The following is a 115,343-nucleotide window of genomic DNA, read 5'->3' as shown; positions in this document are numbered from 1 at the left end:
GAGGGAAAGATCTCAATTCCATATGTTGCCAATGTATACACTTCGACGGTTTTGTAACCAAAGGCACTTTAAGCTAGGTTTTCTCATTCTTCTATTACGGGCCGATAAATATTTCAAGGCACGACTCAGGGTCTTTTGCTTCAAGGTCTGCTATGAGCTTTGAAAGAGTAAAGACATAATCTGATTCTTCGGCGAGACGACGGGAATAACCCAGAAATCGTTTTTCTCCGTTTCGATCTTCCCATTCTGCGCGCTCGGAGATCAATGCCACACGGACGTTACGACAACTGAGCCGCTTGAAAAGAGGCACAAAGTCTTCGTCACCGGTAAAGACCACTACGGTATCGATCCCTCGCTCGAGGGCTGCTTCGTAAGCTGTTAGCGCCAGCCATACGTCAATACCCTTTTCAGAATGCGTTCCGTTGCCCTCCGTTACTCGGTAATAATGAGGCACTATGCCCGCATACATCAAATTGTCTTCGACGTACCTTTCGCTTTCTAGGATTCTCACATAGCGATCGTCTTCGCCAAGTGCGGCAATCTGGGGCGTCTGGTATTCGTCGCCCATAATTTGACGTGGCGATTGGATTGGCCGAGCGAAGTCCCTTAGAGATTTGGTCGAATAACGTCCTTTGAAAAAATGCGCCTCTACGATCTGGTAGGAGCTAGGGGAGAGTCCGTTTTGCATTGCAAGTTGCCGAGATATCAAATCTTGGAGGCCGTTTAGGTTGATGAATTCACCCTTCGAATGAGAGAAACGATAATATCTGTTTACCTTGTCAAAAAAGGATCCATCGTAATAAAAACCGACGCGCAGCTTGTTCAAATTGTTATCCGTTCTATCGCTTGAATTATTTTAGCATCATTTATCGGGATTATAAACTAATTGATCGTGGCGCAAGCATCACGCAAAAGTGATTTTTTCATAATCATTTGACCTATTTTGTAACTTGATCTCTGCGATAGTTAGAATACTGGTGACTTGTCACAAGGTTGTGTCTTCGGGCGCAATCGAGCCACTTCTCATTCCACTATCTGTCCTTTAAAAGCTTTGGATTTGGATTTCACTTGAATGGTCGACCCTCCCAATCAAATCAGCTTCAAGCAATTCGCCAACGCTTGGCAATCACGCTCAGCTTCTATTGGGCGAGCCAGATGGCCTATTGATTTAGCGGTTTCCTATTGGGTGTGGTCATTCTAGTTTTTTGAACGGCGTTCGTTTGATCAAAAGCCAGTTTGTGCATTTTATGATGGATGATTTGATTTGAGATAAAGCTTAATTTGGAGGCCCGGGGTGTGGCATTGTCCCGCTACTGAAAGATAAGCGGCTTTGAAGGGAAGGTTTATACGTGGAACTATTACGGATTCAAACGACCATTGTTTTAAAATCCTGCTAAAGAAGGCAACGTTTTTGGGTTTTTGAGGTTTGGTTTCCCAGCTTTACGTGCGAATCGAAGAGGTATTTTGTTATGGTCTTGGCCCTTCCCAAGGGGCCAAGACTCCGTCGAAATCCAAGGCACAATAATCTAGCTGGTACAACTTTTTGATGGTTTCTTGGTACTAATGGTGGTTCGTGTCTACTTCGATCATTGGAAATAGTTGATGCGGTAAGGGTAAAAGTCAACGGAATCCGAGGACTCTCGCCTCTTGTGGTTGTAATAACAAAGGGCATTTGCTAAAGGGCGGGATTTTAAAGGATGCGCTTGACTTTCCACGGAACTTTTCCTATTTGTGTATGAAATTCGTCTTTGCAATTGTCTTGTCTGATTCGTCTATGCAAGCTATGACAAAGACGAACCTGGATTCATTTGTGATCTTTCATTCTAGGAAGAAGTTGCGCCCCCGGTAGGAATCGAACCTACGACCCACTGCTTAGAAGGCAGTTGCTCTATCCGCTGAGCTACAGGGGCGAAAATATAAATCGGTCTATAACTTTAGTCGAACGAAACGGGATTTTAGGACGCTGTTGAAGAGGATATTTTATAGTTGATTCCAGATAACTCAACAATAATTTATCTTACGGGAAAGTGTAATGGCTTTTTCGGATCTAACATTGCCATTGCCGCGCTAAACTAGTACTTTCTTGGTGGTCGTAGCTCAGCCCGGTTAGAGCGCCAGGTTGTGGCCCTGGAGGTCGGGGGTTCAAGTCCCCTCGATCACCCCAAGTTGAGACTTCTCCTACGTTTATATCGTTGGAGAAGTCTTTTTGATGTTAGCCAAAGTGTTTGATGCCGCTTTGCTAATCTAAATTCCAGATCGCCGAAGATCGTCATCTCTGTTCGTGACCGAGGCCGTGGTCTGTAGGTCCTTGTTGGCGAGCTATCTATTTTCCTTTGCCGACGGATCGAAGGCTTGCTAAAATCAATTTTGCTGACAGTTTCTCCTTCTCCTAGCTTTTTGGGACCATCAAATACTCCCTCTCTTTGGCCATTCGAGAGGTACGGCAGGTAGTGGAGATAGCTTTTTTAGGTGAGAATCAATATTGAACGGGGCGTCAGAGAAGCCAATCCATTTCAATGCGTTTATAACGTGGTGAGATTTAGGGTACGCCCAAACAGTGGGAAATTTAGAGGAGGTGCTTGCTGTCTTGGTTGAGAAATTCGGCTGATGCTGGATGAAACTCGATTTAAGCGATGCCCCCTTGCTCATTCATGACCTCTTCGAATGTCGCATAAAAAGGGAGAAGGCGAATTGAGGTCATATTTTGATTTGCGCAAAGTCAATGGTCAAATATCTTTGCCGCGCATCTCTAGGTTATCCTTGTTGATAGCCCGCAATCGCATCGTCTAAGGGCGACAAGTCGGGCAGGGTTGAGTTCTAAGGTTTGAGGTGCATCTCGTTCTGCTATGTCAGCATAAGACTGTCCCAAAATGGGGCCTTGTTTAAACGGGCGCCCATGGGTTATTAGAGCGCGACCATTAGGTGAATCTTTGAGGTGAAACGCGATTGAGAAGTGCTCTGCTCCTTGAGAATGGCCACTTTGCGTAGCGAAATGGATATTTTTTATGGAAGTCCAATTAAGCCACAGTGATCTAAGCATTAAGGTTGCTTGATAAGTGAATCACTGCCTTATCTAGTGAATCTCTGATTATATCCCATAGTCGATGAGTGCTTGTTTTTGTTGACCAAAGTAATTTTGAGATGCGAATTTTGATAATTCCGCAGTGTGATCACGGTGTGGCTGCTAAATTGATAGTTCCAAATGCGCTTCTAGCTCAACGGCAGAGCAACGGACTCTTAATCCGCAGGTTCTGGGTTCGAATCCCAGGGGGCGCACCATATTTACGCTGTTTAGAGCCAATGAACTTTTAGTTGGTGGACAAGATCAGGCAAAGCAAAGCCCGACATTGCGATAATTATGGCTCAAATCCCGTGCACGTGTCGTCAAAGTTCCTCGCTTAGTTGGGCGACACCGATAGTCGCTCGACAACCCAGTCGGTTAGTGTTTCATCAGATGCGCCGGGAACCCCCGTCCTTGCGGGCGGGGAGGGATAGTCGTACACATTAGCTCGGCCTCCGTTGGTTTTCTATATACGTGCGCAACACATCTAGACTTGCACCTCCCGCAGAGCCCACAAAGTACGATGGCGACCAGAAGTGTTCTTCCCATAGATACTTCCTTACTTGTGCTGATCTCTGCGTGCGCAGCATTCTGGCTGATACGCCTTTGAGAGAATTAACTAGACGAGATAGCTGTACGGTCGGTGGATACTCGATCAAGAGATGAACATGGTCGTCTTCGCCGTTGAACTCGATTAGAGATACACCAAAGTCCAAACAAACCTGCTCCATTACTGTTTTACAGACATCCAGTAGGTCACCATTAAAGACACCCCTTCTGTATTTGGTGACAAAGACCAAATGTGCATTTAGGGCGGAGACTACGCTTCTACCTCGACCAAATTGCTTAGGAAGTGTGCTTATTACTGTTAATGGCCATTGAGAACTGCAGGTTGTGAGCAAGATAGTCGTGCCGATCAAGATTAATGCAAACCGCAAGATAACGGACGACTTAGGAGCAACCCTGCGACTGTGCAACGCCACTGCTAACTACATATCCACAGTCGCTTGGGAGACTAGAGAGTTCTCTAGGTTTGCTATCCATCGCTTAACCTACTCCAAAGCCAAAGAGGAATTTCGCCTTGGTGCCCAAGCCACGGTGAGAACAATCGCAAAGGTAGCAGATGCCTATAACTCTGGGGACAAAAAGTTTAGACGCACGCGCAAGAGGCAGTTCTCGTGGAGTTCAGCCCAGCCATTTGATGCAAGAAACATGTCTTGGTGTCTTGAAGCTAAAACGCTCAGTATATGGACAATTAATGGACGAGCTAAATCAGCACCGTTTGTCTGTGCTGATTGGCAGCTAGAACTTCTGAAACATACTCAGATCGCTGAGAGTGATCTAGTGTTTCGCAAAGGATCGTTCTATGTCTATGCAACCATTGATGTAACTGATGAGATCATGAACGAATCCCCAGATGGGTTCTTGGGCGTAGATCTTGGCATCATCAACATCGCCACCCTGTCAGATGGAACCAATTTTTCAGGCAAACACCTGAATCATGTTCGTAATCGCAATATGAAATTACGATGCAAGCTACAAAAGAAGGGAAGACGATCTGCAAAGCGCCTACTGATAAAAAGATCAGAATGTGAAGCTAGATTCGTGAAAAACACAAACCACTGCATCTCCAAGAAGATTGTTACTGAGGCTAAACGCACCGGCTACGCAATTGCCCTAGAAGATCTCGAAGGCATCCGTAATCGGGCACGGTTACCAAAGCCACAGCGAGTAGCACTCAATTCTTGGGGACTTCACTAGCTTGGATCATTTGTTCACTACAAAGCAATCCGCGTTGGTATCAAAGTGGTCTATGTTGATCCCGCCTATACCAGTCAGCAATGTTCTGCTTGTGGGCATGTAGACAAGAAAAACCGCCCTAATAGGGATACTTTTCTTTACACCAGTTGTGGGCTGTCGCTGTCAGCCGACTGGAACGCAGCTATTAACATCGCCAAGCGCGCATACGATAGCTGGGTAGTGAGTCACGCTACCGAACGCAACACAGGAGAGGCCGCATGAGCCCATATACTGCGCAACTAACGTTGCCTCGTTTAGGCGAGCCTAAGCAGTTTGCCTCTTTCTGTGATTTGCAAGCTCGGTCCTTCAGGGCCGAGAAGTTGACACCAACCTTGTCGCCTGCTATTGCTACCATCATCTTGACGGTTGGATTGTCAACCCCGAGGTGCTAGAAAAAAGATCCCCGTAAAGGTGTTAGCTATTCCATTTACAAAGTCGTGGAGCACGGCTATGTACTTTAAACCGTTGGCTGAAGTGAGTTGCATTCGAACAAAGCGGGACGAGAATTGGGTCACGTTGCCGCGAAGGATATAATTTTTTGCGGTTTGTACCATTACGTTTGAGGTTCTTAGGGTTAGGGTCCCAAATGGCGTTGGTACACCATCAACTGCCAATCTGAATTTTGAGTTTGGATCTTCGGCGAAAGTTCCTTTGAATACAACGGAAAGGTCTCCAGAAAAATTGGGGAGACCTACCGAGACGGAACCAGATGTTCTGTATTTGAGGATATTAGTTCGATGAGTCGTGGCTGTCGTCTTGATCTTTTCGGGAAAGTTCGCCTTCGGTTGTGCCTCGATCTGGACCGGATTGATTTGGGTGTCCGTGGAAGTCCCAAAGCCATTATATGTTACGAAGGTAAAGCCCAACAGTAGGATGACTAAGACTATAGTCCCTGCGACCAACCCTTTTTGCCTTAGACCGTTTGTCACGATTTCCTTCCGAGGTGGCGATTTTGGAGATCTTTCTCGGTTGTCGTCTTGTAACGATGACTTCCACAAGACTAGATCGACTAAATTATGCTAATCCTTAGCCAATGGATACTAAAGCCTTTTCTGGCAAGATTCTAAATAATCGTGATTTGCTTTCTTGTCATTATTCTACATGTGCACGCGTTGTTGTTCCACGCGGAGATGTTGGACCCCATTAGGATGTGAACATGTTGAGCAGTGAAATCGGCACCTATAGCGTTGGCTCTCTTTTGGATACGTCGAAAGCGTTATTGTCCAGCTTAGGCAGTTCGCGCGAACCATTTCGAGTCGAAGGTTTTGTATCTTTTAATGCAACAACCGCAAAGTATGACCAGATGTATCTGAGCTTATGTCAATATGCGGATCGGAATTCGCCCGTAGGTAAGCCCATTGCCAAGTTAGACGCGGTGATTTTTCAGAGCCAACTGAAATCTATCAAGGCGTCACTTGCAACCGCCCAGATGGCTCTGGTCCCGGATCTTAGAGCGGTCTTTTTCGGTCATATTGATATCTACAAGCCCTTTGGCAAGCTTCAGCTGGTCATAGTTGGTGTAGATATCGAAAGGACTCGTCAGATAGCTGAAGGCGCAAAGGATTTACTCCGGCGTAGATTGAAAGAAGAAGGTATCTTCGATCTTAATCGAGGTTTGAAAGCACCTTTAGTTCCTCTTCGAATCGCATTGGTTACATCTCGGGGTTCAGCTGCTGAGTCAGACTTTGTTACGCGTTTGGATCGCACGCATTATAAATTTTTGGTGACACCATTCTACGTGAATACCTCCGGTCAGAATGTTGCGTTCTCGATACCGGAAGCCATGGCTCGAATAAATGAGCGGTCGCATGATTTTGACATCGTCGTCTTGGCTAGAGGTGGCGGTGATCACGTGGACCTGGCTAGTTTTTCCCTTGAAGGGCCGACCCGCTCTGTTGCTACTTGTAAGGTACCGGTCTGGGCCGCAATTGGCCACTCAACCGATGATGTATTGGTTAATGAAGTGTCGAATAAGGCACTTTCTAACCCTAATGATGCCGCTAGCGAGCTTAATCGAATGGTTTTTACCTTCCATCTGAGATTAAAAGAGGCAGTAAGTAATGCTAATAGCTTCGCGCAGGAGCGGATTGAAATCGCTCGAAGTGCCTTGGTGACTCAGAAGTACATGGTCTTTGCCGGTGCCTCGCGGCAACTTGGTGGCCATAAGCAAGCGATCTCTCGTGCGGGTTGGAATTTAGGAGTGGTCGCTTGGGACTCCATCGGTGAGATCTCGAAATTGGTAGCTAGCGCAGGCGAAAGGGTAGCACTTGGTCGAGATGATCTTTTGAGACATTCTCGTGCTTTACTTGAGAGCGCATCGTCTCAACTGGACTGGAACCTTGTCGAGAGGATGGTAGATGATCCCAAAAAGGCCCTAGCGCGCCTCGATCGAGATCTTCTGTACGCTTCGACTTCCTCTATAGAGAGATTTCGTTCACAGCTGTTATCTGCCACCCTCCTGTTGAATTCAATTGATCCGAAATCTATCTTGGCGTTGGGATATGCAATCGTTGAGGTTGAAGGTAAGGTGGCAAATGAGATTTCTAAGATACGGGCTAAGGGCAAGGTTACAGTTACCATGAAGGACGGCAAATTTAATGCAACGGTCTCTAGCGTTAGCTCGATAAATTAGGTAAGGGAAAGACGAGAGTGAACCATGACAGCTGAAAATACTCCAGATGAGATTTCATTCGAGGCCGCGATTGCCGAGGTTGATGCGCTTGTTAAAAAGATTCAAAATCAACGTTCTCTAGATTCTCTAGTTGCGGATGTCAAGCGCGCCAAGGAGTTGATTACCATGTGCGAATCGAGGATCCTGGCCACCGAATCTGAGCTCGAAGATATTTTAGGGGTTGATGGCGTTCATGCCTCTGATTCGCAATAGGGTTTGCCAAGATATGACTTTTTAATGGTCAGATGGCATTTTCTTATCTCACCAAGGCGTTGTTCGGTCTTGATTCGCGTGCTATGAGTGTAATCTATAGTGGTCCACTTTTGCGGAGGGATTAGATCTTTCTAAGCGGGCATTGCCCCGTAGCTCAGGGGATAGAGCATTGGTTTCCTAAACCATGAGCGCAAGTTCGAGTCTTGCCGGGGGCACTATCTAAAAGCACAAGGTTGAAACCTTGTGCTTTTAGATTTCAGCTGCAAGTTGGGCTAAATCAATGTATGTGGTTTTGTGGATGGATCGCGCGAGAGTATCGACTCACCTAGTGGTTTCGCATAGTATCTATTCATGCCACTATATGGAGAGTACGAAGCCAGTCCGAGTGATTGGGTTAGAAATCAAGTAGAGACCTATGAAAGCTCAGAAGGTAGACAAGGTAATACTTTAGGTGAATCGAACCTACCTGTCGTGATAGTTACAAGCCTCGGTAGTCGATCGGGAAAGATTAGAAAGACGCCATTGATGAGGGTGGAACACTCCGGCCAGTACGCATTGGTGGCCTCAAAGGGCGGATCAAAGGATCATCCACTTTGGTATCATAACCTCAAGGCAAATCCTGGTTTGATAATGATCCAAGATGGCTCAAGGGTGCTTGACTATCGGGTCGAGGAGGTCTCTGGTGAAGAAAGAGAACTTTGGTGGGCTAGGGCTGTCGAGGCTTTTCCACCATATGGCGAATATGCAACTAAGACTTCTCGGTTGATTCCAGTATTCGTTGCAATGCCTTTGGATCAATAGGCCGCTTTGACTCAAGGGCTCTTGGGGCAGGTCTTTTTGGAATCGCCTAGTAACTTTGGACTGATCCAGCGGCATCTTGCACCCAGAAGCTTTTACTCTTGATGTAGTGATGTGGATCTATCGCATCGACTTGTTTGATCGCTGGGCACTTTTTGCGAGATGACGGTTTGGCCCAAAATGGTCGGGCTCTCTTTGAGGCTCAAGGGCGGCAATTTGAAGAGGCCGCCAAGGGTACGTTGCTTGCCGTAAAACTGAGTAAAAGCCCAGATGATGATGGTCTTATCACCTTTAGATGAATATACTTTGAGACCTGGTTGAGCGAGATGGATGGGTCTAGGCTTTGAGCGACAGTTTTCAAGGGCAGCGAATGTTCAAACAGCTGGACTGATTTGATTTGGAAGTTTTTTTATCGTTGCCTCTCGAAGGGTAGAGGAGGATCTGAGCGAGACCTCCTGGTCCAGCAGTTAGGTGGATCCCAGAGTGATCGATGGTCACATTAGTTACAGAAAGTCCGCTAGCAGATAGCAGTTGGCTTTGGATGTGGTTTGATATCGAGGCGGCTTTAATTGTGGCATCCAAATCAATTTTGTTTGCACTAGGACAGACTCCGTTATGGGCAAGTTTAACCCCGGCAAATGAGGCATTCGGAGTAATATCTGAGATTCGGGCTGTTTTGTAGGTATTGGTTGAGAGTCTAAAGCCTATCAGTTGGTGGTTGAGAAGCTCATGGGTCCTAGGTTAGGGGAAACCGTCGGCCGTGCTTTGAGTACATTTTGTGCATCATTAGCGATTTTTGACGTGACAGTATCTGAAATGATAACTTGTGAGACCAGCATGAAGACTGCGAAGATTCCTACTAGGTAAGCTACTTTCTTCTTTTTCTTTATCGTCTGACCACTATTTTTCATTGCGTCGGATACGGTGCCACGTCGATCTTGTATCAATCTAACTTTTAAGATTTCTGCCCAGATCTAGCTTCACATTATATGGCATCATAAACATTTGTCATATCTGTCATTTTCAAGGTAGAGGGATTATTTGTATCAGCTGGATCTGAATTGGAAAAATTCTGTGACAAATCGATTTGGGAGCATTTTTAGTATCTTTGGGTGCGATTTAACGTCGCCAGATGAATCGCTCTTTTAAGAGCGGGGGTTTTAATCGTCGTCATTGGTTTTTTCATCCATGGGTTGCAATGAACGCTGGGATGAAAAGAAAGTCCGAGAATCTAGGCTTTCAATAAGTGGCCTCTATATAGATCGTCTTTAAATAGACCGTGTTTATCGCAGTGTCGTTTTTGCTAGCTTGTGGTAGTTGGCTTATCGCGGAAGTCCTTATGAGTAATTTAAGGTAAATTTGCAGCTAGAACCTAGTTGTGTTCATAGCTCTAGGAAATTGAATGTGAAACCTTGGGTAATTAGATAGTGACGATAGCTTACCTTTGATCTTTTAGTTCTCTCATTTTTTGATGCAGTTTTTCTCCGGAGAATTATCTTGGCCAGGCTTTATCCAGTCCGTGGTCTCTTATAAGCGAATGGCTATTTTGAGACTGTCACGATTCGAAGTTGCTTGGGCCAATTAATGGACCTAGGATCGCACGCTGTAACCTTTTCTAACTTGATGTGATTGATTTCCATAGTTTTTCTCTCGGCTACTTGCGTTCTTGGGCCAGGGAGCCTTTGTCCATGTCGATTTGTCCTTTGGTTATTTTGGATGCACTTAGGCGATGGTCAGTTAGATTGATATTGCCTAGTTGATTCCTCTCACTTTCGATAGCCCTTCCTTGATTCTGTGGCCGTTTGTCAGTGTCTATTTAGTTCAAGTGGTTAGGAACGTTGGTTTGAACACCTTAAATTTCAGTTTACGATCCAGTCGTCGTGCAAATTTTATTGATCTCCCCTTCGGTAGGGTTGGGCGACTCATCCTCTTTGAAAGTGCCTTCTAATGATTGCATTGAGTGGATTTTGGCTCTCCTTTTGTGCCGTCGTGATCTTTGGAGTTACCTTAGCCTTGGTCATAATTCAACCCAAGGGGCTCTCAATCGGTTGGTCTTCGGCTGGCGGGGCGATCGTCGCTATCTCCCTTGGCGTGGTTAAATTAGCTGATGTGGCCACCGTCTGGTCGATTGTCTGGAATGCGACCTTTACCTTTGTTGCGGTAATTATTATTTCTCTGGTATTAGATCGAGTTGGTTTCTTCAAGTGGGCAGCTCTGCATGTGCTGATCCTTGCGCGAGGAAGCGTGACGCGCGCATTTATATACCAACTTGTACTTGGAGCCTTTGTCGCTTGCTTTTTTGCAAACGATGGAGCTGCTCTGATTCTCACGCCGATAGTTTACGAGCAGATGATTGCCTTGGGTTTTGATCGGCGATCGGCCATGCCCTTTGTAATGGCCGCAGGTTTTATTGCCGATACGACCAGCCTTCCGCTTGTAGTCTCGAATTTGGTTAATATCGTCAGTGCCAACTACTTTCATATTGGATTTGTCTCATATGCGGCGACGATGGCGCCGGTTGATGTTGTCGCCTTTGGGGCAAGTTTGGGTGTTTTGTATCTTTACTACCGTGGGGATTTGAAATCTCGATACGACGTTGGTCTTTTGCCAACTCCAAGTTCGGTGATAGCAGATCGAAGGATTTTTCGAGCTGGATGGGTAGTTTTGGTAGCGCTTGTAATTGGTTACCTGCTTTCGGAGCCGCTTCATTTCGCACTTTCAGTCCCTGCATCGCTTATTGCTATCGTATTTTTAGCCTTGGCGTCTTCGTCTCGAGCCTTATCAAGTTCTAAGGTGATTAGGGACGCACCCTGGAAGATCGTGGTCTTTTCAGTCGGCATGTATCTGGTTGTCTATGGCCTCTTCAATGCGGGTCTCACTCGTTATCTATCGGAGGCCCTGTCTGGCGTAAGCCATGCGGGCGTGGTTCCTTCGGCCCTGGTTGGTGGGGTTGGAGCGGCGGTCTTGTCGGCGGTGATGAACAATATGCCAACGGTTCTAGTTGGTGCGCTTGCCATTCACGGCTCTCACACATCTGGTGTTGTTCACTCAGTCTTGGTGTACGCGAACGTAGTGGGGGCAGACCTTGGTCCTAAATTCACCCCTATTGGATCGCTAGCCACGCTTTTGTGGCTCCATGTGCTTGAAACAAAAGGAATAAAGATTTCTTGGGGTCAATATTTCAAGCAGGGGATCATCTTAACGGTTCCGGTACTTTTAGTTACCCTGCTAGCCCTTTCAGGTTGGATAAGCTTGATTCATTGAGCTCGGTTTTGCCGTATCGACCATCATCTGTTTGGTGCACTTCGACTTAGTGTCCTTATTGGACAGGGCCAAGATAGCTGGCATATTTGCTCAGTTTTTCGAACCTTAGTGCCTGTGAAGTCTGGTTATTTTTGGTTTTATATGGATTTACCCACCTGTGGCGTTTGCATTTTGGTTAACTATTTGCCGATTCCCTCGTAGCTCTTGGTTTATGAGATTGAAGTTAGATTTAGATATGGGATCGTCACTATTGAACCAATCCCACCGGGTCCAATTTCCTTCATGGAGATCCGACAATCTCAACACCGCTGCTACCTGAGCTTTTGGTTTGCTATGCCAACTGGACCTCGAAACAGCAACGGTACTTTTTGGTCTACAGGCTGATCCCATTGGCATTGAATTGTCACGTGATTGATGGTCTTTTGTGCCCTTCGTCGTCCTATCGCTACACAAAAGCTAATGGACTTAGGAGCGGGAAACCCCTTACTGGGTCGTCTGGGTTGTGTCGCGTATTGGCGGACTTGTGGCGTCATTGAAATTACGATCCCTCTTGGGCCTCAGAGTCTTAGGTACCAATGATCGCCTCCGAAACACCGATCGCATGCGATAGCTTGCGATCACTGATGAAGTGTGATTCTATGGTTAGAAGATTCCGGCATTACCTATCTAGCCATTGGAGCATCAAGAGACAGGAAAGTGTCGATCGTTTCTAGGCGACGCTTCTTTCGATTGATGCTCTTTTTAGGATGGAGGTCTTTTTGTTTGCTTTACTTCATTGCAGCTTATTGCACCGAAAGTACTCTCACCAGGGTGTAAGCATTTTCGGAAATCTCAGTAACCTCGGACTCTTTTAGAGAGTGAGCTTCTTCAGCATCAGCGCTTGGCTTTCTTTGCATGTATCGGAAAGGTCTTTTGGACATCGAAATGATTTCCTCCGTCTACATTATGGATACAAAGCTCAGATTAGTAGCGGATCAATTAAATGGGAGCCTTTCACTGTCGAGGGAACACGGCCCAAATATTAGGTGTGTCCCTGAGCGGCGAAATGCTGGTCTCTGGCGATACTATGGCATCACGGCGTTATCATCGGGACACTATCCTGTAGCACTAGGGTTAGCTTGTATCGGCGATTTTTACGAGCTAGTTGTACCTTCGATGGGTGAGACCTCGGGTTTTTTCGCAGGTGCAGTGAAATTCCTATTAGGCGCCATTTAGATGGAAAAGCGGGCTTTGCTAGATCACGATCTCATATTGTAGATATTGGAGTTGAGGTAGTTCAGTGATAGTCCTAATTGGGTTTATGGGCTCAGGCAAGACGACAGTGGGTTATTTGCTGGCCGAGAAACTAGGGGTTCCCTTCGTTGACAGCGATATTCATATCGAAAGGAAAGAGAAAAGATCTATTCGAGCGATCTTTGACGAAGACGGAGAGGCGGCCTTTAGACAGATCGAACATAGAACCGTAGTTGAGATACTTTCGGGTCCTGACGCAGTGGTCGCTCTAGGGGGAGGTGCTGCCGAGCACGCGGGGACTCGGCTTGCCTTTCCTGGTGCAATCGTAATCTATCTTGAGGTCGAATATGACGAGGCCGTACTTAGAATTGGCCATGACGCCTATCGCCCAATGATGTCAATGGCCAACTTGAGGGGAATATACGAGCGGCGCCTGCCACTATATAGAAGTGTTGCAACGCTCAAAGTGCGAACTAACGGACGTCGCCCGGAAGCTATCGTCATGGAGATCATTGAGGCCGTAGTCGCTCCGGCGACCGTTCCTGACCAAGTTCAAAGCATATTGGTGGCGCCGATGGGTGGGGCTCACTACGTGCATATTGGTGAGGGTTTGATCGAACGTTTTGGCGATCTGCTGCCAGTGCTCCACGGTGGCGAAAATGCCTTTGTGATATCGGCGATCGATGACGTTGAAATGGTTGAATCTGTTGCAACTGGATTGAGGGATCGAGGGCTAGTTGTCTCGACTTTTGTAGTTCCTTTGGGTCCGAGATGTAAGTCATTTGAGATCGTTCATCAACTTTCGCTCTTTTTGGCGAGCCATAATGCTCATCGCGACGACGTCATCGTCGGGGTAGGGGACGATTCGCTCTGCTACTTGGTTGGTTTTGTGGCATCTACCTTTAACCGTGGAATTAAGCTCGCACTATTACCGACTACATTGCTAGGGCAGGTTGACCTTGCAATTGGTGGTAAGAATGCCATCAATTTACCGCAGGGATCTAATCTTATAGGAACCATATATCAGCCAATTGTTGTTGTTGATGACGTTGATATTGCATCTTCTAGGAGACAGGATGGCTTCGTCTCGGGGATCGCTGAGACCATCAAGCATGCATTGATTGCCGATGCAGAGCTTCTATCGTTTTTGTTCAAGAATGCACAGGCTATATTATTAGGTGACAAGGACTTGCTTTGTTCTGTCGTGGCTCGTTCGGTTGATATAAAGGCGCAAATTGTCGCTGCGGACGAGCGCGAGCAAGGCGAGCGTATATATCTTAACTATGGCCATACTTTTGGACACGCTTTTGAATACCTGTTAGAAGAGACGCCTGATCGTCACGGTCAAGCCGTAGCGCTTGGAATGATGGCAGCGGCATATCTCGCTTACAGACAGGGACGAATTTCAAATGAGGTGGTGGAGCAGCATCGCCAGATCCTTAGCGCTTATGGTCTTTGTACTTTCGGACGGTTTCAAATGGAAGACATGCACCGCGCTTGGATGCATGACAAAAAATATCGTGGCGGAGTCCGGTTTGTGGTCCTAAATGGAATCGGCCTGCCTGAAGGAGGCGTGGAGGTTTCTGATGAGACATTGATTGACGTCCTAAATGATTTGGCTACTTAGCCTTTCATTTGCAGGAGATCTTTTTTAGTTTGCTTATGTCGATCTTAGATTGTTAGTGTCGAAAATTTGGCGGCAAATTGTCGCCGTTGATTTTGGCAGATTGTTGGATTATCATTTTCTTTACGCACGACCAGGGTTAGATGTTCCTAATTTCAACAATATGATTGGAACCGCTAATAGCGTTGGCCAGCAATTTATGAACTTCCACAGTCCGATGATGAACATCGTATCTTCGAATCTAGAGGTTGTGTCGTATCGTAAATGGTGCAGGACTTCGGATTTAACCTTAATTAGGGGCTATTAGTTCTTTTTAAAATCACCATGGAAGCATTAGCGGATTTCTTCCGGAGTGGGATTTCGCTCAACTAACGATGCCGAGCTGTGCTCGGTGATCAGAGACGATGACTGTTCTGAATTTCGCTTTTATACAACCTTCAGCCTATTTGCTGACGGAAGTTATTGGATCGTGGCTGAAGTGTCCAGATCAAAACAAAACGCAGAGTTGTGACTAGAGAAGCTGCCCGTATCCAATTTAAGGACCAGGCGGGCTTTAACGCGGTGGATATCCGTATTCACTATATCGACTCTTGGCTCGGGAGGGTCGATATCGAGGCAGGGGAGATCCAATGACAAGGACGTTACCTGTTCCTACTAGGTGTATGCAAGACGTTAATCTGCTATTAGGCAGATTATTGGTGGTGCGGCGCAGTAGTTGGTTACTTTCATTTTTATACCCGAGATTAGAGATAGGGTCATTTGCGTCATCTTCGAATATCCCAAAAAGCTACAAGTGATACCTAGCCCACTGGCACGAAATATCCCCCAGCGTACTTAGCCTTGACACGGCATGCGGTGCTTGAACTGAAAACGCCAGGGAGACTTTCTCTCTAATGCAAAGTTTGTTGGAACCACCCCTAGAAAGTGTATCGTCTAACAATCGCTGAGATTCGTTGAGCATAAGAAAGACTTCAAAGTGTAACCCGATGTGACAAAGTGACCTATTTCAGATCGAGGACTACGTTCATCGCACTGAAGACCTTCCCCGCTTGGTTGGTAATGCGAAGTCGAAGAAGATCTCTAGGATCTGTTCACCATGGTCAATCATCGAGAATAAAGAATAAATACATTAAATAAATTTCTAGGTCGGATGTTCCAAGGTTCAAAGGATTAATGCGGCACATGGCAGCCCAAACTATCCCGATCGAGTCCTTGGATCTCTCTCTCAACGCTTCAGCATGGGGATAACTTTCAGGATGGCAATTCTTGTTCGGAATGCGATCGGCAAGACGAACAAGAATTACCTCACTGATGTGGACATCAAATTGAGGATCTGCGACCGCCAAATCAGCTTATTCACTTCCTATCGGGAAGTGAATAAGATCTCTTGATGTTAGTTTGCTGTGGTGAACGTAAAGTAGAAAATGCTGTCGACGATGGTAGGACTCCAAGCAAACTACGACAACGAAAGTTGGGCGTGGGAAATGGGCTACCAACCTCTCACTTCGGTTCCTTCTTGACGTGCAGGAAGAATGAAAGCGGCTGGAGAGCGAAGGGGAATCGAGCACCTTTGAATGCGTAGGTATTTGGGAGCGGTCGGGCCTCTACGACTCTACTAAGTGGAGCGGTTGTCTCATTCGTTTGTATTTGAGTCTTGTGGAATTTAGATTGATGGTTCTTGTGGACTTTGATACCGTCATATGGGTCGGATTTGATTCTTTTAGAGCGATGCTTCTTCTTGGTGTGGTCTTCGTTGTCCTTTTGGATCAAGCTAAAAGCGGTTATTTATTAGATTTCGAAGGTCAATGGTGTAAATAGATGGGCATTTCGGTCTGTGTGGTGGGCGCTGGCGCGCTGGGGAGTGCTTTCGCAGCCTTGCTCTTTGATAGCGGCTGCGAAGTTACGCTACTTTGCCGGCGAAGCGAACAAGCCAAGGAGATAAATGAAAATGGTTTGACTATCAATATTGATAGTCAAACCAAGGTATCGATGGTAAGGGCGACAGCCGATTCTCGCGAAATACCGGTTGCCGATTTGATTATAATCTTGGTCAAATCAAGGCAAACTAGGGGAGCTATTCAAAGTGTCCTTGGCGTGGTTGGGGGAAAGAGTAGTGTTTTGACCATTCAAAATGGCCTTGGCAATGAAGAGATATTGGCTGAGGTAGTTGGCGTCGACAAGGTCTTGAGTGCCAGGACTTACGTAGGCAGTGCTCGGAACCACTTGGGCCAATTTGGGGTGACCATTCAAAATAGGGAGACCGTCATAGGTGAAACAGATGGCAGAATTACTCCGCGACTTGAAAAAATTGCCCGGACTTTTGACGACGCTGGATTGATGACCGTCATCTCCAACAACATAGTTGGAACGATTTGGGACAAGCTTTTGGTGAATCTGGCTACTGGAGCGCTTAGCGCGATTACCAGGCTTGCATATGGCGACCTATATGAAATTGAAGAGGTGCAAAGATCTGCTTTTGAGATTATCACTGAAGGGATCAATCTTGCAGATGCAGCCGGCATTTCCATTACCGAGCGAAATGTTAAGGCGATCTGGGAGCATGCCGGGGTGGACTTGCCCAGAGACTTTAAGGCGTCGATGCTTCAAAGCGTGGAGAGACGCGAATTGACGGAGATTGATTTTATCAACGGTGCTATCGCGCGACTTGGAGTGCGCTTTGGTATAGCCACTCCGGCTAATAATGCAATGCTGGCAGCTCTTAAGGGGATAGAGAGATCCTTTAGTTAGCTAGAAGGGTCCGCACTCGGATCTTTGGGTGGACGGAGATGAGTTTGAGGAGTTGACCTTGTCGGATAGGACCATTTAAGTGCTCGACCACGTAGCAATAGTTGTTCGTGACGTCCGATAGTAACGTAGTTGTATTTGAGGAGGTCTTAGTGGTTGAGGTCACATTCGTCGATAGAGTCGACGATAACTCCTCCTAGCGTGGGGTGAGAGGTTGAATCTAATTGACTAGAGATCCGAAGTATTCTGAATTTCACCGAGCAGGTGACTGAGGTTGGCGTCAAGATGAGCAATATCGACCAAGTTAAACGAAAAGTTTTCGCCCCCGGAACAACCGAACTACTTTGAGGTCTAAATTGGATCTGCCTTCAAGGAGGTTTATGCATTAAGTTAGTCCAGTTCGACTCGGAGGTTCTAGGCATCTCGGCCGTCCTTCGGACGCCATGGAGCCTAGGTGGCATTCCAAATTGACGATCAAGGGTTTAGATGAGACGAGGAAAGGGTACTTTCGAGTGACTAGAAGGGCCAATTCTCAAGTTGATAGAGATTGCGCTTGACAAGTATGGTCATATAGTTATCCAATTGGAGGGAGAGATAATTGAAAAAGGTACTGATTGTCAATGGCCCGAACTTGAATATGCTGGGTCGACGGGAGCCCACGATTTACGGCTCTGACTCGTTGGCAACGATTGAGGCTCGATTGGAGTCTCTGAAAAGCGAATTAGATGTGGAGCTTGAATTTTTTCAGTCAAACCATGAAGGCGCCATCATCGATGCAATTCATGCAACGTTTGGTGATCATGATGGAATCGTAATCAACCCTGGTGCTTTCACGCACTATAGCTATGCGATTAGGGATGCATTAGCAGCAGTTAAGGTGCCTTTTGTCGAAATCCATATATCAAATGTTCATGCACGTGAAGCTTTTCGACATACCTCTGTTTTGGCGGCGTTAGCTGTTGGTCAAATTAGCGGCCTTGGAGTTTATGGATACGAGCTAGCACTACGGGGTCTATTGCGAAGCCTCGAATCCTAATCCTGAGGGCGATGCAAATAATCGCCTAGCTCACAACTCCCTTGACACCTAGGGGCTGCGAGCAATAGACATCTTTGTATATTCGGCACTTTAGTTCGAAGCTAACGACCCGTATGGTTCTTTGAATGCTTTCGAGTTGCCAGCGTGGTTTTTACCTAAGTGCTTTAGTAGTAGCACTTAGGTAAAAATAAAGGAAGACAGACAACGTTGAAAAGGGGAAACAAAGGCCAGATATGGAGAGTATCGATTTATCAGGATTTTGCTCGGGTGTTCCTTTTTTTTTTGATAATCCTTGCTAACTCTGCATTTCTAGGGCAATTTCCTTGCATCAACCCTTCAGGGAAGAATATTGATCGCTCTAGCCGCGACAACGATAACAGTTATCATGGAGACGATCGACTCCCCGGTCATGAGCATTTTGGCAAAGGATGTTAGGGGCATTGTGTCTGTGGGGCTAAAGGCTGTTGCATTGGTGAATGCGACGTAGACGTAATCGATCAATGTGGGCCTCCAATTTGGTTTAGCAAATTGTGGGTCTGTCATCTGAGGGAAAAGAAAGTCAGGGACGGCCTCATGATGGACAGCACGTTTGGCTGGTCCGCCTCGATCTAACTCCCAAAACCAAAGTCCAAAGACGATTGCATTTGTCAGCCATATTGCAACTGCCGAATAGACCAAACTTCGTCCGGAGATCTTCGATGCATCGAGAAGCCTTTGAACCAGGAGAATCACAGATGTAATATTGGCAAAATTTACAAGTGCTATAAGTGAAATAGCTAGGTATCTAAGAGCCTTAGTTTCGTGGTGTTCTCGAAATGGATTGAAGATTGTGAGTGGTACGATGAGGACGATTTCAAGGGCGGGAATTAGATACCGAGGACCATAGATGAGAGTCTGTGGAAGGACGACATAAAGTGCGATTGCAACTAAGAGGGCGATCGAAGCTGGCCAACGGGGTTCTTTCGAAATTATTGGATCATTGGAATTCTGGTGAGGCGATGGACTCTGGTTCACTTGATGTTTTCATCTCTGATCAATTGGCGATTGCTATCTTTGTGTCAATATCGTTTGCACATCGATGCATGGAATGTTTCGCTCTGGCTGTTAGGGCAGATTTAATACGACTTTGAACCATTATAGATAAGGCTATATTGGAAATAATTTAATAGCGGCAGATATGGGCCTTTTGGCGCCTTTGCTCTGAGAAATCCGACACCTTGCTTTTTACGCTATTGTGAGCGATCTAATTGTTTGGCCTTCCTCATGGGTTGTTAGGCCCCTCTTTGCCGGTAACTTATCTTTTGGCGCCCATTTTATTAGCGCCATTGAAGAGTCTGATGGGGTGTAGTTATGAGGAGAAATTACCCGATTCTCCCAGTTCTGGATTTTGCTCCTTGCCCGTGAGCGCGCATCAACATGATCGAGAGATAGTTCTTTGCAAATGCTAGAGAGAAAAATTATCAGATAACAGCTGTGACAGCTGTGATTTCAGAACGAGCTGGTTTGATAGCTGAATCATCAAAAGTAAATGAGTGAACCCAATCCAACTAAAGGAGGCGGGCTCAAGGTCTTGGAATCTGGCCCCAGCAAGCATCATGGATGGTGAAATACGCTTAGCATTTTAGCCATTTAAAGACGTCAAGGGCCTTCGTAGACTGTACCTGGATTAAATAAATATGATAGTTAGCCTTTGGAAGTATTATTTGACTACTTGGTCTGCTTGGTCTCCGCTATTGTTTGAGTGGTAGCATCTCGAACAATAGGAGATATCGGATTTTGGCAAGCACTAGATGTCGAGCCCTAGATGTTGAACTGGTTGTATATCTGTTTATTTTAGATTCTGCTTTTGGGAGTCGCTCTTATGGAGTGTTGATAAGGAGATTGGGCCCCTTGAGGGGTCGTAATAACTTGGTGCGAAGGATTCTTGAGCAAAGGCTAACTATAGTGTGATGGTGTTTTTGCCGATTGCTATCTGGTTAGGTGCTTTTTAAATTTAGGACATTTCTTTATTTGATATTGATTTCGCGTAATGATGGTAGAAACAGATTTATCAGGGGAGAGAGTCGGTCTTAGTTGCAGCGTTGGACAGATGATCAAGAGCTTCGTCAAGTAGCCTCCGATACATGTGAGGCTTTGGTGGTGAGTGCGAATTTTGACTTCGCAGTCATATATGCCTACGATAAATTTAGACTCGCATTTATCAAGGTAGGTACTTCCCAGCGGGGTTCCTTGGGTTTCGGAATTGGCCTGTTTGATTTCATGCCAATACAGGCAGAAGGCAACTTTTTGACAGAGTGGGTGAGCGAAGCCTTCCCAAGATCAAATCGGATCATCAATCTATCAGAACATCCGAATTCGTCCAAGGATGGCCAGATCTCTTTACTGACTGTTCCGTTTTTTGATAACGCTCTAAGTGGTAGTCTGCTGGGCGTATTGGTTGCGAAAGTAGACAAAGGTAGCCAGCTGCAAGAGTTGACTAAATTCATAACCTATCGAGGCGTTAGACGCCTGTCTCGCTACTTGATGGATATGCAACGCAAAGATCATTTTGTGAGGCAGGGCCACCATCTAGAGGTTTTAGGTGGTGCCATCCAAGGCGTTGTGGATGCAGAATTTGCATTCGATAGCCTGAATAAGATCTGCGAGCAGGCGGCTCTAGGAGTGGGCGCAGACTCAGCGAGGATTATCGTTGCCGACAATGAGACTCACCTGGCGACGATTGAAGCCTCTTATGGACCGCTTGGTGGTGTAGTCGGACGCCAGCGATCGCTCGACGAAGGAGTCGCTGGCGTGGTTCGAAAGACCGGCAAGCCTGTGATCATCTTTGACCTTTCAGCTAGACGTTGTTGGCCAAATGAAGTTGCCCTGTTGGATTATTTACATAGTGTACAATCTGGTTCCCAATCTGTTATCGCCGTTCCGCTGATGGATGAATTTGCTTCTTGCATTGGAGTTATCGGACTGCTTTCTTCTAATAAGGAGAGATTTGATCTCTTTGACTTGGATGTGATGACTCAGTTTTCCAGAGTTATCAGCGCCGCGATTTTGAAGTTGCGCTTGCGCAAGCAGGCCATGCGTCGTGAACGCGAGCTTGAATCACTGGTTTTGATGGCGCAAAAGCCCCAAGAGATCACCTCGCCAAAGGCCCTAGCAAGTCGCATAGTTGACTCACTGGCAAGTCATGGTGAGTTTGGCAAAGTTGAAGTAGAGGTGGCTTTTGATGGCGACCACGCAGCTCTAAAGTCAGATTTTGCTGACGCGGATTCCGTAGGCCCCAATGATAACCTTGCCCCTGAGTCGCCCTCTCTGCATGAGTCCAAAGTTATAAGTATTTCAGGTCCAAATGGATCAACTATCTCGATATCGGTTTCGCCAATTTCAAATCGAATAGGCCCGAGCCTTCATTTTGTCGAAAACTTTTCTAAGGTCGTTGCCTCTGCTTTGAATGGCGCAGTTCAATCTCGAGTCAGCCAAGAGTTGAGACTGCAAGCGGAACGAGAGGCAGAGGTCTTTCGTTCTTTGACCCAAAACTTACAAGATATGGTTGCTATAGTCAATGTCTGTGGCGTCGTTGAGCTAGCGTCTCCTTCGGTCGGACGAACATTAGGAATTCCGGGCGATCAAATTGTTGGTCGAAATTTATTTAGCATGGTCGGAGCGGACGAGAAGATTAGAATTGGCAGGTTTTTTGTCGATTTTTTAGATAATTTTGATTCGATGTCTGACGAAAGCTTAGAGCTGGAGACCCTGACGGTCAAGGTGCCTGGTCGTGGTGGAAGCGATATTCACTTACAGTTGAATGCGTCACCAAGATTTGATTCTGGTCGAAAAATCGATGGGTTCTATCTCTCTGCTACCGATATTACTCATCGCGTTGAACTTGAAGAGATGTTGCGACAACGAGCCCTTCGAGATGAATTGACCCAGTTGGCCAATAGAAGCGTTCTCTTGGACCGGACAAAATCAGCAATTGATTCACAGCGTCTTAAGCAGTTGACGGTTCTCATTTTTATTGATTTGGATGGCTTTAAAGCCGTCAATGACTCAAAGGGTCATGCATATGGCGACCTTGTGATCATCGAAGTTAGCAAGAGGCTAATTGATTTGATTCGACCCGGAGACGTTGCGGCTCGAATTGGTGGAGACGAGTTTGTAGTATTGTTGAGTCGAATTCGAAGCGTTTCTCAGGCCACCGATATTGCCGAGAGAATCCTAGCGGGGATATCGGCTCCAATATCTATAGATGGGGCCGACCACGTGATTACTGCTAGCCTCGGGGTGGCCTTTTCGCGAGATAAATCCGTTACTCCAGCAGATCTGTTGCGCGAATCAGACCTAGCCATGTATCGTGCCAAATCATTGGGTAAAGCCAGGGTGGAGGTATTTCGTCCAGCCTCTAGATCCGACGCAAATCTTCTCTCCGACCTTGATTTGGTGGTTGAGCTGCGGCGAGCTGTGGAGAGAAAAGAGATCTTTCTTCAATATCAGCCAATCTATAGGGCAGATACGAGAAAAATAGAATCCTTTGAAGTTCTGGCTCGATGGCGCCATCCTCAAAGAGGAATAATTCCGCCTGACTTATTCATACCAAGTGCAGAGCGGAACCACGTTATAAATCTATTGGGCTGGTCTATTCTCGGCGATGCACTTCAAGAACTTGCTAAATGGCGATCTATGAAGCTAAACACAACCTTCGCAATTAACTTTTCACCACTTCAATTCCTGGAGCGTGACTTTTCTTTCAAGTTGAATCGCCTCCTAGCAAAGTTTGGGCTTTTGCCCAACGACGTCGTAGTGGAGATTACCGAAGGTAATCTAGCACTTCAATCTGACCAGTTTTTAGAGAAGGTGGACGGATTGAAGCGCCTTGGGTTTCTGGTTGCCCTGGATGACTTTGGAGTAGGAAACTCGACCATAGCTAATTTGCGAGATCTTCCCTTTGACATTTTGAAGATCGATAAGAGCTATGTCCAAAACTCCGATTCAGGATCTAAAGCCGCAGCTATATTGCCAGCGCTGGTGGAGATTGCAAAAGCATCAAAGTTGGCGACAGTTGCCGAGGGAGTTGAGACCCAGGCGCAGCTAGAGAGGGTTCAAGCCCTAGGGGTTGACTTTATCCAAGGATACTTTTTCGCAAGGCCGATGGATCCAGATGAAGCGCTCTTTCTTGCAAAGGAGGATTGCGCCCTAAAGGTGACCTAAGTAATGCTCGAAGAGACCGGTCTCCTTTGTAATTGCTAATGCGAAGATTTCTTTTCAAGAGTTTGGAAGAGTTTGGTCATTTTTGAATGGTGGGGTTGGAGTCGGATGTGTTTGACCTTTGGTAGTGGTTCTACCACTTTTATCTGCTGGTGATCTCTAAGTAGTATTTAGATCTTGGCGTTGGGCTGTGGAAATAATTTAGGTGGAGCTACTTTATCCAGATTCACTCTTGTTCTTTCTTTTGGAGATAACTAGAAGGAGCTTTCTAAGTGAGGTTGCCCGTGGGTCACCCCCGGCGCTTACTGCTTCGCGGTACCTTCATCGAGGTTTTTGAGCCAATTTACTTCTCTTGCTCCCATGTCAGTTGATGGCGGCGTCTTCGTGAATGGCCAAATTTCGCCGGCTATACCTCGGAAATTCATTTCAGCAGAGAGGGCGGCAAGGATTGAATAGAGACCCAGATTGATTCTTTGAATGACCACGAACGATGGCGATACATTTAGGTACTTGGCGATCGGTGCCTTCTGGTTGAAGGTATGGGCGAAGAGGCGTGATGTGTAGTCCTCGTTGAAGGCGAATTTGTTGTTGTCCATAACCGACTCATAAAATGGGACAAAATGGTCATAGATTTGCTCGACATCAAGGTCGCACGATTCAGAGAGCAATCCAGCCGATTTGATCGATGCGCTAAAAGCCACTGGATCCTTGTCGATTACCATTGCAATAATCAGATGTTCAAAGATCTCGATCTCTTGCTTTCCGAAGTGTTTGGTCAATCCGAAATCTAAAAAAGTGACTCGGCCATCTTCTCCAAAGAGGTAGTTGCCAGGATGGGGATCTCCGTTGAATGACCTAAGTTGATATAAACTTCTAAAGACAAATCGAAATATTGTTTCACTGGCCAGATCCTTGGCCTCTTGGTCGTATTCTTGGAATTTTGAAAAGCTGACCCCTTCTCCAAGTTCGGTAGTGAGTAATTTTTCGGTTGAATAGTCTGCAATAACTCTCGGTATGACTATTGTTGGGTGGCCCTCAAAGAAGTTAGCGAATTTTCTTTGATTGGTGGCTTCGGCCTTGTAGTCAAGCTCTTCTAAGATGCGATCCGCGATTTCGTCTATCATCGAATCGGTGTCCATCGATGGATATCCCAATTTCAGACCCTTGGCTATGAGGCGGAGATTTGATAGGTCTGCGGTAATGGTATTTTTGATTCCGGGATATTGAATCTTTACTGCGACGGCTGCTCCATCTGATGTAACGGCACGATGAACTTGCCCAATTGAAGCAGCGGCAATTGGCTCTGGATCCCAAATTGCAAATACGCCATCGGGACCATCTCCAAGTTCCTGTCGTATAATCTCGTCTACCAACTCCTTTGACATCGGCGGGACGCTGTCTTGGAGTGAGCTAAATGGTGAACGTAGCTCGAGAGGAATTGGGGTTGATACGTAGCTTAGCATTTGACCGAATTTGGTCATAACGCCTCTCATCGAACCTAGCTCTTTTGCCACATCATTGATAGTTGTTATCTGTCGAGACCTGTCGATTGGCACACCAGGCTCGTGTGCATTAAAGGTAGCTAAAGCCTTTTCAGCGATTGTTCGGCCTGCAACCTTTGAACCCATATTGACGAGCTTGCTTAGACGTCGTATCCGTGATGAGTTCAAAGGAGGCTTCATCGATTTGAGATGATCTTGCTAGAGGAGACTTTCATTATCTGCTAATTCGCAAATCGTTTCGAATCAATCGATGCATAGTTGGCCACGTTTCGATCGATCGACGCTGTCTCTTCGAGCCGATCCAGTGCCTCTTGTAGTAATGGCCCAGGAATGGCGGCGGTCATCTCCGAAGATGGCATCGAGGTTCGGGTTCGCGAAAGCATGCATCCAAACGATAGCGCTATCTCCCCTAGCTCTTTGGCGATAGCCACGATATGACATTGGGGTTTTCCCTCGATCCTAGCGGTTGGAAATGCGTCTCTAAAGATCATTGCAGAGCGCGCATTCAATCGCAGAAAAACGACATCAGGAACGGAGCTTGAAGAGGAGAGCGGCTCGTAGATTACCTGTTCGGGTTGGGTTGTAACGTGCTCTATGGTGCCGAAGTCAGATTCACTGACCCAGCCCGAAGTTACTAGAGCACCGACATCTGATTTTGTTGCAGCCACGGATAGTTCCAAGAAACCATGGGTAAAAGAGCCGACCGAGCAGTTTGCATGGTCGGCTGCAACTGTTGCGAAACGCCTTTCCACCGCGTGCATCCAAAATACACATCCAGCGGCGACTCTGCCGGTGCGTCCATCTTCTGTGGGCAGTGGCATCTCAATGTCGAAGAACTCCTGCGATGGATCGACCCTATCTGAAAAACTTATTCCGATAGGTTCTACATTTAGATGGAGCGTACTTTTGAGTTTTGAAGCGGCGTTTTGCATTTCTATCATTCAATTGAGTCTAGATCGTAATTAAAAGGTAATCGGGACTGATTTGTAGTTGGCGAGTCAAAATTACTTGATCAATTCACTGACTAGTAACGTCATCGACGCTTCAGGACTCTCCGGACGGTGGTGATTTGATCATTGATCACCTGGTTCGACTATGAAGGCGCAAGTCCTAACTCCGCGATGGCCTGTTGTCGCATGACGTACTTTTGGACTTTGCCTGTAACGGTCATAGGAAATTCGCTGACAAATTTAATGACCTTTGGAACTTTATAGTGGGCTATCTTACCTTCGCAGTAGTCATGGATATCTTTTTGAGTGAGATTAGCCCCCTCTTTGAGTGTTATCCAAGCCATGACGACCTCACCATAGACAGGATCGGGAATTCCAATGACAGAGACGTCCATGATATCTGGATGCGAATATAGAAATTCCTCGATCTCTCGTGGATAGATGTTTTCGCCTCCCCTGATTATCATGTCCTTTGCTCTTCCAACGATGTTGAGAAAGCCGTCTTCGTCCATTATTGCTAAATCGCCAGTGTGCATCCATCGAGCAGGATCGATCGCTTCGGTCGTCTTTTTAGAGTCATTCCAATAGCCGAGCATTACCGAGTAGCCGCGAGTCAAAAACTCTCCAGGAACCCCCCGTTCAACGCAGTGCCCGTCACTGTCAACGACCTTTACTTCCAAGTGCGGAAGTACTCGCCCGACACTTCCAACTCGTTTTTCGATTTCGTCATCCACCTTGGTTTGGGTGGAAACAGGCGAAGTCTCTGTCATCCCATAGCAGATAGTGACCTGACTCATGTTCATCTTGCTTACGACTTGTTTCATGACTTCCACAGGACATGGCGAACCGGCCATTATCCCGGTGCGCAGGCTCGATAGATCGTAGTCGCCAAAGGTCGGGTCTGCTAGTTCTGCTATGAACATGGTCGGTACGCCATAAAGAGAAGTTGCGGTCTCGGTGGTGACGGCAGACAGGGCTGCTTTTGGTTCGAACGCGAAAGAGGGGATTATCATCTTTGAACCGTGCGAGGTGCATGCTAGATTCCCCATCACCATCCCGAAACAGTGATAGTAAGGCACAGGGATTACGACAGAGTCGAATTCCGTATATTTGCAGGTTTCTCCCACGAAATAGCCATTATTTAGAATGTTGTGGTGAGAGAGGGTTGCACCTTTGGGAAAGCCCGTAGTCCCGGAGGTGTACTGGATGTTGATCGGATCGTCAAAGTCCAACTGGTTCAAGATCGAACGCAATTGTTCTCTGTCTCCTTTTGCTCCACTGACCAAAAGATCGCTATAGCTCGAGTCCTCGAAGAGAAAGACGCGACGAAGCCCAGGTAGCCTCTCTTTTACCTCGTTGATCATCAACGAATAGTCTGAGGTCTTGAAGCTGGTCATGGCAAAGATTGCACTACAGCCCGACTGGTCTAGGACGTATTCAAGCTCGAAGGTACGATAGGCGGGATTGATGTTTACAAGTATTACGCCAATCTTTGCGGTTGCATACTGGACGATAGCCCACTCGTAGCGGTTTGGACTCCAGATCCCGATCCGATCGCCCTTGGTGAACCCCTCGTTGAGAAGGCCGAGCGCTAGGTCGTCGACCAGCTTGTTGAATTCATTGTAAGTGAGACGAATTGATTGATGGATCGCTACTAGCGCCTCGCGATCACCGAATCTAGATACGGTTTTTTCTAGATTACTTCCAATTGTCTCGGCCAAAAGGGGTGTTGAAGAAGATCCTTGTTCATATGAAATAGCCACGCCTTTAAATTATCGCCTTTTTGATCGACATATCGTCAAAATTTATATTTTTGGCAATATGTCGATTGTGTCTATTTCAATTTATTTCGATGTCTAACTCACTTTAAAGTAAGAATTAGATTGCAGATATTGCGACTTAGGAAGGTGGTGACAACCTCGAAACTTTACCTCACGAGATTTGTATCTCCAGATTCCTATTTATTCGCCACTAAATTGGCGAGAGCGCCGTTAATTTCGGGGAATTCGAATTTGAAGCCGGCTGAATCTAGGACTGACGGCAGAATTCGCGCCGATGAAAATAGCATCTCTTGGGCCATCTCGGCGCCCAACAGTGCTTTCAGTATCACACTGGGGGCTCCGAGTACTGCCGGACGATGCAGTGCATTTCCAAGGGCGCGCGTAAAGGCTAAATTAGTAACAGGGTTTGGAGCCACGAGGTTGACAGGTCCTTCGATCTCTGGGTGGTCCAAAAGGAAGACGAGAGCGCTCACTTCATCGTTGATATGAATCCAGCTGCTCCATTGAGTTCCAGCCCCTAATTTGGCACCCAACCCTAGTTTGAAGAGGGGGAGCTGTTTGGCAAGGGCGCCTCCTCTTGAATCCAAAACAATTCCGGTGCGAGCGAGTGCAACAGACCAACCATCTTGGTTGATTGGCGCTGCGGCTTTTTCCCAATCGGTGGTTACTTTTGCCAGAAATCCCACTCCGCCAGGGGATTTTTCGTCGAGGATCTTATCCCCCTGGTCACCGTAGAAGCCAATCGCTGATGCTATGACAAATCTAACCTTGGGGACCTCGAGTTTTTCCACCGCCTGGAAGATAGACCTTGTGGCGTTGATTCGAGAGTCATATATCTCCGCTTTGCGTTCTGGGCTCCACCGTTTTTGTGCGATTGGGGCTCCCGCTAGGTGAACTACTGCATCGAGGTTGGATAGACCAACTCCTGAGAGTTCAGCGCGATCGATTTCCCAAGAAACGGTGTTTCTTTCAGACGTGGTACCTCTTTTTGCAATTAGTACTTCGTCACCCCTAGCCTTGAGGGCGCCATTTAATTTTTTTCCTATGAGCCCCGAGGAGCCAGTTAGTAAAATCTTCAATTTATCTCTACTCCTGATCTAAATTTCATAGTTACAGATGAAGTTTTTATCATCCATCAATTGTTTGATTATAATAATTCCACTTTTTGGTCGAAATTATTTTTCTAGATATTTGCTTCTTTATCTGACTTGATATATTGCTCTAATTTTAGAATTTGCTCAATATTTTGACTTATAGAAGCATAGCTATCGCCGCTCTTTAACGAAAATCATATGCTAGAGATTGATATGCTGTGAATCAAGCGAGGTAAATTCTGACCGTTTTGACAAGCCTTAAATATTTTCACAATGGGTTTTGACAGTGGATGTTAATGTATGGTCTTGTCTATCTGGAGTTGCTTTGGCGGATTAATTAGGATTGGTCGTCGACGAAGACGTGACGCCGACGTCATCTTCGAACTGGGGGTATGCTAGCTTGCCAAGGGAATCTACTCCAGTTGTATCCAACCATCTGGAGGAAATTTAGGTAAATTAGCAGTGCCTTTAAAGAGATCTTTAGCTTTCATTTTTTATATCAGGCTCTCTGTCTTTCGCCAAATACTGATTATCAACCAAGTAGGATTAGCGTTTATGGCAAGATTTACTGTCGCAGTGCTAAGGTTTTTAGCGGTTATCGATGAAGGATTGATTCATTTATATTTTGCACCTTAATCATTTATAGAATTTTAGTTGCAACCTGGCCGCGAGGTCTGTTTTTATACGCTTTTGCATTCGAATAATGTCACCAGCCATGAACGACATAGTGTTCATTTCTCACCACCTTTTACCTACAACCGATCTAGCACTACCTAATAGCTCTAGTACGGTTTCTTGCCTGAGCAAAAATCAAGTTATCAGAGCGATCCGCTGAACATAATCTTGTCAACTTGACACAACGCATCGATTGCGGATTCAATTTCTTATTTCGAATAAATGTCTTTTTGTTCAAAGATTATGAAGCTAGAAGGACATGACTTGAAGATCAAATCCAGAGGGCTTCAGACCATTGGGTCTTTTTGGGCATGGTTCTATTAAGTCGATGAAATTCATTTGAACCAATGAGGAATCTCCAAGGTCGATGTCACGGTGGATCTTCCAGCTTTGAGGTGATATTTTAGGCCCTTTCTGTGGTCCAGCCGATATATTGATCTTTCTGAGTTGGAGAATCCTGGAGGCGCTGTGGTACCTGATCTAGATACGCTCTATTATCTCAACTAGCTCAACTTTTATTTATTCTGAATTTTGATTTTCCAAGTCGACTCTGATTTGAACTTGGCTTTCTGTGGCCAGGGATCTATCTTAATCCTTGGTAAATTGCCAAAGTCCTTTGATTAGATCTACGGCAGCTGTTGGGTTCGTCAGATGAACTCCGTGGTCAGTATCTGCAATTTCCACCGCTTTTGCCCCAGCAATATTGGATGCGAGATAGGCTGTAGCCTCTTTGTGGCGACTCGGCGCATTGATCCCACAACCTATGATGGTTGGAACTTTTATGAGTGACGGGTCCAAGGGTGGGGTGAGATGGCTCATGGAAGCCATCTCGGCTACCAGGACCGACCCCTCTAATCGGCGTTTTTTTCGAGTGCTGGGTGGAAGTCGCATCCACCTTTCCTCGCCAAGCATTCGCTTCATGAATATTTCAGCGAACTCTTCGCAAAAGTCGAGGTCCAGAGGCTTATCTGGGTCGATTCCGTATGCGCCAGACCTCCTCCAGAATTCCATCCAGGGCAGTGGGCTTTCAAAGGTAACTATTCCAGCTATCGGAGAGATGTTTCGTGCCGATAGGAGTAACGCAATAGTGCCACCGAGAGAATGGCCAAAGATCAGCGATTTCTGCTCTCCAATAACGCTTGCCAAATCTAAAATGTGGTCTTCGATCGTGGGAGGGTTCTGTTGCGAATAGGGATCAACAAGGGCGGACTCTTCATAGCCGCGCCGATCATAGCTTTTGGTATCGAAGCCGAAGTCGACTAATGACCGCGTCATTCTAGAGAATGACTTTGCTCGATCCATCGCTCCGTGCACGAGGATCAACTGGGTCGTTCCCTCGAAGAGAAGTCCTCGTGCTTCTTGGAAAGTTATAGAAAGAGAATCGGATCTTGAAGTCAACACATCCAATAGCCTATTTTATTCGAATGGTCTAAGTGCCCAATTGTTGGATGGGTCGGCTTAGACAATTTTGTTCGACAGGGCTAGTGGCGATCTACATTTGTTTGAAGGGAACCTTGGAGATCGCCATTGATATGGTCTCTTCGGATCTAGGGCATGGTTTTTGCTGTCGTTGCATGGACTTGGCCCTTTTTTAGTTGGAGCCCTTGGGAACTATGTAATCAGAATGAGTTTTCCAATTGGGTTTGGGTGCTGCCAGTAGATATTGCCAATGGAGCCACATTTCGTGACCTTTAGTTTTCTATGGGAATTCGCGCTGCTTGATTTGGCGCGAGTACCTTAATCACCAAGTGATAGTCATTTTCACTTTAAAATTGTTTTAAATCTGTATTTTGAATCCGTAATTGTAAAATTACGTGGCCGCAGGGGCCGCAGGGGCCGCAGGGGCCGCTGGATAGTGCTTTACATCTCAAACGTTTTAAATCCTATTAGTTGACTTGCGAAGGTGGATGCCCTTGCGACTTAGGCCAATAAAGCGCTGGATTAGAGCTGCCTCAAAGAATTAAGATTGGGTGTTGCCATAGGGGGCATTGGCGATCTGGTAGCACTCTTCGTGAAAATATTCGACTCGTTGCCATTTGCCATCTTCATAGACGTTGGCGATAACCTGACGTGGTCGCAATTTTGCTGAAAATCTAATGTGCTTGGCGCAAACGGCGCAGTCCGATATTGATCCTGGGTCTACGCCTCTCATTACAGCTCGGCTCGTGCTCGGTGAAACTGTTGTCATCCCATGAGTTTCGGAAGTAAACGAACCATCCTTTAATATAGCTGCAACTTTTGTCTATATTTAATGGCATTGAAGGCCAGATTTATGGTTTTGGCATGAGATCGTAGATTGTCATACAACAAGTCGAGAAGGGAAAGTGGAAATCCCGCTGATTTATTTAATGCAGGTTTTCGCCTAATTTAACAGCGATCCGAACGAGGTCTCTAAGGTCGGACTCCTCGACCTCGCTTTCTGATGAGATCATAGTGATTTTGTCTTCGAGTTCCAAGGAAAGCTCTTTTGAGCTTGCTCCATCTTTTGGAACGGTTTCACCTTTAACCACGGTTGTGGCCGTAATTAGAACGATTATTGATACTGCGGCGAAAGATCCAAATGCAATTACGGCACCTATGTGGAGCAATATTGCAGAGATAATCATTGAAGCGGTTGCGATTACTGAAATTGTCGCGATTACGAGCCTGAGACTTCTTAGCTTCATGAGATTCCTTTTAGCTGAATTGGAAAATTATTCGTGGGCCATCTACAAAATGATTATAACCATTTCTTTTCTCTTATTTTGTTTTGTCTGGACCATGATATTGCTGGGCCATCACCAGGGACGTCTTTTGCCGACGATGTTTGCGAATCAAGTCCCAAGGTTAGTTCGATGACATGACTTGTCAATAGGACCCAAAGGAGGTTTCGTCCATGGCTGAGCTTGCCTGTTGGTTGCTTTGGGCGACTGTATGGCGAAGCTTTCATGGCCATTTGGAGATTGGTTAGCCTAGATTTTAACATTGGTGTGATAGTTGACTACCATAGTAAGGTGAGTGAAAAACACATAGATTCGATAAATACGTTTGGTCCAAATTCCTGGCTTGTGGAAGACTACTACGACGCGTACAGGCGTGATCCAAATTCCGTTCCGGAATCTTGGCGCGACTTCTTCGCCGACTACCGAGTTGATTCAAAGACTAGCGAACAACAGACCCAAGAAGACTCCAACCTCTATGGCCAAGGCCATGATGAAACTGGAGCGATAGAAGCAGGTTTAGTAGCAAGAGTTCCCGTAGGTGAGGTCATTTCTGATACACCTATCGCGACTCCTGAAGCAGTTATAACCCCGGCGGCCCCGGTTGGTTTGGCTGTCTCTGATGCTAAATCAAATCAGGGTGCAGTCTTAAATGTCAAGAAACCATCACCTTCACTAGCACCTATAGTCCCACTTTTGGGTGCAGATGTACAAGCTATTCGCGGTAGTGCATCTAGGATCGTTGCAAACATGGAGGCGTCTCTTACGGTTCCAACGGCTACCTCAGTGCGAGAGATACCTGCGAAGCTTCTCGAAATCAACCGAGGAGTGATTAACAATCATTTGGCTCGAAGCTCTGGTGAGAAGATCTCATTTACTCATATCATTGCGTATTCGATAGTCAAAGCGGTTCGCAACTTTCCTGTGATGAACTCTGTATTTTTAGAAGAGATTGACGCTAAAGGAACTCCAGGAGTACAGCGCTCCAAGGAGATCAATATAGGAATTGCCGTAGATCTTGAAAAGTCAGATGGTTCGCGAAGTCTTATGGTTCCAGTAATTCGTTCGGCTCAGGACTTAGACTTCTTTGGCTTCTTCAAAGCCTATGAAGCTCTGATTCGAAAGGTGCGAGCCAATCGGCTCTCTCCGGATGATTTCGCTGGTGCCACTTTGACAGTTACTAACCCTGGCACCATCGGCACGCAACATTCAGTGCCAAGATTGATGCGAGGTCAAGGTGTAATTATTGGCGTAGGCGCAATCTCCTATCCTGTTGGGATGGCGGCTGCAGATCCGACGCTTTTGGTTGATTTGGGTGTATCTAGGACTGTGACGCTTACCTCAACCTATGACCATAGGGTCATACAAGGTGCCGAATCTGGACTGTTTTTGGCATATATCTCTTCACTACTCACCGGCGAGCACGGCTTTTACGAAGAGGTATTCGAGTCAATGGGGGTGCCTTATCCTCCAGTGACTTGGCAGCGGGATCATACCGAAAATGATGCTTCGGATATGATCAAGTTGCGTAAGCAGGCGATGGTCAATCAGCTGATTGATACCTATCGCTCCCGTGGCCACCTCATGGCACGGTTGGATCCCTTGACAAGCAAGTCTCCAGCAATGCCGGAAGAGTTGGATCCAGCCAGATATGGTCTGACTCTTTGGGATCTTGACAGGGTCTTTTTCTCGGGTGGGCTTACCGCCAAGGATAAGATGTCCCTCGGTGAGATCCTTCAGGTTCTAAGGGACACTTATTGTCGAACTATTGGCCTTGAATATATGTACATTCAGGACTCTGAGCAAAAGCGATGGATCCAAGAGCGCGTCGAAGGCGTGGTTAGCCGATTTTCCGGTGCTGAAAAGCTACACCTTCTGGGACGCCTCAATGCAGCCGAAGCGTTCGAGAGATTTTTACATACCCGATATATCGGACAGAAAAGGTTTGGCTTAGAGGGCGGTGAGTCAGCAATCGTCTTTTTGGATCAGGTGCTAGATCGTTCTGCTACCTCAGGCTTGACCGAGGCTGTCATTGGAATGGCCCACCGAGGACGATTGAATGTTTTGACTAATATTGTTGGAAAGAGCTATAGCGAAATCTTTGAGGAGTTTGAGGGTAATTTAGATCCCTCGAGCGTACAGGGTTCCGGCGACGTCAAATACCACAAGGGATTTCATGGTGTATATCGCGGAATGAGTGATAGCCCTATCGACGTTACCTTGTCATCTAATCCATCGCACCTAGAAGCTGTTGACTCTGTTGTCGAGGGAATGGTTCGAGCTAAGCAGGATATAACCAGAAATCGTACCGACTTCCCAATTCTTCCAATTCTTTTACATGGTGACGCAGCCTTTGCCGGCCAGGGTGTGGTGGCTGAGACCTTGAACCTTTCCCAACTTGGTGGCTATAGAACCGGTGGAACGATACATTTGGTCATAAATAACCAGGTTGGATTTACGACTAATCCAGCTCAAGCCCGTTCTTCAAGGTATGCGACCGATGTTGCCAAGATGATACAAGCGCCCGTTTTCCATGTCAATGGTGACGATCCTGAAGCGGTAGCCTCCGTCGCACGATTGGCGACTGACTATCGACAAGCCTTTCATAGAGACGTAGTTGTGGACATGGTCTGCTATCGTCGGTTCGGCCATAACGAAGGAGACGAGCCAAGCTACACCCAGCCGCAGATGTATGAAGTAATTGAGGCTAAGAGATCGGTTCGAAAACTGTACACGGAGTCGCTAGTCTCTCGTGGTGATATCTCGATGGAAGAGGCTGAAGCCTCCTTGGACGACTTTCTCTCGAAGTTGCAGTCTGCCCTGGATCAAACGAGATCGACGGCTCCTCCCAAGCCTACGGAACTTCCTAGGGCACCCCAACACAATGTGCCGATGACCGTAGTTGATACTCGCGCTAAATCGGGAGATATCGACGTCTTGGCTAAGGCTTTGCACTCGTGGCCGTCTGGCTTTACCGTTCACCCCAAGCTATTGCGTCAATTAGAGGCTCGCAGGGATACCCTTGCCTCGGGCGAAGTGGATTGGGCACTAGGTGAGGCGTTGGCATTTGGAACCCTCATGCTTGAGGGCCATGACGTCAGAATGGCTGGTCAAGATTCTAGGCGAGGAACATTTTCGCATCGCCATGCAGCATTGATCGACTATAAAAATGGCGATAATCATATTCCACTGGAGCATCTGGCGGATTTTGTAGATAATGGGGACTCTCTAGGTCGATTTATGATCTTTGACTCTTTATTGTCTGAATATGCCGCTCTTGGCTTTGAATATGGCTATTCAACGGTTCGAAAGGATACCCTAGTAATCTGGGAGGCGCAATTTGGTGACTTCGCAAATGGTGCTCAGATTATCATGGATCAGTTCCTAATCGCCGCTCACGATAAGTGGGATCAGGGCTCTGGTCTCGTACTACTCTTACCCCATGGCTATGAGGGCCAAGGGCCAGAACACTCTTCGGGACGCATGGAGCGTTTCTTGCAGAACTGTGCTGGGGAGAATATGGCTGTCATGAATTTGACTACAGCGGGACAATACTTCCATATGTTGCGTGGTCAAGTAATGAGGACTCAAGCTCGTCCGGTTGTTCTATTTGCTCCCAAGTCTCTACTGAGAGCCAAGACTACTCGTGTGCCGTTGGACGTAGTTCTAAATGGAGCCTTCCAGCCAATAATCGATGATCCGAGCTTTGACGTTGGAAGTGGAAACTCGGCTGAGAATGTAGACCGCGTAGTTCTTTGCTCTGGGAAGATCTCATATGAAGCCATCGCAAAGAGAGACTCGATGTTGAATGAGTCGAACCCCACTTCGACAACGGCTGTCGTTAGAGTGGAGCAATTGTACCCATGGCCAGTCTCTGAATTGGGTTCAATTCTCTCTAAGTACTATCGCACTAAAGAGGTAGTTTGGCTTCAGGAGGAGCCCGAGAACCAAGGGGCATGGAGTTTTGTCCATTCCCAGCTTCACTCGTTGCTAAGGGAAGACTTCCAACTTCGGCACGTTTCCCGGGTACCTTCTGGTTCTCCGGCAACTGGTTCTGCGGCTATGCATGGACTTGAACAGAAGGACCTGCTCTATCGAGCGATTGAACAGTCCGTGGAGACGGCTCTTTTGGGTCGAGTAAAGAACCATCAATAGTGATTTGTTGATACTACCGAGGGATTGGCTTTTCTGTCTCTTTATTGAGGCTATAAGACCTATCTCTCGGTAGCTCATTTTGAATTGATGATCTAGTCTTTAATGTGTGAAACCACAAGAGCTAATACCGCATCGTCCACCCTTTTTACTTATCGATGAGATCCTTGAAATTCGCCCCGGTGAGTATGCCAGAGGTAGATGGCACTTGACTGGCAACGAAGACTTTTTTGGCGGTCATTTTCCAGGAAGACCAACTTTGCCTGGTGTGTTGCAGGTGGAGTCCCTAGCGCAGTTGGGGGCATGTGCCGTCCTAGCTGACGAGCGCTACAAGGGCAAGTTGCCCCTCTTTGGAGGAATCGACCAGGCTCGGTTCCGCAAGCAAGTTGTACCCGGTGATATTTTGGATCTCGAAGTCACTATAGGTCGACTCTCGGCTCGTGCGGGCAAGGGTCATGGGGTCGCATCTATTAACGGGGCGACGACGACTGAGGTGGACATTATGTTCATAATCGCTGATGCCTAGTGCCAAAGTAGACCCAATTCAAGGTTTAGGTAGAAATAGCGAGATCTTTGATCGCGCTATTTCTTTTTTAGGTTGGACGACGGTTAGATAATGCGATTGGCAACCTGGAATGTAAACTCCCTAAAGGCGCGAATCGACCGTGTGGTTGCTTGGCTCGATGACGTTTCCCCAGATGTCCTATGTATTCAGGAGACCAAGCTCGCCCAAGATAAATTTCCCGATGACCTCTTTGCCCAATTGGGTTACGAGTCGATTCACTATGGTCAGGGTCAGTGGAACGGTGTGGCAATTCTCTCGAAAGTCGGAATTGAATCACCGCGATATGGTTTGACCAATGACCCCTCTGGCGAAGCACGGGCTATTTGGGCCACTTGTCAAGGGGTTAGGGTAGCCTCACTTTATATCCCAAATGGTCGTTCTCTAGAAGACGACCACTACCAATATAAGCTACGTTGGCTCGAAGCACTTTTGTCAGATAGTCGCTTAGAATCCGAGCAATACGAGGCTGTCGTTCTTGGCGGTGACTTCAATGTCGCGCCTAGTGATTTGGATCTCTGGGATATCTCGGCTTTTGACGGCATGACTCATGTTTCGCCCCTAGAACGTAAGGCGATCGAAGCGATCATTGAGGCAGGATTTGTCGATCTTTTTAGGCAGATGTACAAAGATTCTGGCCTCTACAGCTGGTGGGATTATAGAAATGGTGCATTTCATAAAAAGAATGGAATGAGGATCGATCTCGTTTTAGGATCACAAAAGGTATCGCGTGATATGGTTTGGGCCCTGATTGACCGTAATGAACGAAAGGGTGGTCAAAGTCAAGCTCGCCCTAGCGATCACGCACCTCTTGTTATCGAATTTGACCACTAGATCGGCGAAGCTGATTCCTGTTAGGGTGTTTTATTTTTGAGATGGAGATTGGGAGTAAGTTGACGAATTCGTGGCTTGACAGTATCGTGGACTCATTTAATGGAGTTGATTCGGATCGCCGTCGCCAATTCAATCGTATTGGCACTGCGACTAGAGCGGTAATTGAATCTGTGGTCGCATCAAAAGCGCCAACCGAACAATTGGGGTTGATCGCAGATGCGATCGAAAAGGTAGCCGAAGATATAGGTAGATTTCCATCCGGACGCGTTTATGAGGGTTTTGCCGAAGCTGCAAATACGGGTGGAAATGGGGGATTTATGGACTTCTCACCTATTTCCGGTGCTGCAAATCCAATAGCTCCTCCGGTAGAACTTTCCTTGAGCAGTGACCCTGATGGCTCTCCGATCGTAGTGGGTGTCGTGACCTTTGGTTCGGCCTATGAGGGTCCTCCAGGATCTGTTCATGGAGGTCATATCGCTGCTGCATTTGACGAAGTTTTGGGTTTGGCTCAATCTATGTCGGGTTCTCCAGGAATGACAGCTCGCCTGAGTGTGAACTATCGAAAGCCCACGCCACTTGGTGAGCCTCTCACATTTGTAGCACGTATCGTGAAAAAGGAGGGAAAAAAGGTTTTCACCGAGGGCAAGTGTTATTTTGGGGACATCTTGACTGCGGAGGCAGATGCCCTATTCATCTCTGTGGACTTTTCAAAGCTGGCGCAGTTGGCTGGCGAGCGTGAAAGAACCAACGAGGGTCAAAAGCCCCAGCTCTGATGTTAGGTTCTCGATTTTGATGCTTTGCGAAGGCCATTGGTGAGACGCAAGAGTTCCCTGCCATATGTGATTGAAAAGTGAGTGGATACCCCCGGAATTCGATTTAGTTCATCGATCCCTCTAGGCAAGGAGGCCGCGATTGCCTCCAAGGTAACCTCGCTAAGGATAGATCGATCTTCTTTGGCTTCTGCTAGCGCCTTTGTCTTTCTCCATAGAAGTAATGTGTCGATGATCGGGTCTATCCCTTGAGGAAGTGACGACTTATGGGGCTCGAGTAGCATCTTTCGATTTTGACGGATGTAAGAGAGTGCGACCTCCTTGGTTGCAAGCTTTTGGTTACCCATGGTTACAAGTTCCTCAATTGGATATAGGAGGTCCGAGGGACTGCGAAACTTGTTAGAACTGCCTCGTTTTTTTGCGTAGCTAAGAATCAGATTGTCTCGCGCCCGCGTTATGCCGACATATAGGAGACGTTTTTCCTCTTCGTAGGCGCTCGGAGTAACAGATTTACTGTGTGGCAAGATGCCATTTTCCAGTGCAATCAAGTAGACCGATGGCCATTCAAGGCCCTTGGATCGATGCAGCGTTGTGAGAGTTACTCCGTCTTTTTTTGTCGATCCAATGTCGTTGGCTCGAGCCTTGAAATAGGTCGTGAAGCCATAGATATCCATTCGCGGGTCAAAGCGGAGTGATTCTAGGGCGATTGATCGGAGGTACTCCAGTGACTCTTCTGTCTTTTGTGAGTTGCGATCGTTTTCGAACTCTTTTATGAGGTTGTCTATCTCAACTATCGCATCCTGAAGACGACCTCGAGGGCCGAGCACCTCTTTTAGGTGTTTCATCGTCGACTTTACTAAGTTGTTGTTTAGGATTTGCTCTCCACCTAAGATTTGGTGGGGAACCCTTAGAGATGAGAGCGCTTCGGCTAGAGGTGGAAGGAGAGAGTTTGTCCGAGCTATGACGGCGATCTCATTTGCCAATCTTCCATCGGTGATAGATTCATAGATCGACTTTGCGATCTCTTTGGATTCATTTTCGTCATTCTCGAATTCCAGGAGTTTTGGCATAGATCCACCCTGGCGTTTTGCGTAGATCACCCCTCCGCGACGCGATAGGTCGCTGTCTTCAAACGAGGTTGCTATTGCGTTGGCGAGATCAACGATCTCGGGTGAGGATCTAAAGTTGGCGGTCAGATAGCGGTATTGAGCTCGGGGGAAGGTCTGGTCGAAGTTCAAAAGGATTCCGGGCGTAGCGCCGTTCCAAGTGTAGATCGCTTGTTTTGGATCTCCCACCACACAAAGATCAGGATTATCGCCTACCAGTCCTTTAAGAAGGCGTATTTGAGGGCGGTTGACATCTTGAAATTCATCTACGTAAAAGTGTCGATACCACCATCTGAAGGTGGCTGCAAAGCTGGTATTATCGACCAGGATATCGCCACCAACTAGGAGAAGATCTTCAAAGTCAATTCGGTTGAGCTTTTTCTTACGCGCTTCGTAAGCCATGAAGATCTCTGCTAGGACGTCACCGCCGATACTACTTTGGCGATTTGTCCTTCTGTACCACTCCAAATAGTCGTTGACTAATATCATCTCCGACTTAGCATTTTCTATCTCTGTGGCAATCTCAGCAATGACCAAATGAGATAGTTTTGACGTCTCGGAGCTACTCGATGGTGAACGACTTATGAGCCCTTTAAGGTCTCTGGAGTCATGGAGCATCGCTTGGATCTCTCGCGGCTTGGATGTGATTAGCAGAGGCGGGTGGGTCCGTCTTTCTTCGTGATACTTGCGGATAACTTGAAAGGCAAAGGCGTGGAAGGTTCCAATCCAAGGTAGGTCGTAAAGATTGAAGGTGGCCAAGCGAGTTCGTAGCTCTTGAGCCGCTTGATTTGTGAACGTTATGACTACCGTGTTCTTTGGAGCGATCTGGTGTTTTGTGGCACGGTGAGCTATACGTTTGGTTAAGACTGTAGTCTTTCCGCTGCCAGGACCAGCAATGATGCAGACAATTGGTGATTGGTCTGTTACCGCTGTGATTTGTTCTTCAGTCAATCCTTTGAATAGTGCAATGTCCGACACAGATCCTCCAGTTATGGGCGCCGTACTGGCTAGGAGCGGCTCTTTGAATTCCTTAGGACGAAGATGTCAAGAAGTTGCTCACTGGGCCTTTGTCTTTGCCAACATCCCTTGAGTAGGTTCGGCGCAGCAAAACCAGGATTCACTGAGTCGTGGCACCTCGCGGTTTGTAGATGATGTGCAATTTGAGTAGCGAATTGGGAGACCTAGCATATTACCAGCTGTCTGATACATGAGATCAAACTTCGATATGGCTGGATCCTTCGAGTCGATTGAACCTGCAGCGATATCACTAAAGATCCTTGCCAGCTCGTCGAGCTTTGGATCAGGTGACTCCCATATTAGCGTAAGTGGATTATCTTTGGAAGGTTTGAATCTATTTTGATCTTCTTCGTCGCCTAGCAAGAGCGACCCCTCTGGTACTAAAAGTCGTATGGCAAACTGTACAGGATCAATATTGTCTATGAGGTCGTTTTCTACTACGAATTCGAAGAGCTCCATTAGATCGCTAGGCGTAGTCCATGGAGTGAATGGAAGGAGGGAGGGTCGAATTTCGATTCCGTTAAGTCGACAGAGTTCTAGGGCTCTTACCATGTCGTGCCTATCGTGGCCCTTTTGGAACTTTTCAAGCACCGACGACGAAACGTGTTCAAAAGCGCTTACCACGAAGAGACATCCAAACTCTTTGAGTTGTTTTATAAGCGTCTCATACTTTAGAAGGTGCTCCACCTTGATTGTCGCATCGAAAGTTAGCTGAGGGTGGTTTTTGTGCATCTCGGCAACGATTTTCATAGCATGAATTGGTGCATTGAAAAAGTCGGGGTCTCCAAAGGTTATGTGCTGCGCACCCATGGCTACGAGGTCATCGATATCCGTCAAGACGCCACCGCGTTCAAATATTCGAATCTTTCCCTCGTATACGACCGGTACAGGACAGTGGCGGCACTGATGCATGCAACCCCTTGTAGTTTCGGTGTAGCCGACGGCAATGGTCTTTTCCTTGTGGACCAATTTCGTGTAATTTTCCAAAGGTCCAACTAGTCTTCGATCCAGTCGAAGCTCATTTGCATTTGGGTTGGATGAGCGGTTTTTTCTAATTACAACTCTTGATATTTGGGAGTTTGCTTCAATTTCGGTTATCCATTGGGTCACTTCGTCTGCGATCTCGCCGCTTGCGAGGAGGCTAATTGATGCTGGAAGGCTGAGGTGCTCAAGCGATGAGGCGTAAAGGCCAAAGAGGCCAATTGGGAGGTTGGAAAATCGCTCCGTGATCGTCTCAACGAGCTCAAGTGCCAAAGAAGAGGCTGTATGCATAGGTACTGAGATCAAAAGTGCATCGAAATTGCTGAGCATGCCAGATAAGATCGCTGGAGAGTTCTCGTATTGGGAGGTATCTAAAATTTGACAATTCCACCCCTGCTTTCGTAGCTGACTTTCTAGGTAGAGACTTGAGAATGGTTGATGTCCAAGTTCATATGTGCTTGCGATTAATATATTCAATTCAAAGCCTCGGTAAGAGTTGTCGTGGTTTTTGTCGTCGAAAGAGCTTGGTTGATATCCTAGGGGATCGCTTCTGCTAATTGAGTGGTACCCAGACTACACAAGCTCAGACTTAGAAGGTGAATAGACGATATTTAATCGTTTTCTTGCCTTTCGAAGTGCCGCTTCGACCAATGCGGAGGTTGGTGCTTTTGCGAAGATAAACCCCAGATATTTATTATCATAGGGTACAGGGCGGTAATGGTTTCCAATCGCTGCGGTAATGGAGATTGACTCAATAAATCCAACTCTTTCGGCATCATGAAGGCCAGAGATCTCCCTTAGGTAACCTCGATCATCCACGGGAATCATATAGACGCCGGAGGCTTGTTTTTCTCTGGAGATATTTGGCATCTCTAGATTGAGCGCGTTTGAGATGATCAGTGTCTCGAGCGATACCATGCCATCGAAGTTTAGGACGTCGGAACAGTTTCCACCGATCGACCGCGTAGCGATATCGATTGGAAATACCACTCCGTCGGGTCGGACGCGAACTTCTATGTGCATCGGGCCATTCGATATCTCGAGTGCTTTTATACACAGATCCATGCTGGCGACTATAACTTCGTAGTCTGATTTTGAGATTCTTGGTGGGGTGATGTATATCGTTTCTTCGAAGTAGGGGCCCTCTAGGGGATCAGGCTTTTCAAAGATTGCGAGAACGTGAACTTTACCTTCGACGACTAGGAGCTCGACGGCAAATTCTGTGCCGCCAATATAACTCTCAATAAGCGTTACCTGATCGTTAAGGGCCATCTCTGAGATGACTAGGTCTGTAATTTCAAGGGCCTCTTTGAGTTCTTTGAGGTTGTCTGCTCGAACGACTCCAATCGAACCAGATCCTTTGGAGGGTTTTACAATGAGCGGAAAATCATTTTCGCTAAATTGCTCTAATTGTTCACCTTTGATCACTTGGTGCATGGTTGGCTGGGGGACTCCGGCGGCAGTCAAGGTTTTACGGAGATTTGCCTTGTCTCTGGAGACTAGGGTTCCAATTGGTGGTGATGAAAGGTTGGAAATGGTAGCCTGAGTCCAAGCTGCAACCTCCACACCTCCCTCGTCGATCGCGATAGCTTTCTTTATTCCTTTTTCAATCGCTATCTCTCCAAGGGCTCTGCCTGCACTTTTGGGATCGCAGAAGGATATACCGTCTATAACGTTCTTGGTAGGATCTGGTGGCGAGAAGTCACTATCTGTGGCGACTGTCACCTCAACGCCCAACTCGATTGCTGCCGTGATGAATCGTTGGGCCCGGTATGTATTTGCGGGCATGATAATCATTAGTCTTTCCATATCTGCGTCGCTTTCTCTTCTTTGGGGGCGAGTGATAAATCCTCTGACCTGTACTTCAAAGGCTCCTACTGGCTCTTTTTTTTGGTCTGGTTTGGCCAAAGTCTTTGTGTTAAGGCATATAAGTTGTGGTCTTTATGTTGTTATCCTTCGAGGGAAGAATAACAACAAAGAGATGTGGGCTAAGCTGGGAAGAGTTTCCGATCTCACCTATCATGTCTATAGGACTAGTTTAGTGGCTTTAAGAGGATATGAAAAAGTTTAGTTTTTTACAAAAAGGCGGGAAATCCGTGGACGAGATGGTTTTGGATCTGACACCTGAGGCTCAGGAACTAGTTGCATCCGTTGCAGCCGAGGAGGCTGATCCAAGTTTACTTGCATTGTGGGTTGAAATTGCAGGTACCAATGGTTCAACTTACAATTATGACGTCTATTTTCAAGCGATTTCAGACGCTGACCGCAATGATGCGATAGAGGAGATAGCACCAGGGATAACAGTGGTGATTCCTTCGAAGAGCATCGCAAGCTTGCGCGGGAGCCGTATGGAAGTTGGCGAAGATGGCGGTTTGGTGATAGTCAACCCTAACTCCCCTACGTCCACAGCGCCCGCTCCAGAGGGGTTTGCGGATGCAACTCTAGACTCCGACGATGCTCGTGCTATTATTGCAATTTTACAGGATGAAATTAACCCGGCAATTGCAAGCCATGGTGGTCGAGCTGACCTGGTTGGCGTAAATGGCGAGATAGCGTATTTGCGCCTTTCGGGTGGTTGCCAAGGGTGTGGAATGGCTTCAGTCACTCTTTCTCAAGGTATTGAAGTGGCAATAAAGGATGCCCTTCCATCCATTAAGCAGATTGTAGATGTAACGGATCACCTTTCAGGGCTAAATCCTTTTTATCAGCCATCTAAGAAGTAGCTTTTTGATCTGCTACTCAGAGCGAGATGTAACTCCTAAATCAAACTCTTGCCAAGTCTAGTTTCTACTCGTTCTTCCAATTGGTAGGGCCAACTAGTCCAAGGGGTCATTGCGGGTATAGGTTTGTCGCTTAGGGCATGGCTCACTCTCTTGAACTATGGTCATTCGAACCAGGACAGATTGAGCTTTGGCAACTCTGTCGCCTAAGGTTAGTCTTTGGATATTGAAGGTATAAAAAAGCGCGAGATCCGCCACGACTGTGGCCGATCTCGCGCTTTTAGTTTTTTGGACAACGGCTGAACGATATTGAGCCTGCAAGCTGCGACCATTTTTAGTTGATTTGGTCGCAACTTGATGGGTTACAAAGTTCGTGCTGGATTTCCCAGATTTGGACTTTTTAGGTCTAGGCTTCTGGAGCTGAGGCTTGAATTTCGAGTTCTATTGTAATTTTGTCGCTTAGGAGCATTCCGCCGGTCTCTAGAGGTGCATTGTACTCCATGTTGAAGTCTTTGCGAGAGATGGTTGTCGTGGCGGTGAATGCAGCCCGATTTCCCCCCATTGGATGTGAAGCGATACCGTTGAATTCAAGGTCAAGCGCTACGCCCTTGGTTACGCCATGTATTGATAGATCCCCGTTCAAGGTGTAAGAGTCACCATTGGCGACGATAGATGTCGAGTCGAAGGTGATCTGTGGGTTCGCCTCGGCGTCGAGGAATTCTCCAGACTTGAGATGGTTATCGCGCATCTCTTGTCCAGTAAAGATGCTGTTTGTTGCAATGGTAGCATTTACCGCGGAATCGAGCAGGTTGGATGCGACGGTGATGGTTCCTGCAAATTCGTTGAATCGTCCTCGTACTTTTGAGACAACAAGGTGCTTTACGACGAATTCGATAGAGGAGTGGGCTGGGTCGATTGTCCAGGTCCCTTCCTTGAGGCCTAATTCTGCGGAACTTGTTATTGCAGACATTTAATGGTTCCTTTCGGTGTTGACTATCATATAGTTGTACCTTTCAACATAGTTGCGTGCGCAAATAATTCCGTAATGTTTAGAATAAATGAGAGAAAATGTTAAATGAAGGTATTTGGTTGAATCAACGTGAGCAAAATGCATGGCGTAAATTTCTGACGTTGAATGCTTTGCTTATGTCGAGACTCGATGCAGACCTAGTAGCGGCGCATTCGATATCATTGGCTGAGTACGAAGTGCTTGTACATCTATCTGAAGCATTAGGTGGAACGATGCGGATGTCCGCTTTGGCGAACGCCTGTTTTGTCTCCCGTTCGGGGTTGACTCGCCGGCTTGAACATATGGTTGCTGCTGGGTTTGTCGAAAAGACGACTTGTCCTACTGATCGCAGAGGAATGAACGCAACTATTACACCATTGGGATTTGATAAGTTGAATGAGGCTGCTCCAACCCACGTTAATGGAGTTCGTCGTTACTTTCTATCTAAGTATGATGAAGCCGATTTGGACATACTCACCATTTTTGTTGATCGCCCGATTGAAGAATTGGAAAGTGTCGCGGTTGCAACTAGCGACTGTGATTCTGCGAGATGTCCGAGCCTCTCCTGAATCAGCCTTATTTGGGGCTGGCAAGAAAAAAAGCTGGCTTTGATAGAATCCGATAAGAGACTACAAGATCTTTTAGATCCCAGTTTCTATTCTTGAGGCCCTTTTGTTGGATTCAAGTCGTGGACCAAGATCTTCGTTCAGGTTCTGCTTTTGTCTTGCTTGAGGTATCGGCTCGCTGGCGGAGTGAACCTCCCCGTCCGTAAGGGCGGGGAGGTTCACTATCTGGGTCGACGTGAAGTGACGCCTGAGATTGTCGAGAAGGTCGCGCGACAACTGTCTTTCGAAGAGTTGACGCGATTATTGGGAGGCCGACTCCAGATGTCTGCCTGGCTCGATGATTTGCTGGCTCCGACGGCTCATCAAGAGCTCATTCACAGTGCCTGAAAACTTCCTCGACCTCTCAGGGTTCGGCCGTTACGCCATCCTCGCTGAGTATTCCGGTAAATCCGATAAAAGTTCTTATGACGTTGGCAACACCGCTGAAGCATGTAATGCTAGCGATGAAGGCCCTCGGGAGTAGTCACCGTCCTTTCTTGCAGCCATGAGCGCGTTATAAGTTTGGTGGTGGACCGTTGAGAACCAAAGAATGTCGCTACGAGCACGTACTCCAGATTCCGCTTTACCTTGGCCTGATCCCTACAACCTCCACTAATAAACAATTAGTGCGGTTAGCACAATGGAACAGATTAGAGACAGAGTCGCTGGTCTTGATATCCACCGCGATACGGTGGTGACATACACTCGGATAGGTGGTTCCACCGATATTGAGCTAACCAAGGTAACCACTCCAACGACACTCCGCAGGTCTGGTCCAATTGGCATCGTTCTTATCCGATGTTGCTAGCACCAAGGGGTTTACCCGCGGTTTTATCTGCTTTAAAATTTTGCCCATGCCAACCGAGTTCTACCCTGGCGTCACTGTAGCAGTTGTGGTACTGGTAGTAGATGGAGAGGTGGTAGCAGTTGGACAAAGAGTCGTTGTCGTAGACGAAGTTGTTTTAGAACCACTCGTGGTCGATGTGACCTGGGATTTGGGGCCGGTTGAACACGGAGTGGGTGGTTTGGTTGTGGTGGGTGCTGAGATGATTGGAGGAACCGGAGTCAATGCTGGGAAGGGGGGATTGTAGTAGATTGAGTTGGCATTTGGAATCGATGGGTGAATGATTCCAACTCCGCCCGATCCAAACGCCTTTAGCACGTTGGCGGTGACAGTTTGGGTAAATGGATCTGGACACGGTCCAGTAAACGAAGGACATCCGCCCATCAGTGAAACCACCCAGTAGTTAGTGCCCGTTGCGAATACGCCTCCACCGGTAGGAGTGCTGTAATATGACATATCCGAAAAATACGGGACATTTCGACATAGAAGTGGAGAGTGCGCGAGAATCTGAAGGTTAGACGGATGCGGGGAATAAGGAATATATTGGTCGAATTCCGGTCCTACTAACGAAGGTACCTTAAAGCCGAGATACGCGTTGGTGCCGCTGAAGATCCACGACGATGGATCCGTTACGACGAGAGGCGCGTTAACAGGGTTGCACTCGTATTGTAGGCCGATCAAAGAACTTTCATTATTCGCATCAGGGAATGCAGGCCAATTGGCTGTGACTCTGGCGTTGTTCTTTCCAAATAGTGGGTCTTGATAAGGGTTTCGATAGTTTACTTCTATCCGATCTTGACCCATAGGAGAGGGCTCGAAACGAATCCTCCTAAAGATTGCGTTGGCCCCCAGAAATAGAATGCTTCTTCCGTTATTGACTCCATTCTGGAGAGCATCTCGCATTTTGACCGAGTAGTACTCGTCGTGACCTAGGCTCACCGCTGCGTTGTGATTTAGGATCAATGAAGGATGCATCTGGAGGTATACCGAGTTTACGTAGGTAACGTTGAGCCCTAATTTTTCGGCAAATGCAACTAGGGGTAGCTCGTTTCCGAGAAAGTCTCCTCCTCCTAAACCAAAATCGAAGGCGTATGGCCGATCGAAGGAGACCTTCGTAGCCCTGGTCGCATTTGCTCCATTGGGTCCATGGTAGAGGGAATAGCCGCCATAATTGTTATAGGCCTGCCAAGTGCTTACGGCGTTTATGACTACAATTGCCCCATTGGAAGATGGGTCTACGACAGTTAGGGGAATGTACTGCTGTTGGCCATTTGATGCTATCAATTTGAAGAGATAGTCTCCCGGAATAAACGCCTTTGATATGTGAACCTTGATGCTTTGACTCCAATTCGAGCATTCCACGGTATTTGTTGGAGCAAGTATTGGACACTGTGGCTGTAGATGGCCCGGAAGGGTCCCAGATTTCCAAATCAGTCTCGCTAGGTTTCCCTGGTACCAGCCCATTCGGTAAGCCACTATTGAATAGGAGGGTGAAATGGTAGAGATGTAAAAGGGTAAGGTATCGCCGACTCTAGCAAAGGTGGAAGATGCAAAACCTTCGATTTGCCCTGGTATTGGGTTGCCCGTGATTCTCCAACTTGTAGTACCAGGCTTTCGGTTCTCGGCTGCGATCGACGCTGAATATAGCGATCCCGGAGATAAGGTTGGGAATTGTGCCTTGAGGCTAGCGATAGTCTTTCTTGTCTCTTTAGCGGTGGTTGTCGTAGTCTTGGACCTATTGGACGTCTTTGTGGTCACGGCTGTTTTGCTTGGAGACCATATTGAGTGCGCAATGGCAATAGGTGCCGATATGACAAGTGAGGCTAACACGAAAAGGGTCATTGTTCGTTTGAGCGTCGTGGTCTTTGAAAACCATTGCTTGATCATTTGTCAGCTCCGCTAAGAACTCTTTCAGCTCCTGAAGAAGTCAATTGGGTGCTAAGGGAAGGGTAATAATGCATTTAAATAGTTTTCTAGGAATTGACAAGGTTTGTATTACTTGTTTGTTGGACTAAAACGATGGGCCAACTTGATCTAAATATAATTTATCAAATGGAGATATTTGGGGTTTGGATTCCACAGGTTGGTGGGATCGTGATTTTCCTGGAGACATGGATTTTGGAACCTCTTATTATTCAATAATGCACTAAAGGCTGTTTCTTGGCTTGATAGATTAGCGGCATTATTTGATATTTTGATTCAGGCACAGTCTTTTTTCATTTAGTCTGGATCGCCCTCGACTCTGCAGCTCCACCACTACGGATGGGTGTATTCTAGTTGTAAGTTGATGGCAATTTTCAGGCGCTATCGATGTGGCTGTGATAGATCCAAAGAAAAAACCTATATTAGGTATGTCTTGAGGTATTTGGGAGCAAACAACAGTTGACATTTTTCTATCCAACACTTGCGATACTTAACTGTAATGGCTAATACTTACAGCATTGGTGAGTTCGCACGACGGATTGGGCGTAGTCCAAGTACGGTACGGCGATGGGAGCAAGAGGGCAAGATCACGCCCAAAAGGCTCCCTAGCGGGCATCGCTACTTCGATGAGTCTGATGTACGAGCTATGCTGGGCGGCGCTCCTGTTAGTCGAGTCACTGTCGTCTAGCGCCGAGTGAGTGGTTCAGGGCAAAAAGATGACCTGGTATCACAGGTTAAAGCTATGGAGATCTACTGTCTTAACGCTGGTATAGCTGTAGATGAGTGGACTTAGGAAATCGGCGGAGGTATGAACTTCAAACGCAAGAAGTTCCTAGCGCTTATGGATCGTATACAGCACGGAGAGATTGAACGATTAATAATCGCTCATAAAGACAGACTCGTTAGGTTTGGATTCGATCTTATCGCCCACATAGCTGAAGAATCGGGATGCGAGATAGTAGTAGTCAATCAACCATCGTGTTCACCAGAACAGGAGATGGTCGAAGATATGCTCGCTATCGTCCACACTTTTAGCTGTCGGCTTTATGGCGTGAGGAAATACAAGCAACAGCTCCAGGCCGAGTATCCCAAACACAAGATTCAGGTACTCAGTGACAACTAGCACTCGCATCATCTACGCCGACACACCCAAAGAGCTACTGCCGATAGCTAAGGCCGTTGGCTACATAAGAGCGGACATCTGGCGAAGATACGGTGGACGAAAGACGGTTGGCAAAAGCTCTAACGATATTCGTAACGAAATCAGCAGTCTCGCCCTCTATTTTAACTTGCCAATAGATGGCACCATCCCTAACGAGAGCACGAAAGATATTGTTAATGATGTCTTCCTTTATCGAGCTGCCGCTCGCAAGCAGGTACGTAGGGCTATCTATGCCCGAGCCAAAGACGACAAAGAAGAACTCGCTCGCCTCTACACACTCTTGCAGGACGAGTGGACCAAAGACAACTTCCGACAGCGCCAGATGCGAAAGCATTTCAAGCACGGACATTCCAAGGTCAACAACCAATTCGTAGTCCGTTCAGACAGACACCATACCGAGATTGTTGATGGCAAAGTCGTCGTGGTCATCAACATCGCAGCCAAATACGGACAACCCATCCGTCTAGTCACAACTACCAATGGCAAGAACCTCAGGATCATAGTCAAGGACGACGTTACCGAGATCCATTACGCATTCAAGAAACCACCAGGCCGCCCAGTCGGGGCCGATGTTATCGCCGTTGACAAAGGATACACCGAAGCGTTCGTGGACTCAGATGGAGACACGCACGGCATGGGGCTTGGCAAAATCATGACCGAGTACAGTGGCAAGGCTAGTAAAACCGCCAAGGCTCGCAACAAGCTACACGCCCTAGAAAAAAAGCACAGAGAAGCCGGACACACAGCTAAGGCTGACCGTATCAAGACCAACAACCTTGGGACAAAGAAGATCAACGCTCGCAAGAATAAGGCACAGAAACGAATCAGGAACATTGCTTTCAAGGCAGCCCATTCGGTAGTAGACAAGGCCAGCCTCGTTATCTCCGAAGACCTAAGCCGTCCTATCGCCAAGAAGAAGCCCCAGAAGAAGTACAACAAGAAAATGTCAGCATGGGCCAAAGGCACACTAGCAGAAGCCCTTGAATCTACAACACAACAGGCTAAAGCGAGAAATGTTCTCGTGAATGCGGCCTATACATCGCAAATGGACTCCAACACACATCTACTGGAAGGTAAGCGTGTGGTGGATAAGTTTCACTGTGCAAACGGGGATGTTCTCCAGGCTGATTTCAACGCTGCTTTGAACCTGCGACATAGATACTTCGATCATGAGATAACTCTCTATACCCCTCATAGGGAAGTTCGACGTATCTTACTAGCTCGTTCATCCGGCGCAACGATGCGTCAAGGGGCATGAGTTGCAAGAGACCCAAATCTCTTATCAACCATGTGCGGATAAGCCCAACGGCTTTGAGCAATTATGCTCAGGTTTTTGGGAGCAGTTGATGATTTACAGACTTCAAATGTGACCTCGGTTGGATTATCTTTTGGATTGCCTTTGTTTTGAGGCACTATGCGGCTATACCTTCTTTGTTTCGCCTCTCGGGGTACATTTGAGGTTCCGAATTAGAGGCGAAACAATTGGCCACATATAGATAAGAATGAGACAGCTAAGCACATTTATTTGTGGAAGTAACGAATGCATTAGCTATGACTTGGCTGAGGTTAAATAATCATTGAGGCTTTGAAGGTCGCTAGGTCGGATTCCAAGACGCCAATCGAGGTCAGATACTTATGGGTGCTACCGTATTTTTGGTCTATCCATGCCAAAACGCGTTCCATGTCTTCACCTTTTGCACCCATGACAACTTGTGGTAAAGCTCTAATTTGCTTGGCCACATCTGGTAGCTGGAGATCGAGCCAGCCGAGCATTGCCTCAACAGCCTTTTGTGTCAGTGCATAATCTTCGACGATGGATTGTCGTTCTACGTCGAGGCCGCTTAAACATAGAGCGGCGATTAGTCCTGTTCGATCCTTCCCTACGGCACAGTGAAAGACCGCGGGTCGACTAGGAGCGGCGGCCAGCGTTGTGATTACCTGGGCGATCCCGGAGGATCCTTCGGTCAATATTTGCGTATATCGCTCAAAGATATAGTTCAGAGCGCCATCGCCAGCAGCTAGGGAGTAATCTGCCGAGATGTCGATCAAAGACCTCTGTAGGTAATTGAGACTGTACTTATCGAGGGGAAACCTTCCCCTCGCAGTCGCCTCTTGGGGGGTTCGAAGGTCGATTACCGTCTTTATCCCTATTTGATCAAATAATGAAATGTCTGAATCACTAAGGCGAAAGAGGTCGTCGGATCGAAATAGCTTCCTCCATGCTACAGTGCCTCCATTTTGGGTTTTGTAGCCTCCTAGGTCGCGGAAGTTGAATGCACCATCCATTTTTATGTGGCGATTCGGTTGTGGATCGCCTTGTTGGCCTTTGGACTTATCTTGTGTTGTTGACATTTTGGTAGGTGCTCCGTTTCGATTTATCGCTTTTTATTAACCTCTAAGTTATATTGCTCTATCGGATTGCATAACGCTCAGGGTTCTTAAATGAATGACGGTCGTGATCTATTTTGATTCAGGTGGCCCAGGTGGCTCTCTAGGGGGCGATTTATTCTGAAGGGTGATTTAGAGTGACCGAGAGGTGTCGGTCATAGCTCGATGGTGCTTTTATGTACAGGAAACTTCTTTTTGTACCGATAAATACAGAGTGAAGAACGAATCGGAGACCTTGGCAGTAGTTGTTGGGAGATCTAGAGTTACCTCAAAGAGGTGGTTCTATCCGCTCTTTTTGTATCTCTTATTTGTCTCGCTGGCACTTTGTGCCACTTTTTTTTACGCTGAACTCTTCTTCGGCAAGAGAAGTTGGATCTATTCGGGGGATTTATTCGCCACTCTGAGGGATTCTCATATGATCCTCTGGGGGGATATGGGATAATGTACTCGTCCCACAATGGCCTTATAGCGCCACCGTTCGGTCCACTTTCCCTCACGCCTCTAGCTGAATTTCTGAGCCTATTGCATCTCGTAGAGCCCTATCCATACCCGACACATCACCCCGTGGCATGGATATATTCGATCTTTTATCTAGGTTTATTTCTCGCCTTTTGGGCTTATTGCGCTCAGAGGTTCATTGAGCACATCTTTCCTGAAAGAAAAGCCAAGGTTTCATATATCTTAGGTGCATGTGCGGTTGGGGCTTATCTGCTTTTCCCCTGGGGTCACCCTGAGGATCTAGCAGCACTGTCCTTTGGCATTTTGGCAGTAGTGGAAGTTAAAGAAGGTAGAAGGGTAAAGGCCTCCTATTTGGCTGGTATCTCCCTGGGTTTCCAGCCTCTCACCTTGTTTCTACTTCTGCCTATATTTATTGCCAAGACGCCAAAGTTCAAGCAACTGCTTGGAAGTTTGGCGCGAATGGCAGGAGTTCCTTTTTTTCTGTTTTTGCCAGCAGTTATCGCCGCTCCGTTTCAGAGCTTGAAATCCATTCTCAATCAACCGAACTTTCCGGCGGTCGATCATCTGACATTGATTGGACTGATCGGGTCAATTCATTCAAAGGCGCTCTCGGCTGGTCCGTTTCGCTTGGCCGCTTTGGTGCTCGTTGTGCTTATTTCATTTCAACTTCGGAGCCGATTGCTAAAGAGGGAGATGCAATGGAGCGAGCTTGTTACAATTGCCACGCTTTGCCTGAGCTTGAGAGTCTTCTTTGAACCTGTGATGGTTTCGTATTATCTAGCACCATCGTTGGCATTGATTATTCTGTGTACGGCAGGAATTGAAGACTATCGATTTTTGGTGGTTGGATCATTGGTATTGGCATCGGTCATTGCATTCTACTTTTCTGCTCAAAAGTTTTCCCCGCTGGTCTATAGCTCGATACTTGATTTTTCAATGGTTGCGGTCTTTCTTGCCGCCGTATCTTGGCAGTTGTATGGCACCACCGCTATTCATAGTCCAACTCCGATGAAGCTATATATCGTCGAGGATGAACCCACAGCGCCAACTTCGATGGCTCGACGATCGACGTTAGCTAAGATTTTTGATTCCTCGGAGAGCCGCGGACGTTTTGGATTGAGTAAAGAAGCTACTCGGCGCCTGCGTCAATCACAAAGAGATCTACCAAGGTGACACCAAACGGGATTTTCGTAGCCCTATTCGCGGTTGTCGGTCTAGCAGTGGGCTCGTTTTTGAATGTGGTCATATGGAGGGTTCCAAGAGGTGAATCTATCGTATTGCCACCGTCACACTGTACCTCATGCGGGTATAGATTGCGAGCTGTTGACAACCTGCCGATAGCTTCTTTTTTGGCGTTAAGGGGGCAATGTCATAGCTGCGGCTCAAAGATATCTGTTAGGTACCCTTTGGTGGAACTTTCCACCGGAGCCCTGTTTGGTCTTGTCGCAGCCCTCTTTGGAAGGACCTTCGTCGCTCCGCAGCTAGCCCTTTTTAGCGCGAGTTTAGTTTGCCTTGCCCTTATTGATATAGAGACACGAAAGCTTCCCCGCAAGATCATCTATCCCAGCGCCTTGGTGACATTTCTTCTGATTGTGGCCTACTGCAATGAGATGGGGTCGTTTCACTACTTGGTCTCTTCGATCGAAGGATTTGGTATTGACATAGGTATCTTTGGATTGATCTTTTTGTTGCGACCCAGTTCGATTGGCTTTGGAGACGTTAGACTGGCCGGCTTTATCGGCCTGAACCTGGGTGTTTTGGGGCTGAATCCCACGATCAATTTCCTCTACGGTGCCTTCGGATTTGGATCAATCTTTGGAATTGGCTATATATTGCTTGTCTCTAGATCCGTTAAATCCTCAATTCCCTTTGGTCCATTTATGGCACTCTCGGCACTGACGTCGATGGTTATTGGAAATAGTTTTCGTATATTTTAGGATATGGCGGTTTTCGTCTTGGTGAAGGTCTATTCGCTCGAACCAGGCGTAGTCTTTCCTGATTGATCATTTGGATCGATCTAACAGGCCCTTTGCAGGGGACTAACGTGTTAGAGCGTTACTATGGGACTCCCAGTTGTGTCTATGAGTGGGTTCCACCTCTTTGTGGTGCAGCAGCCGTATTTTTTTATGTTGTTTTGCCGAAGACTTTGTTTTTTAGGTTGATTAATTAGAAATTTTAGTTCAATTTTGATTCAATTATTTGGATATTTTTGAGGTTATTAATTTCAATATCGAAGAGTAAAATGTAACTTTTATGATGAATATTTCGTTAGTATGGCCTAATTCGATAGCTCATCGGCCCATGGTATTTTGGATGGCTTAGACTATACGATTTGTTCTAGCTGGCTTTATTCGTTAGTGACTCATGGTGACGTCGACCTTGGGTCGATCTCTATTTCTGATTTAATTGGATCAATTTATTTCGGATAGATTCTTCAAAGATGCTCTAGAGCGACAATTTTTATAAACTAAATTACATTGATGTAATTATACATCGGTAATTATTTTTCTGTAATTTCATCATTAATCGTCAACTTGGGCAAGATGTTGCCGATATTCTTATTGTTGTCAATGTTGAAGATGTTGAATAAGTAGATGATGCGGCGGAAGTTGGGACACTGCATGACATTGCGTTATGGTGACTATTTCTTGAATGTTGATTCGTTAGTTTTGCCCTAAGAGGGGTGCCTTAATGTTTGAAGACGAATTGATGCGAGTACGCGAAGTCGCGGACGTGATGAAGGTGTCCACTACGACCGTCTATCGGTTGATAGCGACGTCGGAGTTGCCAGCTACACGGGTTGGAAAGGCTTGGCGGATCCGTAGGGGAGATGTCGAGAGCTATCTCAAGCGCGGAGGATATATCAGTTGAAACGAGTTGCTGGTGTTGACATTGGCTCTTTTGCTATCAAAGCTGTAGAGATCGAATACGACAGCAAGAGCCTGCCAAGGATTTCCAATTTTGGCCTTGTGACTCTTCCTAACGGTGCGGTAGTAGGTGGAGAGATTCGCGATGCAGCAGCGGTAACTGCTTCGATCAAGAGACTTTGGAACCAGGGTAAATTTAGCTCTACCGAAGTCGTCGTAGGTGCATCGGGATCACGCGTATTTATTCGCGATTTAGAGCTGCCCAAGATGACAGAGCAAGAGTTAAAAGGGGCCATGACGATCGAGGCAGCACAGTTTTTGCCTGGTGATATCAACGAATATCGAGTCGACTATGAGTCCAATTTTCAGATGAAGCGGGTCCCCCGAGGTAACTTGGACTATATGCACTTGGTCGCCGGCGATGTGGAGGTGCTTTCTGAATACGAAGTTGCAGTTGCAGCGGCAAATCTGCGGTTGGCGGCTATCGATTCATCATTCATAGCACTCTTTCGCACGGTGAGCCTTCTAGATGAGATTGCCTCAGGTAGCTCTGTTTCAGAACTGTTGAAATCCTCGAGCAAAGTGGTTCGCTTTCCAAAGATCAATAGGGTCAAGGCGGACAAAGGCGATAGTTCACTCGAAGCAAATGACTCCTCGAACCTTGATTCCACCGGTGATTCCACAGATCTTTTAGATGCTCTTGCGGATCCAATGCGGGGTCGGTCGAGCCAGGTGATCGTAATCGTAGTTGTTGGGGCGGATAAGGTGAGCGTTGGTATCGCCGAAGATGGGATGCTGACTGTCGCGAGATCGTTGGACGACATAGGCGGGGATCTTGTTACTAAATCGATAGCTCGAGAGTTTTCGGTGGATTTGGCAACAGCTGAGGCGATCAAGAGATCCCTGGGAGCATTTTCTGATGTAAATGAAGAGATTGATGCCGATATTGACCCGAAGCGTCTTCGTACGGTTGTTCGCAACGGCATTGATGAGATCACTGAAGCCATAACCACAACACTTAGCTCTTACCTATTTCAGAGAGAAGAGGATGCTAACGTCCGTGTCTTGGTAGGAGGGGGAGGATCTCTAACTGCTGGCTTTTACGAGGCGCTTCGCCAAAGCTTGTCTCCAGAGATTGAATTGGCCCGATTGGATATGTTCGAGTCGATTGAACTCGATGTACCTGACCTCTCGAGCGCCGACAAAGATCGAATAGCCAGTGTAATGCCTGAAGCATTGGCGCTGGCGCTTAGTCGTTGGATCGGTTCAGGTCCGAGACACGTCGTAAACCTTCTAAGTGGTGATGCGGCCCTACAGCGCCAAATTAGAAGTGCGAGCCTATATTCTGGTGCTGCAGTAGTGGTGATAATCGCTGGACTCGCCGGCCTCTATCTCCTTCATAATAATGAATTGACAAATATCAACTCCCAGATATCTCAGTCTGACCTTCAGATAACTCTTGATGCGGCACAGATAGCTCAATTGAGTCCGGTTGCAGGGGTGAGGACGACCCTAACGAATGCAGAAAATCAAGTTCGAGCCGTCCTTACCAATGATGTGAATTGGTCGGTTCTGATTACGAAGCTGAATTCCGCGACTCCTAATGACGTGTGGTGGACCAATTTTTCGGGGATATCCTCGAGTGGATCCGGGCCTGCTACAGTTAGCTTTGGCGCTATGGGGTGTTCTCAACAGTCGCCTTCTCACTGGATCAATGGTATCGGGAGCCTCTCTAGCATCCTTGATCCTTGGGTATCGTCTTCCACGACAGATTCAGGTAAATCATGTACAAATGCTCCAGTTGTAAATGGAGCGAGTGCAAATATCGTCACCTTTAGCTCGACTGCGACATTGGCACCGAATCCTACGCCTAGTCGCTTTCAGTCCTATCTCATTGGTGGGGGGATCTCATAATGATGAAAAACGAAAAGAGTAGGCGCATCGTCATTGTCGCAACCCTGGTTGGGCTGATCTTGATAGTAAGCTTCTACTTTTTGATATGGCAACCTAAAAGTAAAGCTATTGAGGCGGCTAATGTAACACTCTTATCGAATCAATCGCAGCTATCTTCGATGCAGAGCCAGATCTCGACCTTGAAGGCATTCAAAAAGGAACTCCCAGCTGCGCAAAACGAATTGAAAACTCTCGCATTGGCGATTCCGGTCTACCCCGATTTAGCAAATTTTCTTCTTTCTTTGAATACGATATCGGAGATGAGCGGTATTACCTTTATGTCGGTAACGCCATCGCAGCCTCAAGCGAGTGCTTCGACTCAAGGTTCCACATCCCAAGGGGCCGCCAATTTGCCAGCGGTGACAGCGGGAATTCAGATTCAGGGTGGTTACTTTCAGGTTCTTGACTTTCTGAACCGCCTAAATCAACTCTCGCGCTTAGTAATAGTGAATTCGGTAAACCTCTCAGCGACAGGGGGTTCTGGCGGTAGCTCTACGGCTTCTCCGTCTCAATCGGCGGGGGCTGAGCTTTCAGCAAATATCAGAATCACGATCTATTCCCAGCAAATACCACCTGGAGTTCCGGGACAGGCGTCAACATCCTCTGGTGCAACCATAAAGGTGGCGCCCCCAACTAGTCCTAGCGTTTCGTCGGGTACCTCGACTACGACCAGCGCTGTCGGATAGCCAAGGAGGCAAAATGGCTAACCCTATAGAAGATCTGTTATCGAAACTTAAAGGAGGCGGCGCTTCGAGTCGTCGAACTTTGCTCATCGGGGCTTTGGCTCTAGTGGTCATATTGATTGGGGTTGGTGGTTATCTTTACGTAAAGGGTAACGCGTCATCTTCGCCAAGTACCTTATCCACTCCATCTCTTCCGACGGTGACATCATCAACTACCACTTCAACCACCTTGCCAGGCGTGACCACGACAATTTTGAACTACGGAAACAAAGATCCATTTGTTCCTTTGGTTGCTAGCACGACAACGACCGCCGCATCGTCGCCTACCACTTCGGCTACAGGATCTACAACCACATTGGCGGGAGGTTCCACCTCTACGACGTTGGTGTCATTGACGACGACAACGACGGGGTCGCCTAGCCAAATTGCATTGATATCGGTGTCGCCGGTTGGACAACCCGCTGTAGCTCAAGTCTCTGTGAACGGGACAGTATATTCAGGGATCACCCCCGGCCAAACTGTTGGCGTAAGCTACGTGTTGACTTCGATAGATCAAACGACGGGTTGTGCTACCTTTAGCAATGGTGGAGCAAATCCATTCGAGCTTTGTCTCAACCAAGCGATAGTTAAATAATAGGCAAATAAGAGCTGTGGCGACTTCTCTAGATGAACCTTGAAGTCGCTCGTCGGCGATATCCGCTAAGAGGAAATACCTTTGGCGCCAGACAAGCTAGATTGTTGACCATGATTCGATTTCTAACTGCAGGTGAGTCCCATGGACAGGGTTTGGTGGTTGTGCTTGAAGGTGTTCCTGCGGGCCTTGCGATAAGTGAAGCAGAGATTCAAGGCGAGCTTGGAAGAAGGCGCTTGGGTTTTGGCCGTGGTCCTCGAATGCGTTTTGAAAAAGACGAGTTGACGCTTCTTGGTGGAATTCGACATGGACGTACCCTTGGTTCTCCGATAGCCATTGAGATCCACAACAGTGAATGGCCCAAATGGCAAGAGGAGATGTCTCCAAGCCTTGGAGCGACTACGAAGCCGCTTTCTACGCCAAGACCCGGTCACGCAGATTTGACTGGTATGCTCAAGTACGGCTTTGACGACGCTCGCGACGTGCTGGAACGTGCTAGTGCTCGCGAGACGGCTGCGAGGGTCGTTGCTGGTGCTATAGCTAAGAAAATGTTGGCTGAGATTGGCGTAAGCATCCTATCTCATGTAATTTCTCTGGGCCAAGTATCGCTTTTAGTTGAAGAACTTCCACAACCCAAGGATTTAGCCGAGATCGACGCCTCGGAGATCAGGTGTTTTGATAGGTCTAAAGAAGAGCTTATGATCGCAGAGATCAAAGCTGCCGCCAAAGTAGGAGATTCTTTGGGCGGTGCCGCTCAGGTTGTAGCATGGGGTGTTCCCGTTGGTCTTGGCTCTCATGTGCATTGGGATAGACGAATTGATGGATTGCTAGCCCATGCGCTAATGAGCATTCAGGCGATAAAAGCCGTCGAAATCGGAGATGGAATCGAGGTCTCCTCCAAACTGGGCTCCCAAGCCCATGACGCTGTTTTTTGGGATAGTCAAGAGAATTCATACTACCGAACTACCGATCGCGCTGGCGGTGTCGAAGGTGGCATGACCACTGGAGCACCTTTGATCATGACTGCTTATATGAAGCCTCTCGCAACCCTGAATCGTCCGGTTTTAGAGACTGTCGATGTGGCCACCAAGCAAGCCACGGTCTCTTTCAAGGAACGAACTGACGTCACGGCAGTCCCTGCAATGGGCGTAGTAGCTGAGACGATGGTCGCATTGGTCTTGCTCGATGAGGCAGTGCGAAAGTTTGGTGGAGACTCGGTCTCAGAGTTTGTGCGAAACTATAGCAGCTATGTCCAGGCGTTAGGGAATACTGATTCCAAGTCTCAAGGAACTCATCTGTAATAGATGAGCCTTTGGTCGTAGCTTTGAGGCAGTGCCAACCTAATGTAGGTTTAATCCGTCGATTTCGACACTAACTTCTTCGACTTGGTTGGCAGCGATCGCCAAGGTGCGCCTTGGATCTCTAAGCATTCAATCTAAAAAGGTTCAATGAGATGTGCGAGGTTGCAATTTGATTTGAAGCGGTAGCTATGGTTGGCGGGATTCTATTTACATTCACCTTGTTATATTCACCTTGTTACATTCATCATGGGGCGTCTGGCGAGTGTGAACTTGAGCGGCTTAGTTGATCGTTCCGGGTGGCACTTTGACAGCGTGATTTAACAATATCTGTATGGGGAGTATTTTTACACATGAGAGAGACGTACCTCAATCTAGGTGACGATCGTGGCTATCCTATCTTGGTTGGCAACGATCTGTTGGATGAATGGTGGAAGTACTTACCGGAAGACGTTTCCAAGGTAGTAATACTTAGGCAACCTAATATTCCGATGATTCCTGATCCGCCAAATATTGCGTCTTCTACATTTGTCATTGAAGATGGAGAGAATGCAAAGCGGATATCCACTGTCGAGAGGCTACTTGAGGAGATAGCTGCCTTTGGCCTAAGTAGACGAGATTGCATAGTAAACGTAGGTGGTGGAGTCGTGAGTGACCTAGGCGGGTTTGTGGCCTCGATCTACTTTAGAGGTATTCGCTATATAAATATCTCCACTACTCTCCTGGGTCAAATAGATGCTGCAATTGGAGGAAAGACCGGAGTGAACCTTTCAGCTGGAAAGAATCTAGCTGGTAGTTTTTGGCACCCGTCCTCGGTGATCTGTGACGTTTCGACGCTGAAGTCGTTACCTGAGCGTGAATTTCGTTCAGGTTTGGGCGAGATGGCAAAGTATGAATTTTTAGGTGCTGGCAATCTAGATGTTGATGACCTAGAGGCTTCCATCTCGCAGTGCGTCAAGATTAAGGCCGACGTAGTCTCTTTCGATGAGCGTGAAGGTGGTAGAAGGGCCCTCTTGAATTATGGCCACACTATGGCCCATGGCCTAGAGGCGCTCTCCCTGGCGGGGAAGATCTCTCCGTTGATGCATGGCGAAGCGGTAGGAATTGGTCTAATCTTCGCTGGGCACCTAAGTCATATAATGGGTCGAATCTCTTCGGAGATGCTTGATCGTCACTATGAGATAGTCTCTCGCTTTGAACTTTCTACCTCGATTCCAGACAGCGTCGACTTTGACGATGTCATTGGATATCTCGCTCGCGATAAAAAGGCCTATGGTTCGCTAACTTTCGTCTTAATGAATCAAACTGGAGAACTAGAGGTTGTAAATGGCATCCCATCGCAATTGATTGAATCGGCAATTGCCTCTATGGGGTCATATCATCGCAATTGATTGGGTTTTAGATTCAAATTGATTAGTTGATTGACTTAGGCCCTAGCTGCGTGGTCGTACGGGTGGTTTTTACGAGCCGACCAATGTGGCAGATGAGATTCATTGAAGATGACCTAATCGTTTGCGAGATTGCCGTTTGCTAGGCGGCTTTTGGAAAGGTGTATTCCTATGTGTATTTCAAGTGCCGATCGATCGCAGTTGCTGCTTTGGTAATTCGCTAACACCTAATGGCAGTGGTGGCCGATGTGGGTTTTGGATAATTTGTGGCGTGAATATCGGGTTTTGATCGAGACGACCTGTGCTAGTTTCCTGAAACGCCAAGGCGACCCAGGAAATCTTGTCTAATCTAGTGTGGCTGCCTTCGCGAGGTCATGGGATCCACTAAGTTGGTGACTTCGATTACTATGGGTACGAACTTAAAAAAGATATGAGCAAGTGACCCCAGTTTCCACGCTCGGAAACTGGATAGACAAGAGACATCGATGCTTCGGCTGATTTTAGTCGATCTGCAAGATGGTTTTAAAGGGGTAAAATTGAAGGCAAGTCCAACGGTATTTGAGCCAGGTACGAAACCATGGTACCGAAGAACTTGGGCCATTGCGACTATTGCCATTTTGGCAATCGCGATAGTTGTTGTATCAGACTATCCAAGGTCTGCAACCAAGGCAGATAGGTCTAGTCAGTATCAGATACTTCAAACTACGATGTGGGGCCAGATCCAGTCGTGTAACGCCTCGTTGGCCGACTCGATTATCGCTGTTACTGCGATAATCAACAAGACCAGCAATCAGCTCTCAACTGCCAAGGCGATTGTAAGCAATGCGGAGCCAAACTGTTCGCCGATCGGCAACTCGGATCTGCTTGATCTAGCGTCGACGAGCATACCTAATATTCTGCAAAATTACCATATCAACGTGATAGTAAATTCACTTGGAAGTTGGGCATTCCCAGATGCTGCTCAAATCCTGATCGACTTTAAGGGTATCTTGGTAAATCCTAAAAACACAGCCTTGCTTGCGGATATCGTTAGCCACCAAAAGGCAATGGATCGCCTTGCCGCCAAGGCTCAAGCGACCATGAACCTCGATGCAAAGGAGCTGGGAGTCGCACCAAAGACTCTCGGATTGACCACTATAAAGAACTATCCGTCAGCACTTGTCTCGGTTTCCTAACTTCCATAGTAAAAGTCGTGATTACTAGGTATTGAACCAATAATGACTAGGTGGCCACAGTGTAAAAACAGCCGCCACAGTGTAAAAACAGCCACCACCTCTGATTGAGGTGGTGGCTGTTTTTTTTTGCCTTTTTTGGAAAGGCTAGATTTTGTCTATTGATATCTACTCGATCGATATCTACTCAATCGATATTTTGGATTGGGTTTGGCTCAAGGTACTGCTTGGCTATATTGGCCAAGATTCCATTTATGAATTTGACCGACTTTGGATCGGCGATAAGTTTGGTTAATTCAACGGCTTCGTTTATGACTACTGCCTTGTTGTTTCTGCCATCGAGAAGTTCAAATATGGCAATCTCTAAGATGCATACCTCAACTAGTGGGAGTCTATCAAATTGCCAATTGGATGAGAGGCGATCGATGATTGCATCAATCGATTGGGCCTCTGCGTCGACACCATCTACAAGATATGCCGTTAGGTCATCAAGCGAGCTCCGCCCTTGCTCTTCGGCGACACTCTTTGGGGTGATCTCTTTGATCTTTGCTTCGTAGATAATCGAAACAGCTCTTTGGCGAGCCTCCCGCCGCGCAAGGCCGACCGATAGGTCGTTAACGCCCTTCTTGGCGGGCGACGATCCAGAACCAGTGGTTTTGCTCATGCTCTGGATATGTATTCACCAGTACGGGTATCGACTGTGATTTTCTCACCTTGCTCGATGAATAGTGGCACCTGGAGAACGAATCCCGTCTCAAGGGTGGCTGGCTTGCGCGCGCCAGAGACTCGATCACCTTGAATTCCAGGTTCAGTATTTGTTACTGTCAGGTTAGCTGAAGCTGACAGTTCAACTCCAACCACTACTTCTTGGTACGAAGACACCGATGCGGTGTCACCTTCTTTTATAAAGCTTGCGGCACTTCCAAGTTCGTCTGGACTTACCGAGATCTGATCGTAGGATGAATTATCCATAAAGACGTAGCTTTCACCATCTCGATAAAGGTATTGCATATCGTGCTTTTCAATTATCGCTTGGTCTACCTTCTCGTCTCCACGGTAGGTTCTATCGATAACAGCCTTTGTCTTTAGGTTCTTAAGTTTCGTCCTTACGAATGCACCGCCCTTACCGGGCTTTACGTGTTGAAATTCTACGATTGCGAAAAGACCATCAGGGAGGTCTAAGGTCATGCCATTTTTAAAGTCGTTAGATGACGTGGGTACGCCCATATTAGCTCCGTTGGTAGTCGGCAAAGTTTTGCCTGAAGTCAAAGATCTCTGAAATATTCCTATTCAAGCTTAGCTGAGCATCAGTTGTTGTTCGGCTAGGCGACTTTGGCGACTTCGCCAATGTGGTTTATCTTCCACTGGGTCGATGAACCGATGTCCCTGACGAAGCCAAAATGAAGCAGTTAGAGATCCTTTATTAGGAACCTTAATTCGGGTTTTCGAGTCAGTTATTTGGTCAGGTTGGTTAGTAACCTCGCACCTTGGTCTGTGATAACGAATAGGTCTTCAATCCTTATCCCAAATTGGTTTGGGTAGTAAAGGCCTGGTTCAACCGTTACGACCATTCCTTCGCATAGTTCAGTAGTCTGGCCCTTTAGCAGCCAGGGTGCTTCGTGGATCTCTAAGCCAACGCCGTGGCCCGTGCCATGAGAGAAGTATCTTCGGGATCCCTCGTCGAAGGAGCTGCGACATCTATCGTCAATGGTGCCTGATGAAACGCCCGGCCTAAGCATTGAGATGCCTTCTTCCTGGGATAATAGAACTTTTTGATAGACCTCTTCGACCTCGTCACTAAAGCTTGTTCCGGCGGTTTTGATCGTGCGGGAGCAGTCGGAGCGATATCCTTCGAAGGTAGCGCCAAAGTCAACCACGATTGGCTCGTTCGCCATTATCGGTCGATTGGTTGGAAGTGCGTGGGGAAAGCTCGAATTGGGACCGGATGCGACAATCGTATCAAAGGCAACTCCTTCTCCTCCGTTGATTCGGATCAGATAATCGAGTCTGGCCGCCGCTTGGGCTTCTGTCGTTCCCGGTCGTAGTTCGGTCGCAAATTCCTCAAAGGCCATGGACGCAATGGTTGCGGCACGAGCTATCTTTTCAATCTCTTTGTGGTCTTTAACCTGGCGTTGACTAACCAAAAGGGAAGTGACGTCTAAAACCTCAGGTTTGGTTGCAAAGCTACTTAATACACCAAGGAAGTTGGCGTGGGAGATTCTATCGAACTCCAAAAGCAGACGTGGTTCTTTGGTGGAGTTCGATTGGATTATGCTTTGGAAGCTGTTTTCGGCCTGGTTGATAATTTGAAAGTTGATCTGCGTCGATTGCAAAAGGTCCGATAAATTTGAACGAGCTTGATCTAGGTACCGTCCGTCTGTCACCAGATTGACTTCGACGGTCTCCTGGTCTGATTTGGTTATAAGAATTGTCGCATTCGAGGAGGCAAAGGCGGTGAAGTAGTAGACAGTCGTCGGTTCTGTGGATAGAAATATGAACGGTTCTTGGGTCTTGGAAAGTGCAAGTTCAACGAAGCGCAAAATTCTTGAAATGGACATCATTGAGTCACAATAGTAGCTTGTTTGGTGGATTTTTGCGATCTCGGAATGTCTTGTTATGGTGTGGCTGTTGAGGGTGGAGAGATAATGAGGTGACCTTTCCTTGAGAAGCCACCTTTATTGTCGACCAAGAGATGTGGGCGAATCGACATGACACTCACTATCATCTAAAAATCAAGTAAGTTTTTTATGTGGATTTGGTTAGGGTATAAAGTCCTAACTTTTGCGGCAGAAGCGAGTAACCAAAAACGATGAATTCCATCCCTGTTGCCCTAAAGACCGGTTCCGGATTTAAGACGGTTCGGGCATATGTAGTATTGATGAAGCCGCGCATTATCGAGTTGCTTTTGACCACAACTCTCCCAGCTATGGTTGTAGCACAGCGTGGACTACCATCAATAAGTCGAGTTTTGATAACGCTTCTCGGAGGAACTTTAAGCGCTGGCGGTGCAAATGCAGCCAATATGTGGTTTGATCGAGATATAGATGCCTTGATGAAGCGTACAAAGCAGCGTCCTCTTGTAACCGGCGAGATCTCTCCAACGGCGGGCCTCTCGTTTGCTATTTTGGTCGAGCTGATATCGTTCATTATTTTATGGAAATATGACAACCTTCTGACGGCGTCACTCTCGCTTGCAGCAGCAGCTTTTTACTTCTTTGTCTACACAATGTGGTTAAAGAGGAGTAGCTCTCAAAATATTGTTATAGGTGGTGCTGCTGGTGCCGTTCCTGTCTTGGTTGGCTGGGCTGCAGTGCAGAATGATATAACGCTTTCCGGAGTTATGATGTTTCTGATCATATTTCTGTGGACTCCGCCACATTTTTGGGCTCTAGCCTTCCGTTACAAGGAGGACTATTCGAACGCTGGCGTTCCAATGCTGCCGTCGGTGGCTAGCTTCGAGCAGACATCTCGATCCATATTGATCTATACAGTTATCCTGGTCATCGCGACACTGGTTATGGGGCCAATCGCACACCTTGGGGTGATATATGATGTTACAGCTATAGCACTAGGAGCAGGCTTTATCTACTACGCCTTAAAGTTGCGCAGTAGTCATAGTCCCAAGGTTGCAATGCGGGTATTTAGCTATTCGATAACCTATTTGACAGTCCTATTTTTAGCAATGGGGATTGATACCCTTGTCTTCCACCACTAGCTCACCACTTGAGCCGTCAGGGTCTATGGGTGGTGACCAAAGAGGATCAAAGGTGACACCAACTCGGGTGCTCACCTTGATCGGGGTATTAGCGATTGGCCTGTTGGTGGTCTTTGCAGTTTTGAAAGCTACTAGCTCTAAAGCGTCGCTAGCTCTCTCAGCTCCTGGTTCTGGCGTGGTCACCTCCTCGCCGCTCGTTGGGCATCCGGCACCATTATTTTCGTTACCTTCTCTATCTAATGGTTCGAAATTCGTCTCTCTAAAGAGTCTTGAAGGACGACCGTTGGTGATAAATTTCTTTTCTCCCGCCTGTATTCCCTGTAGACAGGAGATGCCAACATTTGCATCTTTGGGTGGAAGATACGCTGGCAAGATTAACTTTGTTGGGGTTGATGAGACGTCGAGTTCTAGCGCCGCGCTTTCGTTCGTTAATTCCTTTCGGATTCCCTATCCTACGGTCATTGATGCAAATGGGGATTTAGTCGGACCATATTTGATTCCGGGAGTACCAGTGACAGTCTTTGTCGGATCTAATGGCGTGATCAAAGGGTACGTTGCTGGGGCAATCTCAAAGTCGACCCTCATCGCACGCACTAACGCCTTGGCCTAAGCGTCTTTAGTTAGGTGTTTTAGCTTCCTTTTGATGCTCTGGTGGTCTTTGTGGCCTTATTCGGAGTGGCTTTCGGGGCCTGTACCACGCGCAATGCAACCGAGACTGGACATGTACCGTGAAGCAGCCGGCCAAGATCTTGTATCACGCGCAAAGTGACTGCGAGGTGAGGAACAATTCGGTAGTCATTCCTCTTTTGAATCAATTTCGAACGAGGCTACCTTCAACTGGCAGATCTTTCTTCAACCTGCAGGTATCCGATGAGCTAAAGGTCTCCTTATTATGGTTGCTTGGAGCATTGGGAAGTAAGTCACAGAAGATCTCGCTTTGACCCCAGCGACGATGTTGTCCATTGGATCGAGCGGTTATTGGATCGAGCGGTTATTGGGCATTTTGGGTCATTAGCGAGTTGATCGAGTTGTCTAACCACGGCGAAGTGGTCCAAAGATTATGGAATCGTGGTCCAAAGATTTCGGCGAGATGGTCCAAAGATAGAAGAAAAGTCAAAATCTGTCTTGTCGTAACGTGACAACGCTCCATAGGTGATTTATCGTTAGCTTGATTTTGGTTAAAACATTCAACCCAAGAGTTTTATGAGGCGCATAAAAGCACTATGTAAAGCGCTGAGCCAAACCAACTCCCTTGGCCCCAAGGCAAGGGAGTTGGTTCTTTACATTGGCAGATTTGCCAATGGCGCTTGATATTTTTGTCAACTTCATTTAGAGCTGTAAATTAATAAAGCGAGATACTGTCTACTAATTTGTATCGTTATTTACACTACAGATTTGCATATACAAACTTTATTCTAAATATTCTCGAAGATGACATTCAGTTGATCCTCAGGCATAGTAAATTTTTAGACGAAGGTGAAGGAAGACACTATCGATAGGGCCATTGGTCCTATTCTCAATAGGGTCTTTTGTAGTCTTCAAAGTAGTTATAGAAAGGGGTAAGATTGTCGAAAGGAGCTCGCGCTGGCGCGCTATTAGTATCATTTGCGGCACTGCTTGGATTAATTGTCTTTGCGGTCGCAGGATATCTTAGGTCGACACCGCCGACTGTTTCAGCAACACCCTCCTCTACTCCTGGCGTCGTTAACCTTGTTATGCAGACTGATGGTGCAGTGGGCGTAGGTCCTCATCCAAACTGGGTGGGGTACTTTATCCAAGATGCCAACGGTGCTTGGCATCAGACCACTCTGATCCAGCTTCCTACACATAGCACTGTTCACGTAACGCTTTACGAATACGATTCAGGTGGAAACCTGAGAAATACCGTCTGGTCCAAAATACAAGGCACAGTCGGTAATATTGCGTATGTAAATGGAGTAGCGGAGAATATAGTAAATCCAAATTCCAATACGGGAAATGGAATAGCTCATACATTTAATGTTCCAGGCCTTGGGATCAATGTCCCGATGTATGGCGTCAGCTCAACTGCAAAGAATTTCTGTAATGCAGGTCCTTGCAACTTGAGCGAGGCTCATACCACTATTACCTTCCAATTCCACACCGGTGGCGTTGGTAGCTATAGATGGCAATGCTTTGTTCCATGTGGACTTGGTTATGTAGACGGCAATGGTGGCCCAATGCAAAACATAGGTTACATGGCCGGATTTCTGAAGGTGGTTTAGTCGATGGCTAATTTCGTTTTAGACGAATCCCGCAGCGAAGAATCCACTAAGGGCCATCTGACTAAGATCCTGGTAATTTGGGCTATCACCTCGGTTATCGGCATGGCGTTGGTTTGGTTCGTATTAGGACCTCACCTCCCGCCTGGCACGATGACCGACCAAGCCCAAGGCGCTCAGTTTGACATCAGGTTGGTGTCAACACTGGTAGTACCTGTGCTCTTTTTCGTCTGGCTCTTTTTTGGGTATTCGATTATGAAGTGGAGGGTGCGTCCGGGTGAAGACCCACTCGCTCCCGGCGCCAATATCAGCGGAAACTCTAAGGCTCAGGGCGCGTGGTATATAATCACCACCACTTTGGTCTTGGGTTTGGCTGCCTTTGGTACTTACTTTTTGGTGGTTCCAGCCGGAGCTGGAGGAGCTGAAGGTTCGAGCCCGATTTGGAGGCCTGCAACTAAGAACATTTTGCAGGTTCAAGTCATTGCACAGCAATGGCGCTTTACTTACCGATGGCCCCAATTTGGTGGCATGGAGACCACTAGTCTTGAACTTCCAAACAATACAGAGATTCAGTTCAATGTTACAAGTTTGGACGTTATTCACGACTTTTGGGCCTATGGCCTAGGGGTTAAGGCTGATGCGAACCCAGACTACAATAACATAGCTTACGCCAAGACTCAACAGACTGGAAAGTTTGTTGTTCGTTGCGACGAGCTATGTGGTATTTGGCACGGGGCTATGTATAACTACGGACATGTGGTAAGTCAAGCACAATTTCAGACATGGGCCTCCAATATGGAGACCCAAAATGCTGCTTTGACGAAACTTCTACCTAAGTATTCATTGACCTATACGCCTTCTTACTCAGGTGCTGGTGGCGGTTATTACAATACTGCAACCGACCCCAATGCGAATCTTTAGTTTGATTTGAATTGGCGGTATGTAATGTATAGCGAAAACAGCAAATATTTTGTTTTATTTTTTTTGAATTTGGAGGATTGCATTCATGGCAATTGACTTCTCGAAAGAGACCGAATCAGGTTCTTCGAGTGGCACTCCAGGTACTTCAGGTAAGGGTATCTTTAGCCCGAGCATAATAACTGGAGCCGTCGCCGGTGGCATAGGGTATCTCTTTGGCCACTGGATGGGTAATGCCATCGCCGGCGGCTATCCACAAGTTATAGGTAGTGGTCAAAATGACGTTGCTATCTGTCTTGGTTATGCTTTTGCTGTCGTTGGATGGTTTGCTGGCCTTGGGGCCCTCAACTATCCAATCAAGAAGATGCTGGGTTACGAGCCCGACTTTAGCGAACCTGAACTAAAGCCTGGATGGACGAAGTATTTTCAATATACCCAAGACCATAAGATAGTTGGAATCCAATATCTCTTTGGTATGTTGGTCTACTTCTTCACGGCTGGCCTGTTAGCTCTAGCCATTCGAACAGAACTGTTGTCGCCGACCCACCATATTTGGGGACCAAGCACCTACCTTGAAATCGTAGGTGAGCATGGAACCATGATGATGATGATGATGACTTCGGTGGTTCTTGGGCCGTTTGGTAACTTTATGATTCCTTTGATGATTGGCTCCAAGAAGGTGGCATTTCCTCGTTTAGAGGCAGCCTCGTTCTGGTTTACGCCGATCTCATATGTAATATTGTTGTCCGCATTGTGGCAGGGCGGCTTCCAATCTGGTTGGACGTCGTATGCTCCGCTCTCGATCCAACAAGGTGTGGGCCAGGATGCATATATCTTTGGATTCGGCCTGCAGGGCCTTTCAATGGTCTGTGCTTCGACGAACATTGTGGCTACGATTATCAACTATCGAGCACCAGGTATGACTTGGAATCGTTTGAATATCATGGGTTGGTCGATGCTGTCCCTTGGTTTCACAATGATTCTCTCAGTTCCAGTGCTTATTGATGGTTTGTATGTTTTGGCACTTGATCGCACTGCCCAAACTTCGATGCTCTATGGTCCCCACGGAGGTTCATCCTTCCTCTGGGAGAACTTGTTCTGGTTCTTTGGCCATCCGGAGGTCTATCTGTTGGCGATTCCAGGCTTTGGAATGGTCGCAGAGATTATTCCGGTCTTCGCGAGAAAACCGATCTTTGGTTACAAGACATCAGCCGCTGGTATGATTGGTCTGGCAGTGCTTAGCTTCTTTGTATGGCAGCACCATCTCTTCCAGAGCGGTATGAACCCGGATATGCGTCCATTGTTCATGTTGACAACAGAGCTGATCTCAATTCCTACAGGCTTTATTTACTTGGTTGGAATGGGAACTCTTTGGAAGGCTCGAATCCGCCTTACTGTGCCGATGCTCTTTATGTTGGGTGTTTACTTCAACTTCCTCTTCGGCGGACTGACTGGAGTTTACGTCTCTGACGTACCAATCAACGTAACGGTGCACGGTAGCTTCTTTGTTATGGCTCACTTCCACTACACCATCATGGGTGGGGTAATCTTCGCATTCTTTGGTGCGATCTATTACTACACTCCTTTGGTTACTGGATTCCAGCTCAACCAGAAGTGGGGTAAGATTCATTTCTGGTCGATGATGATCTCATTCAACTCGACCTTCTTGCCTTTGTTTGCGGTCGGACTCTTGGGTCAGCCGCGCCGAGTATTCGAGTATGCTCAGCGTCTTCAGACCTTGAATGATTGGGTTTCGATCTCGAGCTATGTGCTTGGGCTCTCTTTGACCTTCTTTGTCGTAACCTTCCTTTGGCAGCTTGTGGTTACTCGTACTCCTGCAGTTCGAAACCCATGGGGATCGCGCAGTCTTGAATGGCATGTGGACTCTTATCCACCGCCTCAACATAACTTCAAGACGGTACCTGTTGTAATGGCTGGACCCTATGAGTATGCTGATCTGGATGCATTGCCAATGGCTGATATAGTTGTTGAGAATGCCGATAAGGATGTAGTTCGCACGGGAGGCAAAGCATGAGTGAAATTACCGAAGATCGTCCCGTAGTGGACGAGGTGCAACTCTATCATGAGGCTGCACTAGGTTCTCACTGGTGGGGCGCGAGGATAGCTATTGGCTTGGTGATGACCCTTTTTGGTGGAATTGCCTTTGCTTATTTCTATCTACGTTCTCTGAACTCGCATGGCCTTTGGGATCCACATGGTCAGACTGCTTCGACCCTTATGGGCTCTCTTATTCTGACCTTGGTTCTTCTGAGCGCTATCTTAAATGCATATGGCAACTTTCGCCTAAAGAAGGGCTCGACAATTGACTGGCAGGTAGCCAACATTACGGCTCTTCTGGCTGGGTTGTTTGCGGCTGGTTTCCAGATTTGGGAGCTGAGTCGGTTGAACTTCTTTCCAGGTGCTTTTGGATACGCTGGCGTCTATGTTGCATTTGCTCCTGTCTATTCCGGCGTTATTATCCTGTCAATGTATTGGCTAGAGACCTTGATTGCTCGTTCGTTACGCAATGCTCGCGCACTTGCTAGCGATGGGGGAGTGGGGCTCTCGAGCTCGATGATGGCTGAGAACTTTAGATCTAATCTTGAGGGGTTTAGCTATTACTGGGCTTTCGTGGCAATCGTTTCAGTGGTATTTTTTGTCCTCTTTTACGTTCTCTAACTTGTGGTTGTGATGAATAGAGTGCCTATTCGTCACAACTCAAAGAAAGGTAGCCATGTTTACTAGTGTAGGTCCGATGAACGTGCCTGCTGGTGGTGTCCTGACAATGGTCATTCCGCTAGGCATATTTATAGGAATTCTCTTTTGGGGTTTCTTCCAAAGGAAAAGATTCAATTAGTTTTTAGTTAATAATTATGCAGGAACGGGGGTGTTGGCCATTTTGGCCGGTACCCCCGTTTTTTATTCTCTTTGGTTTTGTTCCCCTTGTCGTCTTTTTGGCGACGTATGCCAAGGTGGCTTAGGGGTGTTCCTATTAGCTTGCTATCGAACTCGTGATCTTCTTTAGTCCATCGTGTTTGGATGTAGGCTTCGGTGGATTCGGCTGGTTTTTGGGATTGATGCCATAGCGGAGTGACTAGGGGCGCATTGGGCGTGAACGCTGAGTTGGTATTTAGTCTCCTGGTGGATTTTTTTCTGTAACATTGGCTTCTTTAATTGCTACCCAGTTTTCAAGTGTCCATGGGTTGTAGTGACAAAGTTTCCCAGGATCGCTTTAGCGGACAATTTGTCGAATTAGAGATTGATGCGATTCGATAGCGGAGAGAGGCGACAGTTGCACAAGTGGATTTTTTACCCTTTTGTATTTAAATCATGTACTTTTTGTAATACAACGCGCACCTTTTGTTCAAGTGTTTTTATTCAATATGGCCTAGCACCGGTAGGTGGAGGGAGAAAATGCCACTTGGAATAGTTGATTTTTTCAATTGTGTAATTGTCTCTGAGGGTTGGATATAGGTGGTCCAAAGATTAAAGAAAAGTCACCAAGTTGCATTTTGGTCTTGGCAAGGTGCATTTTGGTCATAGCAAGGTGCCAAGGCGGTCTTCGTTAATTTTAGCTCTTGTGGGTTTCGCAAGAGCATCAGATCAGACATTGCGACCCACGCTATGACACATATCAAGATATAGACGAGATTGTGGTTTTTCCAGGGCTTCTTCTAGGGTTGGGTTAACTAACGCAATTGAGATTATTTGCTCATGATTTGGACTATTTGGTTCTTTTTTTGCTTTGATCTAAGGGTTCTTGCAAAGGTTGGTAAAGGCTGCTCTAGAGGCGAACTTGGAGAGAGGTCTCTTAGATTCGGCCGAGGCTTGTCTATTGGTTTACGAGAACCATTGCTCTAGATGAAGCGTTTTGTCGGATGGTTGTTTGATTAGATCGAGAGGGCTTTGGTTAGCTGTCGAGGTCGTATTAACGTTCTCTTTTTTTGTATGGCTCTAGCTCTCAAGCTGGTACATCTCTCTATTTTGTTGTAATTGGCAATGGTTTGGTGGGTTGTAGATTCGGTTTTTCTATCCGGCGTTGGTGGTACAGGCTCGGGGGTCCCAGGGCTGAAGCGGTGTATTAGAACTAGTTGCCGGCAGGGTGATGGGTGCTGTGGTAACTGTCGGATGGGAGTTTGCGGCTGTTGAATTTGGCGAAGGTTGTGCTTGTTGTTGAGGTGGGGCGACGCTTAGTGAGGTGCCTGTTATGACATTTATCTTTGCACCATTGGATGTCGTTCCTTGGCTTAGGACCACTGCGCCTGAGAGGCTCGCCATGACTACTTGTGCTTGGTTTAGATATCCAGGAGCATAACGCACCACCGTCTCTAGGTTTGAGCCGTAGATAGGACTATTTCCTGTTGCTAGGATCTTGTAGCCCAGGGCGCCTAAGGAGGTAGCGATGGATGAGGCTTGTTGGTATTGACCTGTTCCATTTAGCACTGCGATAGAGATGGTGCTATGTGACAGTTTTGGTACACTAAGGCCAAGATATTGGTTCATTACCGCAGCGTCTTGGGGTTGTGCTGGAAAGACCACATCTCCGTAGCTGGCACCTAGGTATTGATAGTTGTTCTCGAGGGCAATTGGGAGGGTGGCTGTTGCTACCGCGCTTGGATTAATATTTCTGAACGTTGTGGCCAGGCCAAGAAGTCCGTTGAAGGTAAAAGTACTGTCTAGCTTGAGGAAGGGGACCACTGACGAGAGGATTGAGTTGAGCTTTAGTGGGTTGGATATTCCTTTAGCTTTTACTTGTTGGGCCAGTACTCTGAGGAATTCGTGATCTCTTCGAATCCTAGAGAGGTCTCCTAGTCCATCGGGTAGGTAGTTGATCCCATTTGTTGAATAATACATTTCGCGAGAGCGCACTAAAGCTAGGGCCTGTGTGCCGTTGAGGTATTGGCACCCAGTGTGGGTTATGTTGAGACCGGTCATAGCGTCTTTTACATAATATGGAAAGTCCATATATAAGCCACCTAAAGCGTTGACAAGGGATTGAAATGTATCGAAATTCAATTCGACGTAGTGCTGGATAGGTATCCCTAGGTCTTGTTCTATTGTGCTAACGAGCACCGATGGCCCTTTGTTTAGAGCGGCATCGACGCGGTTTGATTTGGTTGAGCCGGGTATGGGCAGGAACAGATCACGAGGTAAGGATACCAAGGTGACCCTTTTGGTTGCGGGGTCGAGATGAGCGATCATAGTCACATCGCTTCTGGCGCCACCGACTTGAGCTCCTGTGCCAAAGGCGCTGGCTTGTTTGCCGTTCAAAACGCTTCTGGAGTTGTTCCCAACCAGAAGGATGTTGATTGGTTGGTTGGATATGGTTGCAGAGAGACCGCCCACTCCTACCTTTTTTATCTGTCCAAATTTGATCCTGGCATAGCCATAGACGCCTACTACCCCGAGGATTAGAACCAGAACCAAGATACCAATTGTTGCAACCAATATTCGTCGTCTGCGATAGATCTTGTGGTTTGGTAGGGCTGGCTTTGAGTCCTTTGGTTGAGGAGGTTGATAGTAAAATTGATTCTCGGGCATTTAGTTGCGTTCTTTGTTATCGATCGAATATGAGATTTGTGCAATTGGGTTGAAAGTGCAATCGCTCAAACTAGCCTATTAGGTATTAGTTGCCCGTAAAGTAAGTACTGCGATACTTACACGGTTCATGGAGGCTAAATGCCATCGAATAAACTGCGGCTCGTACCAACTGGTGCGGGTGGCCTCACACTCAAAGCGCAAGTTCTCTCCAAAACAGAGATAGATCGCGCGATTACTCGAATAGCCCACGAAATATTAGAGCGCAACAGAGGTCCTCATGACCTAATGCTGCTAGGTTTGCTCCGCGGTGGCGAATGGTTTGCCCAGGCGTTGGCCAAACGAATTGAAGTTCTCGAAGGGGTAACGGTCCCTCAGGGTGTTTTAGATGTTACCCACTTCAGGGATGATTCCACGGAGGCTTCGGCTGGCGCAATGGATCTTCCAGCCGATCGTAGTTTTCTGCCTTGTTCCGCAGAGGATAAAGTCGTCATTTTGGTTGATGATGTTATCTTTACAGGTCGAACGGTCCGTGCTGCTTTGGACTCGCTTTTATCTCGCGCTCGGGCATCTAAGGTCCAACTTGCGGTGATTGTGGACCGTGGCCATCGGGAGGTGCCAATACGCCCTGACTTTGTCGGCAAGAACTTGCCAACAGCTCTTAGTGAATACGTTGAGGTTACCCCTGAATCGATCTCCATCTACCAAGATCAGGGACAGACAAACCAAGTTCAAGAATCCTAGGGCGGTATTGCTAAATGCTTTCAGAGGGGCTTCATACAATTCAACAACTCGGCGAAGCGGATTTGAGGTCTATCATAGACCGTTCGCTGGATCTTCGCGGTGGTGCAAGTCCAAGGGTTTATCGGTCCAAAACTTTAGCGTTGATGTTTTTTGAGAGCTCCACTAGAACGCGTGTCTCCTTTGAGATGGCAGCCAAAAAGTTGGGTGCCTCGGTGGTGGTCTTTGATTCGAAGAACTCATCCTTAGCTAAGGGCGAGACCCTAAAGGATACAATCTCGACGATTTCGTCCTATTGTCCAGATGCCATAGTGATTCGTTCCTCTTTCGGTGGTGCTTCAATACTGGCTCAAAGGTGGTCCAATAGCGCGGTCATTAACGCTGGCGATGGAGCTCACCAACATCCGACTCAGGCTCTCTTGGACCTTGTTACCTTGGTCTCACACTTTGGGTCGATCGATGCTCTGGCGGGTAAAAAGATTGCAATTGTCGGCGATATCTCTCATTCGCGCGTCGCGCGTTCCCTGATATCCCTATTGTCAAAGGTTGGCTCCAAGGTGGTACTTGTGGGTCCCAGGGATCTTGTTCCGTGGCAATTTGAAGGCGAATCTGTCGAAATCAGTGATTCGTTTGATTCGGTTGTTCCTAAGGTCGATATCTTCTACATGTTACGAGTGCAGCGCGAACGGATTCGAGGTGACTCAGTGATCCATGACCAAGAATATGCGAGCAGGTTTTCCTTGACCAAGGAGCGATTTTCAAAGGGTTCTAAAGGCGCGATGATCATGCACCCTGGTCCTGTATTTCCAGGTATGGAGGTGGATTCGGATCTCGCAGAATCTCAGCGTTCGCTAATTAGAGAGCAGACTAGAAATTCCATCTTTACCAGGATGGCGGTCTTAGAGGCGGTCTTTGAGGCCAATTCAAATACAAAGGGAGAGGCTTGAATCGTTCAATCTTGATTTTGAATGCAATTATTGCTGATCGTAATGGGTTTCGTTTGGGTGACTTGCGAATTGGCGAAGGGCTGATTCAAGAGGTTGGCGATCGATTGACTCCGGGCAATGGCGATATTGTACTAGATGTTCGCGGGGGCGTCGTTGCCCCGGCGTTTGTGGATCCTCATACTCATTTACGACTTCCAGGTGATGGCGAGTCAGAGACCTTTGAAAGCGGAAGTCGAGCCGGTGCGCTAGGTGGCTATGCATCGCTCTTGGCCATGCCCAATACCACTCCAGTGGTTGATAACCTTTCTATTTTGTCGCACCTTCGAGAGATGGTAAAAGACCTGCCGCTTCGAATTGCCTTTGCTGCATCAACTACTAAGGCGAGACAAGGAGAAGTTCTCTCGCCAATTGGTGAGCTGGCCAGTGCCGGAGTTAGGGTTTTTACCGACGATGGTTCGGGTGTTCAAAGTAATCTAGTGATGCGCCGGGCTCTAGAGGTGGCATCGCGCCTGGGTGTCGTTGTTGCACAGCACGCTGAAACGTCAGAGTTTTTCGATGGTGGGGTAATCAACGAGGGACTTGTCTCAGCTGAGTTAGGTCTACCTGGGATTCCTGGCATCTCTGAAGAGTTGATGGTTGCTCGAGATATAGAATTAGCCACCAATACCAAGGCTCCAATTCATTTCTTACATCTTTCGACCGCTCGCTCGGCCGAACTGGTTCGTTCAGCTAGGGCGAACGGATTAGCAGTGACGGCTGAAGTCACCCCACACCACCTCTTTTTAGACGATGGAGCAACTAGAAGCTTTGATTCGCGCTTCAAGGTCAATCCGCCCCTTAGAGATAGGGCCTCTATCGAGGCGCTTTGGAGAGCGGTTGGTGATGGAGTCTTTGAGGTAATTGGGACCGATCATGCCCCCCATGCAACCTGGAAGAAGGATGCTCCAATAGAGATCGCTGCCTTTGGGATGTTGGGCCTACAAAACTCGTTCCAAGTTTTACTCACTGGAGCACAAGGTGTAATTGCGGATTTAGGGATCATTCCGAAGCTTCCATCCCAGGTGATAAAAAGTGCACAATTGCTCGATAACGATCCCCATCCATTTGAGTTATTGGCCTGGTTATGGCGGATCATCTCGATGATCTCCTGGCAAAGTGCAAGCCTCATTGGTGATACGGGCGGATCGAGTGGAATCTTGGACGTAGGGGCAATAGCAGACTTGGTGGTATTGGATATTGAAGCGACGCGAACCATGGCGATAGAGGCTCTGGCCTCTAAGGCCAAGAATTCGCCATATCTTGGCATGACACTAAATGGCGCAGTTCGCCATTTGATAGTTGGAGGCAAAGCTTTGGTAATAGATGAGAAACTTCAAGAAGAGGGTAATTGGCGTTGATTTTTAGCGAAGAAACTTTTTTTTCCAGTGATGGTTATCTCGTTTTGAGTGATGGTACCTTTTATGAGATCGAGATCCTCTCGCTCTCTCAAAAGAGCTACGCCGGGGTGGTAGCCCTTGGCGAGGTTGTATTCAACACTGTTCTAACGGGATACCAAGAGGTTGTTACCGATCCATCCTATGCAGGCCAATTTATAACTTTTACTACTCCAGAGATAGGAAACTATGGCTGCAACTTCCATGATATGGAGTCAGATCGGATCTGGGCTAACGCGGTTGCTATCCGCAACTACAGCGGAGTGCGCTCCAACTATCGTGGGGAGAAGTCGCTTCTGGCGCTTTGTGAAGAGTCCAACGTTCCCCTGATACAAGGTTTGGATACCCGAGCCCTGACGAGACATATCAGAGAACATGGTGCCATGCCTGGAGTAATTGGCGTTGGCGACCCAAGGGAACTTGCCAAATTCGCCACCTCCGAACACTCTACCGACAATAAAGATTTAGCTGCGGTGGTCACTAGGGGTAACTCCTTTGAAGTTGGAGAGGGACCTTTGGTAGTTGCGATCGATTACGGGATGAAGTCATCGATCATAAGATATCTAGCGGGGCGCTTTCGCCTTAGGGTGGTCCCGGCGACTACAAGTGGAGCCGAGATCTTGAGCTATGGTCCAGCTGGCGTTTTTCTATCCAATGGTCCAGGTGACCCTTCCGCGCTCACCTATTCCAATAGCCAGATAACAGAGGTACTTGGGAAGGTACCGCTCTTTGGAATATGTCTTGGCCATCAACTTCTTGCTCGAGCTATCGGTGCCACAACCTATAAGTTGAACTTTGGTCACCATGGTGGTAATCATCCGGTTTCGCGCTTGAGCGACCAGGTGGTGGAAATAACGAGCCAAAATCACAACTACGCAGTCGATCGAGATTCGCTCTCTTTGGCCTATGGCAAATCTACAATTACTCATGTCAATCTGAATGACAATGTGGTTGAGGGCTTTTCGCTAGATGATGCAAGGGCCTTTTCAGTGCAATACCACCCAGAAGCTTCACCAGGTCCCCACGACTCGCTCTACCTCTTTGATCTATTCGCAAAAGAAGTGCGATCTGCCTGAGACTACGGGCGATGAGCCCTAGAGCTGGGCTCACACCAACTTTCAATATTGATCTAAGAAACAAATTTAAACTACTAGGAGGAATTCGGTTGGCGGCTAGAACAGATATTAGATCGGTATTGGTGATCGGCTCTGGTCCAATTGTCATTGGACAAGCATGCGAATTTGACTACTCCGGCACACAAGCCTGTCGAGTCCTCTCTAAAGAGGGTTATCGAGTAATCTTGGCGAATTCAAATCCAGCTACGATTATGACCGATCCCGACTTTGCAGATGCCACCTATATCGAACCACTAACTTTGGCCGTGTTAGAGATGATCATTGCCAAGGAGCGACCGGACGCCTTGCTCCCGACCCTTGGCGGACAGACCGCTTTGAATCTAGCAATGGAGTTGAATGCTGCTGGGGTGTTGGAGCGCTACGGAGTTGAGATGATTGGTGCAAATGCCCTTGCTATCAATACAGCTGAGAATAGAGAGCTCTTCAAGAATGCAATGGACGAGCTTGAACTTAGGGTTCCTCGCTCTGGCTTTGCTCATGACATGGAAAAGGCTATAAGCGTCGCCGAGGAGATTGGCTTTCCAGTTGTGGTTCGACCAAGTTTTATCCTAGGTGGTGCTGGTACTGGTATTGCCTTAGATTCCGAGGAGTTCCTAGAGATTGCTTCTTTTGGCCTGAGCGCTTCACCGATATCTGAGATTTTGATCGAAGAGTCCATTGCGGGATGGAAAGAGTTCGAGCTTGAGGTGATGCGCGATCGAGCAGATAACGCAGTCATTGTCTGTTCTATTGAGAACTTTGACCCAATGGGCGTGCATACAGGAGACTCCATAACGGTTGCCCCTGCCCAGACGCTAAGTGACGTCGAATATCAGATGATGAGAGACGCTGCATTTAGAATTATCCGCCGTATTGGAGTGGAGACCGGCGGATCGAATATCCAATTTGCCATCGATCCCACTAACGGTGAGATGGTTGTGATTGAGATGAACCCAAGGGTTTCGCGGTCATCAGCTTTGGCCTCTAAAGCCACAGGTTTTCCCATAGCCAAGATAGCAACTCTGTTGGCGATAGGCTATCGCCTCGATGAGATAGAAAACGACATAACAAAAGTTACACCCGCCTCTTTTGAGCCGAGCATCGACTACGTGGTGGTAAAGGTACCTAGATGGGCCTTTGAGAAGTTCCCCGGTGTCTCTAGCCGACTTGGAACCAGGATGCAAAGTGTCGGCGAGGCGATGGCGATCGGTCGAACTTTTACTGAGGCGCTCCAAAAGGCGATGCGCTCGATCGAACTTGGTCGTTATGGCCTTGGGGGAGATCCGCTGGATAAGTCACTTGATCTACTAGGCCTCGATGAGGTCTTGAACCTGGCTACAAAGGCAACTCCTAGTCGAATCTTTGAGGTAGAATCAGCATTGCGCAAGGGGGCATCGATTGAGCTCGTCTACGAAAAGACAAAGATTGACCCTTGGTTTCTATTTCAGATTCGAAAGATCGTCGACGAGAAGAGGTTTTGGAGCGATCTAGCAGTTGACGACGAAGGCGACTCTATTGATTCGTTGAAAGATCAAATAACACGTAAGGATCTACTTCGCGCGAAGCGAAATGGCTTTTCTGATGCTCAATTGGGCTATTTGACCAATACATCTGAGACATTGTTTCGTGAGCTTAGATCGAAGTTCGCCTTAGTGCCTGGATATAAGACAGTTGACACCTGTGCAGCAGAATTTGAGGCGACAACCCCATATCACTACTCCAGCTATGACGGAGAGTCCGAGGCCACCCTTGGGGATCGCAAGAAGGTAATAATTTTGGGGTCGGGGCCAAACCGAATTGGCCAAGGCATTGAATTTGACTACTGCTGCGTGCATGCTAGTTATGCGCTATCTGAAGCAGGCTATGAGACGATAATGCTCAATTGCAATCCAGAGACTGTTAGCACTGATTACGATACCTCAGATAAGCTCTATCTCGAGCCGCTCTTTCCTGAAGATCTAAATTCGGTAATTGAAGCCGAATCAAGCGGTCTTGGTGGCGGTAATCTCGCTGGGATTATCGTTAGCTTGGGAGGTCAAACACCCCTTCGGTTAGCTCAAGGAATTGATCCAAGCCTGATTTTAGGCACATCAGCTGACGCCATCGATATCGCCGAAGATCGAAAGCGATGGTCGGCAATGTGTGAGTCACTTTCGATTCCACAGCCCCCAGGTGGTACTGCAACGACCTTTGAAGAGGCTTCAAAGGTCGTTGCAGAGATTGGCTTTCCTGTTTTGGTGCGTCCGTCTTATGTCCTTGGTGGCAGAGCCATGGAGATTGTCTACGATCTTGAAGAATTTGAGGCTGCATTTTCGCGCCTTAGTGCGCTGTCGGCCGAAGGTGGCGAAGCGTCGATGCGCCCGGTTTTGATCGACTCGTTTTTAGAGGATGCAATTGAGATCGACGTCGATGCCATCAGGGATCAAGATGGTGGCTTTTTACTAGGGGGCATCATGGAGCACGTTGAGGAGGCCGGGATCCACTCAGGCGATTCAGCCTGTGTGATTCCACCGATAACGCTTCCCCCGCAGATCCAGCAAGAGATCGTCCAAACGACAGCCAAGATAGCAGATGCACTTTTGGTGGTGGGGTTGATAAATGTACAATTTGCCCTCAAAGCCGGTTCGCTCTATGTCATTGAGGCTAACCCTCGAGCTTCGCGTACCGTACCCTTTGTCTCTAAGGCAACGGGCGTACCACTTGTCAAGATCGCAAGTTTGGTGATGGTCGGACGTAGCCTAAAAGAGCTTGCCTCAGAGGGGATCCTTCCTGTAGCGGTGGATCGAGACTACTATGCGGTAAAAGAGGCTGTAATGCCATTTTCACGCTTTCCTTCAGCTGATACTTTGCTTGGGCCAGAGATGCGCTCCACCGGTGAGGTAATGGGTATCGACTCCACCTTTGCCCTGGCATTTGCTAAATCTCAATTGGCAGCCGGAACCTCCCTTCCCTCTAGCGGAAAGGTCTTTTTATCCCTCGCCGATCGAGACAAAGCATCGGGGGTTGAGTTGGCCCGTCGTCTGCGCGCTCTAGGATTTTCAATAGCTGCTACCAGTGGGACTGCAAAGCTGCTATCGAGTTTTGATATTTCGGTTGATGACGTGGTTGGTAAGATTGGCGAAGCTCAAGACGACGAGTTGGACGCAGTGAGCCTTATCTCATCGGGTGAAGTTGGTCTTGTGATAAATACACCACGAGGACGAGGACCAAGAAGTGACGGATATCATATTCGAAGTTCCGCCAATCGTTACAAGGTGGCCTGTGTAACTACCATGTCTGCTGCGCTAGCTGGCGTTTCGGCGATCGAGGCACTAAAAGACAACAAAATGACCATTACCTCGATTCAAGAGTTCCACCGTTCGATCTCCAAGGGTTCGAGATAGCGCTACAGTACAAGTTGATACCATGTTGTTGATACAGCGCCGTTGATACAGTGAAATGGCAGGGCGCAACGAAACGGCAGGGCACAACCGAAGTATTCTTTAGTTTGGGTAGTAACGTCACTGGATCTAGAAAATAGTATTGGAGCGGTTGTGCTTTATTAGGCGATATTAGGCGATATTAGACAATGGAGCCGAATTGAATTGGATGGCTAAATCGGGAGGTCGAGCAATTGGTTGATATGACAAGTGTGATTTGCCAAGGGCTGACCTTGAAGACGCCAGTTATGAATGCATCAGGCGTTGGGGGTTTTTCAAATGAGTTGCACGGATATGTCAATATGGCCGAGATGGGTGCATTTGTCACTAAATCGCTAGCCCCTTTTGAAACCAAAGGCAATCCAGCTCCTAGGGTTGTTGGTGCAAATGCGGCCATGTTGAATTCGGTTGGCCTTACGGGGCCAGGAATTGAATTTTGGCGAGAGAACCTACTTGCTAAGTTGGTGAAGATAAATGTTCCCACGATCGTGAGCATTTGGGGAAGAACCATCGATGATTACGCTCGAGCTGCAGCTCTTCTACAAGGGGTAGATCCAATAGTGGTTGGCGTTGAGGTAAATGTATCTTGTCCAAATATTGAGGATAAGAACAAGATGTTTGCCCATTCGGTTACCAGCGTAGGCGAGATTCTTGATGCCACAAAGGAATTGTCACTGCCTAGACTTATTAAACTTTCTCCAAGCACACACCTTCTGGGGGAGATCCTTGAAGTAGTTGATGCCTCAAGTGCATCTGGGGTGGTCCTCACAAATACAGCTCTAGGTCTCTCTCTTGACATGGGTAACCTTCTGCCATCTCTTGGGGCGCGCGGTGGAGGACTCTCGGGTCCAGCGTTGCATCAGATTGCATTGAGAGCGATCTACGACTCCTATAGGGCACTTCCGAATCTTCCGATCGTCGGTGTGGGCGGAGTCTCGAATGCCCGAGGGGCTATTGAGATGTTGGCAGCTGGGGCTCGAGTAATCCAAATTGGAACGGCATCCTTTGTCGAGCCTCGAGTAATCTCGAAGGTGATTCAGGATCTTCCAAAAGAGATCGAGAAGTTGGGGTTTTCAGCTGTTTCGGACCTCGTAGGTGCCGCTCATCGTGGTGGAGCTGCCGCTACACGAGATTGATCGTTTTCTGTGGTTTTCCATACTTTGGCTTCTTCAATTGGTCGAGCATGGCAACTGAAGCCAGGCGGTAGATAACGATAGATTGGTCGATTCCCACATAGTTGACTCCACAGAGCCGGCTGTACCACAGAGCCGCGTGTATCACAGAGAATCGCCTTGGGCTAAGTGGGCCAATACTTATAAGATTCCTTTGGCCATCAAGAACAATTCCATGTGTGCCTATATCTTTGCCACCATGTTGGCTACTAGGGGTAACTCGGGGAGGATGCTTGATTGAGGGGGCCTCTAGCACCTCGTTGTTTCATTGGCATGATTGGAGCAAGAAGACGCTCTATGAGTTTTCAATTGCAACCTATTTAATGGTAAATACGTTTCCAAAACTGATATATGCATACGACTTCTATGCAAGTATTGATTTGGGAAGTTTCGAGTTAAATTGACTTGATTTTTTTAGTTTTGACCTGTGAAATTTTGACCTGTGAAGTCGCGTAATAAAAAAGGCAGGCTTGACTAGCCCTTGTGGTCCTTTGATACCAAGAAGAAAGATTGTGAGATGTCAGACTCTAGGCTCGCATTGGCGATAGATACCGATGATGTGGTTGAAGCTCTTCGCTGGGCGAAGGAGTATTCCTATGCATTTGGATATGCAAAGGTTGGTTTGGAGCTGTTTGTGTCGGAAGGACCAAGTGTAATCTACTCCTTGAGGGAGCTCGGATATAGAATTTTCTTGGATTTGAAGCTTCATGACATTCCTAATACCGTCTTCAAAGCAGCCAAGGTCATAGGTAGCTTTGGTGTGGAACTCCTGACTGTTCACTCTCTGGGAGGCCTTGATATGCTAAAGGCTGCCGTTGAGGGCGTGGTGACTGGGGCGGTTCTAGCTGGAGTCGCAGAGCCTCCGGCGATCATAGGGGTGACCTATCTGACCAGTGATTCATCCATCGACCCCGCGGGTTTCGCCGAGCGATTGACTCTAATTAAAGACAGCGGCGCCCGTGGATTTGTCTCTTCTGGTCACGAGGTCGCTAGAGCTAAGGAGCTTGAGCCAGATCTTTTTGCGGTCGTTCCCGGAATACGTTTTAGAGACGATGCTAGAGATGATCAATCTAGAGTCATGACACCCACCCAAGCGCTGACTCAAGGAGCGGACCTTCTTGTTCTGGGTCGAAGCGTGACGCGCTCACAGAGACCTCGCGAGGCTATTGAGATGCTTCTGGAGTCGATTTCGAAGATTTAATATGGTTATTAGCTGAGCGAATCACCTTGATTTTATCAATTTTACCCGTGGCATCGCTGTCTCTAAATGGAATTAAAGTCGACTCGTTTTGAGTACGAAGATTTTCTATACATGTAGGTTTTCGGGCTTGTTGACATTTGGGGACGTCTAATAGAGATCTTAGGATCGCTAGATTTGCCTATCTATGCCTCTGTAGCCGCAAGTGTGCTATTAGGAAGGTCGCACTATGAAGCGCAAAGAAAAGATGCTTTCTGACGCCAATATGATCCAGTGCGGGGATCTGTGGGGCGGTGGCTGTCATGAAGTGCTTTTAGATGCGGATCGATTTAGATGCAAGATAGATTCACATACATCGAGTCGCCATGCAATAGTAATTCGAGATGCACTCCGTGTTGGCTTTGAGCCCGATGAATTGGTGGTACTTCAGCGGATCGAAAGCGACGATGACCTCTCGACGGAGTTGTGTGACTTTTTGTCAACCTCGCTGGAGGGACGGTTTTTATTGGCGCGCCATAGATGCTGCCCGCCCGAGGTGATGAGAAAGATCATCGATTTCAAAGAGCTTAAAGTTCTTCGTGCTGCTTCGACAAATCGATGCGCTCCGGCGGATGTGTTGGTGACCATGAGTTCCCATAGCGACTATGAGGTTCGTGCTAATGTGGCAGAAAACACCTCTTGTCCAAGGGATGTTCATGCTAGCTTGGCGGGCGATCGTTCGGTTACTGTGAGGGCGGCCGTTGCGTCAAACACGGTGGTGGATCCTGCGATCTTGATAAGCCTTATGCACGATGATAGCGACCCCGTGAGATTAGCATTGGTCAAAAATCCAATCTCACCCCCAGCGGTCTTAGAGTCACTGATCTCTGGCAAATCACATGAGATTAGAATCAGAGCGGCTACGCACCCTAACTTGAATCGATCCTTGGCGCTCAAACTATCTCGGGATGTAGATTGGCGCGTGAGGGGAGCCCTCGGAGCATCCATTACCGCTGTAATTGATGGATCGTTAGAGATCTTTCGGGCATTGGCTTGCGATCGAGATGTCCCAGCGAGATCTAAAGTGGCCGCAAATAGCTGCCTTCCGGAGGATTTGGCACTTGAGCTTTGCCAAGACCCCGACTATAGCGTGAGACATCACTTAGCGGCAAATAGTGCTCTGTCGGTGGCTACTTATGCAAGGCTCCGCTTTGACGAGCGTGCAAGCGTACGTCGCAACCTTGTCAACAATCCCAGCCGACCGCTCTTTTACAGCGATGAAGAGGTGGAGAAGTTTATGGACTCCAATCCTGACTTTGCGTGGCTGGTCTTTTGGGGCGACCACCGTTTGACTCCGATCAATGCTCGTCGCGCAGTGGACCTTTCGATTGGAAAGAGCCTTCCTTATGACGACTTCTTTTTCATTCACGAAGAGAACCGTGTTCTTTTAGGTGAGCTTTTTTTGGCGGGAAAGATCAAATTTGACAAGCGAGAGAGCTTGAGCCTTTTGCATTCGATCTGTCAAATCGAAGACCAGATCGAGTTGTCAAAGAATATCTATTCTGTGATTGCTGCCCGTGGGGAATTCGATACACTCCATGGTGCCAAGGAAGTCCTTCGTGCATCATACGGCCAGGATCAACTTCGTGATTTTAAGGTTTCCGGACTCCACTGATTTGGCCTCAAATCCATTAATAACATTACGTATATGTTGATATTCGATTCATGAAATGACTACATTGATATTAATTACCAACTTTTTTTTGAAATTTTGCCGAAATCGACACGAAGTGTCGTAGCCTGCGGTAATTTCACAATATGCCTTTGCCTCCACAATTAACACCAGAACAAAGAGCCGACGCACTAAAGAAAGCTGCTGAAGCCCGTAAACAACGAGCTGAAATCAAAGAAAAGCTAAAGCTGGGTACGGTTACCCTCTCTGAGCTTCTTGAAAAGGCTCCTAACGATGAACTTATTGGAAAGATGAAAGTCGCATCCGTTCTTGAATCTCTGCCAGGAATTGGCAAGGTTCGCTCTAAGAAGATTATGGATGCTGTCGGAATCACTGAAACGAGACGCCTCCAGGGTCTAGGGGTCAAGCAGAAGCAAAATCTGCTTGAAGAGGCTTCTAAAGCCTAGCTAGCTTGATTTTCGTCCTTTGTGGTCCGGGCGGCGTCGGTAAAGGTACCGTTGCCGGCCGACTCATTGAATGTGTTGAGAACCTCTCTTTGTCTCGCTCTTGGACGACAAGAACTCGTCGTGAAAATGAATCGGCGAGCGCTTACGTCTTTGTGGATGAAGAGAGCTTTCTCTCTAAGGTTGCCGACCACGGCTTTATTGAGTATGCTCGTTTTTTAGACAACTTCTACGGAACACCGCTTCCAGAGGAACGGTTTTTTGGGTGCGAAAGTCATCTTCTCCTTGAGATAGATGTTCAAGGTGCCAAACAGATTAGAGAGCTGATTGCATCTGCAAAGATTATGGTCTTAACTCCGCCAAGCGATTCAGAGCTAGAGCGTCGGCTTCGCGTTCGAGGTGACGACCAGGGTCATATTGCTGCTCGTGTTGCCTTGGCAAATAGCGAAATTGAAAGTGCACTGGCTCTAGGCGGACAGCGCTTTATCAATGATGATCTTGAGGCGGTAGTCGCTGAGATAGCGGGTTTTATTGAAACCTGTATTGGCGATTGTCACGATCATCCCTAGATTGCCAAGATTATCCCTAGTGGCTCTTTGTCATTCATGACTTGACTTGATGACTTGATGACTTGACTTGATGACTTGACTTGATGACTTGACTTGATGACTTGACTTGATGACTTGACTTGAATTGGGAGATTAGCTATCAACACCGAGGTGGTCATGGCCATCAAGGTAGAGTAGCTCGGATTCCTTAGTCTTTGCGATAGTCGTAACTTCAGTGAACTGGACTAGACTGAAAAGCCGTATTTAATGTTTTTTTTAAGGATTCGCATTGGCTAAGTCTGCATTCGATGGTTCGCTTATGAGTCCCCCAATTGAGGACCTTTTGGATAAGGTTGATTCCAAGTTCTCCCTAGTGACACTCGCTGCGCGTCGGGCCCGACAGATCAATGCCTATCATGCTCACCTTGGTGGAAATATGGGAGCTATAGTCCCACCCCAATTTGACGACGTTACACGAAAGCCCCTGTCAGCATCGTTTGATGAAATTGCTTCTGGCTTTGTGGTTCCGATTCGTGAGGCGATTGCAGCTGTTGTAATACCAGAGTCAGAGGACGCTGAGGAGTTCGATGCAATGGATCTTGGCGATGAGATCTTTATTGCCTCTGAGATCGATGGTAACGGCGAACTGGACTGAGGTCTTTTGCTCTTGGGTAATCCCTTCTCGTAACGACTTAGAAAAAACTACTGAGTGAATCTCTGCCTATCGTAGTTTTTCTTTCCCTCGCATCAGTTTTGATGGCATCTGCGACGAGCGGGTGCCATTTTTTTATTCAAATACTTTATTTAAATTTTGTATTCTAAGGCGCCCGTTCGCAGCTGATTCGATGTCTTTCCTATGTTGCTCCCAGCTAAAGCGAATCCTTTAGCTTGAAGGCAAAAATGCATCCAAGAGATGGCGAACTAATGGGTGTTCCTGCGATGACTATCGATTGTTTTTGGAATTTATTGACTTCGGCTCTGCAAAAGCCACTTTGAGTTACATGACTTGTTTGGTGTTTTAGCCCAAAAGTTTTAGCCAAATAGCTTTCAGCCCAATAGCTTTTAGCCCAAGAAGTCCCAATGCGGTAGCTTTTTCGCTTCATTCGAATGGGCAGAACAGCTGGGATTCTGTATTCTTCCCCAGTACCTATTTGTGCTTTCTCCCTTCTCCCTTATCTCTCAAGATATTTCTAGGTCTTTTGAGGGGTCAACTTGTTGAGCTCTATTTATCCTTGGGCGCGGCTAAAGATGGGGCTTAAGATATTGATCGGTGTTATCTATTCTTTTCGTAATTAGTTCCCTGATTGCTTTGTTGGTTGTTCACAAGTGACAGCCACCAAAGTAAGTGCGAACCAGGAAAATGCGAAGACATTGACGGCAACGGCTTTCCATCTTCTTTTTCTCTTCCGGTGACGTTGCCTTTTCTGGCTGTCTGACTCATAATCTGCTTATTGAAGGTTCGGGTTCTCTCGTCAAAGTAGGACCATAACCTACGTCTCATCGAGGTAGTTGGGATCAAGTTGGATAACATCGAAGGTAATGGAAAAGAATTTAATTAAAGGCAAGAATATAGCGCTGGGGGTTTCGGGTGGCATTGCTGCATATAAGGCAGTTGAGCTTTGCAGAGCACTCGTTGATGCCGGCGCCTATGTGACTCCGATATTGACCGAGTCGGCGCTTCAATTTGTCGGCCTTGCAACCTTTCGCGCCTTGGGTACCCACGAGCCGTTGACCGATCTGTGGACTTCAGGAGATCCAATTCCTCACACCAAGGTAGGGCAGAATTCAGATCTAATAGTTGTTGCTCCTGCGACTGCCAATCTCATTGGAAAGTTTGCAGGTGCTATCGCCGATGATGCGCTAACTACTACATTGATTGCGAGCGCTGCGCCGATAGTTCTTTGCGGGGCAATGCACACAGAGATGTGGTTCCACCCAGGGGTCATAGAGAATGTTCAAAAGATCAGGGATCGGGGATTTTGCGTAGTGGATCCTGAGGCGGGTCGACTAGCGGGTGGCGACGTTGGCTTTGGGCGGCTAGCCCCGACGCATAAGATTATGGAAGCGATTCAAACTGAGTTGGAGCGGAGAGATGAGGAAGAGGCAGGAGATTCTCAGCCGCTGAAAGGCCGGCGCCTTTTGATAAGTCTCGGTGGCACCAGAGAGGCGATCGATCCAGTTCGCTTTATTGGCAATCGATCCAGTGGCAAACAGGGAATTGCAATCGTCACAGAAGCCGCTTTACTTGGCGCTGTAGGTGTGGTTGTATCTACCGTGGACTTTGCTCGCGTTGATGGTTTCGAGACGATTCGGGTTGAGAGCGCGCTTGAGATGCACCAAGAGATACTTTCCCATTTGTCAGAGAGCGACGGACTCATCATGTGTGCTGCTGTAGCGGACTATCGGGTGAAAAATCCTGCCTCAATTAAGATCAAAAAGGGTGCTAGTGCGCCTCAAATTGAACTGATCGAGAATCCCGATATCTTGGCTGACTCCTCTAGCTACATAAAATCGAACGACCTTAAATGTGTAACCGTTGGCTTTGCAGCTGAGACCAATGATGCTCTTTTAAATGGGAAGAAGAAGCTATCCAAGAAGGGGATCGATTTGATGGTCGTAAACGACGTCACTGAAGATGGAAGTGGCTTTGGATCGGACTCCAACGCTGTGTGGATTTTAGACTCGCAGGGCTCGTCTGAGCGTATCGATCTAGCCAAGAAGTCCAAGATAGCCAAGTCCCTTCTTTTATCATTGGTGAAAATACTTGATTTGAAGTTCCCGTTGAAAAACTAAGCTTTGGGGATAGTTCAACACCGTTAGTAATTTGTGTTGGAAGAGTTTTCAGATTCGCCCCACGGATTCCTTAGGGAAGACTATTAATCAAGGACATGGGAGTTTATAAAATGTCAAAGCGGTATACATTTACATCGGAGTCTGTAACCGAAGGTCACCCAGACAAGATGGCCGATCAGATCTCCGATTCGGTTCTGGATGCCATTTTGACCCAGGATCCAAATGGTCGTGTGGCTTGTGAGACCCTCCTGACAACTGGCTTGGTCGTCGTGGCTGGCGAGATCTCGACCTCTAGCTATGTGGATATTCCCCACCTAGTCCGAAATACGATCTGTGATATTGGGTACACCTCTGAGAGCTATGGCTTTGATGGAAATACCTGTGGAGTAATAGTCTCGATTGACGAGCAAAGCGCTGATATCTCCCAGGGTGTTACCACCGCTCTTGAGACTCGCTCTCGTTCAACCTCGGATGAACTGGATCTTTTGGGGGCCGGAGATCAGGGGATGATGTTTGGTTACGCCTGTGATGAGACGCCAGATTTGATGCCGCTTCCGATTTGGCTCGCGCACAGATTGGCCCAAAGGCTCTCTGAGGTACGTCGGGCGGGTGTTTTACCATATCTACGCCCTGACGGTAAGACTCAAGTAACGATCGAATATGAAGGAAATGTTCCTGTTCGCCTCGATACAGTTTTGATCTCTACTCAGCATCAGCCTGGAATCGATTTAGAGACTCTTCTGCTACCAGACCTACGAGAGTCGGTTATCAATCCTATGATTCCTGAAGGACTTGACCATAAGGGATTTAGGATTCTAGCAAATCCAACCGGTCGCTTTGAGATTGGCGGGCCACATGCCGACACGGGTTTAACGGGGCGCAAGATTATAGTTGACACCTATGGAGGCTCGGCCCGTCACGGTGGCGGTGCGTTTTCAGGCAAGGATCCATCTAAAGTCGATCGATCTGCCGCATATGCAGCTCGTTGGGTTGCAAAGCATGTGGTAGCCAGTGGCGCTGCGAGTCGCTGCGAGGTCCAGGTGGCCTATGCAATTGGTGTAGCAAGACCGGTCTCGTTGATGGTCGAAACTTTCGGTACTGAAGTGGTCTCACCAGATGCGATAACCAAGGCAATTGGCGAGACCTTTGATCTACGTCCGGCCGCGATCATTCGTGATCTCGATCTACGACGTCCTATCTACCGTAAGACTGCAGCCTATGGCCATTTCGGCCGTAACGACAAGGGCTTCACATGGGAGATCCTAAGTAACCTTGATGAATTCAAGCGAGCCCTCGGCAACTAATACCATCTCAGAGTTCCCCAGTGATTTTCATGAACTCGATGAGGGTTTGGACCATGTTGGTCATTTCGTAGGGGTTCGTTTTGACGTCGTCTCTTTGGAGCGAGTATTTTCATATTCGGTTCCCAAAGAGTTGATAGGAAAGATCGGACTGGGAACTCCAGTACGAGCCCCGCTGAACAACAGAAGTGCTAGAGGATGGGTTGTTGAATATCCTCATCGACCCACCGTAGCAATCGATAAGGTTTTAGAGCTCTATTTTCTAGATAATTATGCTCTCTCGACAGATCTCTATGAGCTCTGTCGATTTGGTGCGTGGCGCTATGGGTCGAATCTAGTACATTTCCTAAAACATGCACGAAGTGCGGCCGCTTCAACTCCGTATTCACTTCAAGGGGATGGCGAAGGTATGGGGCGGGCGAATTTGACTAATCCCCCCACCAAGAGATCCTCCAGGCAGGGCCTAGATGCAGGAATTGAGGCGTCAGGAGGTGACGCATTTGAAGCTGGCTCATTAGAAGCTAGACAAGGCTCTGATCTTCAAAAAAAGGCCGCCCCGGGTTCCACCTACATCCGAATTAGCCCATGTGAAAGCGTTGAGGATACCATCTTTGAACTCTGCATTCGGGCTATCTCTATGCAAAAACGAGTACTCGTTCTCTTTGGTAATGAGTTTGAGATGCAAAGAAGTAACTTGCGCCTTGGTCAAATGGGTCTATCTACTTACGTTCTAGAGCGAGGCGATACCAAAAAGGCCAGGTCACAGCGAGTTGACGCTAGCTGTATAATATCGAGTCGTATTGGCGTCTTCGCGCCAATTGGTAATCTCGGAGCAATTGTTGTCGTGGATCCTGCCGATAGCGGCCACAAGAATTCCTCGGAGCCTACCTGGGAGAGTGCCGTCATCGCTCAGCGGCGAGGCGAGTTGGAGCGTTGTGACCTGATTTCAATATCTGGCTATCCAAGTCCGGAATATTCCCATCAAACTCGGATCGTAACCAAGGGAAACGACTCCAAGTGCTGGCCAAAGGTCGCTGAGGTGGATTTGAATGAGAACGGAGGAGTTCTTGTCAATAGCGATCTTGTACATTGGATCAATCGGATTAGGGGGAGCGTTGTAGGAAGAGATAAGGCTCCAGTTCTTTTGATTCATAATAGAAAGGGAAAGATCAATCGATTTAAGTGTACAAAGTGCAAGAAGACCGTTTTGTGTGAGGCGTGTTCCACCCCGTTGATCATGGGAGAACCATACAGCGAAGAGGGAAAGAACACGCCGAATTTTTTACATCACTATGAATTTCGAACCGAGAAGGCAAAGAGCGATTTTGAGAAGCTTTTCCCCAGGGGTCTGATTTGTCCAAAGTGCCGTCTTCCTACCCCAGTAGCCTGTGGCCTTTGTAAATCGACCAGAATTGTAGCGGTCTCATTTGGTACGACCCGAATCGCAGACGAACTTGAATCGATACTTTCTATAAAGGTACCGCTCTTAGATGAGAAGAACTTCTCATCAATCGAAGTTGAATCGGCAGAGGTGGTCGTTGGTACCGTGGGAGCTTTGACGAGGCTCGAGCGAGTGTCGGGAGTTGGCTTCGTGGACTTTGACCAATTCTTTGCTACGCCTAGCTTTCATTCGACTAATCGAATCTTTGGCCACTGGTATAGGGCAGCTCGCCTTCTTTTTCAAAGTGGCTTCGAGCCCAATGGTGAATCTCAAAGTCGGATCTTGATCCAAAGCAGAGATTTGGGCTCAGATCTTCTAAATTCGATGATAACAAGGTCACCAAAGTCTCTTTTGGAGTTAGATCGAAATCAACGCAAGGAGTTAGACTTACCTCCATATTGTGCACTGGCTACCTTTTATGGTGATGGAGCTTCGCTCTTTAGTCTTTCAACCTTTGATTTGATAAATACTGATCCCCGTTTTTCAAATGTCGAGATGATTTCCCTAGGTGAGGATCGCTACGTCATAAAAGCACTAGACCATGACCTCCTTAGTGGCCTGATTGAGACTCTTAGCCCTTACCGCAATGAAGTTCACCTGCACGTGGACCCAAGAGAGATTTAGCCGCTTTGAAGCACGAGAGGCTCTTGCGAGATTTATCTTTACTGACTACTTATTCCGAGGCGTTATTGAATTATTGAGCTTTGTTGCATTGTAGGGCATTGTCGAATTGTCGAATTGTCGAATTGTCGAATTGTCGAGACCGCTATGGCGAGCGGTGTATCTGTATGGGGCAATAGCCCCAAGGCAATAAAGATCTGAAAGATTCCTCTTGGTGAAATTACTTTTTTGATCGTCTTGATAGGTCGTAAAGTTGTGCTCTGTGTCGCTGGTTGATATGGATGGTGAAATTGAATCATTGAGATGAACAGGATTTTTAGAAGCGACGACTTTAAACAGGTGACTACAAAAGCGATCCTCGGCGATTCGTCCCATGTGAGTCGTCCCAGATGAGGCTTTTTAGGCAAGGCGATGCCCATGATTTTTGCTCCAACTCTTTTGCTCCAACTCTCTAGCTGGGTGTTGTTGAGCAATCTCTAAAGGATCCTTTCTTGGTCTCCGTCAAAGGATCTCCGATCTTTTATGTGCTTTTTACCCAGTGGTGCATCCGTGATTCATTGAGATTGTTCATTTAGATTGGCTCGGTTGAATATTTTTGGAATGAGCCATGTAGACGCATTCGAAGCATCGATTACGGATCATTTTTTATGTGATCGTTACTTTTTATAATAGCGTTTGTGGTGGGTTGTTCTTGTTGGAATCGCTTTATTTTGACTGGGTGAGGCCATTGGGAGCGTATTCGTCCCGAGGTAGATTCGATTTCGGATTTTGATAATGGCGACAGTGGCAGTCTGGATAGTTGCTCTCATTGGTATTTTGGCGAACTCGAATTTCAACAGGTCTAAATCCGTGACGTGTCTCGTTATGGCGATCAAAGGAAATTGGGTAGCAGTCGCGAATCTTCGAGAGGTGCGTGAGTTTTTGGAAGGATTTAAAGTTGGCTTGCCTTGCTGCGGGGTCGAATTGACGGTTGCGGCAAATTTGATTTTAGGTGTCGAAAACTTTGAGGTTCAATTAGTGGCCTTTGATTGTAGGAACGACTCCTTGTGACTTTTCATTAATCTTTCGGCGATAGGTCTAGTCTGGTATAATCTTAGACAAATGCCGACTTAGAATTTTTGGGAGATAGGGATGCGAGCGACCCTGACTTAGATAAGGCTGCGTGTCACCTGATTTTTGGTTCTCAAGTCGAAACACGACAGGACCGTAGGTGGCGATGCGCGCTTTGACATATGAGGCATAGACCTATCTCAATAAGACAGAGTTAAATCTCAATAAGACAGAGTTAAATCTCAATAAGACAGAGCTAAATTACGCAGAAATGCATGAACTAGTGCTTTTGAAATGGTGAGATAATGCCATATTGGCTTTCGAATGGTATGTTAGCGCGCTCTTGTTTGTCTGAATTCGAATCTGTTTGGTTTTATGGATGCGGGCGACCTTCCTAAAGCTTTGACACTTGGGAAGGTCGCCTCGGGAAGATGTATCTTCTAAATCGGAAGTGAGTGGGTCTCTTTGACTAACTTCGATAGCTTTTGAAGAGTTTCGATGACCCTTTCGGTATCGTCGGCGAGTTGGGCAGGCCCTTGGTTTGAGAGTGCGTCGGTCTCGTCTTCAATAGATGCCTTCAGAGATTTCCCCTCGGTGGTGAGTGATTGACCGTCTTTAGCGACAAGACCTCTAGTGATTAGCACTTGGAGAGCGTCATCCCACTCTTGATCGCTAAATCCTCGCGATCTGGTGAGAAATTCTCTAGGGATTCTCCCATCTAGGAAGTGGAGATAATTTGCTTCAATTCCACTTATCTGTGCATGCACGAGGCAGTTAATATGGTTGTCGCCTCGGTGTTCACGAAATAGAGTGATCAGCTGCCATAGCCGCGTTGGTCGATCGGAGCTTAATTCTATGGATAGGTGACCGGCAAATAGTGGTCGACCGTAGAGGGGCAACGTCTTGGAAATTGGTTCAAGTTTCTCAATCAAATAATCAACTTCGTCTCCAAGGCTTTGACATGGAACGGCGAGCATCTCGCCTGCTGCTTTGAGTCTCGCCTCGATCATGGCCCCTGGGGTTGTTAGAGACCAAGCTAGGGGTATGAAATTTTCTATCGCTGAAGGCGAAAATGAGTAGAAGCTAGAAGTGACCACAGGGGCTGTTACCGCTCCCATACCTGCCACCCGTGAGGCGAAATAGCCCATAAAGCGGGACGAGACGCCAGCTTGTTTGTAGTATTGGTGGGCCGGGTCATAGAAGTATATGCCAGCATGCGCTAACTCATATGCCTTATAAAAGCGACGTGCATTTGCCAAGTTTTCCAATTCCGTTGGCTCCTTTCATCATTTTTTTCATCCTTTTTGAATAGTTCGCCTCAAATAGAAGATTCCTATCTTTGGTTTGGATGGTCAGTGGATTATCGTTCTTGGGGTTTGTCTTGTTTAGGTTTGTGTTTAGGTGCGTGTCATTAGTTTTCTCGGTTATATACAAAACGAGAACTCAACTTCCTCCATGATCTTACTCTTTGCCGATGGTCTATATTGGCTGAAGTTAAAGTGGCCCTAATTTAGCGAAATGGGGCAGCTGCCTTACTTTGGTTTGACTAGTCGGTAAGTCCAAGAGGCAGTGTTTAATCGAGCGTTTCTCAAACCTCACTTTGTGGGGTGTTTTGTACAATAGCATTGGCCGTGAGCTTCAAAGGAGATGTTTGTAACCTTTTGAAAGCATCAGCTCGGTTATAATCGTTGAACTTTGAAGAACGCGAAGGTCGGTTGGTTTCAATAGCGACACGAAGCGGACTAGGATGTAAGTTGTGTCTAAACTTCCGATTCGTACCTATGGTGATCCAGTTTTACGTCAACGAACTAAGGCGGTCGACACTATCGACGGTTCGATTGCACGCCTTTGCGAAGAGATGATCGAGGTAATGCGCATCGCACCCGGTGTAGGGTTGGCTGCGAACCAAATAGGTATATCCAAAAGCATCTTTGTCTATGACATTGGCGATGGTTCTAGGGTTGTTCTAAATCCCGTAATCACCGAGACCTCCGGCGAATGGACCTACGAGGAAGGGTGCCTTAGTGTGCCCGGGTTGTTCTGGCCGATTACTCGTCCCAAAGTGGTTCATTTGGAAGGGATCGACCTAAACGGAGATCCCGTATCTATAGAAGGGGACAACTTATTAGGTCGCGTATTTCAACACGAACTTGATCACCTAAACGGTGTATTGCTTGTTGAACGGTTAGATCCTGATCAATTAAAGGCTTCGAAGAAGGAACTTCGTAAGCTCGCACTCGAAAGTATGAAATAGTGGCAAATAAAAATGAGTTCAGTAGCCTTTCTAGTAATCCAAAGATTGTCTTTATGGGTTCACCCCAAGAGGCCGCAAGCGTCTTAGAGCACCTTATCGAATCGAATATGACGCCGGTTTGTGTAGTCACTAATCCACCAGCTCGACGCGGCAGAGGAAAGGCGATCTCGCCCACGCTCGTTGAAGAAGTTGCACTTGTCCATGGCATCAAAGTTCTTTATGATCCGGTGGAGTTGGTTGATTTTGACTTCGACCTTGGAGTGGTGGTTGCCTTTGGAAAGATCCTTAGTGATGAGATTCTGGAGCTTGCTCCTTTTGTCAACATACATTTTTCGCTGCTACCAAGGTGGAGAGGTGCCGCTCCGATCGAGCGGGCAATTCTTGCCGGAGATGAAAAGGTAGGGGTGTGCCTAATGGAGATCGGCCCTGGCCTTGATGAAGGTGATATCTTTGCCCAGTCGGAGTTGATTCTATCGGGTGATGAGACCTCTCAAGAGCTAAGAGAGACACTTACCGAGATAGGCGCCGAGCTATTGGTCGATCATCTTTCTAAGGGTAGCGAGGGTTTCTCACAAAGAGTTACGCAGAATGGTGAAGTGACTTACGCTAAGAAGATTACCTCTGACGACCTCCATTGCGACTTCAACTTGGATTCTGAGGCTAATTTCAAGATCGTTAGATTGGGTGAGGCCTGGACGACGCTAAAGGATAAGCGCGTCAAGATCATTTCAGCGCGGCCTATAGAGATCGATGCGCTCGATGATGATGATCCGGGAACGATAGTTGATGATATCGTAATCTGTAATCCAGGTGGCCTACTTTTGTTAGAGGTGCAGCCTGAGGGGCGAAGGGTGATGACTGCGTCTGATTGGTTGCGTGGAGTTAGAGTCGGCTCTAAGAAGTTATCATTTCAGTAGCAGCTATCAATCATTGGAGTTGATGATTTAATGTTTACCGGTTTAGTCCAAAGTATTGGCTCTGTGGTTGGAATAGATTCTTCAAGATATATCTTTCAATGGCTCAACCGAGGCAAAGGCTTTGAAATTGGTGAATCGATTTCGGTGGATGGTTGTTGTTTGACTGTGGTGGATTTCAGTGATGAGACCTTTAGCACCGATGTTGTTTGCGAGACTCAATCTAGGACAAAGGTACTGACCTACACCTTGGAGACAAGGGTAAACCTAGAAGCTGCCATGCTCGCCAGCGATTCAATTGGTGGCCACTTTGTTTTAGGTCACATTGATTCAACCGCCAAGGTGCTAAGCGCTGGCGAGAGATTTCGCATTGAAATCTCACCAAGCGACGCCCTCTACGTCGTCGAAAAGGGGTCTATCGCTATCGACGGGGTATCTTTGACCGTTGCTGGAAATGGCGAGGATTGGGTTGAGGTAGCTTTGATCCCTCACACTCTTTTAGTCACAACTCTTGGAGATCGAGCGCCGGGCGATCTTGTCAACATAGAATTTGATGTTTTGGCTAAGCACGTATCTCGAATTGCCAGCGCGCAGTTTTCGGCAGTTAGATAGCTTTGCCGATTGTATTTGGCTTGTGCCAAGTTTATTTTTTCGTAATTGAGGTTTTGTTGTGCCGTTAGCTGCAATTGAAGAGGCTATTAAAGCCATCGCACGTGGAGAGATGGTGGTGGTGGTCGACGATGAGGATCGTGAGAATGAGGGCGACCTCATTATGGCCTCCCAATTCGTTACCAGCGAAGCGATAAGCTTTTACCTAGAACATACCTCAGGTCTAATCTGTGCCTCGATGATCGGTAAGCGCCTCGACGAGCTAGACCTTCCTCTGATGGTTCATGAGAACACGGAATCTCAAAGAACTGCCTTTACCGTTACCGTGGATGCGGTGCACGGAACCACAACTGGCATATCTTCTTCTGATCGAGCAGCAACTATTCAGGCGTTGGTAAATCCTCTAACAAAGCCGAGGGACCTGGCTCGACCTGGCCATGTGCTGCCGCTACGATATCGCCAAGGTGGGGTTCTCAAGCGTCAAGGTCACACTGAGGCGGCTGTCGATTTGGCGATTTTGGCAGGACTTGCTCCTTCTGGTATTCTCTGTGAAATTGTCACCAGTGATAAATCGGCAATGGCACGTTTTGATGAGCTGGAGTCCTTTTCGACAAAGCACGGCCTTGTAATGATCTCTATTGCAGATCTTGTTCGGTATAGGCGAAAAAACGAAAAATTAGTTCGTCGGGTCGATGGTGCGTCGGCTAAGATCCCGACAAAATACGGTGATTTTGTCGGATATGTCTTTGAATCACTGCTCGATGGCGAAAGCCACTTTGCCCTTACGATGGGTGAGATCGATCCAGATGTAGCAACTCTCGTGCGTGTTCATTCGGAATGTCTCACAGGGGATGTCTTTGGCTCGATGAGATGCGACTGTGGTCCGCAGCTCGATAGTGCTCTTGAGATGGTCGCAAAGGCGGGATCAGGGGTAATTGTTTACTTGAGGGGCCACGAGGGGCGCGGAATTGGAATCGCGCATAAGATTCGTGCTTATTCTCTACAAGATGAGGGCTTCGATACCGTTGATGCCAATCTGGAGCTTGGACTTCCAGTTGATTCGCGAGAATATGGCATTGGAGCTCAGATATTGGTGGATCTTGGCGTCGGAAAGATGCGGCTGCTCACTAATAATCCCGCCAAATACGGAGGTTTGGCCGGTTTTGGCCTTGACATCGTCGATAGAGTTGCACTAACGACCTCTCCTAATCCGTCAAATATTGAATATCTTCGGACTAAGAAGAGTCGCATGGGTCACCTGATCGAAGGTATATGATCGACTCAATTCTGCGAGAGTGGTCGCAGCATTTTTGGGTCGTGACGTTTTAGGCCAAAGCGTTTTGGGTCAAAGCTAGCCTGTGCAAAATGGTTTTTTGAGCGCTTTGACAGTTGACTTTGACCCTTGATGGAGCAAAATTAATCGAGCAAAATTGACAGCACAATGAATTTCGATGACTCCATAACTGCGGTCATCTGTCATAATTTGGATGAATAGTCCACAAGGTGAAAGGAAGCTCGAATGGGAGCTGTTTATTTAGGTACATATGAACCTCCGAAGTGGCGAGTGTTGATTGTGGCGTCTCGCTTCAACGAGCTGGTTGTGGATCCATTGGTTGAGGGCGCCAAGCGTTGCTTGGTTCGTCATGGAATGGATGAAGCCAATATTGACCTGGCCTATGCACCCGGAGCAGCGGAGTTGCCTTTGCTGGCAAAGGTGGGGGCTAAGAGCGGTCGCTACGGAGCAATTATCTGCCTTGGTGCAGTGATTCGTGGAGCTACGAGCCACTACGACGTTGTCGTCTCCTCCATGGCCTCAGGTATATTGAACGCCTCGCTTGAGAGTGAAGTCCCAGTGATTATGGGTGTTCTTACAACGGATAGTATTGAACAAGCTCTTGAGCGGGCGGGAACTAAGGCCGGAAATAAGGGATTTGATGCAGCGATGGCGGCTCTTGAGATGCGCTCGGTGATGGACCAGATCCAAAGCTGACGCTGATGGACTTCTATTTTTTGTAAGAGTCTTTAGCAAGAGATTGAGAACAGCTGCAAGAGATCGAGAACAGCTGCAAGAGACTAGTTGCCAGGGACTGAGGAAAGCGCTTTTTGGCTCAACGACAAATCAAGGTGTCGTTGCATTCTTTGGCAATAGTCTCACCAAGGCAACTTTAGGAGTCAACCAAGAAATCTAAGGCTTGATTGTTGTGGTGAGAGACTTGGACAGATATAAGTTGCACTGGCTTGGTTATCATTTAGTGGGCTTTAAGACTTTCTGATCGGCGAAATTTAATTTCTGGATTTTCCCATAGTGATTGACGAATCAAAGCGGATTACTGTCTTAGTGGTTCGTTGAAGCTGTTACGACTTCTTGGATGAGCTTCGTGGTCTCTTTTGATTGGACAATTACCTCTATGTCACCCCTATGAGTTCTAGTATCGAGGTGATCAAACTCATAGGCCATGGCCATCGTTAGCGCACCTTGGCCCTCGAAGAGTCGCAGACCTTGCCCACCTCCTAAAACTTTAGGGGCATAGAAGATGTGTAATCTGTCGATCAGGTGCTGATTGAGAAATTGATTTGCTACGTGTGCGCCTCCCTCTATCATTGCCATGAGGTTGCCTTCTTTGCCTAGTTCGCTAAGTAGATCTTTGATATCACCACTAAATGACCTAGCGGGATGGACTTTCGCATTTGGTGGGATCGCTCCGAGTACTACTCGTAGGGGCGAGCGTCGATTTTCTAATCGAACTGTGAGAGATGGGTCGTCGATTTTAAGGGTTCCAGATCCAGCGATTATCACGTCGCTGTCGGCCCGAAGTTCTTGCACTGCCAGACGGGATTCCTCGTTGGTGATCCATTTGGAGGTTCCGTCACTTGCGGCGATGTATCCATCTAAGGTAGATGCCAACTTGACCAATGTCATTGGGCGTCCCAACTTCCTAGAGATTAGATATCCAACTAGATCCATTGCGACCTCTTTAGCGCGGACACCGACGCAAACTTCAATCCCGGCTTCACGAAGGATCTTTATTCCACTTCCAGCAACTCTTGGATCAGGGTCGATTATTCCGACCACGACTCGTTCTATTCCTGATGAGATGATTCGCTCGACGCACGGGGGAGTCTTACCATGGTGTGAGCATGGCTCTAGTGTTACCCAAAGGGTTCCAGATCGGGCTCTATCACCCAGTTTGTCCAGCGCCACAATCTCGCCATGGCGATCGCCAGGTGCTTGAGTCGACCCGCTTACAATTTCATTGTCGTAAGTTTGTATTATCGCTCCCACCCATGGATTTGGTCGGGCAATGATTCGAGAATCGCAAGAGGCTGCGATGGCAAGACGCATCATTTGGTCGTCTTTGTCGCTCCAGCTGTTAGTGTCGTCTTGGCTCATGGTTTAGTTGGGTGAGGATTCGCAGGGTCCTCCAAAAGTGCTAGAGCATGTCCTAGATGATCGATCACGGCTTGAAGGTTTTCGGTCGCACCCTTTGGGGAGCCCGGTGTATTTAAAATGAGGCTCGATCGATAAATACCTGATTTTCCTCGTGAGAGCATCCCCAAGGGGTTAGCTGCGCGCATATATTCGCTAAAGCCTGGTGCTTCCCGTTCGATTACGAGAGCCGTACCCTCGGGAGTCTGGTCTCGTTTGCTAAATCCTGTGCCACCGGTGGTTACAATGAGGCCATGAAAGTCTTTTGCTAGCTCCAACAGGTTCGAAGCTACAACGTCTCTTCCATCTTCACAGACGCGTCGCTCGATAACTACGAAGTCGTTATTGATTAGGAGTTCTTCAATTGCTAGCCCCGATAGATCTTGTCTGGCTCCGCTCGCTACTCCATCTGATACAGTGAGAATCTTCGCTTCTTGCATTTATTAAAACCTCCTTGGCTACACCCTAGTAAATGGAGGTGTTCGGTGTGGCCAGACGGATGGATCGACGAAATAACCTTCTAACTATAGATACCAAAGACGCCACTGTTTGGTCAGATTTCTTGACTTAGTTGTTAGTTGAATATAGGACGATCGCAGCTCACTTGACTCGACAACTTGTATCAGGTGGGTTTCGGTCCGCCGTTGTTGTCGCTTGTGGGCGCAAAGAGGTGGGCGTCGAAACATCTCGTTGCCCTGCGATTAGATTGCCCAGTTGTATGGCAATTTCTGTCGCACCCCTTGTACAAGATGTGACCAGGGTGTCGTTTAGCTGAGATAGATATAGATTTAGTATTGTGGTGCCGAGCAACGCTTCGCAATTAGGTGATACGTCATTTCGGGTCAAAGCTACCTATTTCTAAGCAACCTTCGGTAGCTCTAGACGGTAATTTGGTCTCTGAAGAGGTCGTGAGATTTGGCTTTGGCGACCTTTGGGTCACTGGACTGTATGGATTGTCAGATAGCCGGCCAGTTATCGCCATTAGCCGAAATGATTTTTGGTGCCCATCTGGAATTTTGGCTCCCTATTGACTCAGTAATCGTAAATTTATAGATGTAGGCTTGGCTACTATGGAATATGGTCAAGAGATTTCGATTACGATAAATGGTATTGAGGCGACCTGTCGAGTTGGTGAGTTGCTAATAGATGTAGTCAATCGTTACAAGCAGACGTTGCCTCAGATCTGTTACAACGAAGTGTTGGGTCCAATTCGGACATGTGATACATGTTTTGTTGAGGTTGATTCAAAGCTTGTACGAGCATGCGATACCCGAGTTAGCCACGCCATGGCCGTGTTGAGTGATTCTCCAAGTGCTAAGGCGGCTCAAATAGAAGCAATCTCTCGTGTTTTGCATAATCACGACCTCGCATGCACCTTATGTGAGAACAATAACGGCAATTGCGTAATCCATAACACGATATCGGCTTCTGGGATTAAGCACCCAAAGTATGAATTTGAAGCTAAGCCATATGAGATTGACGCTTCTCATCCCTTTTATCGATATGATCCAAGCCAGTGTATCCTCTGTGGTCGCTGCGTAGAGGCTTGTCAGGATCTCCAGGTCAACGAGACCCTCTCGATCGATTGGAGTTTGGAACGGCCACGTGTCATATGGGACGATGGTGTATTGGCCGGTGAATCTAGCTGCGTAGGATGTGGTCACTGCGTTACGGTTTGTCCATGTAATGCATTGATAGAAAAGTCGATGCTTGGTGAAGCCGGGTTTCTTTCTGGCCTACCTTCTTCGTTGACTACCCCAATGATCGCACTTACAAAAGCAGCCGAACCAGCTACTGGAATTCAGTCGGTTATGGCTATCTCGGAGATGGAATCTCGGCTTCGAGGGTCGCAGATCAAAAAGACCAAGACCGTATGTACCTATTGTGGAGTCGGCTGTAGCTTTGAGGTATGGACCAAAGGTCGCAAGATCCTAAAAGTGGAACCGAGCGATGGTCCGACAAATGCCGTATCTACCTGCGTAAAAGGTAAATTTGGATGGGACTACATAAATTCCAAGGAACGACTTACTACTCCGTTGATTCGAGATGGCGAGGGTTTTCGTGAAACGAGTTGGGATGAGGCTATATCCTATATAGCCCGACGCATGAGAGAGATAAAAGGTGAAGCCGGAGCCGACGCATTGGGCTTCATCTCATCTTCAAAGTGCACCAACGAAGAGAGTTACCTCATGCAAAAGTTGGCTCGTGCGGTTGTTGGGACCAATAACATTGACAATTGCTCTAGATACTGCCAGAGTCCAGCGACGATGGGACTCTGGAGAACGGTTGGAATCGGAGGCGACTCTGGTTCGGTGACCGATATAGAGGCCGCGGGGCTGGTGATAATCATTGGTTCAAATACAGCAGAGAGCCACCCGGTGATCGCGACGCGAATAAAACGTTCACATAAGCTCAAGGGTCAGCGGTTGATAGTCGCGGATCTTCGTCGTCATGAGATGGCCGAGCGTGCAGATATCTTCCTTCATCCAAAACCAGGAACCGATTTGGTTTGGCTCAGTGGGGTCACTAGGTATATTTATGAAAATAACTTAGCTGATCAGGAGTTCCTTACGTCAAAGGTTGAAAACCTAGAGAACTATATCGCTAGCCTTGAGCCTTTTGATCTAGAGACAACCTCAAATATTACTGGAATCTCAAAAGAGACACTCATAGAAGTGGCTAATGAGATCGTCAGCGCCAAGGGCGTCGTAATCTGTTGGGCAATGGGCGTTACCCAACATAATGGGGGCTCAGATACCTCTACGGCGATCTCTAACTTACTTTTGATCACTGGAAACTATGGAAAACCAGGGTGTGGTTCCTATCCATTGCGTGGACATAACAACGTTCAAGGTGCCTCTGATTTTGGATCGATGCCAGCGATGATGCCAGGCTATGAAAAACTATCTGATCCTGTTGTAGTGGCCAAGTGGGAGCGACAGTGGGGCGTCGGTCTACCAAAGACGGCTGGTCTCGATAACCATGAGATGGTGGACGCCATCCATGGCGGTTCCCTAAAGGCCCTATATTTGATCGGCGAAGATATGGGTCTTGTCGATGCTAACATTAACCACGTCCAGAGCGCCTTTGAGAAGTTGGAGCTCTTTGTTGTGCAAGATATCTTCTTTTCTAAGACTGCGCAATTTGCAGATGTAATTCTGCCAGCGAGTCCGAGTCTAGAGAAAGAGGGAACGTTCACAAATACCGAGCGTCGCATTCAGCGACTTTATCAAGCGTTAGAGCCATTGGGTGAGTCACGCCCTGACTGGAAGATTATAACTTCAATTGGGAATGCGCTTGGTGCCAATTGGAGCTATGGCTCGCCCGAGGAGATCATGGACGAGGCATCTAGGTGTGCCGAAATCTTTGTCGGTGTTACCTATGGGGCGCTGGAGGGATTTTCATCGCTTCAGTGGCCGGTAAAACCAGATGGAAGCGATACCCCCGTCTTGTTTTTGGATGGTTTTGCCTTTCCATCTGGAAAAGCTCAACTCTATCCACTCGAGTTCATTGAACCAAGCGAAGTGACTGACGATGAATTCGACTTACACGTCAACAATGGCCGCCTCCTGGAGCATTTTCATGAGGGGAATATGACATATAAGTCTCAGGGAATTTCATCTAGAACTCCAGGTACTTTCTTGGAAGTATCTCCCGAGCTGGCTAAAGAACGAAATCTTAGCGATGGGAGTGTTGTTCGACTTACCTCTCGCCGTGGAGCGGTAAAGGTGTCGGTTTTGATTAGTGACCGGGTTCATGGGCGCGAAGTTTACCTGCCCATGAATTCTCAAAGTAATGAGAGCGCTATCAATGCACTTACCTCGTCTCATACAGATCGAGCTACTCATACCCCTGCATACAAAGAGCTAGCGGTCAAGATGGAGGTTTTGTCGGCTAAAGGTAAGTCTCCACTTCCTAAAAATAACTTTCGCAATGGTGTGAGGAACCCCCAAATGGGAGTTTTGGTAGAAAGCAAATGGGAGCGAAGCGACTACGTAGAGCCTTCGCAACCCAGAAAAGATGGAGGGTTATAATCCAATGGCCAAGGCGATTGAAAATTACAAACCAGAATTTGATGAAAAGCTATTGATTCAAGATGAGCTGGCACGTCTTGTGGAGAACCTCTCAACCTCAAAGGTCACTGAGTTGTTGAATGCCCTTTTAGAGAATGGACCGCAGTCGACAAGTGTGATTGTGGAGAAGATGAATAATCCATCGACTCGACAAGGAATTGAAAATTTGGCTCGTTTTTTAGGATTGGCAGGACAACTCGATCCGAAGTTGCTCCGGGGCCTCCAAAGTGGTCTTTCGGCTACTTCGGAGATCCTTGGATCTAAGCGTCCTCCAACATTTATGGAATTGTTTAGAACGATGCGAAGTGCTGAGGTGAGAAGAGGAATCGCCATGGGACTTGCTTTTGTGGCTGGCATTGGTTCAAAGTCATAAAGTGAAAGTCATTTGAGGCTTACCTGATGGACCATCACCTTTGTATTTGTTTGCATTCAAAGAGGGTGAATCGTTGGTTTGGTTGAGTTCTTTGGATATTGGCGAAACATCCACAAATCAATTGCTCAAGGTTACTCTTGGTCAGATCCTTGACGGCTAGGGTTATTATCGATGAGTTTGAATAAAGTAGAGGTTTGAATGCTAAAGGTTGTGCTTCCAAAGGGATCGTTGGAGAAGGCGACTCTGGAGCTATTTGGAGATGCTGATCTAGTTGTTGAGCGTTCATCGGAGGTGGACTATCGAGCTAGCGTCGACGACCCAAGGATCGATGAGGTTCGAATCTTGCGACCACAGGAGATTCCAACCTATGTTGCCGATGGCCTCTTTGACATAGGAATTACCGGTCGAGATTGGGTTGAAGAGACCTCGAGCACGTTGGTGAGTATTGGAGAGCTGAGATACTCAAAGGTCACTACTAATCCAATTCGAGTTGTGCTGGCAGTTTCGGAATCTTCAGGAGTCAAGTCGGTCTCAGATCTCAAAGACGGCGTCAGGGTGACTACCGAGTACCCGAATTTGACTCGACGATATTTCGAGGACAAAGGGATTGATGCAGACGTATTTCTTTCTTATGGAGCGACTGAAGCTAAAATTCCAGATATAGCCGATGCTGTGGTAGAAATCACTGAGACCGGAAGGGCTATCCGCGCGGCAGGACTGCGTATTATCGATACAGTTTTGGTCTCGTACACTGAACTTTTGGCTAATCCAATTGCTGCTGCTGATCCGGCTAAAAGGCACGCGATGAATCAGCTCTATACCCTCTTGTCGGGAACGCTTGCTGCAAGGGGTCAAGTCTTACTCAAGCTGAATGTGGGTGGATCGGATCTCGAGAAGGTAATTTCTCTAATTCCATCCATGAAGGCGCCTACGGTGGCAGAACTCTTTGGTCACGCTGGTTTTGCGGTCGAGACGGTCGTGCCGCGCAAGGGGATTAACACCTTGATTCCAATGTTGGTAGACGCAGGTGCTACCGGCATCTTGGAGCTTCCGCTCTCTAAAATTATCCCGTAGTGCTTCTTTTGATTGACGATAAGGTAAGGTTTCGGTCGCCGCCTCATCCCTAGCTCCATTGTTGGGCTGAATTTACCTATATGGGTGCTTTTTGATTTTGGGCGGGGTACAACTCTCGTCTTGTAGCCGTGTGGCGTTAAATTCACGATAAGTTCCCCTGTGGGGATGGGAGATTTGCAACGGCATCCATTGTTCTGTGGCGTGCAATCCTTGGACGTGTAGACATAGTGGCGAAGCCGACTTGATTTAAGCTTCAGCTCGTCTTTTGGCTGTAACTTTGGCTATAACTTAGGCTACGCCATCGATTTCTTGCGGCCATCTCTAGTGGTGGAGTACTTGTGCGAAATCAGGGGTCGGCCATGGTTATCTTGATACCAATTTTGATGTCCATTTATCGAGAGTTTTTAGGCGCGGATTCCGATTGTTTTTTCTCTATATGTTATGTGAATGGATGCAAGTGTGCTATCTATGGTTCGGCCAATGTTTGTAGGGCAGGATTTGTTATGGATCGGCGAATTTGTCATTTTGGCTATGGTCTTGATCTGAGTCTCAGGTGAGCATATTGCTTTGCTGAAACTCAGATCTATTAGGTATTAGCAGCTCCGTGGAATCGCTACTGGAGCGAAGACATCTGGATAAATGCTAGGCGAAGCTGTGCTAGGGCATCAGTTAGTTCTGGCTCGTATTCTCCAAGTCTACCTTCAAGTGAGGTTACAATACCAGCTAGTGCGTCAATGGCAAGAGATGCGCCAATTAGATTTGGTGGCTGATCTGAAAGGTGTATTGCGGCAAGTTCGAAGAGGCCATAGCAGTGATTTGCCACGATTACCGCTGGATCGGCTTTTCTAATTTGATCTGCCAGCTCCTGTGTTTCGTCCTTTTTTTCCTCGGCATTCTTCAAATCTCCCATTTGCTGTGGCGCCGGGGTTTCATTTTGTTCTGTTTTCGGGGTGTATTCACCATCAGGTGTCCAAAGCGTACTCATTACCGATAGACTAATAGCACTATTCTTTGCAAGTGCTAGCTTCGGCTGCCGCCTTGATGAATCTTATTTCATCGGGCTCGACTCAGTTCGGCATAGAGTTCGCTTGATTTATTGAGCCAATTTGTTGTAATTTTTAATTTAGTACCGATCGAGTGTCTCTTTTTTAGTGATGTCGATTTTGGTTTGAATTTTTCATACTTAGGGAGTGATGTTAGATAGCAACTGCAACACCAGGTGAACCTCGTACAAACGAGAGGATTCGCGCGCGAGAAGTTCGACTCGTCGATCAAGAAGGAAATCAGCTAGGCATTAAATCTGTGGCCGAGGCTATAGATCTTGCCAAGACCATGGACCTTGACTTGGTGGAGGTGGCACCTAATGCAATGCCTCCAGTTTGTCGAATAATGGACTATGGCAAATTCAAGTTTGATAGCGCTCAAAAGGCTAGAGATTCAAGGCGCAAGTCGGTAAGCTCGCAGCTAAAAGAGATGAAGTACCGTCCAAAGATTGGCATCGGAGATTTTGACACTAAGACCCGACAGGTTATCAAGTTTCTAGGTGAGGGCCATAAAGTCAAAATTACTGTGATGTTTAGAGGACGAGAAGTATTTCATCCAGAGCTCGGTAAGTCGATTCTCGATAAGATCGAAGTGAAGACCGCCGGAATCGCCAAGGTTGAGGCTGCGGCGAAGCTTGACGGGAAGAACATGATTTTGGTTTTAGCACCCGAGCGTAAGTCACCAGTAAAACCTGTAGCTACTCGTAGCGACAGCGGGGATGATCATCCTAACATTATCGCCGATGGTGATATTTAGTTAGGATTGCCGAGAGGCACTGTCTATTCTGACAGTCCCAAGGTTACTGGTAAGACTATGTTGAAAAGCTGATACTTGCCTGATTCTTTGACTCGGGTCGATGGTTATTTGTGTCCCTAAAGCCCAAAAAAGTTTATTGTTTGGTGCGCTAAAGTTGATGCAGTTACTTTTGGTGTTTTGCTAGAGGTCGTGTTTTCTTTTTGACCGGCCGCTGTTTCGCCTTGGCACCAGTTGGGGTACTTTTAGTTTTGGATACTTGATTGCCGTGGACGAATGCCTAGGGTACGAGAAGTTTTTAGATAAATGAGATGGGAGCATAGTTATGCCAAAGATGAAGACTGATACCGGTGCGAAGAAGCGCTTTAAAGTGACTTCTACCGGAAAGATTACAAGGCGCAAGTCTTATCGAGCGCATTTGCTCGAGAAGAAGTCCTCAACAAGGACAAGGCGCTTGGCACAAGATGCTGAAGTTACTGGCGGCCAGGCTCGACAAATCCGTCGAATGCTAGGTCTCTAACAGAGCCGGTTATCGGTCGCGGATTTATAGATCTTGGTTTTATAGGTCTTACAGGAGAATGCGATAGATCGTATTTTGGTTTGTGCATCTTTCATTGATGGTTAGGTGCGATTAGTTTTGAGGAAAGGTAGGACAAGTGGCTCGAGTAAAACGTGGCGTTCACGCCAAGAAAAACCATAAAGCAGTATTAGAGTCCGCTAAAGGTTACTACGGTAATCGGTCAAAGAGTTTTAGGTCAGCAAACGAAGCAGTCATGCACGCTTTGCAGTACTCATATCGCGACCGTCGCGCGCGAAAGGGTGATTTTCGTCGCTTGTGGATTCAAAGGATCAATGCAGCAGCGCGTTTGAATGGCATCAGCTACTCTCAGTTGATCGCAGGGCTAAAGTTAGCGGAGATTGATTTGGATAGGCGAGTGCTCGCAGAGCTAGCTGTCACCGATGGCGACACCTTTGCCCAGATCGCTAGTGTAGCCAAAGAAGCCTTAGCCGCTAAAGAAGCTTAGAGACAGTTGCTTTACTATTGCCTTTCGTCTTATTTCGTTTTGGTTTCTCTGACGACTAGGTCGTTTGGGTAAGCCATGCGTTTGAGCGGGCGAAGCGAACGTATAAAGAGATTGAGGAAGCTGGTCTCCAAGGCCAGCTTCCGTCTTTCTGAGAGAGCATTTGTCCTTGAGGGCCCTAATTGCCTTGAGGCAGCACTTCGATCGGGAATCGATCTAGAGGGTGTCTATTACTCCTGCGATCTAAATCAGAGCCATTTTCCTTTGATTACCGACTCTTTTGAGCGAGGGATCTCCGTCTTTGAAGTTGAGAGCGGTCTCCTAGAGGCGATATTGGATCTCTCGAATGCCCAACCTGTCGTTGCGGTGGCTCCAATGGAGACCAGGCGAACTCCATCATCTAGTACCACATTGCCAATACTTGTGTTAGATGAGATTCGAGACCCTGGCAACGCAGGTACCATAATTAGATCAGCGCATGCCTCGGGTATCCGTGAGATCGTCTTTCTCCCAGGTTGTGTCGACCCTTATAACCCCAAGGTTGTTCGTTCTTCTGTTGGTTCCATATTTTTTGTGGACGTCACCGTTGCCGTTGATAAAGACGACACTTTGGCGGAGATTTCCAATCGAGGATATGAGATCTACGGGACTAGCCTTGGCTCGCAACTTTCATATGTTGATGCACAACTCTCTGCAAATGTAGCGATTGTAATTGGCAACGAGGCCTTTGGAATTACCAAAGAGGTTGAGGACCGCTGCGATAAGATGGTTCGAATTCCAACCGCCCCTAGTCTCGAGTCTCTGAATGCTTCGATGGCAGCAACGCTATTACTCTTTGAGTCAGCCAGACAACGTGGTTTTGTCGGTTTGATATAGCGAACTATATATGATGATTGATCTTTTCTGAATTGACATACCCTGATAGCGGACTTCTGCCTGCTGATTCTAACTACTTTTTATTCCTGGTAATAGTGTGATTAACTCCCTTTTCTGCGATGCGATGGCCGGTCCAAACGACAGCGTCAATTTGTGATAACAAATGAGAATCTGCCGTTTAGCCAGCTAGCAGGTACTGTTCGGCAAGTTTTCTTGAAGTCGTGAGGTTTCTTGTGGGCGATGCTATTACCGCTACCACTACCAGGCGCAGATGGACTTGATCACTTGCAATTTCTTTCGAGGCTTATTTGGATACGCTTGACCACAATGGCCCTAACACGTCTGAGCCAGTGGCTCCACTCAGCTTTTAATTGTAACGAAGTACTAAGGTAGATTTGGTGGAAATTGAGAGATGCCAAATGCAACTCTCAATTTTGGTTAGATTCAGTTGCCTTGGTGCATCGTTGATATAGATCACCTGCCCCGGTTTTGAACTCCTGGAATCGCTAATGGACGGCGTCCTCTTATTGTGGCGCGATCCAGCGGATTTACCACGATTGCTCCGGCAATCTTCCATGAAGGATTGCGAAGCTGTGGAAGGAGAGTCGAGGCCAAGGAGAGGATGGACGCGACGGGGTAACGATTCTTGATGGGCTAAACAATCTTTACGATTCTGGATAGCTTACCTATGGCTGACACGCAAAGAAGGATCCATTATTTCGGTTGGTTGGAGCAGTTTGTGGGATTGTACGAGTTTTTTCTGAGTACTTAAGGGCTATTTCGACCGACTCCAATAAGGAGGAGTGGCAGGGAAAGCTATTTACTTTGGCGCGAATTTGATTCAATAAATGCGCGGGTCCCGGCTCCCGTCCTAGACGATACCACTTGGCATCCTCGGGCTGGCCCTCTGGGACTCGCGACTTTCTCTTAGAACAGTACCAAGAAACGTATCCTTAAGTTTATGATTTGAAAGTTGACTTCGCAACCCGCGTGGCGATTCAGGTTGCTAGTAATCCAGAAGAAGCGCAGCGAAAGCCATCTGTAGCGCTCGTATTCCCTCAAGAACCTCCAGTCCTAGTTCGACCATAAGTGTGCTTTTATTGCCGTGTGGGACTAACACGTCGGTCGATGTCATTTGATTTTCGAAAATCTAGGCAGGTACCTCTCTACGTCAGTACCTTATTGGATTCTTTTATAGACCCAAGTGTTGCTTTAGCAGAGGTGTTGCCTGTCTGTGATGGTGTCGTGGCGAGGCCCACGGTACGCTCGTGAGCGCCGTTTCATTCAAGGCGATGCCCTGGGTGACGAAGTGCCAACCGAGGGCACGATTAATTGGATTTTGACTAATTGGGTTTAAACTTTGGTGAGCGGCGAACTGTCGAGGTTGTCGTGGTTATCGAAGTGGTAACCTTCTTTGATCTGGGTGGCAGGAGATAGCTCTGTTGTCGTATGTGGATTTGTAGTAGTTCCGGGTTCGACTCTGAACGGTTGGGTGAATTGAAAGTTTGTAACGGGCGCATGGTAGGGCCGTTGGTTTTTCATCTCCCATTTATAGATTTTGGTGCGGGTGTCGACTCTAGGGTTTGGTTTGTGTAGATGACATTTGCCTTGTTTTGTAGCTTTTGAGCAGCTAGGTCGGCTGTGGTTGGGTTAGATCGATCCAACGATCTTGGCCAAAGTTTGAGCTCAAATACGACGTCGATCTGTGCAGTGATTAACGTGACGTAGCTGATCAGATAAACCCATGTTAAAAGCCCGATTACGATCCCAAAGAAGCCATATAGAGCGCTTGCCTTTGAGAGTTGATGAGAGACGATCGAAGAGCCAAAGAACTGAAGGATCTGCCAGACGATTGCTCCTGCAACAGCACCGCGCCAGATCTTACGAATGCCAATCGACTTAGGTAAGCAGATATTTGTAGCCAAGATGAACATTGCTATGTTGATTAGGGCGGCGATGAGGATTGAAATTATCAAGAATCTTGATGAATAAGCAGCTAGGGTTGTCGATGCTATTGATCCAATTCCAATCACTAAGCTCCATAGGATCTTTCTGCCAAGTTGGGGTGCAAAGCCTCCGCGCTCGGCTGGTACCACGTACCAGATGTCCTGCATTGATCGCATGGCGATGGAGGATAGCCCTTTCGTAGCTGAGGCTAATGTTACGACCGAGACGATCGAGCTGATAGTTCCAATCACCAGTACGTGAATGTTGGATTTAATCTGGGCGCCAATGATTGGGAAGTTCGCTAAAGCTGAATTTAGGACCGTTTCTTTGAGGGAACTGTTGTGGGTCGTAAAGATCCCCAAGAGGCCCACAAGAAGGATTAATAGTGGGATAATCGCAAAGAGGGCATAATAGGCAAAGAGCGCAGCCATCGAAGAGACTCGATCTCTCGAGGATTTTATATACACCGCAACCATAAATGAAGCGACTTTGTTTTTTCGTTGGATGGAATCGATTAGCTTGACAAGCGATGGGATTAAAGAGGAGATTTTCACGAAAGTTTCTTTGCTTGGAGTCAGTTTCAAACCACCCTAGTCGATGTGGATTTTGAAGTAGATGATTGCTGCTATTAGCTGATTATCAAAGGTGCCAAGCAATCCTAGGGATCTCATTTATATGACCCATGAAGCTTTGTGGTTGTACACGAAGGTGAATATCTCGTTTTTAAACAGGTAGGTTCTATAGCGTTGAAGTTTTCATCGATTTAGCGGGGTGATCACGAATTGCGACGCCGTCCTTAATTCAAAATGTGGCCCTTACCATAAGGTTAGCTGATCGAAGGCAAGTCAACTGGACCTGAGTGCTAACTTGTTGCTTGGCTATGTTGTGCCACCTCAAAAGATGCCACCTCAAAAGATGCCACGTCAAAAGATGCCACGTCGAAAAATGATACGACCCAAAAACGCTCTGTTGAAAAAAGAGTATCGATTTGCTTTAGGTGGCTCACTTTTACTTTGGCAATTATCCTGGCGATGATCAACCCGTCAGATGACTAACCCATTAGGCGGTGACTGGATCTCTCGTGGTGGTCAATTTTGGCAATCTTTTAGCAATGTTGTATCTACCGATTTGAATGTCAAATTTTGGATCCGTGCCCGGTTAGGCTATCTTTCTAGAGTTTTAGGCGTCGTGGAATTAGGATTATATGGATATTGATCAACTTCAAGATTTGGTAAAGCAGCTTTCCACAGAATTTGATTCACGTTTTATTAAGGTTGAATCTGTCGGTGACCTAGACCTTCTCGCCTCGGACTTTACCGGTAAAAAGGGTAAGGTTGCGGGCATATACCGACAACTCGGGGGTCTTGAGGCCTCTCTTCGGCCAAAGGCTGGCGAGATAATAAACGAACTTCGAGATCGAATCGACCGTGTCGTGGCAGAGGCGCGACCCGATCTCGTCAATCGAGAGCGCTCAATGGTCTTAGCGTCATCTTTTAGTGACCCAACGGCGCGGCCAGGACGAGACCGTATCTCCTCAGCCCGTAGTCACTTGGTGACTCGTACTCGGATGCAGCTTGAAGATACCTTTATTGGCATGGGCTTTAGCGTTGAAGAAGGACCAGAGGTTGAATCAGAGTGGTATAACTTTGAGGCACTCAATATACCTAAGTTCCATCCAGCTCGTGATGGTCAAGATAGCTTTTACCTAAATTATGGAGCAGATAATTCGGTACTGCTACGAACCCACACTTCGCCAGTTCAGATACGGGTGATGCAGAACCAATCACTTCCGATCTATGCGAT

The 115,343-nt window shown here is 47.3% G+C and carries 91 protein-coding genes, 4 tRNA genes and 2 pseudogenes (2 of these 97 only partly in view); 69 read left to right on the top strand and 28 right to left on the bottom strand.

All coding sequences use genetic code 11. The features are described from left to right. Positions 1-57 carry the final stretch of a class I SAM-dependent methyltransferase gene (locus tag ACIDITHRIX25_RS78210; protein ID WP_201733206.1) on the top strand. 708 nt of this gene lie to the left of the window's left edge, so the window shows 57 of its 765 coding nt (coding positions 709-765); its start codon lies off the left edge, out of view; its stop codon occupies positions 55-57. 37 nt (positions 58-94) lie between these two features. Here ACIDITHRIX25_RS78210 and ACIDITHRIX25_RS78205 read toward each other — a convergent pair whose 3' ends face one another. Both ACIDITHRIX25_RS78205 and ACIDITHRIX25_RS78200 read right to left on the bottom strand, forming a co-directional pair. Continuing rightward, positions 95-826 carry an NYN domain-containing protein gene (locus tag ACIDITHRIX25_RS78205; protein ID WP_052605334.1) on the bottom strand — a complete coding sequence of 244 codons (732 nt, stop codon included), beginning with the start codon at positions 824-826 and terminating at the stop codon, positions 95-97. A gap of 1,011 nt (positions 827-1,837) precedes the next feature. After that, positions 1,838-1,910, bottom strand: a tRNA-Arg gene (locus tag ACIDITHRIX25_RS78200). A 176-nt stretch (positions 1,911-2,086) separates the two neighbouring features. Between ACIDITHRIX25_RS78200 and ACIDITHRIX25_RS78195 the strand changes: the two genes are divergently transcribed. Continuing rightward, positions 2,087-2,164, top strand: a tRNA-His gene (locus tag ACIDITHRIX25_RS78195). Positions 2,165-3,204: 1,040 nt separating this feature from the next. After that, a tRNA-Lys gene (locus tag ACIDITHRIX25_RS78190) sits at positions 3,205-3,279 on the top strand. A gap of 225 nt (positions 3,280-3,504) precedes the next feature. Here ACIDITHRIX25_RS78190 and tnpA read toward each other — a convergent pair. Further along, entirely contained in the window at positions 3,505-3,924 is a 420-nt protein-coding gene (gene tnpA / locus ACIDITHRIX25_RS78185) for an IS200/IS605 family transposase (RefSeq protein WP_201733588.1), read from the bottom strand. Between the two features lie 31 nt (positions 3,925-3,955). On the opposite strand from tnpA, the gene ACIDITHRIX25_RS78180 reads away from it, so the two are divergent. Together ACIDITHRIX25_RS78180 and ACIDITHRIX25_RS78175 are read left to right on the top strand one after the other, a co-directional pair. Next, complete coding sequence (locus ACIDITHRIX25_RS78180; RefSeq protein WP_201733205.1) at positions 3,956-4,822, top strand: transposase; 867 nt, start codon at positions 3,956-3,958, stop codon at positions 4,820-4,822. Between the two features lie 18 nt (positions 4,823-4,840). Beyond that, positions 4,841-5,083, top strand: a pseudogene (locus tag ACIDITHRIX25_RS78175) (zinc ribbon domain-containing protein); the annotation flags it as partial. 152 nt (positions 5,084-5,235) lie between these two features. Here ACIDITHRIX25_RS78175 and ACIDITHRIX25_RS78170 read toward each other — a convergent pair. Further along, positions 5,236-5,790, bottom strand: coding sequence for a hypothetical protein (locus ACIDITHRIX25_RS78170; RefSeq protein ID WP_201733204.1), 555 nt, complete (start codon positions 5,788-5,790; stop codon positions 5,236-5,238). A 227-nt stretch (positions 5,791-6,017) separates the two neighbouring features. On the opposite strand from ACIDITHRIX25_RS78170, the gene ACIDITHRIX25_RS78165 reads away from it, so the two are divergent. From ACIDITHRIX25_RS78165 to aroQ, 10 genes are all read left to right on the top strand, one after another. Then, positions 6,018-7,493 (top strand): exodeoxyribonuclease VII large subunit, encoded by a 1,476-nt coding sequence (locus ACIDITHRIX25_RS78165; protein WP_201733203.1) that lies wholly within the window; start codon positions 6,018-6,020, stop codon positions 7,491-7,493. A gap of 24 nt (positions 7,494-7,517) precedes the next feature. Next, positions 7,518-7,745, top strand: coding sequence for an exodeoxyribonuclease VII small subunit (locus ACIDITHRIX25_RS78160; protein WP_201733202.1), 228 nt, complete (start codon positions 7,518-7,520; stop codon positions 7,743-7,745). Positions 7,746-7,889: 144 nt separating this feature from the next. Further along, positions 7,890-7,960 (top strand) — tRNA-Arg (locus ACIDITHRIX25_RS78155). 136 nt (positions 7,961-8,096) lie between these two features. Next, positions 8,097-8,546, top strand: coding sequence for a nitroreductase family deazaflavin-dependent oxidoreductase (locus ACIDITHRIX25_RS78150; RefSeq protein ID WP_201733201.1), 450 nt, complete (start codon positions 8,097-8,099; stop codon positions 8,544-8,546). Between the two features lie 152 nt (positions 8,547-8,698). Further along, positions 8,699-8,842, top strand: coding sequence for a hypothetical protein (locus tag ACIDITHRIX25_RS78145; RefSeq protein WP_160291776.1), 144 nt, complete (start codon positions 8,699-8,701; stop codon positions 8,840-8,842). Positions 8,843-9,033: 191 nt separating this feature from the next. Continuing rightward, positions 9,034-9,225: a hypothetical protein gene (locus tag ACIDITHRIX25_RS78140; protein ID WP_201733200.1), complete on the top strand. Its 192-nt coding sequence runs from the start codon at positions 9,034-9,036 to the stop codon at positions 9,223-9,225. Positions 9,226-10,490: 1,265 nt separating this feature from the next. Beyond that, positions 10,491-11,807, top strand: coding sequence for an arsenic transporter (locus ACIDITHRIX25_RS78135; RefSeq protein ID WP_201733199.1), 1,317 nt, complete (start codon positions 10,491-10,493; stop codon positions 11,805-11,807). Positions 11,808-13,086: 1,279 nt separating this feature from the next. Further along, positions 13,087-14,667, top strand: coding sequence for a bifunctional shikimate kinase/3-dehydroquinate synthase (locus ACIDITHRIX25_RS78130; protein WP_201733198.1), 1,581 nt, complete (start codon positions 13,087-13,089; stop codon positions 14,665-14,667). Positions 14,668-16,482: 1,815 nt separating this feature from the next. Further along, positions 16,483-17,412, top strand: a complete 930-nt coding sequence (locus ACIDITHRIX25_RS78125; protein ID WP_201733197.1) for a ketopantoate reductase family protein — start codon at positions 16,483-16,485, stop codon at positions 17,410-17,412. A gap of 595 nt (positions 17,413-18,007) precedes the next feature. Continuing rightward, positions 18,008-18,445, top strand: coding sequence for a type II 3-dehydroquinate dehydratase (gene aroQ, locus ACIDITHRIX25_RS78120; RefSeq protein WP_201733196.1), 438 nt, complete (start codon positions 18,008-18,010; stop codon positions 18,443-18,445). 336 nt (positions 18,446-18,781) lie between these two features. Here aroQ and ACIDITHRIX25_RS78115 read toward each other — a convergent pair whose 3' ends face one another. Then, a complete protein-coding gene (locus tag ACIDITHRIX25_RS78115) occupies positions 18,782-19,459 on the bottom strand; it encodes a hypothetical protein (protein WP_052605782.1) in 678 nt (225 codons plus the stop codon). Positions 19,460-20,518: 1,059 nt separating this feature from the next. Here ACIDITHRIX25_RS78115 and ACIDITHRIX25_RS78110 point away from each other — a divergent pair. After that, positions 20,519-23,647, top strand: coding sequence for an EAL domain-containing protein (locus ACIDITHRIX25_RS78110; RefSeq protein ID WP_201733195.1), 3,129 nt, complete (start codon positions 20,519-20,521; stop codon positions 23,645-23,647). Between the two features lie 299 nt (positions 23,648-23,946). Here ACIDITHRIX25_RS78110 and ACIDITHRIX25_RS78105 read toward each other — a convergent pair whose 3' ends face one another. The 7 genes from ACIDITHRIX25_RS78105 to ACIDITHRIX25_RS78075 form a co-directional block, all read right to left on the bottom strand. Continuing rightward, positions 23,947-25,314, bottom strand: a complete 1,368-nt coding sequence (locus ACIDITHRIX25_RS78105; protein ID WP_213333446.1) for an ABC1 kinase family protein — start codon at positions 25,312-25,314, stop codon at positions 23,947-23,949. 53 nt (positions 25,315-25,367) lie between these two features. Beyond that, positions 25,368-26,087: a DUF169 domain-containing protein gene (locus ACIDITHRIX25_RS78100; protein WP_213333445.1), complete on the bottom strand. Its 720-nt coding sequence runs from the start codon at positions 26,085-26,087 to the stop codon at positions 25,368-25,370. Positions 26,088-26,239: 152 nt separating this feature from the next. Then, complete coding sequence (locus ACIDITHRIX25_RS78095; RefSeq protein WP_052605778.1) at positions 26,240-27,859, bottom strand: AMP-binding protein; 1,620 nt, start codon at positions 27,857-27,859, stop codon at positions 26,240-26,242. 194 nt (positions 27,860-28,053) lie between these two features. Then, positions 28,054-28,956, bottom strand: a complete 903-nt coding sequence (locus tag ACIDITHRIX25_RS78090; RefSeq protein WP_082058663.1) for a TIGR01777 family oxidoreductase — start codon at positions 28,954-28,956, stop codon at positions 28,054-28,056. Positions 28,957-30,234: 1,278 nt separating this feature from the next. Continuing rightward, entirely contained in the window at positions 30,235-31,044 is an 810-nt protein-coding gene (locus tag ACIDITHRIX25_RS78085; protein ID WP_201733193.1) for an alpha/beta fold hydrolase, read from the bottom strand. 562 nt (positions 31,045-31,606) lie between these two features. Then, positions 31,607-31,834: a hypothetical protein gene (locus tag ACIDITHRIX25_RS78080; RefSeq protein WP_052605776.1), complete on the bottom strand. Its 228-nt coding sequence runs from the start codon at positions 31,832-31,834 to the stop codon at positions 31,607-31,609. Between the two features lie 157 nt (positions 31,835-31,991). Then, on the bottom strand, positions 31,992-32,312 hold the full coding sequence (locus ACIDITHRIX25_RS78075; protein ID WP_052605775.1) for a hypothetical protein: 321 nt from the start codon (positions 32,310-32,312) through the stop codon (positions 31,992-31,994). A gap of 327 nt (positions 32,313-32,639) precedes the next feature. Here ACIDITHRIX25_RS78075 and ACIDITHRIX25_RS78070 point away from each other — a divergent pair, with 327 nt between their 5' ends. The 4 genes from ACIDITHRIX25_RS78070 (at position 32,640) to ACIDITHRIX25_RS78055 (ending at position 38,666) form a co-directional block, all read left to right on the top strand. Next, on the top strand, positions 32,640-36,500 hold the full coding sequence (locus ACIDITHRIX25_RS78070) for a multifunctional oxoglutarate decarboxylase/oxoglutarate dehydrogenase thiamine pyrophosphate-binding subunit/dihydrolipoyllysine-residue succinyltransferase subunit (RefSeq protein WP_235347748.1): 3,861 nt from the start codon (positions 32,640-32,642) through the stop codon (positions 36,498-36,500). A gap of 106 nt (positions 36,501-36,606) precedes the next feature. Beyond that, a complete protein-coding gene (gene fabZ, locus ACIDITHRIX25_RS78065) occupies positions 36,607-37,023 on the top strand; it encodes a 3-hydroxyacyl-ACP dehydratase FabZ (protein ID WP_052605773.1) in 417 nt (138 codons plus the stop codon). Positions 37,024-37,113: 90 nt separating this feature from the next. Continuing rightward, positions 37,114-37,893 carry an exodeoxyribonuclease III gene (locus ACIDITHRIX25_RS78060; RefSeq protein ID WP_201733192.1) on the top strand — a complete coding sequence of 260 codons (780 nt, stop codon included), beginning with the start codon at positions 37,114-37,116 and terminating at the stop codon, positions 37,891-37,893. A 59-nt stretch (positions 37,894-37,952) separates the two neighbouring features. Beyond that, positions 37,953-38,666 (top strand): PaaI family thioesterase, encoded by a 714-nt coding sequence (locus ACIDITHRIX25_RS78055; protein WP_201733191.1) that lies wholly within the window; start codon positions 37,953-37,955, stop codon positions 38,664-38,666. A gap of 2 nt (positions 38,667-38,668) precedes the next feature. Here ACIDITHRIX25_RS78055 and ACIDITHRIX25_RS78050 read toward each other — a convergent pair whose 3' ends face one another. From ACIDITHRIX25_RS78050 to ACIDITHRIX25_RS78040, 3 genes are all read right to left on the bottom strand, one after another. Further along, the gene (locus ACIDITHRIX25_RS78050; protein WP_052605770.1) at positions 38,669-40,747 is read right to left on the bottom strand and encodes an ATP-dependent DNA helicase UvrD2; all 2,079 of its coding nucleotides are present in this window, start codon (positions 40,745-40,747) and stop codon (positions 38,669-38,671) included. Between the two features lie 78 nt (positions 40,748-40,825). After that, positions 40,826-42,244: a radical SAM protein gene (locus ACIDITHRIX25_RS78045; RefSeq protein ID WP_201733190.1), complete on the bottom strand. Its 1,419-nt coding sequence runs from the start codon at positions 42,242-42,244 to the stop codon at positions 40,826-40,828. 96 nt (positions 42,245-42,340) lie between these two features. Further along, on the bottom strand, positions 42,341-43,564 hold the full coding sequence (locus ACIDITHRIX25_RS78040) for an ATP-grasp domain-containing protein (RefSeq protein ID WP_213333444.1): 1,224 nt from the start codon (positions 43,562-43,564) through the stop codon (positions 42,341-42,343). 308 nt (positions 43,565-43,872) lie between these two features. Here ACIDITHRIX25_RS78040 and ACIDITHRIX25_RS78035 point away from each other — a divergent pair, with 308 nt between their 5' ends. Continuing rightward, positions 43,873-44,490 carry a NifU family protein gene (locus ACIDITHRIX25_RS78035; protein ID WP_249685770.1) on the top strand — a complete coding sequence of 206 codons (618 nt, stop codon included), beginning with the start codon at positions 43,873-43,875 and terminating at the stop codon, positions 44,488-44,490. 403 nt (positions 44,491-44,893) lie between these two features. Here the strand turns inward: ACIDITHRIX25_RS78035 and ACIDITHRIX25_RS78030 are convergent, their stop codons facing one another. Continuing rightward, positions 44,894-45,457 carry a YceI family protein gene (locus tag ACIDITHRIX25_RS78030; protein WP_052605759.1) on the bottom strand — a complete coding sequence of 188 codons (564 nt, stop codon included), beginning with the start codon at positions 45,455-45,457 and terminating at the stop codon, positions 44,894-44,896. 98 nt (positions 45,458-45,555) lie between these two features. Here ACIDITHRIX25_RS78030 and ACIDITHRIX25_RS78025 point away from each other — a divergent pair, with 98 nt between their 5' ends. The 3 genes from ACIDITHRIX25_RS78025 (at position 45,556) to ACIDITHRIX25_RS78015 (ending at position 46,909) form a co-directional block, all read left to right on the top strand. Then, the gene (locus tag ACIDITHRIX25_RS78025) at positions 45,556-46,065 is read left to right on the top strand and encodes a MarR family winged helix-turn-helix transcriptional regulator (RefSeq protein WP_201733187.1); all 510 of its coding nucleotides are present in this window, start codon (positions 45,556-45,558) and stop codon (positions 46,063-46,065) included. Positions 46,066-46,215: 150 nt separating this feature from the next. Further along, positions 46,216-46,449: a hypothetical protein gene (locus ACIDITHRIX25_RS78020; protein ID WP_201733186.1), complete on the top strand. Its 234-nt coding sequence runs from the start codon at positions 46,216-46,218 to the stop codon at positions 46,447-46,449. A 292-nt stretch (positions 46,450-46,741) separates the two neighbouring features. Then, positions 46,742-46,909 carry a hypothetical protein gene (locus ACIDITHRIX25_RS78015; protein ID WP_201733185.1) on the top strand — a complete coding sequence of 56 codons (168 nt, stop codon included), beginning with the start codon at positions 46,742-46,744 and terminating at the stop codon, positions 46,907-46,909. Between the two features lie 60 nt (positions 46,910-46,969). Here the strand turns inward: ACIDITHRIX25_RS78015 and ACIDITHRIX25_RS78010 are convergent, their stop codons facing one another. Then, positions 46,970-48,832 (bottom strand): N,N-dimethylformamidase beta subunit family domain-containing protein, encoded by a 1,863-nt coding sequence (locus ACIDITHRIX25_RS78010; protein ID WP_201733184.1) that lies wholly within the window; start codon positions 48,830-48,832, stop codon positions 46,970-46,972. A 535-nt stretch (positions 48,833-49,367) separates the two neighbouring features. Between ACIDITHRIX25_RS78010 and ACIDITHRIX25_RS78005 the strand changes: the two are divergent. Together ACIDITHRIX25_RS78005 and ACIDITHRIX25_RS78000 are read left to right on the top strand one after the other, a co-directional pair. Beyond that, positions 49,368-49,991: pseudogene (locus ACIDITHRIX25_RS78005) on the top strand (IS607 family transposase). Further along, entirely contained in the window at positions 49,981-51,288 is a 1,308-nt protein-coding gene (locus tag ACIDITHRIX25_RS78000) for a zinc ribbon domain-containing protein (protein WP_201733183.1), read from the top strand. Before ACIDITHRIX25_RS78005 ends, ACIDITHRIX25_RS78000 begins: the two are co-directional and overlap by 11 nt. A gap of 308 nt (positions 51,289-51,596) precedes the next feature. Here ACIDITHRIX25_RS78000 and ACIDITHRIX25_RS77995 read toward each other — a convergent pair whose 3' ends face one another. Further along, positions 51,597-52,382: a tyrosine-protein phosphatase gene (locus ACIDITHRIX25_RS77995; protein WP_201733182.1), complete on the bottom strand. Its 786-nt coding sequence runs from the start codon at positions 52,380-52,382 to the stop codon at positions 51,597-51,599. Between the two features lie 405 nt (positions 52,383-52,787). Here ACIDITHRIX25_RS77995 and ACIDITHRIX25_RS77990 point away from each other — a divergent pair, with 405 nt between their 5' ends. From ACIDITHRIX25_RS77990 to ACIDITHRIX25_RS77950, 9 genes are all read left to right on the top strand, one after another. Then, positions 52,788-54,050: a hypothetical protein gene (locus ACIDITHRIX25_RS77990; RefSeq protein ID WP_201733181.1), complete on the top strand. Its 1,263-nt coding sequence runs from the start codon at positions 52,788-52,790 to the stop codon at positions 54,048-54,050. Continuing rightward, complete coding sequence (locus ACIDITHRIX25_RS77985) at positions 54,047-54,814, top strand: prepilin peptidase (protein ID WP_201733180.1); 768 nt, start codon at positions 54,047-54,049, stop codon at positions 54,812-54,814. Before ACIDITHRIX25_RS77990 ends, ACIDITHRIX25_RS77985 begins: the two co-directional genes overlap by 4 nt. A 754-nt stretch (positions 54,815-55,568) precedes the next feature. After that, the gene (locus ACIDITHRIX25_RS77980; RefSeq protein ID WP_052605963.1) at positions 55,569-55,748 is read left to right on the top strand and encodes a helix-turn-helix domain-containing protein; all 180 of its coding nucleotides are present in this window, start codon (positions 55,569-55,571) and stop codon (positions 55,746-55,748) included. Beyond that, positions 55,745-57,658 carry a pilus assembly protein PilM gene (gene pilM, locus ACIDITHRIX25_RS77975; RefSeq protein WP_201733179.1) on the top strand — a complete coding sequence of 638 codons (1,914 nt, stop codon included), beginning with the start codon at positions 55,745-55,747 and terminating at the stop codon, positions 57,656-57,658. Before ACIDITHRIX25_RS77980 ends, pilM begins: the two co-directional genes overlap by 4 nt. Then, a complete protein-coding gene (locus ACIDITHRIX25_RS77970; protein WP_201733178.1) occupies positions 57,658-58,383 on the top strand; it encodes a type IV pilus inner membrane component PilO in 726 nt (241 codons plus the stop codon). The genes pilM and ACIDITHRIX25_RS77970 overlap by 1 nt, the downstream gene beginning before the upstream one ends. A gap of 13 nt (positions 58,384-58,396) precedes the next feature. Further along, positions 58,397-59,014: a hypothetical protein gene (locus ACIDITHRIX25_RS77965; RefSeq protein ID WP_052605966.1), complete on the top strand. Its 618-nt coding sequence runs from the start codon at positions 58,397-58,399 to the stop codon at positions 59,012-59,014. Between the two features lie 110 nt (positions 59,015-59,124). Continuing rightward, positions 59,125-60,312, top strand: a complete 1,188-nt coding sequence (gene aroC, locus ACIDITHRIX25_RS77960; RefSeq protein WP_052606007.1) for a chorismate synthase — start codon at positions 59,125-59,127, stop codon at positions 60,310-60,312. 350 nt (positions 60,313-60,662) lie between these two features. Beyond that, entirely contained in the window at positions 60,663-61,700 is a 1,038-nt protein-coding gene (locus tag ACIDITHRIX25_RS77955) for a 3-dehydroquinate synthase (RefSeq protein WP_052605967.1), read from the top strand. Between the two features lie 533 nt (positions 61,701-62,233). Further along, positions 62,234-62,872, top strand: a complete 639-nt coding sequence (locus tag ACIDITHRIX25_RS77950) for a hypothetical protein (RefSeq protein WP_152626047.1) — start codon at positions 62,234-62,236, stop codon at positions 62,870-62,872. Positions 62,873-63,056: 184 nt separating this feature from the next. On the opposite strand, the gene nusB is transcribed toward ACIDITHRIX25_RS77950, so the two are convergent. The 3 genes from nusB to ACIDITHRIX25_RS77935 all read right to left on the bottom strand — a co-directional run bounded on the left by nusB (position 63,057) and on the right by ACIDITHRIX25_RS77935 (position 65,430). Then, the gene (gene nusB / locus ACIDITHRIX25_RS77945) at positions 63,057-63,533 is read right to left on the bottom strand and encodes a transcription antitermination factor NusB (RefSeq protein WP_052605969.1); all 477 of its coding nucleotides are present in this window, start codon (positions 63,531-63,533) and stop codon (positions 63,057-63,059) included. Next, positions 63,530-64,096, bottom strand: a complete 567-nt coding sequence (gene efp, locus ACIDITHRIX25_RS77940) for an elongation factor P (protein WP_052605970.1) — start codon at positions 64,094-64,096, stop codon at positions 63,530-63,532. The genes nusB and efp overlap by 4 nt, the downstream gene beginning before the upstream one ends. A 227-nt stretch (positions 64,097-64,323) precedes the next feature. After that, positions 64,324-65,430 (bottom strand): M24 family metallopeptidase, encoded by a 1,107-nt coding sequence (locus ACIDITHRIX25_RS77935; RefSeq protein WP_201733177.1) that lies wholly within the window; start codon positions 65,428-65,430, stop codon positions 64,324-64,326. Positions 65,431-65,678: 248 nt separating this feature from the next. Here ACIDITHRIX25_RS77935 and ACIDITHRIX25_RS77930 point away from each other — a divergent pair, with 248 nt between their 5' ends. From ACIDITHRIX25_RS77930 to ACIDITHRIX25_RS77905, 6 genes are all read left to right on the top strand, one after another. Next, the gene (locus tag ACIDITHRIX25_RS77930) at positions 65,679-66,584 is read left to right on the top strand and encodes a heme o synthase (RefSeq protein ID WP_052605972.1); all 906 of its coding nucleotides are present in this window, start codon (positions 65,679-65,681) and stop codon (positions 66,582-66,584) included. Positions 66,585-66,636: 52 nt separating this feature from the next. Then, positions 66,637-67,194 carry a TlpA family protein disulfide reductase gene (locus tag ACIDITHRIX25_RS77925; RefSeq protein WP_160291838.1) on the top strand — a complete coding sequence of 186 codons (558 nt, stop codon included), beginning with the start codon at positions 66,637-66,639 and terminating at the stop codon, positions 67,192-67,194. A 955-nt stretch (positions 67,195-68,149) separates the two neighbouring features. Continuing rightward, on the top strand, positions 68,150-68,827 hold the full coding sequence (locus ACIDITHRIX25_RS77920) for a hypothetical protein (protein WP_201733176.1): 678 nt from the start codon (positions 68,150-68,152) through the stop codon (positions 68,825-68,827). Between the two features lie 3 nt (positions 68,828-68,830). Further along, positions 68,831-69,745: a cytochrome c oxidase subunit II gene (locus ACIDITHRIX25_RS77915; RefSeq protein ID WP_052605975.1), complete on the top strand. Its 915-nt coding sequence runs from the start codon at positions 68,831-68,833 to the stop codon at positions 69,743-69,745. An 85-nt stretch (positions 69,746-69,830) separates the two neighbouring features. Next, entirely contained in the window at positions 69,831-71,777 is a 1,947-nt protein-coding gene (locus ACIDITHRIX25_RS77910) for a cytochrome c oxidase subunit I (RefSeq protein WP_201733175.1), read from the top strand. Next, on the top strand, positions 71,774-72,421 hold the full coding sequence (locus ACIDITHRIX25_RS77905; protein ID WP_201733174.1) for a cytochrome c oxidase subunit 3 family protein: 648 nt from the start codon (positions 71,774-71,776) through the stop codon (positions 72,419-72,421). Before ACIDITHRIX25_RS77910 ends, ACIDITHRIX25_RS77905 begins: the two co-directional genes overlap by 4 nt. A gap of 1,350 nt (positions 72,422-73,771) precedes the next feature. Here the strand turns inward: ACIDITHRIX25_RS77905 and ACIDITHRIX25_RS77900 are convergent. Beyond that, complete coding sequence (locus ACIDITHRIX25_RS77900) at positions 73,772-75,283, bottom strand: LCP family protein (RefSeq protein WP_201733173.1); 1,512 nt, start codon at positions 75,281-75,283, stop codon at positions 73,772-73,774. Between the two features lie 138 nt (positions 75,284-75,421). Here ACIDITHRIX25_RS77900 and pyrR point away from each other — a divergent pair, with 138 nt between their 5' ends. The 15 genes from pyrR (at position 75,422) to ACIDITHRIX25_RS77825 (ending at position 95,174) form a co-directional block, all read left to right on the top strand. Next, positions 75,422-76,024, top strand: coding sequence for a bifunctional pyr operon transcriptional regulator/uracil phosphoribosyltransferase PyrR (gene pyrR / locus ACIDITHRIX25_RS77895; protein ID WP_052605986.1), 603 nt, complete (start codon positions 75,422-75,424; stop codon positions 76,022-76,024). Between the two features lie 14 nt (positions 76,025-76,038). Beyond that, positions 76,039-76,968 carry an aspartate carbamoyltransferase catalytic subunit gene (locus ACIDITHRIX25_RS77890; protein ID WP_201733172.1) on the top strand — a complete coding sequence of 310 codons (930 nt, stop codon included), beginning with the start codon at positions 76,039-76,041 and terminating at the stop codon, positions 76,966-76,968. Beyond that, entirely contained in the window at positions 76,965-78,365 is a 1,401-nt protein-coding gene (locus ACIDITHRIX25_RS77885) for a dihydroorotase (protein WP_201733171.1), read from the top strand. Before ACIDITHRIX25_RS77890 ends, ACIDITHRIX25_RS77885 begins: the two co-directional genes overlap by 4 nt. Next, the gene (carA, locus tag ACIDITHRIX25_RS77880; RefSeq protein ID WP_349632157.1) at positions 78,356-79,477 is read left to right on the top strand and encodes a glutamine-hydrolyzing carbamoyl-phosphate synthase small subunit; all 1,122 of its coding nucleotides are present in this window, start codon (positions 78,356-78,358) and stop codon (positions 79,475-79,477) included. Before ACIDITHRIX25_RS77885 ends, carA begins: the two co-directional genes overlap by 10 nt. Positions 79,478-79,566: 89 nt before the next feature. Next, entirely contained in the window at positions 79,567-82,899 is a 3,333-nt protein-coding gene (gene carB / locus ACIDITHRIX25_RS77875; protein WP_201733170.1) for a carbamoyl-phosphate synthase large subunit, read from the top strand. A gap of 239 nt (positions 82,900-83,138) precedes the next feature. Further along, complete coding sequence (locus tag ACIDITHRIX25_RS77870) at positions 83,139-84,071, top strand: beta/alpha barrel domain-containing protein (RefSeq protein ID WP_052605990.1); 933 nt, start codon at positions 83,139-83,141, stop codon at positions 84,069-84,071. Between the two features lie 553 nt (positions 84,072-84,624). Beyond that, positions 84,625-85,308: an orotidine-5'-phosphate decarboxylase gene (gene pyrF / locus ACIDITHRIX25_RS77865; protein ID WP_052605992.1), complete on the top strand. Its 684-nt coding sequence runs from the start codon at positions 84,625-84,627 to the stop codon at positions 85,306-85,308. Positions 85,309-85,534: 226 nt separating this feature from the next. Next, positions 85,535-86,959, top strand: coding sequence for a hypothetical protein (locus ACIDITHRIX25_RS77860; RefSeq protein ID WP_201733169.1), 1,425 nt, complete (start codon positions 85,535-85,537; stop codon positions 86,957-86,959). A gap of 143 nt (positions 86,960-87,102) precedes the next feature. Then, on the top strand, positions 87,103-87,423 hold the full coding sequence (mihF, locus tag ACIDITHRIX25_RS77855) for an integration host factor, actinobacterial type (protein WP_052605998.1): 321 nt from the start codon (positions 87,103-87,105) through the stop codon (positions 87,421-87,423). A 5-nt stretch (positions 87,424-87,428) separates the two neighbouring features. Next, positions 87,429-87,989 carry a nucleoside/nucleotide kinase family protein gene (locus ACIDITHRIX25_RS77850; protein ID WP_052606001.1) on the top strand — a complete coding sequence of 187 codons (561 nt, stop codon included), beginning with the start codon at positions 87,429-87,431 and terminating at the stop codon, positions 87,987-87,989. Between the two features lie 268 nt (positions 87,990-88,257). Beyond that, positions 88,258-88,623, top strand: coding sequence for a DNA-directed RNA polymerase subunit omega (gene rpoZ, locus ACIDITHRIX25_RS77845; RefSeq protein ID WP_235347797.1), 366 nt, complete (start codon positions 88,258-88,260; stop codon positions 88,621-88,623). 884 nt (positions 88,624-89,507) lie between these two features. After that, entirely contained in the window at positions 89,508-90,761 is a 1,254-nt protein-coding gene (coaBC, locus tag ACIDITHRIX25_RS77840; protein ID WP_201733168.1) for a bifunctional phosphopantothenoylcysteine decarboxylase/phosphopantothenate--cysteine ligase CoaBC, read from the top strand. A gap of 110 nt (positions 90,762-90,871) precedes the next feature. Next, positions 90,872-92,065, top strand: a complete 1,194-nt coding sequence (gene metK / locus ACIDITHRIX25_RS77835) for a methionine adenosyltransferase (RefSeq protein WP_052606279.1) — start codon at positions 90,872-90,874, stop codon at positions 92,063-92,065. Next, positions 92,037-94,127 carry a primosomal protein N' family DNA-binding protein gene (locus tag ACIDITHRIX25_RS77830; RefSeq protein ID WP_201733167.1) on the top strand — a complete coding sequence of 697 codons (2,091 nt, stop codon included), beginning with the start codon at positions 92,037-92,039 and terminating at the stop codon, positions 94,125-94,127. Before metK ends, ACIDITHRIX25_RS77830 begins: the two co-directional genes overlap by 29 nt. Positions 94,128-94,898: 771 nt before the next feature. Next, positions 94,899-95,174: a hypothetical protein gene (locus ACIDITHRIX25_RS77825; RefSeq protein ID WP_052606276.1), complete on the top strand. Its 276-nt coding sequence runs from the start codon at positions 94,899-94,901 to the stop codon at positions 95,172-95,174. A gap of 440 nt (positions 95,175-95,614) precedes the next feature. Here the strand turns inward: ACIDITHRIX25_RS77825 and ACIDITHRIX25_RS77820 are convergent, their stop codons facing one another. Continuing rightward, positions 95,615-96,442 (bottom strand): SCO6745 family protein, encoded by an 828-nt coding sequence (locus ACIDITHRIX25_RS77820; RefSeq protein ID WP_201733166.1) that lies wholly within the window; start codon positions 96,440-96,442, stop codon positions 95,615-95,617. A gap of 488 nt (positions 96,443-96,930) precedes the next feature. On the opposite strand from ACIDITHRIX25_RS77820, the gene def reads away from it, so the two are divergent. From def to ribH, 5 genes are all read left to right on the top strand, one after another. Further along, positions 96,931-97,428, top strand: a complete 498-nt coding sequence (gene def, locus ACIDITHRIX25_RS77815) for a peptide deformylase (RefSeq protein WP_052606274.1) — start codon at positions 96,931-96,933, stop codon at positions 97,426-97,428. Continuing rightward, positions 97,428-98,345, top strand: coding sequence for a methionyl-tRNA formyltransferase (gene fmt, locus ACIDITHRIX25_RS77810; protein WP_201733165.1), 918 nt, complete (start codon positions 97,428-97,430; stop codon positions 98,343-98,345). The genes def and fmt overlap by 1 nt, the downstream gene beginning before the upstream one ends. Positions 98,346-98,375: 30 nt before the next feature. Continuing rightward, positions 98,376-98,954: a riboflavin synthase gene (locus ACIDITHRIX25_RS77805; protein WP_052606272.1), complete on the top strand. Its 579-nt coding sequence runs from the start codon at positions 98,376-98,378 to the stop codon at positions 98,952-98,954. 58 nt (positions 98,955-99,012) lie between these two features. Beyond that, positions 99,013-100,227: a bifunctional 3,4-dihydroxy-2-butanone-4-phosphate synthase/GTP cyclohydrolase II gene (locus ACIDITHRIX25_RS77800; RefSeq protein ID WP_052606271.1), complete on the top strand. Its 1,215-nt coding sequence runs from the start codon at positions 99,013-99,015 to the stop codon at positions 100,225-100,227. A 243-nt stretch (positions 100,228-100,470) separates the two neighbouring features. Further along, on the top strand, positions 100,471-100,941 hold the full coding sequence (ribH, locus tag ACIDITHRIX25_RS77795) for a 6,7-dimethyl-8-ribityllumazine synthase (RefSeq protein ID WP_052606270.1): 471 nt from the start codon (positions 100,471-100,473) through the stop codon (positions 100,939-100,941). A 345-nt stretch (positions 100,942-101,286) separates the two neighbouring features. On the opposite strand, the gene ribD is transcribed toward ribH, so the two are convergent. After that, on the bottom strand, positions 101,287-102,297 hold the full coding sequence (gene ribD / locus ACIDITHRIX25_RS77790) for a bifunctional diaminohydroxyphosphoribosylaminopyrimidine deaminase/5-amino-6-(5-phosphoribosylamino)uracil reductase RibD (RefSeq protein WP_160291851.1): 1,011 nt from the start codon (positions 102,295-102,297) through the stop codon (positions 101,287-101,289). Positions 102,298-102,338: 41 nt separating this feature from the next. Next, positions 102,339-102,818, bottom strand: a complete 480-nt coding sequence (locus ACIDITHRIX25_RS77785; protein WP_052606267.1) for a MogA/MoaB family molybdenum cofactor biosynthesis protein — start codon at positions 102,816-102,818, stop codon at positions 102,339-102,341. A 630-nt stretch (positions 102,819-103,448) separates the two neighbouring features. Here ACIDITHRIX25_RS77785 and fdhF point away from each other — a divergent pair. The 3 genes from fdhF to hisG all read left to right on the top strand — a co-directional run bounded on the left by fdhF (position 103,449) and on the right by hisG (position 107,898). Next, positions 103,449-106,412 carry a formate dehydrogenase subunit alpha gene (fdhF, locus tag ACIDITHRIX25_RS77780; protein ID WP_201733164.1) on the top strand — a complete coding sequence of 988 codons (2,964 nt, stop codon included), beginning with the start codon at positions 103,449-103,451 and terminating at the stop codon, positions 106,410-106,412. 4 nt (positions 106,413-106,416) lie between these two features. Then, positions 106,417-106,824: a helical membrane plugin domain-containing protein gene (locus tag ACIDITHRIX25_RS77775; RefSeq protein WP_201733163.1), complete on the top strand. Its 408-nt coding sequence runs from the start codon at positions 106,417-106,419 to the stop codon at positions 106,822-106,824. A gap of 198 nt (positions 106,825-107,022) precedes the next feature. Further along, positions 107,023-107,898: an ATP phosphoribosyltransferase gene (hisG, locus tag ACIDITHRIX25_RS77770; RefSeq protein WP_052606263.1), complete on the top strand. Its 876-nt coding sequence runs from the start codon at positions 107,023-107,025 to the stop codon at positions 107,896-107,898. Between the two features lie 613 nt (positions 107,899-108,511). On the opposite strand, the gene ACIDITHRIX25_RS77765 is transcribed toward hisG, so the two are convergent. Next, entirely contained in the window at positions 108,512-108,883 is a 372-nt protein-coding gene (locus ACIDITHRIX25_RS77765) for a hypothetical protein (protein WP_052606262.1), read from the bottom strand. 215 nt (positions 108,884-109,098) lie between these two features. On the opposite strand from ACIDITHRIX25_RS77765, the gene infC reads away from it, so the two are divergent. The 4 genes from infC to ACIDITHRIX25_RS77745 all read left to right on the top strand — a co-directional run bounded on the left by infC (position 109,099) and on the right by ACIDITHRIX25_RS77745 (position 111,593). Continuing rightward, positions 109,099-109,698 carry a translation initiation factor IF-3 gene (gene infC, locus ACIDITHRIX25_RS77760; protein WP_082058721.1) on the top strand — a complete coding sequence of 200 codons (600 nt, stop codon included), beginning with the start codon at positions 109,099-109,101 and terminating at the stop codon, positions 109,696-109,698. 322 nt (positions 109,699-110,020) lie between these two features. Next, positions 110,021-110,215, top strand: coding sequence for a 50S ribosomal protein L35 (gene rpmI, locus ACIDITHRIX25_RS77755; RefSeq protein WP_052606260.1), 195 nt, complete (start codon positions 110,021-110,023; stop codon positions 110,213-110,215). Positions 110,216-110,351: 136 nt separating this feature from the next. Further along, entirely contained in the window at positions 110,352-110,720 is a 369-nt protein-coding gene (gene rplT / locus ACIDITHRIX25_RS77750; RefSeq protein WP_052606259.1) for a 50S ribosomal protein L20, read from the top strand. A gap of 75 nt (positions 110,721-110,795) precedes the next feature. Next, positions 110,796-111,593 (top strand): TrmH family RNA methyltransferase, encoded by a 798-nt coding sequence (locus ACIDITHRIX25_RS77745; RefSeq protein ID WP_052606258.1) that lies wholly within the window; start codon positions 110,796-110,798, stop codon positions 111,591-111,593. Between the two features lie 1,353 nt (positions 111,594-112,946). Here ACIDITHRIX25_RS77745 and ACIDITHRIX25_RS77740 read toward each other — a convergent pair. After that, complete coding sequence (locus tag ACIDITHRIX25_RS77740; protein WP_152626071.1) at positions 112,947-113,135, bottom strand: hypothetical protein; 189 nt, start codon at positions 113,133-113,135, stop codon at positions 112,947-112,949. Continuing rightward, entirely contained in the window at positions 113,132-114,016 is an 885-nt protein-coding gene (locus ACIDITHRIX25_RS77735) for a YihY/virulence factor BrkB family protein (RefSeq protein WP_152626070.1), read from the bottom strand. The genes ACIDITHRIX25_RS77740 and ACIDITHRIX25_RS77735 overlap by 4 nt, the downstream gene beginning before the upstream one ends. 728 nt (positions 114,017-114,744) lie before the next feature. Between ACIDITHRIX25_RS77735 and pheS the strand changes: the two genes are divergently transcribed. Continuing rightward, positions 114,745-115,343 carry the 5' portion of a phenylalanine--tRNA ligase subunit alpha gene (gene pheS / locus ACIDITHRIX25_RS77730; protein WP_082058720.1) on the top strand. 454 nt of this gene lie beyond the right edge of the window, so 599 of the gene's 1,053 nt are visible here — the first part of the coding sequence; it begins with the start codon at positions 114,745-114,747; its stop codon lies off the right edge, out of view.

This window comes from Acidithrix sp. C25, from assembly GCF_904848545.2.
The sequence above is the reverse complement of the archived record's forward strand: the minus strand, read 5'-3'. Positions and strand labels throughout refer to the sequence as shown.

What these genes read in the sequence shown, in the direction of transcription:
- ACIDITHRIX25_RS77740 (WP_152626071.1), bottom strand. Translation starts at nt 113,135, where the DNA reads ATGAAAAACCAACGGCCCTACCATGCGCCCGTTACAAACTTTCAATTC.
- ACIDITHRIX25_RS77825 (WP_052606276.1), top strand. Translation starts at nt 94,899, where the DNA reads ATGGCGACAGTGGCAGTCTGGATAGTTGCTCTCATTGGTATTTTGGCG.
- ACIDITHRIX25_RS78160 (WP_201733202.1), top strand. Translation starts at nt 7,518, where the DNA reads ATGACAGCTGAAAATACTCCAGATGAGATTTCATTCGAGGCCGCGATT.
- ACIDITHRIX25_RS78060 (WP_201733192.1), top strand. Translation starts at nt 37,114, where the DNA reads ATGCGATTGGCAACCTGGAATGTAAACTCCCTAAAGGCGCGAATCGAC.
- ACIDITHRIX25_RS77955 (WP_052605967.1), top strand. Translation starts at nt 60,663, where the DNA reads ATGAGAGAGACGTACCTCAATCTAGGTGACGATCGTGGCTATCCTATC.
- ACIDITHRIX25_RS78015 (WP_201733185.1), top strand. Translation starts at nt 46,742, where the DNA reads ATGGAACAGATTAGAGACAGAGTCGCTGGTCTTGATATCCACCGCGAT.
- ACIDITHRIX25_RS77915 (WP_052605975.1), top strand. Translation starts at nt 68,831, where the DNA reads ATGGCTAATTTCGTTTTAGACGAATCCCGCAGCGAAGAATCCACTAAG.
- ACIDITHRIX25_RS77830 (WP_201733167.1), top strand. Translation starts at nt 92,037, where the DNA reads ATGAATTCAAGCGAGCCCTCGGCAACTAATACCATCTCAGAGTTCCCC.
- ACIDITHRIX25_RS77860 (WP_201733169.1), top strand. Translation starts at nt 85,535, where the DNA reads ATGAAGCGCAAAGAAAAGATGCTTTCTGACGCCAATATGATCCAGTGC.
- ACIDITHRIX25_RS78080 (WP_052605776.1), bottom strand. Translation starts at nt 31,834, where the DNA reads ATGACAACAGTTTCACCGAGCACGAGCCGAGCTGTAATGAGAGGCGTA.
- ACIDITHRIX25_RS78075 (WP_052605775.1), bottom strand. Translation starts at nt 32,312, where the DNA reads ATGAAGCTAAGAAGTCTCAGGCTCGTAATCGCGACAATTTCAGTAATC.
- fdhF (WP_201733164.1), top strand. Translation starts at nt 103,449, where the DNA reads ATGGAATATGGTCAAGAGATTTCGATTACGATAAATGGTATTGAGGCG.
- ACIDITHRIX25_RS78025 (WP_201733187.1), top strand. Translation starts at nt 45,556, where the DNA reads ATGTTAAATGAAGGTATTTGGTTGAATCAACGTGAGCAAAATGCATGG.
- ACIDITHRIX25_RS78150 (WP_201733201.1), top strand. Translation starts at nt 8,097, where the DNA reads ATGCCACTATATGGAGAGTACGAAGCCAGTCCGAGTGATTGGGTTAGA.
- pyrR (WP_052605986.1), top strand. Translation starts at nt 75,422, where the DNA reads ATGCCATCGAATAAACTGCGGCTCGTACCAACTGGTGCGGGTGGCCTC.
- ACIDITHRIX25_RS78165 (WP_201733203.1), top strand. Translation starts at nt 6,018, where the DNA reads ATGTTGAGCAGTGAAATCGGCACCTATAGCGTTGGCTCTCTTTTGGAT.
- ribD (WP_160291851.1), bottom strand. Translation starts at nt 102,297, where the DNA reads ATGATGCGTCTTGCCATCGCAGCCTCTTGCGATTCTCGAATCATTGCC.
- ACIDITHRIX25_RS77910 (WP_201733175.1), top strand. Translation starts at nt 69,831, where the DNA reads ATGGCAATTGACTTCTCGAAAGAGACCGAATCAGGTTCTTCGAGTGGC.
- ACIDITHRIX25_RS77785 (WP_052606267.1), bottom strand. Translation starts at nt 102,818, where the DNA reads ATGCAAGAAGCGAAGATTCTCACTGTATCAGATGGAGTAGCGAGCGGA.
- ACIDITHRIX25_RS78125 (WP_201733197.1), top strand. Translation starts at nt 16,483, where the DNA reads ATGGGCATTTCGGTCTGTGTGGTGGGCGCTGGCGCGCTGGGGAGTGCT.
- ACIDITHRIX25_RS77890 (WP_201733172.1), top strand. Translation starts at nt 76,039, where the DNA reads ATGCTTTCAGAGGGGCTTCATACAATTCAACAACTCGGCGAAGCGGAT.
- ACIDITHRIX25_RS78140 (WP_201733200.1), top strand. Translation starts at nt 9,034, where the DNA reads ATGGTCACATTAGTTACAGAAAGTCCGCTAGCAGATAGCAGTTGGCTT.
- nusB (WP_052605969.1), bottom strand. Translation starts at nt 63,533, where the DNA reads ATGAGCAAAACCACTGGTTCTGGATCGTCGCCCGCCAAGAAGGGCGTT.
- ACIDITHRIX25_RS77900 (WP_201733173.1), bottom strand. Translation starts at nt 75,283, where the DNA reads ATGCCCGAGAATCAATTTTACTATCAACCTCCTCAACCAAAGGACTCA.
- ACIDITHRIX25_RS78030 (WP_052605759.1), bottom strand. Translation starts at nt 45,457, where the DNA reads ATGTCTGCAATAACAAGTTCCGCAGAATTAGGCCTCAAGGAAGGGACC.
- ACIDITHRIX25_RS78035 (WP_249685770.1), top strand. Translation starts at nt 43,873, where the DNA reads ATGGTTTTGGATCTGACACCTGAGGCTCAGGAACTAGTTGCATCCGTT.
- ACIDITHRIX25_RS77995 (WP_201733182.1), bottom strand. Translation starts at nt 52,382, where the DNA reads ATGTCAACAACACAAGATAAGTCCAAAGGCCAACAAGGCGATCCACAA.
- ACIDITHRIX25_RS77935 (WP_201733177.1), bottom strand. Translation starts at nt 65,430, where the DNA reads ATGATGTCCATTTCAAGAATTTTGCGCTTCGTTGAACTTGCACTTTCC.
- metK (WP_052606279.1), top strand. Translation starts at nt 90,872, where the DNA reads ATGTCAAAGCGGTATACATTTACATCGGAGTCTGTAACCGAAGGTCAC.
- ACIDITHRIX25_RS77905 (WP_201733174.1), top strand. Translation starts at nt 71,774, where the DNA reads ATGAGTGAAATTACCGAAGATCGTCCCGTAGTGGACGAGGTGCAACTC.
- hisG (WP_052606263.1), top strand. Translation starts at nt 107,023, where the DNA reads ATGCTAAAGGTTGTGCTTCCAAAGGGATCGTTGGAGAAGGCGACTCTG.
- ACIDITHRIX25_RS77735 (WP_152626070.1), bottom strand. Translation starts at nt 114,016, where the DNA reads ATGGTTGCGGTGTATATAAAATCCTCGAGAGATCGAGTCTCTTCGATG.
- ACIDITHRIX25_RS77745 (WP_052606258.1), top strand. Translation starts at nt 110,796, where the DNA reads ATGCGTTTGAGCGGGCGAAGCGAACGTATAAAGAGATTGAGGAAGCTG.
- ACIDITHRIX25_RS77775 (WP_201733163.1), top strand. Translation starts at nt 106,417, where the DNA reads ATGGCCAAGGCGATTGAAAATTACAAACCAGAATTTGATGAAAAGCTA.
- ACIDITHRIX25_RS77980 (WP_052605963.1), top strand. Translation starts at nt 55,569, where the DNA reads ATGTTTGAAGACGAATTGATGCGAGTACGCGAAGTCGCGGACGTGATG.
- rpmI (WP_052606260.1), top strand. Translation starts at nt 110,021, where the DNA reads ATGCCAAAGATGAAGACTGATACCGGTGCGAAGAAGCGCTTTAAAGTG.
- ACIDITHRIX25_RS78135 (WP_201733199.1), top strand. Translation starts at nt 10,491, where the DNA reads ATGATTGCATTGAGTGGATTTTGGCTCTCCTTTTGTGCCGTCGTGATC.
- ACIDITHRIX25_RS77870 (WP_052605990.1), top strand. Translation starts at nt 83,139, where the DNA reads ATGACAAGTGTGATTTGCCAAGGGCTGACCTTGAAGACGCCAGTTATG.
- efp (WP_052605970.1), bottom strand. Translation starts at nt 64,096, where the DNA reads ATGGGCGTACCCACGTCATCTAACGACTTTAAAAATGGCATGACCTTA.
- ACIDITHRIX25_RS77930 (WP_052605972.1), top strand. Translation starts at nt 65,679, where the DNA reads ATGAATTCCATCCCTGTTGCCCTAAAGACCGGTTCCGGATTTAAGACG.
- pyrF (WP_052605992.1), top strand. Translation starts at nt 84,625, where the DNA reads ATGTCAGACTCTAGGCTCGCATTGGCGATAGATACCGATGATGTGGTT.
- aroC (WP_052606007.1), top strand. Translation starts at nt 59,125, where the DNA reads ATGATTCGATTTCTAACTGCAGGTGAGTCCCATGGACAGGGTTTGGTG.
- ACIDITHRIX25_RS77765 (WP_052606262.1), bottom strand. Translation starts at nt 108,883, where the DNA reads ATGAGTACGCTTTGGACACCTGATGGTGAATACACCCCGAAAACAGAA.
- coaBC (WP_201733168.1), top strand. Translation starts at nt 89,508, where the DNA reads ATGGAAAAGAATTTAATTAAAGGCAAGAATATAGCGCTGGGGGTTTCG.
- ACIDITHRIX25_RS77970 (WP_201733178.1), top strand. Translation starts at nt 57,658, where the DNA reads ATGATGAAAAACGAAAAGAGTAGGCGCATCGTCATTGTCGCAACCCTG.
- ACIDITHRIX25_RS77805 (WP_052606272.1), top strand. Translation starts at nt 98,376, where the DNA reads ATGTTTACCGGTTTAGTCCAAAGTATTGGCTCTGTGGTTGGAATAGAT.
- ACIDITHRIX25_RS78010 (WP_201733184.1), bottom strand. Translation starts at nt 48,832, where the DNA reads ATGATCAAGCAATGGTTTTCAAAGACCACGACGCTCAAACGAACAATG.
- mihF (WP_052605998.1), top strand. Translation starts at nt 87,103, where the DNA reads ATGCCTTTGCCTCCACAATTAACACCAGAACAAAGAGCCGACGCACTA.
- ribH (WP_052606270.1), top strand. Translation starts at nt 100,471, where the DNA reads ATGGGAGCTGTTTATTTAGGTACATATGAACCTCCGAAGTGGCGAGTG.
- ACIDITHRIX25_RS78040 (WP_213333444.1), bottom strand. Translation starts at nt 43,564, where the DNA reads ATGATTATCATGCCCGCAAATACATACCGGGCCCAACGATTCATCACG.
- ACIDITHRIX25_RS77965 (WP_052605966.1), top strand. Translation starts at nt 58,397, where the DNA reads ATGGCTAACCCTATAGAAGATCTGTTATCGAAACTTAAAGGAGGCGGC.
- ACIDITHRIX25_RS78100 (WP_213333445.1), bottom strand. Translation starts at nt 26,087, where the DNA reads ATGATAGAAATGCAAAACGCCGCTTCAAAACTCAAAAGTACGCTCCAT.